Genomic DNA, 115,343 nt, shown 5'->3' on the forward strand with positions numbered 1-115,343 from the left:
TGTTTCATTATGGTGAGTTAACGATTGGGCAAGTAAAAGCGGTGTTACGTGCGAAAGGAGTCGTGGTGCGATGACTGAACAACCGGATTTTGAAAAAGGACAGGGGTTAGTCACAACGGTCGTGACAGATGCGACGACTAAAGCGGTGTTGATGGTGGCGTGGATGAACGCTGAAAGTTATCAGCGCACGCTGGCAACGGGCCAGACATGGTTCTGGTCACGATCGCGTCAAGAACTATGGCATAAGGGGGCCACTAGTGGCAACTTGCAAGATGTGGTGCACATCACGCTCGATTGTGATAACGACACCTTATTAATTGCAGTTAAACCACATGGACCGGCCTGTCATACCGGTCACACAAGTTGTTTCTTTAAGCCAGTTTTATAGAGAGAGGAATTTGAGTATGCAAAATATGGAAGAACTATATCAATTGATCGCTGCACGGCAAAAAAATCCGAAAAAAGGCTCATACACGGATTACTTATTCACCGAAGGGTTGGACAAGATTTTAAAGAAGGTCGGTGAAGAGTCTACCGAGGTCGTGGTAGCGGCTAAAAATCCCGATGATGGCCAATTGGTCTATGAAACGGCGGACTTGTTTTATCACGTTTTAGTCTTACTCGTTGAACGAGGTGTTAGTTTTGATCAAATCAAGGCAGAATTGGCAAAACGAGAAGGCAAGATGAGCGACTTTAAGGATCGGCCTGAAATCAAAAATTTGTAGGGGGGTAGTATATATGAAGGAAAGTGTGCGTCAATTACAACCATATGTGCCAGAAAAGCCACTCGCCACGCTGCAACAGGAGCTTGGCATTGCGCGACTAGTCCGGTTGTCGGCAAATGAAAATCCTTACGGCACATCCCCAAAAGTTGCCGAAGCGGTGAAAGCTTGGGACTTTAATGAAAGTAATCGTTATCCCGATGGTGACGCCACTGCCTTGAGACAAGCGGTGGCCCAGCAACAGTCAGTTGATCCGGATCAATTAGTTTTTAGCGTCGGATTGGATGAAATGATTGCGATGGTTTCACGGACCTTTTTATCAGCCGGTGACCAAGTACTGGTGTCAGCGCCAACCTTTTCTGAATATGCCTTGCATGCCGAGATTGAGGGCGCCAAACTCGTGTCAGTGCCAACCTTGCCCAATGATCAAGTTGATTTTGACGGCTTGCTGGCAGCCATCACTCCCGCGGTGAAAATGGTGTGGCTATGTAATCCTAATAATCCAACGGGGACGAGCGAACCGTTAGCTAAAATCGAGTGGTTCATTCAGCAAGTGCCGGCAACGACCATGGTACTCATTGATGAAGCGTACATTGATTTTGCGAAAAATGCCGCAACGCTAACGGCGATGCAACTGCCAGCTAAATACGACAATGTGGTCGTGATGCGAACCTTTTCAAAGGCGTATGGCCTAGCTAATTTTCGAATTGGTTATGGGATCTTCTCGAAAGCTTATGCTCCCACGATGCAAGCCGTTCGATTGCCTTACAACGTGAACGCGATTACGCAGGTGGCCGCGCTAGCCGCGGTTAAAGATACGTCATTTGTGCGGCAGACTGTGATGAAGAATGCGGCCGAACGTCAGGCCTGGTCGACGTTTTTTGACCAGCAGGGTATTCGCTATGATCAGAGTGACGCAAACTTTATTTTCTTTGCTTATCCTGAAGCGACTGCTTTAGCGGATGCGCTATTGCACCATGGTTACAGTTTACGAACTGGGTTGCGGGACGGCTGGTTACGAATGACGATTGGGACAGCTGCGGATGGTCAGGACTTGCGGAAGTTGATTGCCGCCTATCAAGCGAAGTCGGCTAGGCATTAGCGTTAGAGACTGGGTTCCAAGGGTCGTAAATTACTGGCTCAGCTCACTGTGTAATGAAAGATAATCAGCGATTGCCGCTTCCGGTTGTTGTTGATAACATGCGGCCGAGGGACCGGGCCAAGTCTGAGAAACGTCTTGCCCCTCGCCCGGAAGCCTTGCACAAACCGCAAGTCTTCCGGACGGTCCGTGGTGTAAGACCGGAAAAACGCCGGTCAAACGCCACCCACACGGCCGATGCCATCAACAACAACCTACAGCTAATTCACCGTTTTTAGATTCTGACTGACGGTTGAGCGGCCTGAGTTCGTTTCGGACGCAATCAATGCTAGTATTACTGGATCAACGACAGTTTTGTTTAGTTAATATGATAAATGGGCGATTTTAAGGAAAAATCGCTTTTTTTCGTGGGATTAATTAAATCAGTTTTGCCGAAAAGAGGCCATTTGACAAGGTAATATTGGCATGATAAATTTTAGTCATCGTGCAATTACTTTTATGTACAATACTGGAAACAGTCATCTAAAAAGACATGATGTCAAATTGGGGATAAGTTATTTGGAATTATTAACGACAATCTATCAACCTGTCGTCAAAAGTGCGAGTTTAATTAAGCAGTGGTACCAGTCGGTCTGTTCAATTAGCTGGTGGGCGTTTTTGTTACGCGTTATTGCGACAGTGGTTTATTTATTAATATAGCCTGATTTAATTGTTACTCATGGTAATGTTGAGTGATAAGGTGGAATGAAAAGACGATTTTGAAAAGAATCGTTTTTTTGTCGTGGCGTTAATTGGTCTAGTAGCGCGTGCTAGCAGGCGCTGTGACGTTGGACAGTTACACCGGTCAAATGACGTAGAGTCTAACCAATAGCTTTGCTAATCAATAAAGAAACGATGATCGTGGGTACGAGAGTTAACTAATCGTACCCAAGCTTTGTGTTTAAATATGCTCTAATGTGCGAAAATTAATCTTGAGTCATTAAAAATCCGATGAGAACGGGTATACTAAAAGAGTAGGATTAGACTGATTTGGAAAGAGGTTTATGCGTGTTACATTTTATCGAGCAACTGTATGGGCCATTCTTCAGCGCGGCGAACTGGGGCCAAGTCTTCACCTCGGCTAATGACTGGTTGATCATCTTGTCGTTGGCGATTATCGAGTGTTTATTGTCGGTCGATAATGCGGTGGTACTGGCGGCGCAGACGCAAAGTTTGGACAATTTACAAGATCGTGAAAAATCATTATTCTATGGTTTATGGGGCGCGTATCTGTTTCGTTTTCTGATTATCGGCATTGGCACGTACTTAATTAGTTTTTGGGAGATTAAGGTACTGGGTGCCGGTTACTTATTTTATTTAGTTTACCGTTTCTTTACGAAAAAGCCGGCGCAAACTGGCAAACCACATCAACAGCATCGCTTTATGGGGCTGAGTCAATTTTGGTCGGTCGTCATTCAAATTGAAATGATGGATATTATTTTCTCTATTGATTCGGTTTTAGCTTCGTTGGCGATTTCCAACAATCCGGTTATCGTTTTAATTGGTGGGATGATTGGGATTGCTTGCATGCGGGGGATTGCCGAAGTAATTATGCGGTTAATGCGCAAGATTCCAGAGTTGGAAACGATGGCGTATTGCTTAATCGTGATTATCGCCTTGAAACTTTTCGTGTCAATTCCCGTGATTGGCTGGGATATTCCGGCTACGGCGTTTGGTTTGATCGTTATTGCGGCGTTTGTACTCACATTGGCTGTTCACTTTTGGCGGCGACGTCAGCAGTCAGTTGATGAGTCAAAGAAAGGTGATTAGGATGCAACTTGGATTTATTGGGACGGGTGTCATGGGCGCCGCCATCGCTAAAAATTTGATGGCGGCCGGTTATGCGATGACCGTTTATAATCGGACTAAAAGTAAGGCGGACGCATTGATTGCGGCCGGTGCGACTTGGGCAGAAAATCCTGCTGAAGTGGCACGGCAAAGCGATGTCGTGTTGACGATGGTCGGCTTTCCGGCGGATGTTGAACAAGTTTATTTTGGTGAAAATGGCATCTTCGCTAGTTTAAAGCCGGGCAAAACTGTGATCGATATGACAACTAGTCAGCCCAAGTTGGCTGCTAAAATTGCTGATTATGCGGCCGCTCATGGCTTTCATGCTTTAGACGCGCCAGTTTCCGGTGGGGATATTGGCGCTAAAAAGGCCAGCTTAACCATTATGGTTGGTGGGGATGACGCCACTTATGACGCAATGCAGCCATTATTCAAGGTGATTGGACATCAAGTCAATCACTTTGGTCCTGCCGGTACTGGTCAACATGCGAAGATGGCGAATCAAATTATGATTGCCGGTACCATGACTGGGTTAACGGAAATGTTACTTTATACTAAGGCCGCTGGGCTCGATCCGCAAAAGGTACTGAGCACGCTATCCAGTGGCGGGGCAGACAATTGGAGTATGGATAATTATGTGCCACGAATCTTAAAGGGTGACTACACGCCCGGTTTCTTTGCGCGGCATTTCTTAAAGGATTTACGAATTGCGTTGAGTGAGGCGGATGCGATGGGCTTAGACCTCGTAGCAACCGCGCAGGCTAAGCGGCTCTATGAAGTGATGGTCGATGTCAAAGGCCTTGGTGATCAAGGAACGCAAGGATTAATTAATACTTACGAGTCAAAGCCAATTTAAGTGCGCTAATTTTTCAATAAAAAACCTGTTCAAAATCCGTGTGAGATTTTGAACAGGTTTTTATTTTATCGCTAAAGGTTGAGGGGACGAAAACGTTCGTGAGGCCAGTAATACCAGCGTTGCTGTGTTTAAAATGACTTGGAATCCTCATCACTCCGTCAGCCAGAATTGGTGTCCTATGGGGGGACGGTACCAGCCAAAGTGCGGTCTGGCACGGCAATTTTAAGCCGACGAACCACGTTTTTGAATTGCCCCGCAAGATTAGTTGACCAAGCACACCAGCTCCGGTACTTAAATAACTGACTAATCACTTAAAACAGTTGGCTAGCTGTAGTTGTTGTGGATCGCATCGGACGTGTGGGTGGCGTTTGACCGGTGTTTTTCCGGTCTTACACCACGGACCGTCTGGGAGCCTTGCGATTTGTGCAAGGCTTCCAGGCGAGGGACAAGACGTTTCTGAGGCTTGTCCCGGTCCCTCGTCCGCATGTTATCCACAACAACCGGAAGCGACAATGACCAACTAGCTTTCGTTGGCTGATGACTTCTTTAGTCTTCAGCCTTTAATCTTATCGCTTAAAACTCGTTATTCGATTGTATCAAAGAAACTGAGCAATTTTTCTTTCGTCAGGGCGGCTTTGGCCTCCCCACGGACATCAAATTTGATTTTCCCTTGGTCGAGGACGATCAAGCGATTGCCATAAGTTAAGGCGTCGTCTAAATGATGGGTAATCATTAAACAAGTCAATTTTTCTTGAGTAACATGTTCATTCGTTTGATGCATCAATTCGGCTGAGGTCTTGGGGTCGAGGGCAGCGGTGTGTTCGTCCAAAAGGAGGACATCTGGCCGCTGCTCGGTCGCCATTAAGAAACTCAAGGCTTGCCGTTGCCCACCGGATAAGTTTTCGGTGGCGGTGTTTAAGCGAGTTTCTAGGCCGTTTTTCATGGTGGCAGTAATTGCTTTAAAGTGAGGCAGTTGTTGTTTCAAACCGCGTAGCTTCAACGTGCGTCGCTTGCCACGGTGCATCGCAAGTAATAAGTTTTCGGCGACCGTCATCCGCGGTGCGGTGCCCATTTTGGGGTCTTGGAAGACGCGTGCTAAGAAAGCGGTACGTTTTTCCACTGACAAATGGGTAATGTCTTTACCGTTTAACTGAATGCTGCCACTGTCGACCGGTAAACCGCCGCCAATCGTGTTGAAAAGGGTCGATTTACCAGCCCCGTTTGAGCCGAGAACGGTGATGAAGTCGCCATCATACACGTCTAAATTTAACCCTTGCAAGATCGACACTTCGTTGGGTGTGCCCACATTCACCTTAGTGACGATATTTTTTAAAGCTAGTAATGGTGTCTCATTCTGCGTCATATTTGGCCACTCCTTTCTTGATCACGTGAGTTAAATGTAAGGCCTTACTTAACCGCGGCAACATCAAGCAAATTGCCAAAATCAAGGCGGATAAGAGGTTCATATCGTTGGTATTGAAACCGAGTTGTAAAACAAGTAGACGCACGAACTGATAAATGACACTGCCGAGTGTGACGGCCACTAAACGTTGGTTCAAAGTCAATTCACCAAAGACGACTTCGCCAATAATGATGGAGGCCAAGGCAATGACGATGATCCCAATCCCCATGCTGACATCGGCATAACCGTTATTTTGGGCAATCAGGGCGCCACCGAGGCCGATAATGCCGTTTGAGACCATTAGGCCCATAATTGTCATGTTATCAGTATTGATCCCGATGGAACGGGCCATGACGCGGTTATCACCAGTCACGATGAAAGCTTGGCCGAGATTCGTTTGTAAGAAGATAATTAATAGCACGGTAATAATGATGATCACAACTAAGCCGACAAAGACGCTATCGAAGTATTTTGGTAATGATTTCAAAAAGTCGCCGGAGAAAATCGTGGTTTTTCCAAGCAGGGAGACGTTAGAACTGCCGCCCATGACACGTAAGTTAATGGAAGAACAAGCCGTCATCACTAAGATTCCGGCTAACAGAATCGGGACCTTGCCTTTGGTATACAGGAGCGCTGTAATCAGGCCAGCTAAGGCGCCAGCGATGAAAGCTAGGCCGGAAGCCAAGTAGGGGTTCATCCCATTTGAAATTGCAGTGACTGCAACTGCCGCACCGAGTGGGAACGTGCCTTCAACGGTCATGTCGGCAAAATCTAGAATTCTAAACGTGAGGAATAAAGCGACGCCAAGTGAAGCCCATAAGAGGCCTTGTCCAATACTAGAGACAATCATACTCATTGATAAACGACCCCTTTCGTTTTGGCTTCTTTAAGGACACTGGCTGGGAAAGTAATACCAAGCTTTTTGGCTGCCGATAAATTAAGGGTCATTTTACCTTTGGTGATGACCTTGATGGCGTAGTCAGACGTTTTACGGCCTTTCAAGACTTTAGCTGCCATTTCACCAGATAATTTACCTAATTGATACTGATCGACAGAGAGTGTTGCTAAGCCACCAGCTTTGACCATCGTATCAACGGCCGGAATCACTGGGACTTTCGCTTTATTCGTGACGGAAACCAACGTCTTCATAGCGCTCGCAACCCCGTTATCTTGTGGCGCATAGACGGCGTCGACTTCGGAAGCCATTTTTTCAGCGACCGTTTGCATATCATTGGTGTTGGCAATGGTATACATTTTGTAAGCCACACCTTCTTGTTTACAAATTTTAGCAAACTTTTTAGCATTGTATTCGCCACCGTGATCGGAGGTCGTGTAGATAATGCCGACTGTTTTGGTGTTTGGCACCAATTCGCGCATTAAATCAAGATGCGATTTCAATGGCGACTCGCCGGAAGTCCCAGTTACATTCGCGCCAGGATGGGCATCGCTTTTAATTAAACCACTGCCGGATGGGTCGGTGATTCCGGCGAGAATGACCGGGGTACTTTTACCAGCAGCTGAAACTAACGATTGGGCGGCTGGGGTAGCGATACCGACAACTTCGTCGGCATCTTCATTAATGAATTTTTGACTCATCGTTTTAAGATTACTTTGGTCACCTTGGGCATTTTGATAATCGATTTTCACCGTTTTGCCAGGCACGTAACCATATTCTTTCAACCCAGCGATGACCCCGCGATGGATCGCATCCAAGGCTGGATGGGTCTGTAATTGAAGAATCCCAACTGTGGGGACCTTTTTAGTGTTAGCCGTTTTTTTAGCATTACCAGTCATGAAGAAGGCAACCCCAAGAAAGACGACTAACGCGCTAATAAATGCAAGCATGCGTTTCAATATGTTCACCTCAACTTAAAATTTTCGAACCTTTTTGGTCTGGGCATGGGTAAGGCAAAATAAAAAGGGCAAACCAGTAAGCTCTGGTCTGCCCTTTACGGAACCGAAGCCTGCTGTGTCTAAAACCCATGCAGACTTCTTTAGATAACAAAGTTAAGTCGGCACAGATACAAACTGTTTGCCAGATTGTATCCGTGTGACGGAATTACAATCTGAATCGCCGGCTTTGCCATGAACTATTCAAGTTGGTCAATAAGAACTTTGTCATCCTTGGTTCCTCGCTTTCGTTATTGAATGAATTCAGTATAGGCATAGATAAAAAAGCTGTCAAGTGAAAAATTAGAATTCGTTGTGAAAACTGACCAGTTATTAGGTCGCTGATTTGTGGTCATAATGAAGGTTAATCAGGAAAATCGCTGATAAAAACAAAATCTTAAATATTGGTTTATGACTAGTTAATCGAACGTACGTTTGCTATAATCTAATTACTGATTGAAAGGGGTCTGCGATTTTGGAAGAACAAACGATGCGCCAACACTTAGCAAGTTTGGGCACAACTGAACGCTATTGGTTCACGGGTATTTTTGAGCGCTACGGTTATCGTGCTGGGGCCGAACGGGTTGAACCAACAATTCTATTAACGAGTGTCCGCTTGGCTGACAAGCAGCTGGTAGCGACCCAATCTTGGTTCAAGCTGAGCAAGGGCTTTCGCGATCTTGGTGAGTTGAAGCCCGGGGATAAACTTAAATTTTCTGGGCGGGTCGCGCCTTATATTGAAGACTATCGGTCAGCAGTCACGACCGATTTTTCGACGAGTTCAGTCAATTATCGGATCGGCTACCCTAGCAAAATAAAACTGGTCCGGCCACTGATTCATCGACATCGACCAGCATTGCCGATAGAGCTAGATGCCTTAGTGCAGCAGATCAGTCGCTGGAATACGCACGAGCAAGTTTAAAATTGGCTGCTTGATCCAGTCGGCCTAAAAAAGTTTATAGGATGTATTGACAATTAGAAACTACGGTGTTAAATTAGGCTTAAATTAAAAACACATTAAGACGTTGAAGAGAAGAGTAACGGCTAGAACAATTTTACAGAGAGCTTCGGAGTGGTGTGAGGAGCAATTGTTGTGGTGGTGAAGATGAGCTTGGAGTCATGATACGGGTCGCAAGCGGCTACGTATGCGGTGGCAACCGATATATTGCGGAGTATCCTGTTCAGTTATGGGTACTTGTCGAGGTTGTCATTGCGAAATGGCAATAAATCACGGTGGTTACGCGAAAGCTTTCGTCCGTCAGTTTCTTTAGGGAGACTGATGGGCGAAAGCTTTTTTTAGGCTCAAAATCGGTCAGAGAGGGAGTTATCAAATGACAGTAACAGTAGTAAATGGCTTGTTAAAAGCCCAACAACAATGGCTCAATCAGCCTGCAGGTGCGTCCGCAATGCGGATCTTGATTCTCAATTTGATGCCAACCAAACTGACGACTGAGCGTCAGTTTCTACAGCGGTTTTCGGCCTTGAACGAAGATGTGACTGTGACGTTTATGTATCCGGCAACGCATCATTTCAAAAGTGTGCCACGAGCGTTGGTTGCTAAAAACTATGTGACACTGGCAGAGGTAGCTGATCAGCAATTTGATGGCTTGATCGTGACCGGGGCTCCCGTTGAACAGTTGCGGTTTGAAGCTGTTGACTACTGGCAGGAGTTTGAAACCATCGTGACTTGGGCGCAAACACACGTGACCAATACGTTGTTTGAATGTTGGGCAGCTCAAGCAGGGCTCTACGCGCAATTCAATATCCGAAAGCAACTTGTCGCACAGAAAATTTTTGGTATCTTTCAGGCGACCACCGTTAATGAACAATCACGATTACTCCGTGGGTTGCAAGGGCGTGGCAGCTTGAAAATGCCACAATCGCGGCATACGCAACTTGACTTGCCAGCCGACTTACCGGCGGATTTACAAGTTGTGGCTGCCAATGACGAGATTGGCCCATTGATCCTAACGTCGCCACAGCAAAAGGCGGTCTACGTGACTGGTCATCCGGAATATGAAGCGGAAACGCTGGCCAACGAATATTTTCGTGATCGACGTAAACAGTTGCCAATCAAGTTACCACAACATTATTTTGCGGATCAGACGTTGCAAAAAATTCGTTATAATTGGCAATCAGCGAGCTGTCAGCTTTATGAGAATTGGCTTGGAAGTTTGAAATTAGCGAAGGTTGAAAGCTAACTGACGCAAAACTTGATTAGGAAGGTGTTTTAAATGACGCAGACAATTGAAGTGGGCATGTTAGGGCTTGGAACCGTGGGTAGTGGGGTCGTGATGCGACTAACACAAGCCGCTACCAAGATTGAACAGACACAAGGCATTCGGTTACACTTAGCGGCAGTTGCTGTGCATCATTTAAATGCCCCGCGAGCAGTCACTTTGCCAATTGGGACTCGGTTGACTGATAAAATTGCGACCGTCGTGACTGATCCACACATTCAGATCGTGATTGAAGTCATGGGGACGTTGGCGACCGCTGAAGCAGCAATCGTTGCGGCTTTACAACATGGCAAATCAGTCATCACGGCGAATAAAGATTTAATTGCGACGGCTGGGCCACGCTTAATTGCTTTGGCCCAGCGACAACAGTGTGATTTGTTTTATGAAGCAAGTGTCGCGGGTGGTATCCCAATTTTGCGGACGTTAACGGATAGTTATGCCACGGATCAAGTGCAGCAAGTCGCTGGAATTATTAATGGGACAGCTAATTATATTTTAAGTGCGATGACGGCAACTGGTGCGACCTATGCAGAGGCGTTGGCAGCAGCCCAACGCGCGGGCTATGCGGAAGCAGATCCAACGAATGATGTCAGTGGTTTAGATACGACTTACAAATTGATGATTCTCAGTCAATTTGCTTTTGGCCAAGGATTGACGATTTCACAAATTCAACCGCAGGGGATTACGATGATAACTGCCGCCGCCTGTCAGCAAGCGGCACAATCTGGCTGGCAAGTTAAGCTGTTAGCACAAGCCCAACTTCAGGTGGGGCAATTGTATTGCCGGGTTGCGCCCGTTGCCGTGCCGAATACGTTGGCTTTGAGTCAAATCAACGGGGTTCAAAATGGGGTCGCGGTCCGGAGTCAAGCGATTGGGCAGAGCTTGTACACTGGACCCGGTGCTGGAGCACGGCGACCGCCAATAGCGTCTTGAATGATGTGATCGTGGCGGCCCATCGCTGGCTGCAACAGACCCGTGGCACGGCCTTTAATCCGAACCAGGCCCATTTACCAGTGCGGGCATTGAGTCAAGTGGCGCAAGCTTATCTATTATTTACGACGAGTCCAGTTTTAACGTTACAAAAGTGCGCTAATGAAGGTGATTTCTCAATCAATCGTCGTAACGCAAGCTGCTATGAGACGAGTGTTTTAACACCGACCCAACTGGCCCATTTGACGGCAACTTTGGGTCGTGGACAAGTGACGGCCTTGCCAATTGCCTTTTCGACGCAATGGCCAGCATCAGTTAAGCCCAGTGTCCGTTCTAATGTTAAACTAGCAATTTCGTAAAAACGTGACGTCACACTAAGCTAAGTTTGAAAAAGGGGACTTACGTACAGTATACTGTACGTAAGTGTCTTTTTTTGTTGACAAAAAATGTCAAGACAAATGCGGATCGGATTTGAAAAGGTGTGCGGCAGGCTGGAATTTCAGTGTGCGGACACCGTTGAATTGGAGTGAAACAAATGAAAATTGCGGTGGTCACTGATAGCTCGGCAAATTTATCGGCCCAAGCAGCGGCAGATTATAAAATTACCGTGGTCAATGATCCAATTATGTTCGGTAATCATGTTTATCATGAAAATGTGGATATTAATGCGGATCAATTTTATCGCCTATTAAAAGTTGAAAAAGATATTCCGACAATTTCTCAAATTTCCATGCCTGAAATGCAGCTGGTTTTCGATGATTTGAAATCAGCCGGCTATGATCAGGTCTTAGTGATTGGACTCAGTAGCGGCATCAGCGGCTATGTGAACAATTTAAAGACGTATGCCCCTTCAGTGAAAGATCTGGATGTTCAAGTCTTTGACTCACGGACAGCCTGTGCTGGGACTGCTAACATGGTGAAACTTGCCGCAGCAATGGCGTTAGCGCACTATGATTTGGATGCGATTTTAACCCAGCTCCAACGGTTGCGTGAAATGACGCGCACGGTCTTTATTGTGAATAGTATGCGGCATCTGGTTAAAAATGGCCGCATCTACAATAATAGTAGTTTAGCTGGGACCATGGTCTTACGAAATAAACCGATGATCACGTTCAATGCCCACGGCAAGATTCAGGTCATGGGTAAGGAACGGACCTTGAAAAATGCGCAACAGGCAGTTCAAGATGAATTCGACCGCTTTGTGATTACGCAACAGTTACCGGTTCGTTTAGATATTATTAGTGCCAATGATTCTCAAATTGCGGAAGATTGGGCTAGCGAGCTCCGTTATCAATTCCCAGCAGTTCGCGTCAAAACGGGTGAGATTGGCCCCTTAATGGGGACGTTGACCGGAGAGCACGCGTTGGGGATGATTTGGTCGCTGGATTGGAAGCCATTGTTAAACACACTCAATCAGACTGATTAAGATTCTTAAGCTTAATGGGGCTATTTTTAACAGCGGTCGTCGTTTGAACTTAAGAATCAACAGTTTACCGGAACCTAGTTGACAAATCTTTAAAATGAGATTATGGTAATAATATTAAAACTTGATGAAAAACCATAATGGTTTGAAGGAGTCGTTAAGTTGACATGCTTAGAAAGCACCGTTAGTTGGGAAGGTGTCATGGCAATTTGATCAAAGCTCAAACTTTGGTGCGAACTTTTCGAGGTTCGCTGGGCGCACCCATTAACGTGCACACGTTTAGTCTTTTTGAACGTGCTGAGGATTAGTATGTGAGTACTAGTCAAATTAAGGTGGGAACCCGTGTAAACGGCCTTTGGATATGATTATCCGAAGGCCGTTTTTTCGTCAACTTTTAAACACATAAGCACTAAATCGACCCAATACACATAAGTTTTCTACTTAGCTCCATCATATTATAAAAGTTTTACACATACTAGTTATTGGAAGGAAGTTGTTAGTTATGAAATACGGCATTATTGGTGCAGGTGCAATGGGCTATCGTTACGGCGTCATGCTACAAGAGAATGCAGGGGTGACCGTTGATTTTATTGAAACTTGGGAACCAAATATTAAACAGGTTCGTCAGCAGGGCGGGGTGAAAGTTGCTCGTGATCATGCGAACCAACACATCGTTCCAATCAATATTTATACGCCCGAGGACTATACTGGTCATCCAGATGTCTGGATTATTTTTAAGAAACAGATGCAATTAGCTGATGAGCTTAAACGAGATGCACACTTATTCCATGAAGACCAATATGTCTTTTCCGCGATGAATGGTATGGGGCACTTTGAAAAAATTGCCGATTATTTTCCTGAAACACAAATTATTGGTGGAACGGCGATGATTGCGACCGTATTGACTGGTCCAGGAGCCGTTGATTTCATGGGACCAGTTGGCAGTGAAACGATGCATATGAGTAAGTATGCTGGTGAGATGGATGCGACGACGCGCAATGTCATGGCAGACTTTAAGGCCGCACAGCTTAATCCAATCTGGTCGGATAACTTTATGGGCATGTGCCTGTCAAAAGTTGTCTTCAACGCGGTCACCAACAGTTTATGTACGATGTTTGAACTACAGATGGGACAATTTATCGAATATCCGGGTGTTAAAGCGATGGCGACCCAGCTCTTTAATGAAGCTTATGATGCTTGTGAACGTGCTGGGATTAAACTGATTGAGACGCGGCAAGCTGAAATCGATTCTGTTGAAACCGTCAGTCATGCGTATAAATATCATTATCCATCCATGTATCAAGATTTTTCACATGGTCGGCCAACTGAAGTGGACTACATTAATGGTTACATTGCTAAACTCGGTCGCGAACATGACTACGTTTGTCGGGTCCATGAGTTCGTAACCCAAGAGGTTCATCTCGCTGAAATGATGCGACAATATAAACAGCCAGCGGTACCTGTTCAGGTTTAAGCTCATAATAGTTTATATTTGCACATTTAACGATTAATTAATCAAAAAAATAACTTTTTAAGAATCTTTATGAAAAAGTTCTGATTTATTTCAGAACTTTTTTCATGATTCAAAAAACATTACATCATAAGGTTGGAAACGGTATCAACGACGATTGGTCTATACTGAAATTTGGCCGGCTGGCTTTTATCAAATTACACGTTGTGATAGGATTTACAACGTATTGAAAAAGAGAACAGGGAGAAATTGGTATGAAGACATATTTTCAAAGGATGGGCCAATCACTAATGCTACCGATTGCCACTTTACCAGCAGCGGCAATCTTAGTGGGGCTCGGTAACTATTTACCGAAAGCGTGGATTTTATCGCGTTTCATGATCAACGGTGGGGATGTTGTACTCAACAACCTGGCGTTACTATTCGCAGTTGGGTTAGCCGTGGGGATGTCGGCCAACAAGGATGGGGCCGCCGCCATTGCGGGGGTCGTGGCCTACTTGGTCCCAACCACAATGTTGAGTCCAACCAATGCCATTGGGTTGGCAAATTTGTTAAACGTCAAACCGACGTCATTAAATGAAGCGTTCAAATATGTGGATCAAAACGTGTTAGTCGGGATATGTGCGGGGTTAATCGCCGCCACGCTTTACAACCGATTCCACGAAGTCAAGTTGCCGATGGCCTTGTCGTTCTTTAGTGGCAAGCGCTTAGTCCCGATTATTGCGGCTTTCGTGATGCTGTTCTTCACGGCTGGGATGTACTTTATTTGGCCAGTTGTCTACGGCGCGATGGTTTTATTTGCCACGAGTATTTCCAAGTTAGGCTTTGTCGGTGCCGCACTATATGGTTTCTTCAACCGGTTGTTGATTCCAACTGGGTTACACCATGCGCTCAATTCAGTTTTCTGGTTCAACGTGGCCGGAATTAACGATATTGGTAATTTCTGGGCTAGCAAAGGGGTCAAGGGTGTGACTGGGATGTACGAAGCCGGTTTCTTCCCAATCATGATGTTCGGTTTGCCAGCAGGCGCGTTAGCCATCTACCGGAATGCATTGCCTGAACATAAAAAGGAAACGGGCTCATTGATGTTAGCTGGGGCGTTTGCCTCGTTCTTCACCGGTGTCACCGAACCCTTAGAGTTTTCGTTCATGTTCGTGGCTTGGCCATTGTACGTGTTACACGCAGCCTTCATGGGCCTCTCACTCGGTTTTGCGGCTTTGATGCATTGGACGGCCAGTTTTTCATTCAGTGGCGGGTTAGTCGATTATTTATTGAGTTTTCGGATGCCATTGGCCAATAAGCCGTACATGTTGATCGTGCAAGGCTTGGTCATGGCGGTAATTTATTACTTTGGTTTTGATTTTGCAATTAAAAAATTTGATTTGAAAACACCTGGCCGTGATGCTGTCGCGGTCGCTGACACTGGCGCTACCGCAATGGTGGCTGCTGATGCCGCCGACGATAAATTTATGCGTCAAGCCAAACAAATTTATGCGGCGATTGGTGGTCACGACAACATTAGTGTCATCAGTAATTGTACGACGCGTTTACGGTTACAATTGAAGGATACTGGCAAAGTGGATCAGCCAGCGGTTAAAGCTGCAGGCGTCCCTGGATTGAATATTTTGGACGTGCATAATATTCATATCGTCGTTGGGACCGAAGTTCAGTTTGTGGCTGAAGCACTCCAGTCTTTATTTGATGGCAATGTTGCAATGACGCCGGTCACGGCAACGACTGCTGATACGTCAACGTCAGCTGAAACGACTGCTGCTACTACGTCGAGTGTGTCACAAGCGCCGGTCACGACGGTCCTTCAAGCCCCAGCTACTGGGACGTTGATGCCAATCAGTGATGTGGCAGATGACACCTTCGCACAGAAATTACTTGGTGATGGTTATGCCGTGGAACCGACGTCCAATGAAATTGTGGCGCCAGTCAGTGGTGAAGTCACGAGTATTTTCCCAACGAAGCATGCTTTGGGGTTAAAGACGGCTTCAGGGTTAGAAATTTTGCTCCACATGGGAATCAACACGGTTGAAATGAATGGGACGCCATTCACATTACACGTGGCAAAAGGTGATCAGATTGCTGCTGGAACGGCAGTTGCAACGGTCGATTTGGCTGCCATTAAAGCAGCAGGTAAAGCCGCTACGATGATGGTTGTGATTACCAATATGGATCAAGTCCATCAGTTAACATTGAATCAAACTAAATCAGTTGCAGCTGGCGATATTGTTGGCGCGGCTGAATAATACAGTCCTGTTTAAGACCACTAACCGCGCTAATTTGGTTGGTGGTCTTAAATATAGTTAAATCATTGGTTGTAGGTAAAAAGGATTTGAGGGGGAACCAAGCATGAAACAGGTTGGTTTTGTTGCCACAATGATGACGGCGAGTTTAGGATTGGGTGCGATGATGACAAGCATGGCTGAGGGGATGCAGATTGATGATGAAGTGATGGTGCAGTTGTTGACGATTACCGGTGAAGCTCCACTTATGGCAATCAGAAAATGACCGTGTCGGATGCAAATTTGGCCGTTCACAGGCGAGGCCGCTCAATAATGTCACAGCAACTTTAGCAGCAGCAGTCAAAGTTATTTGAACGAGTCGAGGTTAGTCTCAGGCTGAAAGGGTCCCCCTAACTAAGCAGATCAAGCTTAATTAGAGGGATATCTTTTTGGACTTAAATTGAGTGAAAAGCATTTTATGCTTATTTAGCATAAAATTAATCTTCCGTTGACATATTAATGGCTCGTGATATGCTTAAGTCATAAACAACATGTTGTGGTTTGAATAAGAAAAGCTGGGTTAGACAAGGCATCATATTTATGTGTTCTGACGTTGCTTCAAGTAAGAATACGTACTGAAAAGAGGATGTAATTATGCTCAATAAATGGGTTTTTGGTCGTCAAATATCAATGCGGCCGTTAATAACTAGTTTGGTCGTTGGCGCTGCGTTCATGTTAGTGATGTTACCGTTCTTTTCAAAGATCGGGCTTCAATATGTTTTAGTCGTTGGTATTGTTGCGTTTTTACTAGTCAGCATGCTCTACTTTCCACAGTATTTAGTCCTTCAATATGGGTTTTGGCAAGTCACGTCACAAGGAATTCACTATTATCGTTATAACAGTTGGTCAGATCGAGTTAGGGCAATCTTCAATCCGCATGCCACGCCACAAGAATTACTGCGCTTTGATCAAATTAAATCGGTCAGTGTGGTCGTTGGTCATAAAATTATTGAATCCAGAGAAATTATCGGTGCGCCTTTGATGGCCTATGCGCCTGAGTTCTATTTACCGTGGATGCGCACGGCTAGATATTTAAATTTGAAACTAAAAAATGGCGAAGAGGTTCGGCTCGATTTATCTTGGGATTACCGTAAGCATGATAAATCGCAAGACTATTTAGCTGACATGGTCTCATATATTGAGTCAAATCTTGCCTGAGTGTACGAAAAGGATCACCGGTTGTCTGGTCATTAACGACTAAACAACCGGCGATCCTTTTTATGCTGTCTTGACGATTGACTGCTTGGTTAAGATATGGCTTTCTGTAAGGCTTGCAGTTCACGGTTAGTTAGCATAATCAACAATTTTAGGCCATCCTGAAAGTGTAGGGTATGGTTTGCCTGATCAATGGTTTGAAGATTGTCAGCATTAATTAACAGCTCTTGATTGATGCTGACCAACGTTGGCCACCGCTTAACAATGTTTGCTAAGGACTCACGAAATTCGGTGATCTCATGGCGAGCGTGTAAACGAGTCTTGGTGCCGGTCTCGGCGACTTCAAAATAATCTACCTGATTTGTTGGAATGGTGTAACACTGTGTACCCAGTCGATAGTCAAACAATGTTGTGGCCTGATTTTGTTTAAAGACGGTTGCTAAGTCCTTGAACAGGCGAATCTGAATCTCCGCTAAACCAATTTCTTTGTTGATTGAATCTAACGGATTAATTTTTCGTTGAAAAGTTAGTGGTTTCAATTCTTCGTGAGTTGTAATAAAAATGATTTTAGCATGAGCGTCATGCTGTCGAATCGTCGTGGCTAGATCGATTCCGCGGATTTTTGAGTTGGCGAACTCAATATCCAATAAAAAGATGGTATCGGGATAGTGCTGTGGTTTCAGGACACTTTCGACTTCGTTGGGGTTAGTTGTTGCTAATCTTAGCCGTAACGGGTCATTGGGATGTTCAGTCATATACTTTTTGATGATAATCGTATATAAGTTTAGTAATTCTGGATTATCTTCACAGATGATCATGTCGAACAATATCGTCACTTCCTATTAGATAGTTAAGGTGCAGGTGAAACGGTGAGCTGCTGTGGTAAATTGAATCAAGTAGTCATTCAAATCACAAATTTGATGGACAGTTGCTAAGCCAAGCCCAGAATGCTGTTGCTTAGTTGTATAGCCAAACTGACCAATCGCTTCAAGATCAATATGATTTGGTTTAACCGTGTTTTGAATGATGAAGTCATAGTGACCAGAATTGCGTAGGATAGCAAACCGGATTTGTTTTTGAGCTGAGTCAGTGGCACCATCAATCGCATTGTCGAAGAGAATGCCTAAAATCCGCAAGATATCGGCTTGCTGAGTGCCAAAATACCCAACTGGCTCGCTGATTTCTAAATCTACTTTTAAGCCTTTGGCGAGTGCGTTGCTAGTTTTGGCAACTAGCAAGCTACGAACGAGGTCATCGGAAATTTGGGCTAGTGCCTGACTGTGAAGCCGTGTGTGTGTGTTTGCTTGCTCAGACTGTTTCAAAAAATTATTGACGGCAGCTTGCGCAGCAGACACTTTGTTTTCCGTGAGCAGTACTGATAGCGAGAGTAATAGGTTTTTATAGTCATGTTTGAAACGGCGTAAGTTGTCGTAATTAAGCTGTAGATCATGGATATAAAGTGCATCATTTTGGCTTTTTTGTCGTTCCTTTTCAACCTGAAGTTTACTTTGATAGGCGTTGAGATAAAATATGAGCCCAGTGAGTGTTAGCAGTAGCAGTGTGACCATAATTCCAATATTAATTAGCAGAAGATTCAGCTGTTGATCTAGCAGTCGGGATACGATGATAAGTAGGCCGATGCTCACGGACAAAATACCGGTACCAATGAAGATTGAACGGCTTATGATTGGATCATGAAAGTCGAGACTCTTTTTTAAACGATCATAAATTAAAATGCCAATAATTGCGATGACAAAACTTAAAAAGTAAAGTAGGAATGTGTGCAAGATAATAAAATTATAACCGGTGGCAGGGTCGGCTAACTTTGTGATATTAATCATTTTGGTAATCTGATAGCCAACGATACTTGCTGAGAAAGCTAGGATCAGATAACTGAAAAGATACAGTCGTAGTTTGTCCAAGTAGTGTCCCTTGACTGGTTGGATTGCAAACAGAAAAATTAATGGCATAATCAGGTCACTTGCGATATGCCATTTAGTATCAATGAAGCTGATGACCAACGTGCTGATTACGGCAATAAGATAATTTAGACGTAAACGATAAGTTGGGCCAAATGTAAATAGTAAGAGGAAGTACAGCAAGATAATACTGGCGTCGGTAAGCTGACCGAGATAAGTGGGTATACGTATCATTGGCGGTTACCAATCTTTAGTTGTGCTAGGGACTACCAATACTTTTTTTGTTTGGTAGCAAGCGCTTCCAAAAATTGCCTCAGCAACACGCTTTTTTGATTTTAAGGGTTGATTCGTTAATATAAACATAGGTTTTATCCGCTTCCTTTTTATACTATAATGATATCATATTTATAATGTCTTGTTCTTAATTTTATGAATGAAGAAAATAAAACGTGACTAGCATTGTTTGGAGGTGGAAAGATGTTTCTCGGTAATGTCATCTTTGATGAGCGAAAAAAGCAAGGCTTAACGCAAACTGAATTAGCAGCCGGTATTTGCAATCAAAATATCATCAGTCGGTTGGAAAAGCACGACGCGATGCCGACCTTACCAGTCTTACTACAACTCTGTCTTAAGCTGAATTTAACCCTGAATGATGTCTTCAGTGATTTTGCTAGCAATGCTAATGCGGAAGAACATGCTGTTTTGGTTAATTTAGAGCGCGACATTCTGCTCGGTCAAGTTGATAATGCGGCGGCTAAGTTAGCACTAATCACTGAAAAGCAATTAAAAACCAACGACCAAATTAGCTATACATTCTTGAAAGGATTTTTGGCGATCCAATCAGATCCAGATACCGCGTTGTTTATGATGGATAAAGTCCTGATGTTGACTCAAAATGACACTTATGACGTTTATACTGAATTAGCGTACCTTGTTAAAGCTAAAGTATACATGGCAAAGCAAGATTTATATCGAGCCGGGGATTACTACGGATTGATTATGCAAGCATTACAGGCTAACCTGTTGATTTCAAATGCTAAGTCTAGTGAACTATTGTTTATTCTTAAAGACATTGCAGCCTTTTACTTTGCTAGCAAAGATCAAGTTGCTACCATTAAAGTCAGCAATCGTGGGATCAAACTTGCCCAAACTAAGCACGTCACTTATTTTGTTGAATATCTGTATTACTATAAAGTAAGCTGTCTATCGGCAACTGACTCAGACTTTGAAACTCAATGTCAGATGGGAATTGCCATGGCAACTGCGAATGAGAATAATCACATTCGCCAATTAATGAAAAGTTTATTACCATAAAAAAATCGACTAAGTCTTCAACCGAAGCTTAGCCGATTTTTTCTGGTTTAGTGGTAATTGCTGATTTCAATGAGATTGTTGTCAGGATCACGGACATATAATGAAGTTAATTTACCGTGAGCACCGGATCGTTCAACGGGACCGGCGACAATATCAACGAAGTAACTCTTCAAATGGTGTTGGATGCTTTCAATCGGATCTTTCGCGATGAAGCATAAATCTGCACTACCAGGGGTTGGTTTGCCAGCAACAGGGTCATGGGGCTCATCAACGACTTGGAAATTGATTTTTTGTTTGCCAACTAAAACTGCTTGGCGGTCGCCATCAAAAGTGATGATGGGTAAATCGAAAACTTCATGGTAAAAACGTAAGGTACGTGGTAAATCAGTGACGGTCAAAACGATGTGATCAATGTCACGAATATTCACAAGCTCAAATCCCTTCAAATTGATTTCAGAATTAAGTATACCACGTGTCGGGCCGATGTTTGACTGTCGCGTGATTAGCCAGATATGGCGCGTTAGTTAATGGTTAGCTGCGGCATGAATTTTGACAACCACGCCGATTCATAGTAAGGTATTAATTACTAAGAAGGAGGACTATTTGTGATAACGATTCGACCAGCTGATCAGGATGACGCGGGCCAGATAGCACCGCTAATTAATATGATCTTTGATGAAATGCAACTTGAGGAACTAGACGACATTCCAGAACCTGACTTAGAGCAGGCCATTACTGCAGCTTACCGGACACCAGCTTATTTGTCTGAGAAAGCCACGACGGTAGTGGCCGAGGCCGATGGTCAAGTGGTTGGGGTCGCATTTGGCTACCCCGACAAGAATGAAGATGCTGTGGATGACGTGTTAGCGCAAGTCACTGCAGGTAACGATGCGTTTGGTTCAGCGTTTGAAGCTGAAGCAGAGAGTTATGAACATGAATGGTACTTGGACTCAATTGCAGTTGATCCTAATTATCAAGGCCACGGGATTGGTGGGCGCTTATTAGCCGCTTTACCAAAGTATGCCCGTGACGCCGGCCAGAAACGGATCGGTTTAAACGTTGATATGGCGAACCCTGGTGCCAAGAAGCTTTATGATCGTCATGATTATGAAACGGTTGGGATCAAGCCAATTGGTGATCACATGTATTTCCACATGCAGTATGAGTTAGATAAGGATTTAGTCATGGCATAGCGCCGCTAAACCTTAGTTTGCAGGCCTCGTTACTCAACGGGGCCTGTTTTGCAGAGTGAATTAATGAAAGCGTAGGATGAAAATAAATGGCTTTACTAGAAGTAAAAGACCTGTCACAAAGTTTCGCCGATCGTAAGTTGTACGAAGGCGCCAGCTTTACTTTGGAACGGGCCGATCACATGGGTATCGTCGGTCAAAATGGGGCCGGTAAGAGTACCTTAATTAAAATTTTAACGGGTCAAATTTTACCTTTGGAAGGTGAAATCAAATGGCAACGCAACTTGCGGACCGGCTATTTGGACCAATACGCTGATATTCCAGAAGGCATGACACTGTATGCTTTTCTGAAAACGGCTTTCCAACGGCTATATGATATGGATGCCAATATGCAACAATATTACGCCGACTATGCGACCAGCATGGATGACGGGTTATTGGAACGCGCTGGTCGAATTCAAGAAACTTTGGAAGCCAATAACTTTTATGATATCGAAACTGAGATGGAACGAGTCATTACAGGGTTAGGCTTAGATGAAATTGGCCGTGACCATGTGATCAGTCAAATGTCTGGTGGGCAACGGTCAAAAATTATTTTGGCGAAATTGTTGCTTGAAAATCCAGATGTGATTATCTTGGATGAACCGACGAACTATTTGGATACGGCGCATATTTCGTGGTTGGAAGACTACTTGAATGGGTTCCGTGGCGCTGTCATGGTCATTTCACATGATTATGATTTCTTACAAAAGGTGACGAACTGTATTTGTGATGTGGCGTTTGGCAAAATTATCAAGTATCGTGGGGATTTCCAATCCGCGATGCGCCAAAAAGAAGCGCGCAAGCAAGCGCAATTGAAGGCCTTTGAAAAGCAACAAGTTGTCATCGATAAGGCTGAAAAGTTCATTCGGAAAAACAAGGCGGGGTCGAAGTCGACCATGGCCAAGTCGCGTGAAAAGATGCTGTCGCATTTGGATCGGGTCGATCCACCGAGTGAAAATGCGCATGCTAGTTTTGCGTTTCCATATTTAGATACTGGTTCGCAAAATGCCTTAACGGTCGTTAAATTGTCAGTGGGCTATGGGAAACCATTATTGGCACCAGTAACTTTTTCAATGACTAACGGTGAAAAGTTAGCCTTTAAAGGGTTTAACGGGGTCGGTAAATCAACCTTGATCAAATCGATTTTGGGCGTTATTCCGGCATTAGGCGGGAAGTCGAACTTCTCACCTTCAGCTAAGATCAACTATTTCAATCAAGATTTGGAATGGGATCATCCCGACTGGACGCCGTTACAAACGATTCAAAATGATTATCCAACGATGTTGCCGAAGACGATTCGGACGAAGTTGGCCAAGTGTGGGATCAATGCGGCTAATGCGATGAAACCCATGCACTTATTGAGTGGTGGGGAACAGACCAAGGTCAAATTGGCGTTGATCGAACTCATCCCTAGCAACTTCTTGATTATGGATGAACCGACTAACCATTTGGATGATGAGACTAAGGAAGGCTTGAAAAAGGCCTTACAGAGTTTCCAAGGTAATCTGATCTTGGTCAGCCATGAAAGTAGTTTTGTGGATGGCTGGGTCGATAAAGAATTAAACGTTGAAAAATTAAGCCTTAAAGAACGTCAAGGTTAAAGCGATAAGCGTCATCCAGTGATGGGTGGCGTTTTTTCGTGCTATGATTTAAGTCAGAGTTAAAAATGAAAGTGGGAATCGTTATGAACAAAGGACGAGTCGAAGCATTTACGGATGCGGTCATTGCCATCGTAATGACGATCATGGTGTTGGAATTTAAAACGCCGGATCAGCCAACGTTTAAGGCACTGGCGGCCAATGGCAGTTACTTGACGGCTTACTTAATTAGTTTCTTATTTATTGGGGTGGCCTGGTATAACCATCATTATATGTTCACACTCACGAGGCGCGTCACCAAACGGATTTATTGGTTAAATAATTTGTGGCTATTGTCGATGTCATTATTACCAGTTGCAACCGCGTGGGCTGGTCGATTTATTAGTCAAGCACAGCCAGAATTATTTTATTTCCTAATTTTTGTCTTGTGGGCGCTCGCTTATATCGCTTTGTCGCATGCCATTGTGGTGGCAAATCAAGGCGACCACCCAGAAGTTAGTGCCAAAATTCGCCACATGTTAGTTTATCGATTACACACGAGTTGGTGGTTTTGGGTCATTACGGTTGCCATGGCAGGTTTGATTGTCTTTATTTGGCCACCGTTGTCACTGGTATTCACGGTGATAGAATTAATCCTGATGGCTATTTTTACGACCGACGACAGTGATCAACTTGTGTGAGTTTACTCAAAATTTACAAAGGATTTACCCTTTTTCGATTGTGCACAACAGGCTTCTTGGGTCACAATGAAACCAGCTTGAAAATTCATTGGGAGTTTTCGAAAAGGAGAGTTAGGTTAAAATGGTCCACAGCTTTTTTTATAGTGTCATGCTAGTGCTATTTTTAATGGGGATTTTAGTTCAATGGACTTATCGCGCCTATTTTCAATTGTTAGTTATGGTCCACAGTTTGGAAATCCTGTTTATGGGGGTCATCGGCTGGTATACGTTCGGATCGTTAGTTTTACTGCCACTACTGGGGTTGTGGTTGACCGGAACATTGATTATCTTTGTCATGAATCGTTTTGCAGATTAAAAAAGGGACTCAGCAAATTTGCTGGGTCTCTTTCTTTAATCCACAATATGACTAATATCATGGTCATCGGGTAAGTTGAAGCCGCGATTCGGAACGCTGGTCGAAAAAACAATCTGCGTGCTGGTCTTACCAAAAGTTTGCAGTTGATTGACGAAATCATCCAGTTCTTGGGTGGATTCAAAAATAACTTTTAGGATTTGAGAATACTCACCTGTGACACAATCACATTCGAGAATGTTCGGCACCCCTTCGACGAACGGATAGAACCGCTCTTTTTGTGACGGCTCAAGTTGTAACTGAATATAAGCTTTGATGCGGTAATTCAGTTTTTGATAATTTAAATTGGCTTGATAGTCGCGAATAATGCCACTACTTTTTAAGCGGGAAATTCGTGCTGAAATCGCCGGTGATGAAATAAAACATTGATCAGCTAACGCTTTCAGTGAGATTCGGGCGTCCGCTTGTAAGGCGTTCAGAATCTTCAAATCGGTTTTGTCCATAAAAACGCCTCCCTAAGTAATTAGTAGTATCATAGCATACTTTCACAGTTGTTTTTAATCTTATCGTTAAGTTTCCAAAGAAAGGACAGCAACTTTACTGTGGCTTACGAATGGGGGTAAAATACAACTATGAAAGACTAATTGAAAATGGAGGCCATCAGATGCAAACTGCCAGAGTATGTGCCACCGTTACGACGGTCTGGCGTCAACCTAAATTACGATCGATTGATCAACATGCCTTAGACGTGCAAGGGCTTGATGCTTGGATTGGACAGATGACGGATGCAGATTCAGTTGGGTTGGAACAGGCTAACTTATGTGTGACGCAAGCGTTGTTTAATGATCCGATTTTAATTGAGCGCCAAGTCGGTGGCTGGGTGTACGGCTACGTGGTTTCACAAAAAGATGCTCAGCATCCGCAGGGGTATCCTGGTTGGATCTGGGCGGCGCATTTATCCACAGCAACTTTACCCATTCAAACTGGGCCAACGGTCGTGATTCGGCGGCCATTCACGCCACTGTTGAGTGCTGATGGTCACACCTTGTTGCCACTCAGTTTGGGAACCGAATTGACCGTCATTTCAAGTAAGGACCCGTTGACTGATTTAGTTCAGACACCTTTGGGCCTGGCGAAAGTCGCAAAACGTGCCACTCAGTTTGATTTTCCAACCGCCGGACTCACTGCTGGTCAGGTAATGGTTAAATTAGGCGCAAAATTTCTCGACTTGCGGTATTTGTGGGGTGGAATCAGTGCTTATGGCTTTGATTGTTCCGGCTTCATGTATGGCTTACATCGTTGTATCGGCGTCACTCTCGCACGTGATGTGAGTGCACAAGTCGCTAACGGTAACGCGGTGACACTTGCGACTGCCCGACCTGGTGATCTTTGCTTCTTTGCGCATCAGCAGGGGCAGGGGGCGTTGCACCATGTCGCCATGTATGCTGGTGATGGTTGGCTATTACACTCGCCAACGCCTGGCAAGCACATCACGTATTTGCAACTCTCAGCGACGTATTTAAAGGATGAATTGGTGCAAGTCAGACGAAATTGGGTAGAATAAGGTAAATGAGGCGAAAATAGGTTGCGAAAGTTAGGATTTATCAAATGGTTATTTTTAGGATTGGTACTTGTGGTTGGGCTCGGCGGCTGTGGTAAAAAGCAGTCACAGTCAACCGCAGCCAGTAGCCAGCAGGCCAAAAAGGTGCTTTCCCCATATGTCACAAGTGAACGGCCCACTTTTTATGTGCATGGGTTTCAAGGCAGTGCCAAGTCAACGAACACGTTGATTGCGCACGCTGAAAAGACGGCGCATGCGCATAAAGTCATCGTGGCGACGGTCAGTACGAGTGGGACGGTGACATTGGACGGCACGTGGTCAGCTAAGACCCGTAATCCCATTATTCAAGTTGTCTTCAAAAATAATTTGGCCCAGTATGATCAACAAAGTACTTGGTTGGCGGCGGTGATTACGGCTGTTAAAGCGCAACACCCGTTTAAATCATATAATATTGTGGCCCATTCAGCGGGCTGCGTGGCGAGTGTTAATTTATTAATGACTAAGCAAGCCAGTGATTTTCCTAAGATTCATAAATTAGTGACGATTGCCGGGCCGTTTGATGGGGTCGTGGGCGAAGATGATGTTGCCAATCAAAATTCAGTCTTGGCAGACGGTCAGCCCAAGTATTTACATGCGGCTTATGAATTGTTAGTCGCTAAACGGACCAATTTTCCCAAAGGAGTACAGTTGTTGAACATTGTCGGCAATTTAGATGATGGGAGCCATTCTGACAGCCTCGTGACCAATGTTTCGGCGCGGTCGATCAAGTATTTGTTGCGCGGACGGCAGGTCGATTACACTGAAAAAGATTTCCATGGCAAGCAGGCACAACACAGTCGGTTACATGAAAATCCGCAAGTTGCCTTAGCAGTCGACAACTATATATGGCATCGGTAAACGAAAAAACGCTGACTTTTGACGGTCAGCGTTTTTATTATAGGAAGAATAAAATGTAGGCGAGGCGAATCAAATGATACAGCGCATATGCCGCAACGAGATAGACTGCCGAGATGCCCCCATAAACTAATGTTTTATAATTATGCATCTGCAGAACCCCCTTAATTAACTCCCTCAAGTGTAAAGCGTTTTCACAAAAATGACAACGTTAACACCCTCGGTTTGGTCAGAAAGTTTAAGAAAAAGGCAAACCATTAGCTAAAAGCAGCGGAGTATGGTAAAGTTAACTCTTGGTTTGGCACATGTGGATGTTCAAACCAATGACTAACAAAGTATCTCAGATTTGAAGAAAGTAATTTTTAGTATAAAGTACTCTGCCCCAGTATCAATACACAGAATTATTTACTAAATTTCCTGAGCATTAGGGAAGGACGTAATTAAATGCGCGTAACAATTAATAAAGGTCAACAGGTTTATTCCGATATTCCGTTAATGACCGCTCGGCAACGCTATATCAAGGCGGATGTCTGGGAAATCAAAAAAGCGATTATTGAAAAGTCAGCGATTAATGGCTGGACCGTACAAGCTTTACAAATGAATTAAAAAATAACGGTAGGCCACGACGCAACTTGTCGTGGCCTTTTTGTAGGAGGTGGTCGCATGACCAACCAAGTCGTCAATCGGCCTTTGATTAGTATTACCAATGTGATCTGGAGTTTTGACCCGGTGACGCATCAATTATTAGTCTTGTTGCTGCAACGTGCCAATGCCCCGTTTAAAGGGACCTGGGGCTTGCCAACCACTTATTTGCGTGCTGATGAGAGTGCAGAAGCCGCTTCTTTAAGATTAGTGCGTGAAAAATTGGGCTTGAACTTACCGACCTTTCACACGGAGCAGTTGGCGACCTTTACGAATACGCAACGGGGCCCAGGTGACCGGGAACTTGCGCTGACTTATATGATTTATTTGCCAACGATGCCAAAACTGGTGCCAGGCTATGGGGCCCAAGCCGTTGACTGGTTCGCGATTCAACCGGATTCTAAAGGTTATAATTTAATCGGGCATGGGCTAACGTTTACTGGCTTACCACTAACGGTGAGTGCTGAAACTTATTACCATGACCAAACACCCTATGTGACGCCTAATGGTCTAACTGCCGATCATACGTTAATTTTACGAACTGCCCTAATTCGGGTTCGGAATCGGTTAGATTATGCACCCACGATTTTGCTAGTTCTTGGCCGTGAATTTACGCTAAAACAGGCGCGTGAGCTCTATGCCATTCTCTTAAGAAAACCACTCAGCTCGATTGATAATTCTAACTTTCGGAAGACACACGTCCATTTATTTACCGAAATTGGTCTAGCACATCAACACGCTTCTGGCCGGCCAGCGAAAATTTATCGGTTACTAGCGCGTGGTTGACAGTCAAAAAGCCACATGGTAATCTGATGACACCTTAAAGGTACAAAAGACCTAAAACAAACAGCGCTGTTATTTAGGACAATCATGGGGGATTGAAATAATGGAAGTCAAAGGGAACAAGCTGCTGCTGTTAATCGGGACAGCATGGCTTTTTGACGCCTTAGATGTGGCGTTATTATCGTTTATCATGCCGGTCATTAAACAGAGTTGGCATTTATCAGCGAGTCAAATGGGGGCCGTCAGTGCCGTCACGTCTTTAGGAATGATGATTGGGGCTTTGGGTTGTGGCTACTTGGCCGATAAGATTGGCCGCAAGCCGATCTTAATTGCGACCTTGCTATTATTCTCATTTGGAAACTTGTTATTAACCGTTACACCCAATGTCGGTTGGTTTTTGGCGGTTCGCTTTATAACCGGGATTGGCCTCGGGGGTGAATTACCAGTGGCGGCAACGATCATTGCCGATCATTTTACCGGAACGAAACGGGCTCGCATGCTCGTTTTAGTTGATAGTTTTTGGGCCTTTGGCTGGATCTTAGCTTCGGTCTTGTCATTTGTGATCATGCCGAAATTTGGTTGGCGCATCACAGTGTTGATTACGGCCTTGATGGGCTTATACGCCTTATTGATGCGGCGGCACTTACCGGAAAAGACAAAAACTGAAGTCACTAGCAAATTAGGCTTCGGTCCAGCGTTGCGAGAGGTTTGGTCGGCGAAATATCGACGAGCAACGTTCTGCTTGAGTACGTTGTGGTTTATTATCATGTTTGCTTACTATGGGATGTTCTTATGGCTGCCTAGTGTGCTAGTCATGCGTGGATTCTCTGTCGTACACAGTTTTGGGTACACCGTGCTGATGAGTTTAGCTCAATTACCAGGCTATTATTTGGCTGCGTGGTTGATTGGTAAAATGCCACGTAAAGTGGTGTTAACGATTTATTTGTTAGGGACGATGTTGAGTGCGTGGGCTTTCGGGACCGCCACGACGGAAACGATGATTTTAATTAGTGGCGCTTGGTTATCCTTCTTCACTTTAGGCGCTTGGGGGATTATGATTGCCTTTACGCCTGGTCAATTCGAGGTAAGTGTCCGCGGTATGGGGATGGGTTTTGCACAATCTATTGGTCGAATGGGTGCGACGATTGGCCCGTACCTAGTTGGGTCGTTGATTGCGATTGGTTTTAAGATTCCGGCCATTTTCATGGTCTTTGTCGGTGCCTTAATTATTGGGGTCATTGTGTTACTAGTCGGGTTACGTGATGAAGATCGTTAAAAATTAGTTTCGTGGGTCTTGGATATTAATTATCCAAGGCTTTTTATATTGCTTCCTAGTTAATCAATATAAATTTAAATTTTTACGTTTATCTTGGAAATTGCGTTAATTAAGATGAACAGCGAAATAGGTCCCATAAATTCATTTATCAATTGATAAGAATGCCGTCTAACCGGCGTTTTTAGAGGTGTCTTGGGTTGCCAAGGCGTCGGATAACTCTTATGATTAAGCCGATAAAAAGATTGGGGTGAAAAAAGTGGCAAAAGCAGAATTACGAGTCAAGGCTGAGCAAAGTGCCCGTTTGAAGTCACAATTGATGCTAGCAAGTTCTCAGCAAGCAATTCGACAGGATCAAGTCTTATTGCGTTTAGTGCGACGGGCGAGTCATCGATTACAGTTTACGGGGGATAGCGGGGCGGTCGCCCGCCAAATCGGCGTTGATATTGGGTATTATTTGTTTTGCCACGAGTACCAAATGCCTCGCGAAGCCTATGAACTATTGGCGGTGGCACAATTGGTCGCGACTGATCAGACGGTGAACGGACAGTTGATCAGCTTGCCAGATTGTTATCGAAAAGGGTGACAATTTTTAACCGGCAAGACTATGATTTATCCTATAATTGCATTAAAATGAAATTAGTAAATTGTTGGAGGAGGTGTCATATGGGTAAAAATACACAATTAAGAAAACTCGTTTTTGCGGGATTATTTGCAGCTATTATTTTTATTGGGATTAGTATCTTACGAATTCCGTTACCGGCCATCGTTGGTCGCCCATTTATTCATTTTGGAAATATTCTGACGGTAATTGCCGTCATGCAGTTAGGTTTCGGCTATGGGGCGACGGCTGGCGCGATTGGATTGGGATTATTTGATATTCTCAATGGTTATGCAGCGACCGCCTGGTTGACTGTGCTGGAAGCTATTATTTTGGCGGCAACGGTTAGTTTATTTTTCCGGTTGGTAGGTTATGATGAACACCATTTAGCCAAACTATATTTAGTTTCACTGGCGGCTGGGCTGATCAAAATTGTGACTTCGTGGGGTAACGGGGTAATCGTTGCCTTGATGGCTGGAACATCATTGAAAGTGGCCATGATTGGTGCCTTTTCAAGTCTACTGGCAGCGACGATCAATTCGATTGCCTGCTTCATTTTAGTGCCATTGATTTATAAATTGCTGGCACAACTGGGCTTTAGTCGTACTCGGTTTAATAACTAGTGATCTCGTCAGCTCCCATCGCGGTCAGAAAGTGGTTCTGACGGTAATGGGGGCTTTTTCGTAGCGACAAAGCTGGCAACATTTGGCTGATCAAGGTCGCTAGTGACGATTGAAATGGTTGCTTGGGGTTGCAACGAATTGGTTGTTTTGTGAAAATGAGGTGGTCATAACTGACGGTCAAATTGGGATTGAATTTGTTGAGTTTGTGCCAATTGAGGACGATTGACACAACTTTTAGGGACTAGCTATTGATTTTCGACTTTCAGAAACCTATAACAGTATTAAGGAATCTTTTTCATTTAGCGATAGCTAATTTGGAAAATGACCGGTTTTGCCAATGGGGGATTAGAATTGAAATACAAGAAAACAGTTATTATCTTAGTTGGCATTGTTTTGGTGGCGGGCCTTTTTCTGGTACATACAGCCAGTCAAGCACGTGCGCATCAGACGGCGATTGCAACTGAGAAGGCCGAAAAAGCTAAGAAGGCTGAAAAAGCCAAGCAAGCTGCGAAACGAAGTGTGATGAGAAAGCCGATTAATTGGCGTAAATCGTCAGAAACGGTGGCTTATCCAGTGGTAAGTCACTATCCAGACTTGTGGATTCACGTGTCGATTGAAAAGCAGCGGATGTATTTAATGACCAAACACCGGGTTTTATATACGATGTATGCTTCAACCGGTGTCCAAACCGCTGATCGAAAGACACCGCGCGGGACTTATCATGTGCAGCGAGAACGCGGTAAGTATTTTTACAGCGCAAGTGTCAGTGAGGGCGCTTATTACTGGGTTTCATGGTTGAATCATGGTGAGTACTTATTTCATTCAACGCCAGTCGATGCACAAGGTCACTATATTAAGTCTGATGCTGCGTCTCTTGGTAAGAAGCCGTCATCACATGGTTGTGTGCATCTGAGTGTGGCTGATTCCAAGTGGGTCTATGAAAATATTCGGTATGGGACTAAAGTTGTCATTGATTAGTTGCACGTAAAATTGAATTAACGCACAGATAAAGCCGCCAACTTGCTCGGATTAGTTGGTGGCTTTATTATGTAGTGATTTTCGGGCATAACCAGATTTAGGCAAAATAAAAAGGCCACCCGTTAAGGCGACCTTGATGTAACAAGTGTTCTGGAGCTTATTACACCCGATTGAGACTTAATTATGGAGATGGCGAGCCTCTATAACCATGCCTTATAATACCTGTCGTATCAACGATTGATAGGCGGTGTATGTTAGAATGTTTCCTGAAATGTTTCCTTTAAGCTTTCTTCATGTAATTTTGCAGTTTCTCAATGCTCATTTTTGCGTCTGATAAGTTTAGACCAGAGTATACGCGTAACGTCATATCTGGTGACGCGTGCCCAGCTAAATGTTGGACGGCCGACACATCATTTCCTGCTCGCAGCATATTAGTAATAAACGAGTGCCGCAAGCCATGCAATGTGATCCTGGGCTGCAAGTCGTTGGCTTCACGGATTGCTTTAAACCACGTGTTAGGTCGGTTAATGTCAATGTGACGGCTCCAATCATTGGGGGCCGGGAAAAGCCAACGATTATCATAGCCTTTGCCAACACTTTCACCAATAATATGAATCCATTTCTTCAACTGCTGCACTAAATCGGGCATTAACGGTACTTGACGGGTACCAGCTCCGGTCTTGGTGCCTTTTTCGTACATTCCTTTTAGTCCGGAAGCGAGCGCGTGGTTGACTGACACGACGTTGTTGTCTAAGTCAATGTCTCCAACACGTAATGCGCAAAGCTCTTCACGTCGCATACCAGTATAAGTTGCAAACAAGAGTACCGTGTACTGTTCGGGGCTAGCCACAGCGTCAATACAAGCAAAGAACTTGCCAATTTGGTCTGCGTCCCAGTAGACTGGCACGCCCTTCTTTTGCTGGGCAGGCAATTTGACTGGGCGGCATGGATTCTTGGCGATTAGCGCCATATCCACCGCGTCTGTTAGAATCTTGTTCAGATAAATGAAACGGTCGCGGTATGCCTTAGCCGTGTCTTTGCTCCATTCCAGCACGTACTTCTGGATCTGGCTGGGCGTGATATCCGTTAGTTTCATATTGCCAAACGTTGGCAGCAACCAGTTTTTAAACACGCCGCGCGTCTTGTACGCGGTGCTACTCTCAACGGTGGTAACGTAGATGGGCCACCACTGATCATAGTAGTCTTGGAATGTGCTGACTACAGCGGCTTCTTCCTTTATTTCCTCTTTATCCTTGTAAGTGCCCTCAGCCACGGCCAGCTTTAAATGTGCTTCGAGCACTCGTGCTTCGTTGCGGTTGTCTTTATGACGGACGATTATCTTGCGGTGGCCGTCGATCATGCCACGGTTAACTTCAACCCGATAAGACGTTTTGCCTGATTTCAATGTAACCTTTTTAACAGTCATAAATAATCTCCTATTTCTATCATGCCAAGCGGGCAACGATTCCAATAGGATTTTTTGGTGACTTATTTTAAGTTATTGATTTGTTTTTCTGCGTCCACAATTATAGAAGCAATTTTTTCAAGCTTGTACTCGTCGGCACGACTTCCGGCTTGATATATACTCTTGCCTAAGCTTTCGTAGTTGTCCGACAATGCACGTTGTAGCGATGTGTATCTTGCCGCTTTTTCTGACAGTTGAGTCCACCAGTTGTCACTTATTGGGTCGTTAGTTTTTCCAAGAATATAGTCGACATCAACATGCCCTAAATCGGCGATACGGCGTATTCGTTCAGCGTTAGGCGCGTTTTTTGCATTTTCCCAATTACTAACGGTACCTCCACGTGCCCGATCATCTATTCTGGCGGCGAAATCACTCATACTTAATCCCAGCTTCAAACGAACTTCTTTTATACGTTCAGCAGTGATGCTTAAATCTTTAGTGATAGTGTTCACGCTCCTTTCAATGATGAGTATATCGCAAACGTTAAATAAAATAAAGAAAATTGACAGAAAATAGGCCGAAATGCTTCACAATCGGAAGAAATGGTGATAAACTAGCATCAAGTTAAAGAAATAACGTGTTTTTCGCCAAGAAGCACGCTAAGAAAATTAAGGAGATGGCTAAGATGACCACAACATTAGAGCAACAAGTAGAGGCGATCAACCGGCAACTTAATGCGCTTGATCGCCGATTAAAGGTAACACCTGAGTACTACAAACTTAGCGAGGTCGCTGTTGTGACAAGTGTTACATCACGCACGGTTTATACGTGGGTTACTAAAGGTGAACTACCCGAATACGTCATCGACGGTGTTAAGCGCGTCAAGCGCAGCGAACTCGATGACTTTATGGATCGTCACCGGGTAGTGATCTAAAAACAGACAACAAATCATCATGCCAAGCGGGCAATGATCCCAATAGAAAGAAGATTAAACAATGAACAAACCAACGAATGAACAAATGATCAGTGCCGTAACGACTTGGGCGGAGCTACGCCCGTTAGGTGAGCGACTTCTGACCGAACATCAATTAGCACAACTTAAGCACGGCAAGGTGTGCGACTATCAAGCGGCCTTGCTACAACGGGCCGAGCACAATCAACGTGTCGACCGGTCATTGCATCGTTACTTGCTGTTTTCGGCCGGGATCACCGCCAATCAGGCACAGAACGTGCTAGGTATTAACAAGTACCTTCGAACGAAGCTGATTAAGGCCGGTGTACTGGTTCCAACATCAAGCCGGGGTGGTCGGCACGGTAACGTTGAACTTATCACATGGCAGCACGTCGTAGATTGTGCTGAATCGTCCGAGTTCATAGTCATTAAGGCTAACTACGACGAGCGCCATAATCGTAACGTTGAACGTGCTGAACAGGTTAAGCGCGATGAGTTGACTGCCATTGAGCATAAGGTGGCCGCACAACAGGTCACAGTTAAGCTTGTTGCCCCTGGCAGCTTGTATCGCCGGGCATTAGACCATTATCTTGCTTGGCGCAATGATCTGAATCGCGACGGCCGACAGGTACTTGACTTCGCACCGACGGCCGACCGTGATCGGTGGGTTGATAACTACATTCGCCATCGGTTGACGAACTATGATCGACTTGTTAAGACCGTTCAACACAAAGATGACAGCCTGGTAGACGCGATCAGAGTGCGCGTGACCGCCGCAATCCGGAAAGTTTACCCGTTCTACCAGCGCGGGACGTACGTCAACAAGTATGTTGAACAGCTTGCGCTCTGATCGCGAGTCAGATATTTAGATGTGGAGAAAAAACGGCACGTAATAACTAGCGTTTAAAGTCCTAATTTTTTCAAAAAAGTTTTTAACTCACTGTTTGCACAGTGTCTTGCACTGGGTTAACAACTAAAGACTACAAACACTGCTATCACAACCTTTTCGGCGCGCGTTTGGCGCCGATTGCTGCTCCGTCTTTAGCACCGCGATTTTCATCGCGTGGTATGGGTTGCGACATACAGCCGCAAGGGATTAGGCGACGCTAGTAACACGTACCCACAAGGGTGCTTCACCCGTTGGCATGAGTTCCGAGCTACTGCCACAAGGGTTTGAACTCGTACCGAATAAATATTAACAATCCAAAAGTTAAAGGAGGTGTTCGACGATGCCATCGAACAAGAATCACAAAAACAAACAGAAATCGCCCGCTGAGGTGGCCGCCGAACATCGTGCCTATGTGGGGAAGACACTGCCCAACTATCGTCACTCACGGCGCCCGCTGTTCAAGTCCATTATTGAAGCACTCGATGCTTGTGGAACAATTCCGACGAATAATGATGGTAATAGTTATCTCGATCTGGCGTACAGCGCCGTTAAATTGATGGACGATCTCGGCGAGTCTAGCCGTCAATGGGCGGTCAGTCTTCATCACATGTATACGGTTTGCAACCCAAAGATTGAAGATCAGACTAATGTAGCATATTCGCCAGTTTATCAGCGTTATGCGTGCGAGTTGCCGACGGACGTATCTGGTGAACTTGACTATATGGACACGAGTAAAGATAAGTTAGTACGACATGGCGATAAGCTTGTTGGAGATAGTCGCTTTCGCGATGCGAGCAGTGCCGTGTTTGGTCACAGCTGGGATCATGACGGTTATGTAACCAAACATAACGACCATGGAACCCCACAGCGTGATGGCTGGTTTGGTTGGCTCTGCTCACTAATTGATGACATGCAAGCCAAAGCCATGGCTAGTCACCACCGTGGTCGCCGGTTTAGCGCATTTCTGATTGCCCATACCCGTGATGAACGCGACGTTAAACGTGACGCAATAGTCACAACTAAACCTTGGCATGCCCATGGTGTAATTAGATTTAGTAATCGCATATCGCGGTATCAAATGATGGAACGCATGGGCGTTAACTTTGAGGATTATACGGACACATTTAATTGGATCGCGAAGACCGCTGATCAGAAGTCAGCACGAACTGCTACCTTTATTGATAGCCTTAACGGCTTGATCAAAAACTATGAAGTTCCGAACGATTATACGGCGAAACTCCAGTACCTCGTTCATGAGTCGTTTGGCGCGATTAAAGACGACAAGGTTCCGTATAGCACCAACGAGGTTATCTCGTGGTTGCCAGACAATCCGGGTGAGACATACAGCGCAATTGCGGGCGTTTATGACAACCAAGCAGCTGCTACTGGTATCAACGCTGATGTGCTCCGCAATCTGCACAGCCCCTATAACACTGCCCATCATATTGGCGACCTAGTTGGCGTTAAGACCGATAATAAACCGTTTACCTATGCGATGGTACGCGATGTACGATCACTTGTAACTCACGCTCGTGCCAGTAATAAGCTGTCACGCCGTACCCTTGAAGCGTTGCCTGATGCGATCATGAGTCTGATTCGGACTGGTGCCATTACTGTCAATGATTGGCCGTCGCTGGTACATGCAGCGTTAGACGACGCTGACGCCGATAAGCTGCTTGGTGATAAGCGTATGACAGAACGTCTAAACGCATTGATAAACGGGGAAATTGAAGCAACAATCCATGATCCGAATTATAGTCGCAATATGACAACAATCATGATCACTGCATCGGTCGGAGGGATCGGTAAGACATATCTCGGCAACCTGCTTGCGCAGTATTACGACCATGGCCGCACGTCCTATGGTGCCAGTACTCATGACTCGGACAAGACTGTTGATCTATGGCAGGACTACCACAATGAGCTGAGCGCCGTAATTGATGAGCTGGAACCAAATAGTGTAGCGTGGCAAACGCTAAAGGACACACTTGACCCCCAGAAGGTGCCGCATGTCCCATCACGATATACCAACAAAACACCTTGGGGACTGCATCATATGTTCATCACGAATGTGTTTGGTGACGGTGTCGCGGAGTATGTTCGACGAGTGCTGCGCTACGCTCCTGGGGTTGCACATCTTGGATATTTAAAAGAAGAAGAATCAGAACATGGGAAAAAATCAGAGTGGCACTTAATCGAGAACGACACAGGCGCGGCACGGTCATATTTGGCACAACTGTCTCAATTATTACGCCGTTTGCCAGTTTGGATTGAGCTGACACCAACCGGTGACGGTAAAGGTACCAATATTAAGGTGTCCGTGCTGGCATATCAGCCGAGTGGGCGCAAACTTAATCGCTACGATTACGCCCGCACAGATGATAGCACGTTTCGGATCGATACGATATTGACGGACAAAACACCTGCCAAAGTTGCTAAACGCATTGCAAAAGAAACAGCCACGGTTATTGCTGAATTACAATCCAAAGCCAATAAAGTGTTTGCCCAAGATCCCATGGCATGGTTGCCGGATTGTGATGGCTGGATTGCCGATAATTGTGATTTTTCGGTGAAAATTAACCGTGTGTCTGGTGAGCCTCTGTTGACGAATGAACCAATCCATAATACTTCGACAAGCATCTCCACACCTGTTATGACTGCATGCACGTCCCTAGTTGACTGCTTCAATGGCGATTATGATGACCGTCAATTCTTAGCAGATGGTTTATTGAGGTTTGCTCGTCTCCATCGAAAAAACAAACTTTTTTGGAGCAGCGATAAGACTCTTACAGCACTCCGCGACGCGTTACATGACGCTAAAACTGATGCCGAGACACCCGGCATTGCCGAAAAGTTTTTAGATTCACCGGCAATTATTTATAAATATGTTGACACTTGGCTTTTCCGGCTAGGACCACGAGCTACTGACGCAGAGCGACTTACTCTGATTGCGATAAAAAATGGATTGAAGATACCTAAGCCTGAGCGGGTCGTTGAAACGGTTGCGCATGTTAATCCAGTTCTGCAAACCGAATCGGATCAAAAGGAAATAACCAATTTGTTTGACGATCAGGTCAACAAATAATGGCCTGTTTTTCCGTCCTCAGCAGCCAAAAACAACCACACATCGTGGTTGTTTTAACGGTGCTGGTGATGGGGGCTTTGCAACAACGTTATTAACGGAAACCCGTTAATAACGTTGCGTCGTAACGTTGAGTTACGACAAGGATTTAGCAACGTTTCCCAGCCTAAAGGCGAGGGAAGAACGTTGCGAGGAAGGTTAAGGAGGGGGCGCAGCCCTCTCCTTGCAAGGGCCCTGATGCGGAGCATCAGGAAGCACTTGCAACTGTTAACCATCGCTCCACAACCAAAGTTGCGGAAAGTGAGAATTGAGACGCGTAAGAGCGTCCCAATTAAACGTTAGCGATGACTAACAGCCGACGAGTATTAACGAGGAGGATCGCATAATAATGATGAAAACCAATAAGCGTAAGTCTTATCGGATCGAAGAACAATTAGGCGATGCCGTGGCGGTGCAGATGGTACGGGAAACGTACAATTTAAACAGCGATGCGGCAGTGTTTCGGCAGGCTTTGCGCGACGAGGTATTGTTGCTAACACTAGCAACAAACCCCGAAAAAATGACTGCAACCGCAGCCATTTCCCGTGCTAAATCCGGCGGGGTATCGGCAGTTGATCGGGTGCTGTTGGCTGCCAATGGCAACGCGCCCGACACGCTCCAGCGCACTAATGATCTGATGGCAGATTGCGATGATTCATTGATCGCAATGCTATCCGATCTGCATGGAATGGCGACCAATCTTAATCAGATTAGCCACCACATTAACGCGCTGCATGACGACTTGGACGAAGATACCCTCGTTGCGGCTTTGGCACTTGTCGAAGGTCTCCGTGACAGGTTTGTTGTGCCAATTAAAGGTGATATTACTCACGTTAAGGAGGTACTTAACGATGGCAACCCTACAATCTAATCGTATTAAGACCAGTTATGGCCGACTGACTTACCTATATGACACTCCCGCACATGACGGCAGTGATCAACGGGTACTTGCAACGACTGGGCAAAACGTCCGGCTGCTACACGATCCGGGTGGCGCAATTAGTGACACTCAGTCTGCCGCCTATCTGCAACGCCAATATGCCCGTGTTCAAGGTCGCGCCAAAAATAATCACAAAACATATCAAGCAGAGAGCGTCATTATTAGTTTTTCTGACACCGAGTTCCCACCAAGCGGCGATCTGCGGCAACAAGCACAACAAGCCATCAAGTTGACTAGTGACTACGCACGGGATCACTTTCCACCTAACACCCAGTGGGTTGCGGCAGCTCAACGTGATGGAGAAGGGCACAAGTTGCATGTTCATTTATTAGTTAACACGGTTCAAACCGATGGCAAGGTAGTACGCACGTGCAGGTTCCACATACCGACGCAGCGCCATGACCTTAACAATGTTCTTAAAGTTGAGATGCCCCAGATGGGTTTAACTTGGGACGATCCCCAATCAAAGCAACACAAAACCCGTGCCAACGTGCCAACTGATAATGTTACGTGGCAAGATGCTGTGAAGAACGCAATCAGTGACACGTTGAATGATCATACTGTTGTTGATATGGCAACATTTGAGTCAGCTCTCGCTGATCGTGGTGTTACGATCACCCAACGACGCGGCGGCTGGACTTACCATGATGCCGACGGCCACAAGTCACGCGATTTCTATCAGCGCATTAATAAGCAAACGGGTGAAATCAAGTCTACCCGTGGTCTTGGCCGGGCTTATATGGCTGATAATATTGCTGAATTAATCAAGACCCGATTGAACGAAGATAATAACAATATAACTGGTAAGGCGGTCAATGTTGATCACACCGGGCCTAATCAATTAAAGAAAGAAGCAGATCAACATGACACCATTACCAATGCAATCCGATCTGACCGAATCGACGCGGCAGTTAAACTCCGAGCCTCAATCGAAGCAACCAAGCTTCGCCGATCGCGCCAAGTCCAACAAACAATCAACGAACGAGAAACTGACGATGATCAACGACAAGCTCAACGCCGTTACAACGAGCAGCGAGCAAGCCGCGCAGTTCCACATCGTAACCGGCCAACTAGACGACCTAACCGAGAAGCAGGCGGCCCAGGACTCTGATGTCCTGCTGGCGATTAAGTCGGCATCTGAAACCGGTACGGCTAAAGGCTTTGCAGCTGGTCAAGCCGACGTCCGGCAAGAACTAGACGCATTGCAAGTCAAAACGAACAACTTGCACAGTGTATACACCCCAATGCAGCGTCAGTTACAAGCACAATCGGTCGACTTGTCCACGTTATCCAAGGATCTGAACAACAATACCCAAGCCCAGAAACAAGCAATTCAAGCTCAAAACCGTTTAACAGCAGCATTACAACAGGGCTTAGATATCCATGCCGAAGATCTGGCCCCCGATATTGTCCGTGCGATTCAGCATGAGACTGGCATGTCGCTAACCGAGAATATTCAACGAGCAGTTGGTCGGCAACTGTCAGAACTAGCTAGTACCGTAAACGCCGCTACGACGCAATTCAAATTGTCAAAACAAGCTGCACAAGCGTCACAAGCAGAAACACGTGCCACGGCCGACCTGATCCGACGTAACTTGTTAGCGTCACTGGCTGGCTTTGGAGGATCGTTGCTTGTTGCGATCGCACTGCCCGGCTGGTGGGGGCTATTCTCGTTATTGCCACTTGCCATTACTGCTGGTTATTTATTAATTGCTAAGGAGGGCTAAAATTATGAAGAAAGATTTATTAAGTATGGGTGACGCCGCCGACATGATGCAGAATGACGCGACATTACGTGATTGGGACTATAACAAGTCGGAAACGGCTAAAACGTATATTAAGGAACATATGCCGAAACTCCAAGCCGAAGCCAAGCACGGCCGCTATGTGATGCAGCAGCACAGCAACGCCATTAGTGATCTGTTGAACGGTGATGGTACAACTAACGTTGGTATCTTAGACGACTCCGGCCGCGGCGGTGTGCCGACTTGGATCGATGTCAACGCAGCTAACTGGACCGATTCCAACAAACGTGATTTAATGGAACGTTGTGCGATGGCCGAACAATCAGTACACCCGGGTGAAAAGATCACCGGTGAATCAGTACGACAACGTGCCCATGACGTCATCGCAAACGTGCTATTACGCGATCGAGCGAAACAGTATGCCGACGTTATGGACAATGCGGTAATGGTGCCGGATCTTAACCCTGAAACAGCACAAGGCTTAACAGCATTGTCTGAAAGCTTTAATACTACTGAACCTAAAGGCGGCTTAGAGATTGCTGGTGATGTTGCCGGTACTGGTTGGGAGCTGATGAAGTCCGTTGCACGAGCTGTTACCCGTGCAATTGCACAATATCGAAATCGGCAACTGATCCGCCGTGAAGTGACTGCCACAGCGGTCGCTGATCGAGCAATCCAACAAACACCTCGTGTTAAAGATCGTGCTGCTACTCTAACTGGCATGACTGTCGCTCAACTAACCGAAGGCTTGAAACGGTCTGCATTTAGTTCGTCTGCCCATACGTCTGATAGTCCCGATAGTGATCTTGACCGCTAGTCATAAAAGCCTGCAATATCAGCGTTCAAGAGCTGAAAACAGGTGTATAATTAAACAAGTAAATTAATCGGGAGGTACGAACACTTGAAAGCTGAAACGGTGGGGAAAATATTAGGTTGGGTCGTCGTCATTGGTGTCGTGATCTGGGCGATCCCGTATATTATTGCGTTTGGTGAATGGCTGCTTTGGATTGTTGGTTTCCTATTCCTTTGGAAAATCTTTTTTGGTGGCAATGCTGGCGCCAAAACTACTACACGCAAACGTAGTCACTTCACATCAACGGCGCGGGACAATATCCCAGAAGCTCACAATCAAGTGCCCCATGCTAGCGATCAAGTGTCGTCTGCTCGTGACCAAGTATCGCACCCGTTCCGTACTGATCGTGATCGGCGTCGTGGGCTTTAAAACTTTACAACAACATACCTCTGGCTACCAAGCCGGGGGCTTTTTATTGCTGTCCGTCAAGACTTGCGTAGCAACCGCATAGCGGCTTGGCCTTTACGGACTTAACGTAACAAATGCTTGAAATCAGCAAAGGGTTAGGGTCTGTCAACCCTTTGCCCGCGGCTATCGCGCACCGCGATTTATAAGGATTGGGGAGAAGCTCCCCAAACGGGTGTGGGTAGTCAACCCACGGTGTGAGGTCTTGTGCTTGTGATGCCCTTAGCTACGAGGAGCATCACGAGTGAAGAAGCTAGTGAGTGTAATCGGAGGTAATAAAATGGAATATTCTGAAATGAACGAACAACAAAAAGCATTAACCATCGCTGCCAAGTGGTTTACCGTGCTAGTAACACCGTACCTTAAAGATCTTGGCTTGGAAACCGATGTGAGTAACACCGATGATGACACACTAGCTATCATTTATTGCGCCGAGATCGGTGCGTTGGATAAACATAAGTTAAATGACATTTCCTTGACGTTTGCACGGGGGGCATTGCATTGTTATGTGGATCAATATATGCGGCTTCGTGAGGGTATATTAGATCACTAATAAAAAAAGAACCCCGGCCGAAGTCGGGGTTTATTTGTGCTAACCGATTATTAGATTGACGTATTGAGTAGCTACTGTAATGGCAACTATCACGCTACCATCTGACATGCTTTCATAACTATTCCAAACACGACTGTTACATGGTGTGTCATGCAGATAAAGCTTTATCCCAGCGATGTTGTAAGGTTCCAATTCATCTTTTTTAAATCTGATTTGCTTTGTTTGTTGCAATGATCTTAGTTGCTTAGGTGTTATTATGATTCCGGCTTGTGATTCTAGATCGTCGGTAACTTCTTCAACAATTTTTTTGAAATAGTTTTCATTCATTATTGTGCCTCCATGCCAAATTTTCTAGCATTGCCCGCTTGGCATGATAATATTTGCTTTAAATTAAAAATGTTTCCTAAATGTTTCCTTTAGTGTTCAAAACACTTCTTATCAATTCTTAAAATAAAAAAAGGAATGCCGTCATACCGGCATTCCTTCGCACCTGTTCTGGTAGGTGACTAACTGTTATGGAGATGGCGAGAGTCGAACTCGCGTCCAAGCATATTGCCCTTCGAATATCTACGATCATAGGCATACTATTTGAAATTCGCCGTTACAAACGCCGCATGTCAGGGCACCCAGTAACAGCTAACCCGATTAGTCTCTTCTCGTTGCTTCAGGTGTGAGCATTGAGCGTAAGTCCACTGAATTTAGGACCCAGATCTGAGACATGGACGATCTCAGGAGGATCTACGGTTAGCGCTGTTTAGGCAGCTAAAGCGTAAGAATTGTTATTATTTTTTGCAGTTATAAATAAACTGAGTGGTTTTACGTGGCACAACCACGAATCGCAATCCGAACTCAAACTATACCTGTCGAATCCAGAACATCCCCAAATTCGATACAACCATAGTTTAGCATAGTGATGGTCGGCTGCCAACTATTCTGTTTGTCGATGTAAGTGGGCCATCATTTTGCGGACATTCAGTGACAGTGCCATCACGGCGAGAATAATCAAGAGGCCACCAACCAAGTCGAAACCGGTCAATTGGACATTTAAAAAAGTGACTGAAAAAATGGTGGCTGCCAACGGTTCGAACGCATCTAGCAAACTGGCAGTTGTTGGCAGAATATCACTCAAACTGCGTGCAAACATGAAGAAGGGCGCAACTGTCCCTAGCAACACGATCACGACAATCAAACCGATTTCCATTAGGGTTAATTTTAAACTAACGGTCCAAAGTGGTTTCAAGACTAATAAGCTGAGGCCGGCAATCAACAGTCCCCAACCCGTGATGGTCAAAGCCCCATACTTCGGTAACAAGGGGCGTGGAATCAGTGTATTCGTTGCGACACCGATGGCTGAAAGTCCACCCCAGAACAGAACAACTGGCGAAATTGCCAGACTCGTCAAATGGCCGTGCGTCACGATTAAGAGGGTGCCAATAAATGCCATCACCATGCCAATGGCTTCCGCGCGCCGCGGTTTGACGTGCTTGAATAGAAGATAATAAATGCTAATGATAAATGGTCCTAAAAATTGAATAATAGTGGCGATCGGTGCGTTACCGACTTTGACCGCTTCAAAGTAGCAGAGCTGTACTGGAATCAAGCCTAATAAGCCATAGCAGATCACTTGAAGCGTATCGTGGTGTTGCTGCCAAATCGTGACTGGCTTGGTGCCAGCCAGCTGTGCCCAGACAAGCATGATAATGCCAGCACTGATCATCCGAACCTGGGTTAACCAGAGTGGCGTAATATGTGGATTGTTGATGAATAGCGTACTGGCGGCGACCCCAGAGATGCCCCACAAAATGCAGGCGACACTTGCCAGCAAGACACCACGCAAATGATGTTGACGGGTCATCGGACGACACCCTTTCCGTTAGCTTTAAGTTTTAATGTCATCTTAGTGCACCCCTATTCTGAAAATTAACCAGCGTTTTTCATTATAACAAAGCACGGTTGTTATCGGCGCGTTGTCGGCGATTCTTCACGTAATTATCATGAAGTTATTATTTTCAAATGGCGTTAGTTTTCAGTATCCAGAAGTCATGACGGCGGTATGTTCGGTTGGCTTAGACATGATTGGCGTGCCCGGTGACACAACGGCTTTTATTGAACGTGGTGGTCATATTCCAGTGCCGATTCATTCCTTTAAAAATTAAGCAAACAGCGTCTGGAAGCTCATTGCCAGACGCTGCTTTTAGTTAATCGATGCGTAATTCGAGAAATTGGTTTGCGAAGTACAAGGCTTGCTCAGCGTTAACGTGACAGCCACGGATGTCGAATGGTTGGACGCGCAAAGCTTTAAATTGACAACGTCGCAAGTCGAGTTTGGTTAACGAGGTATTGGTAAAGTCGGCGTTGTTCAAGTCGCAGTCCGTTAACCGAGTTTGTTTCAGACTAGTTTCCATACAATTGATTTCAGTCAATTTTGTTTCGGTATAGGTGACCGAGGTTAGTTTCATTTCATTGAGATTGGCAAGGTTTAAATTACAACCGTCAAAGCTGACTTCTTTGAAGAAGCTCTGGTCAAAAGTGGTGCCGACAAGCTTACAGTTGATTAACTGCACCCGATACCAGCTTGATTTTTCAAATTGACAGTTGGAGAGGTCGCAGTCTTTAAAAATGACGTCGGTTAGTTCTGCCCGAAAAAAGTTGTTGTTCGTAAAAGTCGTTTTACTAAATTGGCACTGTTCAATAATCGGATGCTCACGGTCTTGACCAGTAATGACTTGGGCGTCAATTTCAGCGTTGTTTAAGAGGTGGTCCTCATCGTCATAAATGGTCATGAAATCGGTTGGCACTAGACTCGTTGCGTTGATTTTGGGTGCTAGCATTGGTGGCTCACTCCTTTTTTACTACTATAATAATATAGCAGTAATCGGACTCATGTTTAAGCGGCAATTATTGTTGAGCTTGTAGCACCACATTTCTTTCACAATTGAGCCATGTTTTGTTACAAATTTGTTGATATACTGGGACTGATAATTAACCCAAAGTGGGGTATGATTAAATCTAGGACCGGTGTTTGGTTAGTGGCCGAACCCGGTAGAAAGCTATCGTGACATGTAAACCGATAAACTTGGAGGACGATGTAGATGAAATTATTAATGATTGAAGACAATAAATCTGTCTCAGAAATGATGGCGATGTTTTTTAAAAAAGAACAATGGGACGCGCACTTTGCCTATGATGGCAATGAGGCAGTCGACATGTTTAAAGCAGATGCTGATAGCTGGGACATGATCACGCTTGATTTGAATTTACCCGGTAAAGACGGTATGGCGGTTAGTGCAGAAATTCGCAAAGTCTCACCAACTGTACCAATTATTATGTTGACGGCTCGTGATTCTGAAAGTGACCAAGTCTTAGGGCTCGAAATGGGCGCGGATGATTACGTCACCAAACCATTTTCGCCAATTACGTTGATTGCACGTATTAAAGCGTTACATCGGCGTGCTGATCTGGGTAAAGCCACGCTAACTGAAACTGCTGATGATGCCGTCAGCGATTTCGATGTCCAGACTGATCACTTCAAGCTCAATACGAAGACGCGGGAAGCTTATTTGGCTGGCAAACAGATTGCTGATTTGACGCCAAAGGAATTTGATTTGTTGAAGACGCTCGCTCAGAAGCCACGCCAAGTCTTTTCCCGTGAACAACTCTTGCAGTTGGTTTGGGATTACGAATATTATGGTGATGAACGAACTGTGGATGCGCATATCAAAAAGTTGCGTCAAAAAATTGAAAAGGCGGGTCCTCAAATTATTCAAACGGTCTGGGGGGTTGGCTACAAGTTCGATGATAGTGGCCTTGATGCGCAATGAAACTGATCTATCAACAAATGCTGGCATTTTTTGCCGTGATCATTACGGTAATCGTGGTCTTGGGTTTTGCGTTTATTCGCACGACCAAAACGATGATTTATCAAAATTCTTGGCAACAACTGCAACAGTACGCGACGAGTATTGAAAAAGAAGCCATTCGTTACAATACGCGGACGAAAAAAGTCGTTGGATTTAACCAACAATTCCTGAATGATGGTACGGCTATTTTACGTGATCAAAACATTCATTTTTCGGTCTATGATGCTACTAAAAAGGTCGTTTATCCGACGACGATGGGGTTAAATAGCATGCCGAGTGGGTCGTTTTACGCGCCTAGTATTTCAGGTGCTGATTGGCGCAAACTTAAGCAAAACAAGACGATTACGAAGTCGCCACATGTTTCGTTTAAGTCGCGCAATCATGACCGGCCAGTGAATACGCCGGCATTACGGACAATCGACGTGCTAGTCCCACTATTTTATAAGAATGGGACGACGAAAAAGTTTGTCGGTGCGATTTCAATCGGTTCATTTGAACAGACACTGCAGGCGAATGAGCAGCAAATTGAAAATAATCTCTTTATTGCGTTGCTGGTTTCCGGGATTGCCGCATTGCTGCTAAGTTATATTTTGGCGCGTTACTCGGTGCGCCGCATCAATCGGTTGCGGTATGCGACCCATTCAGTTGCCAGCGGTGATTTTGACATTCATGTTGACAGTAATCATAAAGATGAAATTGATGATTTGGCAGATGATTTCAACGGCATGGTCAGTTCGTTACGTGCGTCTAATGAAGAAATCAAACGGCAAGAAAAACGACGCCGGGAATTTATGGCGGATGCCGCACACGAAATGCGGACACCGTTAACAACGATCAATGGCATTTTGGAAGGGCTGGCCTACGATGCTATTCCAGAAGAGGATAAAGCCCATTCAATCGTTTTGATGCAAAACGAGACGAAACGGTTGATTCGCTTAGTGAATGAAAACTTGGATTATGAAAAGATTCGGACCGGCCAGATCGCGTTGAATAAGACCAATTTTGACGGTGCTGAAGTTTTACACAACTTAGTTGAACAACTCACAAAGAAAGCGGCCGCCGCTGAGGATCAATTCAGCTTGACGGTGCCAGAAACGTTACCAGTTTGGGCGGACTATGATCGTTTTGTACAAGTGTTGTTTAACATTATGCAAAATGCCATCCAATTCTCACAAAAGGGCACGATTGTGGTGACTGCCAGTCGCAGCGATCATGCGGCAGTGATTGCGGTACAAGATCACGGCATCGGCATGACCCCAGAACAAGTTAAAAATATTTGGGAACGGTATTACAAAGCCGATCCATCACGGAAAAACACGAAATATGGTGAATCCGGGTTGGGGTTAGCCATCTCACATCAATTGGTCCAACAACATGGTGGGACGATTGAAGTTGAGAGTGAACCGGACCAAGGCACGCGCTTTACGGTCACTTTCCCGGATGAGGGCTTTGATAAGCCAATCATTGAGGATTAAAGCGTTAGTGATTGAAAGTGGTTTGCGCATTTGGCGTTTAAACCACTTTTCTATCGGCTTAATTGGTCTGGTCAGTAAACAACTAGTCGCACTCATGACGGGAGTATGTTACTCTTAACAGGGCTGTGAACAGCGATTTACCGCTACTTTAGATAAGTAAGTAGAAGTTGAGCCGTCACAAATATGGCGGTCAGCTTCGTCAGAATTGAACGAATAGGAGCAACAATTATGCAAAAGGTACAAATTACAGGGAATTCGCAACGTAAAGTTAAAGATGGTTATCCACTATTAGTTGAAGATGATCTTAAAGATCCAAGTATGAAATTGACGGATGGGTCATTCGTGACTTTAATGGCGAGCTCCCAATTTATGGGTTATGCGTTGATCGCCAAGCATCGTCGCCAGCTTGGTTGGGTCTTGAGCGTCGATGAAACGCAAACACCAACGACGGATTATTTCCGTAAGTTATTCAAGACAGCTTTGGTTCGTCGGCAAACAACGTTGTCGGCTGACTTGCCACAACGGGTCTTCAATGCGGCTGGTGATGGTTTGGGTGGCGTGACGATTGATCGTTACGGTGACTACTATGTCTTCACTTGGTACGCAGAAGGCGTTTACCAACAACGTGAAATGATCTACGCGGCGTTTGAAACGGCCACTGATCATCAATTTAAAGGCATTTATGCGAAGTTACGGTTCAACGTGGGTGAAGCCAACTTGAAGAGTCAATTAGTTACTGGGACGGCTGCCCCTGAACCACTCTTGGTCACTGAAGGCGAGGTTACTTATCCGGTCCATCTGGCGGATGACTTAACGACTGGCTTATTGCTCGACATGCGGCCAATTCGTGAGTGGTTGGCTAGTGCTGAACTGCAAGGTAAAACGGTGCTGAACTTGTTTAGCCAAGAAAATGGGGTCACCGCTGCGGCTGCCGTTGCCGGTGCGGCGAAGACGATTTCCATTGAAACGAGTAAGAAAGGGGCTTCAGCGACTGCTGAACAATTAGCGATGAATAACATCGACCCCGATAAGCACGAGATTCGAACGATCGAAGTGCCAAATTATTTGGATTACACCGCCAAGCATCATTTGAGCTATGATGTTGTCGTGGTCACGGCGCCAACGTTTGCTCGAGTCAAGAAACAAAAGTTCCAAGTAGCGACTGATTTAACTGACTTGTTGGCACAGGCTTTGCCAACCGTTCGACGTGAAGGCCAATTAGTCGTTGCCACAACGGCTAACAACTTCTCAATGAAACGGTTCAGTGAAGCTGTTGATGATGCCTTTATCGGCAGTGACCGGACTTACACTGTGACGGAAACGCTGCGGTTACCAGCCGATTTTGTGACGCGGAAAGCTTACTTAGCCAGCAACTATTTAAAAGTTTTGGTCTTAACACTAGATAAATAGGCCAAAATAACTGCTTAAATAAAAAAAATTTAAACCGTATTTTGGAGGCCGTTTTCATTACTTGAAAACGGTCTCTATTGATAAAGAAAACGAATTCATGAAAATATAAAAATAATTATATTTAAGCCTGTAACGCTATTTAACACTGGTAAAACGGTTACTTTCCTGATAAACTTATTTCTTGTCGTTAGGCATGAGAGAAAAAATAGAAATGAGGATTATGATTAATGGGAATTCTAATTGCACTGATTCCTGCAATTGCGTGGGGTAGTATCGGCTTAATTAGTGGTCATATGGGCGGTTCTGCGCGGCAACAGACCCTCGGTATGACAATGGGTGCTTTGGTCTTTGGGCTCATTCTTTGGATTGTGAAACAACCATCTTTGACTACTGCAGTTTGGGTGACTGGGATTATTTCTGGGTTATTCTGGAGTGTGGGTCAAGGACAACAGTTCACGTCAATGAAAGCGATTGGGATTTCGCGGACCACGCCAATGTCAACTGGGATGCAACTAGTCGCTAACGCTTTAGCCGGTGTCTTACTTTTTAATGAGTGGCATGGCAAGATGTATTGGATTGGTTCAATCTCAGTGATCGTGTTAATTGCTGGGGCCGTTTTGACCTCATTAACTGACCGTTCTGATCCGAACCGGCGCGCTTCTGAAAATTGGGGTGTTGGGATTCGGGCACTGATTTTGTCAACCATCGGCTATGCCGGTTATACAATCGTGGTCCACTATGGCAACGTCAACGCGCAAGCAGTCGTGATGCCACAAGCCATCGGGATGTTGATTGGGGCCTTGATCTGGTCCTTTAAGGACAAACCATGGGCTGAGAAGGCCACGTATCGTAATATTGTCACTGGATTAGTCTGGGGTGTCGGGAACTTGTTTATGTTCATGGCAATGGCTCAGATTGGTCAAGCGATTGCGTATTCGTTGTCTCAAATGGGCATCGTCATTTCAACCTTCGGGAGCATCTATCTGTTAGGTGAGCGTAAGACGAAACGTGAAATGGTGTATGTCGTGATTGGGTCAATTCTAGTCATCATTGGTGGGGTTGCACTATCCTTGATGAAGGCTTAGTAAAGTTTTTGCCTGAAAATTAATTAAATTATTTTTTAATCGTTTAAAACGCAATCAGACGCGATAACCACTCGTTATCAGCGCCTTTTTTGGTTGATAAAAATCGTAATTTTTTACATAATTCACGAAAATTTACGAAAAAACCGGGTAAGCGCTTTTCATTCCGTTCACTCGTATTGTATAATGTGAGTTGTTAAATATGTCTAGAAAGAGGTAATAGTAAATGGCACACATTTCATTTGACAGCTCTAATTTAACTAATTTCGTTCATGATAACGAACTTGGCGAAATGCAAGCTATGGTCACAGCTGCTGACAAGGAGCTGCGTGAAGGTACTGGCGCCGGAAATGATTTCCGCGGCTGGTTAAACTTACCAACAGATTACGACAAGGAAGAATTTGCCCGCATCAAAGCGGCTGCAAAGAAGATTCAATCAGATTCAGATGTCTTAGTAGTAATCGGGATCGGTGGTTCATACCTCGGCGCCCGGGCAGCCATTGAATTCTTACATGAAACATTCTGGTCATCACTTTCACGTGAAGACCGTAAATTCCCACAAGTTGTCTTTGCTGGGAACTCAATTTCACCATCGTACGTCAACGATTTAGTTCACTTGATCGGTGACCGCGACTTCTCTGTTAACATTATTTCTAAATCTGGGACGACGACTGAACCATCAATCGCTTTCCGGGTCTTCAAAGAAAAGTTAATCGCTAAGTATGGTGAAGCAGAAGCCAAAGGCCGGATTTTTGCAACAACTGACCGCAAACGTGGTGCGTTGAAGCAAGAAGCTGACGCTGAAGGCTACGAATCATTCGTTATTCCTGATGACGTTGGTGGTCGTTTCACTGTCTTGACCCCAGTTGGTTTATTACCAATTGCTGTTTCAGGCGGCGACATCGATTCATTAATGAAAGGTGCGGCTGATGGTCAAAAAGAATACAGCGATGCTGATTTGACCAAGAACGAAGCCTACCAATATGCTGCTTTCCGGAACATTTTATACCGGAAGGGTTACACTACTGAAATTCTTGAAAACTACGAACCAAATATGGCGATGTTCTCAGAATGGTGGAAGCAATTAATGGGCGAATCCGAAGGGAAAGACCAAAAGGGTATCTACCCATCATCAGCTAACTTTACGACTGACTTACATTCATTGGGTCAATATATCCAAGAAGGTCGTCGTAACTTGATGGAAACTGTTGTTAAAGTTGAAAACGCCACTAGTGACGTTGACATTCCTAAAGAAACTGAAAACCTTGATGGTTTGAAGTATCTTGAAGGTAAGACAATGGCCCAAGTTAACACCAAGGCTTTCGAAGGGGTTATTATGGCCCACGTTGATGGCGGTGTTCCTAACATGGTCGTTAACATTCCTAGCCAAGATGCTTACACCTTAGGCTACATGATTTACTTCTTCGAAGCTGCTGTTGCTATTTCTGGTTACTTGAACGGAATCAACCCATTCAACCAACCAGGTGTTGAAGCTTACAAGAACAACATGTTCGCTTTGCTTGGCAAACCAGGCTACGAAGACTTAACTAAGAAGTTAACTTCACGCCTTAAATAAGCACCGTAAAACTTAAAAATTTTGACGTCCCTGAAATCACTTACGGGTGATTTTGGGGACGCCTTTTTTTCGAGCACAAAACGGTCAAAACCAGCTTGAGTTGCAAATGCCGGGGGAACGTGCGAAAATCTAAGTACTCATTGAGTAAAACTAGTAATCAAGGAGATTAGGCATGAAAACGCTAAATGTTGTTGAAAGTATCATTATCGTGATCGGGTTGGTCATGTTTGGGGTCGGCAGTAAAATCGAAGTTGTACACCAAGCGGCACCCTGGTTACAATATGCGGGCTTGATCTTGGTTTTCATTACTGGGTTGAGTGATGCAATCTATCGCATTGTTGCCAAGAAAAGCTTTTTAAAATAAGTTAATTATTTTATTTGAAATAAGAATCTCAAAATGGGGCTTCAAAAGGTTTCCGTTTAGCGTCATCAACTTAGTTTGATGCCTAAACGGAGACCTTTTTGTGTTGCTTGTTAATAGCAAAACGGCGGGAACCCCCAAAATAGACTAATCCGTGAGTCATTGACGGTGTTTGTAACAATCTGGTTTGAGTGTTCGGCTGGTGCAAAAAATGGTGCCAATTGGTTCCATGACACTTAAGATTACTGAATATCAAAACAATAAAAAAGCCGTCATACGAGGTATTAGGCACCTCATTGACGACTGGCAAAACTATAAAATTGGGTATACTGGGCTCGAACCAGTAAATTACGGATTCAGAGTCCGCTGCCTTACCAATTTGGCGAATACCCAATAAACAACTATTTAATCTTAACTTTATGCGCAAATCATGTCAAGCGTTGAATGTGATTTTACCAATGAATTTTAATCGCCACCTGTCACAGTTTATCCCGTGTACTTTTTTCGTGGACTGTTGTACGATTGAACGAGACTTAAAATGAAAGTGGTGAGACAGTTGGTCCTTGGTGGTTTGGTATTAGTTCTAATTATTGTCGGCATTGTTTTGACATTAATGGCAGTGCGGGGAATGAGCAAAAATCCGCTGTTTGAGGTGCTACCTGGCGCGGATGTGACGACCACCAAACGGTTGTTTAACTTTTCACCGCTTGTGGGGGTCAGTTTGTGGGGACGACTCCTGCTTTGGTTGGCCGGTATCGGCGTGGTGGCTTGTATTGTGGTTGCTTTAATGGCCTTTAAGCAGTCTGCGACTCGGTTATTTGCTGGGAGTTTTGATCTGGGCTTTGTCCTGTATCTAGCTGTCTTTCAGCAGTTACTACCAAGTTACTGTTATCGTTTTTGGCAACAAACGACTGGGCCACTGCCAAACTTTCAATTAGCAACACCAGCGATTGCTCAACGGAATGCGCGTTTTCGTTGGTTACGAACCGTTGGGTTGATTCTAATTGCGGGTGGGGCCACAAGTTTTTTCTTCATCTAAAAGGGGTGCGCTGATGACAGCCAAAGAATTGACACGATTATTTAATCATTTACGACAACAGTTGATTGTTTGGGCAGTGACTGCGATTGGCTTAGCGGTTATGCGCACATTCTTGTTACCGCAATTATTGACCTTTGTTTTCTGGTGCAGTGTCGCTTATTGCTTGATTTTATTCATTGGCTTAGTGGTGGTGACGATTTGGCGGTTACGCGTCAAATGAAAGATTGACAACAGGTCTTTTTTTCGGTAAGATAGTTAATGAATTTTGCCCGCTGGTCAAATTGGTTAAGACGTCGCCCTCTCAAGGCGGAGTTACGAGTTCGATCCTCGTGCGGGCGATTTGAAGCAACCTTGGGAGAACGAAAAGCTTTGATAAACACTGTTTTGACGGTGTTTGTTAAAGCTTTTTGTTTGGGCAAAAAAGCATTTCCTAAACAAATTAGGTTTACGCATGATAAATGGGGTCTATAATAGAAGTGTTACTAGATGGGTTACGCCAAGCATCATTGGCGTTGTGAAAAGTTTATCGGTCAAAAAGTCAAAACAAAGGAGATCATGATTTTTGGTTTATAAAGATGTATTTGGAATCGACCACGATGATTGTCATATCGTGCAAACACGCCATGAATTCAACCGAATTTTTATCATTGAAAATGCAGTTGGGTCACGGTTTACGTGCATTAAGAAAGATGCACCGTTAGAGAAGAAGATGTCCGGTCACTGGAAGTACGCCAAAGCAAGCGACGCACCGAAAAATTATGCCGTTCCTTATAAAGCGCAAAAAGGGTAAGGCTTAACGACTGAAAAGAGGCTCGAGATGCGATTGTATCAACCATTAGCCAAGCACAACGGACGGGTGCCACGCCAGGTGAAAGCCCACAACAATCCCTTTTATGGGACTCGTGGTGCTGACTGGGTCAAAAATGAGAGTGCGTCACTGTTCAATGCGGAACATGAACACTCACAAGCACACCTACAGTTGCAACACCGGATTGGTCAAGCAACAACGCATGTCATCTGGGTCATTTTAGCTGTGATTGCCATGTTGCTAGGTGGTTTCGTCATTTATTCGCTAGCACTTAATTTCTGATGCGATTTAAAAAAGGTTCTACTAAGCTGATTAATATCAGTCATTAGTAGAACTTTTTTAGTGCAGTAACGTCGCAAATGTGGCTAACGACATGCCGGGTGTGACCCGTTGGCGCGTCAAGTTGTAGGCTGGCTCTTGACTCGTTGCGATTCCAGGCGCCGTCGACAGCGCGTACTGATAGCCAGCTTGTTTGGCTGCTTTGATGGTTGCCTGATTTGCCCGTCCTGCTGGATAACAGATGACTGCAGTATTTTGGTGCAAGTGTTGATCAAGCCAGCGCTTAGAATTGGTCAGTTCGGTTAGTTGTTGTTGATCAGTGAGTTCGTTCAGATCCAAGTGGCGCACAGTGTGACTTTGAAAATCAATGGCACCGGAAGCTTTCATTTGGCGGGCATCCGCTAAAGTTAAATGATTGTGATGCGTTGCGAAGCCGGTAATGAAGTTGATCGTCGCATGCTGATGATTGGCTTTTAAAATCGGCCAAGCCGCGGTTTTATTATCGGTATAGCTGTCATCGAGCGTTACCCAGACAACTTTGGCTTGTGGCAGGCGGTGGTGTGACAGGGCATAGACTGCTTGCGTCGTGGTCAATGTTCGGTAATGTTGTTGTTTCAAATAGGTCATCTGGGCTTTAAATTCCGACGCTGGGACTTTTAAAGCGTTCCCACTGGAAATGCTGTGATACATCAAAATCGGCAATTTCACGGTTTTCACGTGATGCCAGCCCGCGTACGGTGATTTTTTCGCTTTTTTGAGTGATTTCACAGTTTTTGATTGTGACTGTGATGTAGACGTGACGTTTTTGGCAGTTGATTGTCCCCGACAACCGCTTAGACCAGCAATAAGTAATGTGAGTAAGCTAAACCTAATCAAGTGCTTAAATCCCCTAAGAAACATGCTTGATTCCTCCAAAGTTTTCAATTACTGGTAAGTCTAAAGCATTAAGTGTGATTAAACAGCTTTTCTAGGGTGAATTTAACTGTTATTTAGGTTAATTAACAAAATTGGTCTATGATTTAAGATTCTATTGGCTTTATTATCAATATATTAATAACGTTAAGAATGACTTAGCCCCACTATGCAAGTATAAAACTGCTTGGTACGATAAACTTTGTAATTAAATAATAAAGTCTTGCAGGGGGAATACAAGCATGAAAAAAGTGATGATCGGGTTATTAGTGATGATTGGACTCGGGGTTGGGGCCTTATTCGGTTCTGGTGCCATGACCAAAGATAGTGGCTCTGAATTGTCGATGGCCATGGACAATGTGAATCCCTTGGTGAAAACGAGCACCGTTTATGGCGTCACTAATACGGCCATTAAAAAGGGTAAAGGTGGGGTTGGCGAGGATGTTTATACGTATCGTATTAAAACTTACGATGCTCAGGAATCGACGCGCTGGTTGACCTTTAATGCTGATAAACGCTTAAAGTTAAACAAATATCTGAAGATTGTCACGAAAGGTCAAAATGTGAATAGTTGGGAAGCTGTCAGTAGCCAAACAGTCCCCAAGTCGGTTATCGCACAGTTGGCTAAGAGCTAAGACCAGTGATTTTGATTGTCATCACAAAGCCAGTTTAAATTAATAAAATCAAGTTAAAGCCGAGTCACCGATTATGAGACTCGGCTTTTTTGACGTGTCGTTTTGATCGAGTCCATGAAAAGGGTCCACTATAATGAAGTAAATGATCGTTGTAATCGGTCAATAATTGATTCAAGTGTCTTGGCGCCGGCAATAGGCACAATAATAGCAGTCTGCAAAAATGATCATTTAGCACTACGCCGTGATTAGCTGATATTTTTAACACTTTTTAGCTGTCAAACGGGCACAGTTGCGTTACAATAGTTTGCGTGAGACTTGTAAAGATGGTTGACAAAACACTAATTTTTAGATAAATTAGATAATTGCACTATCAGTAGCATAATTATATTAGTGAAGGGGAGCGTGTTGATGCTTAAAATAGCGAAAGGGCGGATCTCGTATGCGGCGGTTATTGGCGCAATCTTATTTATGATTGTTCAAGTAATTGCCAACTTGAATCTACCTAGTTTGACCTCCAATATTGTTAATAATGGGGTCGCCAAGGGTGATATTAGTTATATTTGGAAAATCGGTTTTGAAATGATTGGATTCTCCTTACTGTCCGTTGTTGCCGCTTTTGGGAATGTTTTCCTAGCCGCGCGGTCGTCACAAAAATTAGGTAAGAATTTACGTTCGGATATTTATAAGAAGGTTATTAATTTTTCGAATGATGAATTCGATAAGGTCGAAACCTCTTCATTAATCACGCGGACGACTAACGACGTGGTCCAGATTCAAAACGTTGCGATGATGGCGTTACGGATGATGATCATGGCGCCAATCATGTTGGTTGGGGCAAGCTTTTTAGCTTACACTAAAAGTCATGAACTAACTTGGATTTTCGTCGTGTCGATTCCAGTGCTATTGATTTTTATTGGGATCGTGATGGCCTTTGCCATTCCATTGTTCCGAGCGATGCAAACTAAAACTGACCGGATTAACTTAGTTTTCCGGGAAGGCTTGACGGGTGTGCGGGTTATTCGGGCCTTCCGACAAGATAAATTTGAGCAAGATCGTTTCGAAGATGCGAACCAAGATTTTACGAAAAATGCGATCAAGGTTAATACGATCGTGGCATTAGCCTTTCCAATTATGACGTTGATCATGAGTGGCACTAACGTGGCCATTGTTTGGTTTGGGGGTCAATTGATCAGTAGCCAAACGATGCAAGTTGGGAACATGATTGCGTTTATGACTTATGCCATGCAAGTTTTAATGAGTTTCATGTTGCTGGCAATGGTCTTTGCTTTGATTCCACGGGCGGCAGCCTCAGCCTCACGGATTCAAGAAGTCTTAGATATTAAAACTAAAATTAATGATCCAGAAAAGCCAGTCAGTTTACCAGCGACGACGGCACACAGTCTCGATTTCGAACATGTTGACTATCGTTATCAGAGTGCTGAACAATTAGCCTTATCTGATATTGACTTTAGTGCGCATTCTGGTCAGACTGTGGCTATCATTGGTGGGACCGGTTCTGGGAAAACGACGCTAGTTAATTTGATGCCTCGTTTCTATGATATTGAGTCTGGTCAAGTCAAACTTGATGGACAAGATATTCGGAATTTAAAGACGGCTGACTTACATCGTGCGATTTCATTTGTGCCACAAACCGCGACCCTATTTACTGGGACGATTCGTGACAATATGAAGTTCGGTAACGATAATGCGACCGATGATGAAATTTGGCACGCACTAGAAATTGCGCGTTCGACTGATTTTGTCAAAGAAGAAGGCGGCTTAGATGCGCACGTTGAACAAGGTGGGGGTAACTTCTCCGGTGGGCAACGGCAACGTTTAGCGATTGCGCGAGCCTTGGTCAAAAAAGCCTCCGTCTATGTCTTTGATGACTCGTTCTCAGCGTTGGACTTTAAGACCGATGCTCAGTTACGGGCTGAATTGCGTCAAGATGCCCAAGTTCAACAAGGGGTCGTCGTTATCGTAGCGCAACGAATTGCCACAGTCGCTGATGCTGACTTGATTCTCGTGTTAGATAATGGGAAGTTAGTTGGTAAAGGGACCCATGCAGAATTGAAAGCGAATAATGAAGTTTATCAAGAAATTATGAAATCACAATTACGAGAGGAGGATCAACTGTAATGAGTGAAAAGAAATCTTCGTCGGTTAATACACCTCGTCCAGCTGGCCCAGGGCATGGTCCCGGTGGTCGCGGCCTCGTTGAAAAACCCAAGAGTTTTTGGAAAACTACTTGGCGCTTAATCAAGTATATGTCCGATCGTTGGGTCGGCTTAGCGGTCGTCATGATTTTCGCGATTGCATCCGTGGTCTTCCAGATTCGGACGCCTAAGATTTTAGGGCAAGCCACAACTGAAATCTATAAAGGTATTATGAAAGGCGCTGCCCAGCAAAAAGCTGGTATTAGTCAATCCGGTTATCCAATCAACTTTGACAAGATTGGTGAAATTATCCTCGTTGTTATTTTAATGTACGTGGCTTCAGCGCTGTTTAACTTTATTCAACAGTACATTATGACGCGGATTTCCCAAGGAACGGTTTACAAGTTACGGCGTTCCTTCAAAGGTAAGATGCAAAATGTCCCAATTTCATATTATGATACCCATTCAAACGGGGATATTATGAGTCGGGCCGTCAACGATATGGATAACATCGCCAACACGTTGCAACAAAACTTAACGCAATTGGTCACAAGTACCGTCACGTTTATCGGGACGTTGTGGATGATGCTTTCGATTAGTTGGAAGTTAACTTTGATTGCGTTGGTCACGATTCCATTGAGCCTGATCGTTGTTGGTGTGATTGCGCCCAAGTCACAAAAATTCTTTAGTGTGCAACAAAAGAGTTTAGGCTTGTTAAACAACCAAGTCGAAGAAAACTATGCCGGTCATGTGGTCATCAAGAGTTTCAATAAGGAACAAGATGCCATTGATGATTTTGAAGAACAAAACGACAATTATTATCAATCAGCCTGGAAAGCACAATTTATTTCTGGGATCATCATGCCATTGATGATGTTCTTGAATAATATTGGTTATGTCTTTGTTGCCATCATTGGTGGGATTGACGTGGCGCATGGGAATGTCACTTTAGGGGACATTCAGGCTTTCTTGCAATATACACAACAGTTCTCACAACCAATTTCGCAACTTGCGAACTTGATGAACACGATTCAATCGACCATTGCTTCAGCGGAACGGGTCTTTGACGTCTTAGATGAAAAAGAAATGACTGACACGAAGTCAGACTTGCCAGCGGAAACGGACACCGATAACTTAATTAGTTTAGAACATGTCCAATTCGGCTATTCTGATGATGCGCTCTTAATGAAAGATTACAACTTAGATGTTAAGCGTGGTCAACAAGTCGCAATCGTTGGGCCAACTGGGGCCGGGAAGACGACCATCATTAACTTGTTGGAACGTTTCTACGATATCAAAGGTGGGTCAATTCGGTTAAATGGTGTGGATACGCGTGATATGCCACGCGAAGACTTGCGTTCACACTTTGCCATGGTTTTGCAAGATACGTGGTTATTTACCGGGACGATTTTTGATAACTTGAAGTATGGGCGTGAAGATGCCACGGATGATGAAATTTACGCCGCAGCGAAAGCGGCCCACGTGGATGAGTTTGTGCGCAAATTACCAGAAGGTTACCAAACAATTCTGAACGAAGAAGCGTCGAATATTTCACAAGGTCAACGGCAATTATTAACAATTGCCCGGGCTTTCGTTGCTGATCCTGAAATCTTGATTTTGGATGAAGCCACGAGTTCTGTCGATACGCGGACTGAAGTGCATATTCAACACGCCATGGAACGCTTATTGAAGAATCGGACGAGTTTCGTGGTTGCTCATCGGCTCTCGACGATTCAAGGCGCTGATAATATTATCGTCATGAATCATGGTTCGGTGGTTGAAACTGGGACTCATGATGACTTGATGGCGCAAAACGGCTTCTACGCTGATTTGTATAACAGTCAATTTACCGGCAATATTAGCTTAGATTAAAGGAGGGGTGTCAAGTGTTTCGAAAAACAGCAGTCGTTGCCGTTACAGCTGGCTTGCTCGCAGTCGTTTTAGCTGGCTGTGGTCAAGATAGTTTAACGACAACGAAATCAACGTATACACGCAGCGGCTTAGTGGCTAGTGTTAAGGGTCACAGTAATCAAAAGACGGTCAGCTATCGTTTAGATGGTCAAAAGTCTAAGACGGCCAAAGTGCATAATAATACGTTCATCATTCAAGTCCCAACTAAGACAACCCGCCAAACGGTCAAGTTAACGGCCGGTAGCGCTAAAAAGACGGTTTATGTCAAAAGTGCCAAGCGGTTAGCATCGTACAAAACCTTATCAACGGCATATAACCAAGCCTTGATTGGGTCGAAGCTGACCAAATCACAACAAAAAGATGCCCAAAAGTTGCAAGCACAAGGGGCTGCTTTGAAGAAAGAACAAGCGGCGATCCAAACGGCTGTCACTAAAGCGAAAGCCCAAATGGCCGCGGGTGGCGCCCAGGCTGCTACCGGAGCTGCCACGTTGCAAGCACAACAAGCGTCGGCCGCAAAGCTACAGACGCAAGCAGCTAGCTTACAAGCCACTCAAAAGACGGTTGCGGCCGCGATGAAGACCGCTAAAGCCAAAGTCAAAGACGAACTCTTACCAACGAAGGCCCCTCAAGGCGTGACTAACGTTGTCACCACTAAAGATTACAAGATTCGGATGAACGTCCAATCGGGTGATGTGATGGGGACGGCGATGATCGTGCCAACGAAGGCGTTCAAGAATAAGACGCGTCAAAAGAACTTCGGAACGTCTTTTGCATTGCTAAGCAGTACGGCTGGCGCCAATGCCAAGCAAGTGATGAAGAAGTTTAGCAAGGAAACCAAGAGTAACAAGAGTAGCACCACGACGATCGATCCAATCGTTTCGAAGGGTGTGCGCTTTACCATTGGGGTTTCTAGTTCAGACTTATATATCTTTATGACCAAGTAGGATTAATTTAAAAAGCACCCGCAACCAATTGACTGGCTGCGGGTGCTTTTGGCTATTCAAATGAGAGTTCTAAGAAATACAATTGTTTACTGGAAAGGTGAGCGGTCGAGACCCAAACTTCGTGATAATTCGGAACTTTCTTTTCGGTATAGTCGAAGAAAAAGTCTAAAAGACTACCATTTTTGGCCACAAACTCATCTTCGAAACGGTTTACAAGGAGTTTGTCATCTGGAAAATAGATTTCAGGATTCGCGACTTTGATTTGATCAGGAATCGCCATCCGTACCACGTTCGTATAGCTTGGCGTGGTAAAGGTGATTTCAGCCGGGTGATGGACGATGTAAAAGAGCACATTATAAATTGAATCAGAATTAATTGCCACGACGAACCAGTCCTTTGTTGAATTTTGTGTCTATTATACCAAAAATAATCGGTTTTCATGAAAAATGTTTCAGAAAACGACTTGACAAAGCTCTCATAAACTATTAATCTTTTAATTAAATTCCAATTAATTAATTATTTGGAGTAAATTACATATAAAGGAAGTTGACTGAAATGGCAGACGTACAACTAGATTGGAACAACTTAGGGTTCAGCTATCGGAACCTCCCGTATCGTTATCGCGCGTATTATAAAGATGGCGAATGGGTGAAACATGAATTAACCGGTGATGCAACCTTACATATTAGTGAAGGCTCGACTGCGTTACATTATGGTCAACAAGATTTTGAAGGCTTAAAAGCTTATCGGACAAAAGATGGTAGTGTCCAATTATTCCGGCCAGACCGTAATGCGGCGCGGATGCAAACGAGTTGTGAACGGTTATTAATGCCCCAAGTGCCAACCGACATGTTTGTCGATGCGGTTAAACAAGTCGTTAAAGCTAATCAGGATTATGTGCCCCCATATGGGACTGGCGCAACGCTTTACCTCCGACCACTCATGATTGGGGTCGGTGGTAATATCGGTGTCCATCCAGCGCAAGAATACATTTTCACTGTCTTTGCGATGCCCGTTGGGAGTTACTTTAAAGGCGGTATGACACCAACAAACTTTACAACTTCTAATTACGACCGCGCTGCCCATAAAGGGACCGGGGCTTATAAAGTTGGTGGGAACTATGCAGCCAGCTTATTCCCAGGTCAAGAAGCACATGCGAATGGTTATTCTGACTGTGTTTATCTTGATCCAGTCGAACACAAGAAGATTGAAGAAGTCGGCTCAGCTAACTTCTTCGGGATTACTAAAGATAACAAGTTTGTGACGCCAAAGTCACCATCGATTTTGCCATCAGTGACGAAGTACTCGTTACTTTACTTAGCCGAACACAAATTTGGTATGGAAACGGAACAAGGCGACGTTTATATCGACGACTTAGACCGTTTTGCTGAAGCTGGTGCCTGTGGGACGGCTGCCGTTATTTCACCAATTGGCGGACTTGAACACAACGGTAAGTTACACGTCTTTTATAGCGAAACTGAAGTTGGCCCAGTTACGAAGAAGCTATACGATGAATTAACTGGGATTCAATTTGGTGACCGTGAAGCCCCTGAAGGTTGGATTCAAAAAGTAGATTTAGATTAATAACGACTTATGAAGATCTCCTTAGCATTTAGTGTTGGATGACACTGAAGCTTGAGGAGATTTTTTTATGGTTAAACTAAGCAACTTTAATAATTAGTATCAAGTTGAGCCAATCAGGACTGACTAGGTTATAATTTGATTAACTAAAGGCAAGTAAGCTAGGTATTATGACTAAATTAGAGAGAGAAATGAGTTAAAGCAATGCTTTTCGAACGGACTAAAACAGAAATTCAGCGGTTAGTTGATCAAAAAATTATCCCAGGTGCCAGCTATGCCGTGATGCGTGGTGACCAGTTGGAACAGGCACAAGTTGGCGTGGCCCAGCTACAGCCAGAAGTGAAGCCGCTGTGGCCGCATGCAGTCTATGATTTGGCATCGGTGACGAAGGTCGTTGGAACGACCACGGTGGCGTTACAGTTGATGCAAAGTGGGGCGTTGGATATTAATCGGCCAGTGCATGACTATTTACCGGAATTTTCCAATCGACAGGTGACTGTTCTCAACTTGATGACGCACACGAGTGGGATTAGTGGTTATATTCAAAATCGAAACGCTTTACCCGCAGCAGAGCTATTAGCGGCGATTCAAAAATTACCGATTAGTGCGGCCAATCTCAATCATCGCGTCGTTTATACAGATTTGGGTTTGATTTTGACCGGGATGATTATTGAGAAGTTAGTTGGACAATCGATTCAAGCCGCGGTCACTGAGCGAGTACTTCGGCCACTAGGCTTACCAGATGCGACGTTTAATCCCGTTGTGGCGCAAGCGGTCCCGACAACTTATTCGGCGCAAGCTGGCTTATTGCAAGGAATTGTTCATGATCCCAAAGGCCGTATCTTAGGTGAACATTGTGGTTCAGCTGGCTTATTTGCCAGTGTCGACGATTTAGTTCAGTTTTCGAGGTTCATGTTGGGGCAAGTGGTTCAGCCAACCGTTTTAGCACCAGCGACGATTGCAAGCCTGTACCGTGATTGGACGCCCAATCAGCGTTTACGGCGAAGCTTTGGCTGGAATCTGTGGCATGCAGGGGCAGACCACGAACCGATTATTTTTCACACGGGGTATACGGGCACGTTAGTGATGCTTGACCGTGAAAGTCAGGCCGCTTTAATTTTCTTATCAAATCGTGTTCATCCAGTGGCCCATAATGCCAGCTTTTTACCGGCGCGGCGGCGCTTGATTGCGGCTTGGGTCGCGGATGCGGTTACAAATCGTTAGTTTCGGTTTCACAACCGCTTTCATTTATGCTAAAATTTAACTATAAATTGAGTAAATGGAGCGTGTGCATAATGAGTGAACCTTATTTCTTAGAACCAGTGTTCCACGAAAAAATTTGGGGCGGTTCCAAATTAAAAACCGATTTCGGCTATGATATTCCTAGCGACCATACTGGTGAATGCTGGGCAATTTCGGCCCACCCACATGGCCCAGCAACGGTCGAAAATGGCCCTTACAAGGGCATGACCTTGGATAAAGTTTGGGCGGAACATCGGGATGTCTTTGGCAATGCCAAGGGGGACGTTTTCCCATTATTGACGAAGATTCTGGACGCTAGTGAAGATTTATCTGTTCAAGTCCATCCTGATGATGCCTACGCGGCGGAACATGAACACGAACTCGGCAAGACTGAATGCTGGTATGTGATTGCGGCTGAACCTGGTGCCACGATGATCTATGGTCATTATGCTAAAACGAAGGCGCAATTAGCCGAATGGATTCATAATGGCGAATGGGATAAATTATTCCGGCGGGTGCCAGTTAAACCTGGTGACTTCCTCTATGTACCATCAGGGACGATTCATGCCGTTGGTAAAGGAATCATGGTCTTAGAAACACAACAAAGTTCTGATACGACTTATCGGTTGTACGATTGGGATCGTGTTGATAAGACAACTGGTCAAAAGCGTGAACTTCATTTACAACAATCGATTGATACAACGATTGTGCCGCATGAAGATCCTAAGCTGGATATTACTAAGACCCAAGTTGGCGACGCCACGGTCACAAAATACGTCGAATCACCATTCTTCGGTGTTTGGCAATGGCGGTTAACAGATGGTCAAGCCACATTTAACCGTGGCAAAGCCCCATACACCTTGGTCTCAGTTTTAGACGGTCAAGGAAGTATTACCGTTGATGGTCAGGACTATCCTTTGAAGAAAGGTATCCACTTTATCTTGCCATTCGATGTTAAGCAATGGACTTTAAAGGGCGATTTACAAATTATTGCCTCTGAACCTGGGGATCAAGCTTAGAAAGTTAACCCCTTTAAACTATAAAAAAGAATGATAATCGACATTAACGATTATCATTCTTTTTTTGTTGATTAACTGATACTATCAGGATAAGGAAACCACTTACAAAAAGGCTATAAATTTTTATTATGGGTTAAAGGGGTGTATTAATTGTTCCACGTTTCGACTATAAATATTAGGAATAACAAAAAAAGAGTCTGGTTTTTTATGCCAGACTCATTGATTAAGGTTTGATGACCACATTTTTCGTGAGGTCTTCGTGTAGTTCATCTAACGCGCTAAAATCAGCGTCAGGGTATTTCCGTTGGAGCGCTAATTTAAGGATGCGTTTGGCTAAGGCTTCGTTTCTGGCTAGAATTGGACCATGGAAGTAGGACCCAAACGTATTCTTATAGATTACGCCTTCCGTTTGATCTTTGCCGTTATTGCCGTGGCCTTGGATGACATTGCCAAGTGGGCGTTCACCTTCACCAAGGAAAGTGGTCCCATTATGGTTTTCAAAGCCGTAGTAAGTTTGACCGGTTTCAGCATTTTTGATCGTAATATTGCCAATAAAGCGGTTGTTATCCTGACTCAGGGTGTAGTGGTCAAGAGCACCGATTCCGGGAATTTTTTCACCTTTAGCGCCGATGTAATAATGGCCGAGCATTTGGAAACCGCCGCAGATGGCCAGAAATGGGCCACCATTTTCGATATAGGCGGTTAATGGCGCTTTTTTAGTCTGTAAATCTTTCGACACAATGGTTTGCTCGTAATCTTGACCGCCACCAAATAAGACAAAGTCATACTTATCCGGCTCAAAGGGGTCATCCAAACTAATTAAGTCGGTCATAATCGTAGCATCGACCGCTTTAGCATAATAGCCCATCGCTAAAATGTTACCAATATCGCCATATGTGTTCATCAAGTCGCCGTACAAGTGGGCGGCGTTTAAAGTATAAGTCATGTTAAGCCATTCCTCCATCAATAATGCCTTGGCTAGCAAGTTGTTTACGCAATTGCAACATCGCGGTATAAGTAGCGACCACGTAAACTTGTTCGGTTGGCAATTTTTGAATTTCAGCGGTCATGTTCGTTAAATCTGGTACGATCGTTAATTGGTCGGTCGGCACGCCGGCGACTTTCAAACGGAATGTGATATCGCGATAGCGTTCGCCGCCACTAATATATGCGGGGACGTTTAATTTTGGCAATTTCTCGAAATCCCCATCCCAGATCCAACTCGTATCGATCCCGTCAGCGTAGTTCGCGTTCAGTAATGCTGCGAACGAAAACGGCCGGTCATCGGTACTGATCATTTGGAGGACTTGGTTCAAGCCAACTGGATTTTTGACCAAGATCAAGGTGACGTCTTTATCACCAACATGGAAAATTTCTTGCCGACCGAAAACTTGTTCATCATTTTCGCTGAGTGCATGGGCGATCTTTGCCGGTTTCACGTTCATGAAGCGGCCGACTGCAAACGCGGCTAACGCATTATAAATATTATATTGGCCACCAATATTTAAATGCATGGCTTGACCATTGACTTCAAAGTCGGAGGACGTCGGGGTCATTTTGGTCAGGGCATTTAAGTTATAAGTGAGTTGTGGCCGTTCAAACCCACAATGGGGGCAGTAATACTTGCCCATATTGCTGTAAGTACGGCTGTGATAGTGTAAAATATGCTGACAACGTGGGCATAGCAAGCCATCAGTGTTGGCTGGGGCTTGAGTCTCATTGTCTGGTTGGTAATCGAAACCATAATATAAAATGGAATTCGGTAATGTTTTTGAATTAAAAAGTGGCAAATCACCATTTGCGATGATCGTCGCTTCTGGTGCTAAGGCGATGCCATCCAAGATTTTTTGATAAGTCGTATAAATTTCGCCATAACGATCCATTTGATCACGGAAAATATTGGTGAAAACAAACGCTTTTGGCGTAATATATTTGGTGACCATGATGACGTTGGCTTCATCGACTTCTAAGACGGCCAAGGGCTTCTGATGTGATTTAGGCGCCGTCAAAAAAGTCGTGACGATGCCTTGTTTCATATTAGAACCACTCGGATTGGTTAAAATGTCAGGGTATTGTTCGCGCAAGACTTTAACCGTGAGGGCTGTCGTTAACGTTTTACCATTAGTCCCGGTAATGACGATCACGTCGTAATTTTTAGCCAATTGCTTTAAAATGGCTGGATCAAGTTTTAGGGCAAGCTTGCCGGGAAGGGAACTCCCACCGCCTCGAAAGGTGTGTAAGAACCAATAAGCGGACTTCCCAGTCCAAGTTGCCACGGTACTTTTGATTGACATAATTTGATGAACCCCTAACTATATGACTAAAGCGGACTTATAAAGCCGTTCTCTCAAGTATTTTATACTGAACAGTAATAAAAGAAAAGCGATTATCCCGTTACTGACCGGCATTTATGAAATCATTAACCATTTTTCGCGGTTGGTTGCTGAAATTAACGTTTAAATCGGCTATAATTAAAAAGAATATGGGTTTGAAAAGGGGACCGAGACTTTGGCACAATTATTTTTTCGATATGGCGCAATGAATAGTGGGAAAACGATTGAAATTTTGAAAGTTGCTCACAACTATGAAGAACAAAATAAATCCGTGATCATCATGACGAGCGGATTAGACAATCGTGATGGTGTCGGTTATGTGACGAGTCGGATTGGCTTGAAGCGTGAAGCGATGCCTGTCTTTAACGAGACGGACATTTATGACGTCGTTAAAAAGACGAATCCGGACGCGGCCTGTGTTTTAATTGATGAAGCCCAATTTTTGAAGAAACATCATGTTTTGGAATTGGCGCACATTGTGGATGATCTAAACATTCCAGTGATGACGTTTGGTCTGAAAAATGATTTTCGGAACGACTTATTTGAAGGTAGTAAATACCTGTTGCTGTATGCGGATAAGATTGAAGAAATGAAGACGATTTGCTGGTTCTGTCGTAAAAAAGCCATCATGAACTTACGTTTTCAAGATGGGCAACCCGCTTATGAAGGCGAGCAAGTGCAAATTGGGGGCAATGAAACTTACTATCCCGTTTGCCGTCGTCACTATTTCTATCCGCCGAAATTAACGAAGTGAGGAATTAACCAAGTATGGATAAATTTTTTGATAAACTACAAGCCGTGGCTGACCGTTATGAAGAACTTGGCGAACTGCTAAGTGATCCAGAAGTCATTGCGGATTCTGATCGTTTCATGAAGCTGTCCAAAGAAATGGGTAGCATTCGTGAAACGGTTGAAAAGTATAACCAATATAAAGACGTGACGAGCCAAATCGCCGAAAACGATGAGTTGTTACGTGAAAAGCTTGACGATGACATGAACACCATGGTCAAGGAAGACTTGAAGAGCTTGAACGCGCAAAAAGATGAACTTGAACATGAAATCACCTTATTGATGCTCCCCAAAGATCCTAACGATGATAAAAATATCATTATGGAAATTCACGGGGCTGCTGGTGGTGACGAAGCGAGTTTATTTGCGGCTGACTTATTTAACATGTATTCCAAGTACGCCGAACGCCAAGGCTGGAGCGTGGAAGTTGCCGACCGTAATGAAACCGAAGTTGGTGGCTTTAAAGAAATCGTTTTAATTATTTCTGGGAATAAAGTGTATTCTAAACTGAAATATGAAAGTGGTGCTCACCGTGTTCAACGGGTCCCAGTGACTGAATCAGCTGGTCGAGTGCACACGTCAACGGCGACTGTTGGAATCATGCCCGAAGCTAAAGATGTGGATATCAAGTTGGAACAAAAAGATATTCGGGTCGATGTGTTCCGGTCATCTGGTGCCGGTGGTCAGCATATTAACAAGACGTCTTCTGCCGTACGGATGACCCACTTGCCAACTGGTATCGTGGTTTCTATGCAGGATCAACGGTCACAACAACAGAATCGGGCAAAAGCCATGGAAATTTTGCGGGCGCGGGTTTACGATTATTATCAATCACGGGAACAAAACCAATATGATGCTGAACGGAAGTCGGCCGTTGGGACCGGGGACCGTTCGGAACGGATTCGGACTTACAACTATCCACAAAACCGGGTCACCGATCATCGAATCGGGTTAACTTTGAACAAGTTGGACCGCATTATGAACGGGGAATTAGATGAAATCATCGATGCCTTAGTTTTGGCGGATCAAACCAAGAAAATCGAGCAATTGGCCAATGACTAATTTGCCACAGCAACCAACGTTTTTTGAAGCCCAGCAATGGGCTTCTTTTTGTCTAAAAGCAGCCAAATTACCGACCGACGCGGGCCGCTTTTTATTATTGGGGTTGAGCCAGTTCGACCAGACACAATTATTAGTCCATTATCGCGACCTCGTGCCGCTTGAACTATGGGCCAAATTTCAAGTCGCAACCCAGCGCGTGGTTGCTGGTGAGCCAGCCCAGTATGTCTTGGGAACGGCGCCATTTTATGGGTTAACGTTTAAAGTGACCCCGGCAGTGTTGATTCCTCGCGTGGAGACTGAAGAACTCGTGGATTGGGTTTTAACTGATCTTGTCACGACACCAACTGCCACGGTGCTCGATATTGGCACGGGGTCGGGGGCCATTGCGTTATCCTTGAAGCATGAGCGACCGACTTGGCAACTGACGGCGAGCGACATTTCCGCGGCGGCTTTAAGTGTTGCCCGCGAAAACGCGGCGCGACTAAAATTAGCGGTCTCTTTTGTGGCAAGTGATTTGTTTGCACAATTGGGAAGTCAGAATTTTGATGTAATCGTCAGCAATCCGCCCTACATTGCGACTGACGAAAAAGCGGTGATGGACGCGAGTGTCTTGAACTACGAGCCACACCAGGCTTTATTTGCCGAACATGCGGGCTTGGCGATTTATGAACAGTTGGCCCAGCAAGTGGCTAGCCATTTGACGCCACATGGCCGATTGTATTTAGAATTTGGGTATCATCAAGGGGCTGCGATTCAACAGCTCTTTACCAAAGCATTGCCGACAGCACATGTGACCTTGCGTCAAGATATGGCTGGTCATGATCGGATGTTGCGGGTTATTTTGTAACTTAAATCGAAATTAAGCAAAGAAGGATTGGATCTTAATATGGAAACTAAAGTGTTTAAACCAGCTGAGGTCGCAGCCGCAGCTAAATTGATCCAGGCGGGCGAATTAGTCGCCTTTCCAACTGAAACCGTTTATGGCTTAGGGGCGGATGCGACGAACGTTACCGCTGTGAAACAAGTCTATCAAGCCAAGGGACGGCCTAGTGATAATCCGTTGATCGTCCATGTTGCCGACGTGGCAACAGTTGAACGATTTGCGAAGCCACTGTCGATTGCCGCTAAAAAGTTAATTAAAGCTTTCTGGCCGGGACCACTGACCATGATTTTTAATTTAAAACCCGCTGCCTTAGCCCCAGAAGTGACGGGTGGGCTAGCCACGGCAGCCTTTCGTAATCCAAATAACGCGGCCACTTTAAGCTTGATTCGTGAAGCGGGGACGCCAATTGTGGGACCATCCGCAAATACATCTGGTAAACCTAGTCCAACGACCGCGCAACACGTCTTGCATGATTTGGATGGAAAAATCGCCGGTATCTTGGACGACGGTGCAACGCAAGTGGGCGTTGAATCAACTGTTTTAGACTTGTCCGGCAAGCAGCCAGCCATTTTACGGCCGGGTGCTGTCACGGCGAGTGAAATTGAAGCGGTGATTGGCGAAAAAGTGATGACGGAACAACATCATGTTGGGGCCACCGAAGTCCCCAAGGCACCTGGCATGAAATATAAGCATTACGCGCCAGATGCTCAAGTCTATATTGTTGATCATTTGGAAGATTGGCCAGCTGCTTTGGCTTGGGCTGGCAAGCAGTCCGTTCAGATGGGCGTCATGGCGACAGATGCGATTTTGACTAGCAATCAGATACCAGCAAATTGCGAACAATTCTCTTTAGGCGACGATGTTCAATCGGCAAGCCGTGAACTATTTGCCGGACTACGTCATTTTGATACTGAAACAAAAATCAAAGATATCCTCTGCCAAGCCTTTGATAGCACGGGGCTTGGGGCAGCTTATATGAACCGATTAAATAAGTCTGCCGGTCAAACCCATTTTAGGGTATAATGAGTTTAAATCGGGAAAACCCGAAAGTTGTCACTTGCGAAATGGAGGAGAATTATTCATGAATTACCAAGAACAAGATCCAGAAGTTTGGGCTGCAATTAGTAAGGAACAGGCACGGCAACAACACAATATCGAGTTGATCGCGTCGGAAAACATTGTTTCAAAAGGTGTAAGAGCTGCGCAAGGCAGTGTTTTGACGAATAAGTATTCTGAAGGCTATCCGGGTCATCGTTTTTATGGCGGCAATGAGTTTATTGACCAAGTGGAAACATTAGCGATTGAACGGGCCAAGAAATTATTTGGGGCGGAATACGCCAATGTTCAACCACATTCTGGTTCACAAGCCAATGCGGCAGCTTATATGGCATTGATTCAACCGGGCGACCGGGTAATGGGGATGTCATTGGATGCCGGGGGGCATTTAACACATGGGTCAAGTGTCAACTTTTCGGGTAAATTGTACGATTTCCAAGGTTACGGGTTAAATCCTGAAACGGAAGAATTAGATTACGACGCTATTTTAGCGCAAGCCAAGGCATTTCAACCTAAATTAATTGTGGCTGGGGCATCAGCTTACAGTCGTGTGATTGATTTTGCCAAATTCCGTGAAATTGCGGATGCTGTTGGGGCCATGTTGATGGTCGATATGGCACACATCGCTGGTTTGGTTGCGGCTGGATTGCATCCTAACCCAGTCCCGTATGCGGATGTTGTGACAACCACGACGCATAAAACACTCCGTGGTCCACGTGGCGGGATGATTTTAGCCAAAGCTAAATATGGTAAGAAAATCAATTCCGCCGTTTTCCCTGGCAACCAAGGTGGTCCATTAGATCACGTGATTGCTGGTAAAGCGGTCGCCTTTGGTGAAGATTTACAACCTGAATTCAAAACTTATGCTAAGCAAATTATTGCCAATGCTCAAGCCATGGCAGCGGTCTTCAATGACTCCGACTTAGTCCGGGTGATTTCTGGTGGGACGGACAACCATTTGATGACGATTGATGTGACGAAGTCTGGGTTAAATGGTCGCCAAGTTCAGGACTTGCTGGATACGGTTTACATTACCGTCAACAAGGAAGCTATTCCGAATGAAACATTGGGCGCCTTCAAGACGTCCGGAATTCGGTTAGGGACGCCGGCAATTACGACTCGTGGGTTTGATGAAACGGATGCGGCGAAAGTGGCTGAATTGATTTTGCAAGCCTTAAAGGCGCCAGAAGATCAAGCCAATTTGGATGATGTTAAAGCCCAAGCCTTAGCATTGACGGCCAAGCATCCTATTGATGTCGACTAATTAAATTTAATTTGAATAACGATGGCAGCTACTTAGAAATCAGTACAACTTTCTGGGTAGCTGTTTTTCTATGGTGATGATCATCTGGTATGTCATGGACACATAGCGTCAATATAAATAAAATTTTCGATTTTTTGCGTCCTTTTTATAACTAATCGCGCTGAGCCCTAGTTTTTTGTTGCTAAATTAGCTACAATAGAAAGAAATCACTAAGGAGCGTGCACAGAAACATGGGTAAGTTTGAGGTTTTGAATCATCCGCTCATTCAACATAAGTTAACGATCATTCGGGAAAAGCAATGCGGGACGAAGGTATTTCGGGAAATGGTCAACGAAATATCCACATTGATGGCTTACGAAGTTTCACGTGATATGCCATTAAAGGATATTGAAATTGAAACCCCAATTACGACAACGACCCAAAAAACTTTAGCTGGTAAGAAAGTGGCCATCGTGCCAATTTTACGTGCCGGTTTAGGGATGGTCGATGGTGTCTTAAACATGATTCCAGCGGCTAAAGTTGGTCATGTTGGGATGTATCGTGATGAAAAGACACTGAAGCCAGTTGAATACTTTGTGAAGTTACCAAGTGACATTTCACAACGCCAATTATTTGTCGTTGATCCAATGTTAGCCACTGGTGGTTCAGCCATCATGGCCATGGATATGCTCAAGAAGCGTGGTGCTAGCAACATTAAGTTTATGTGCTTAGTTGCCGCTCCAGAAGGGGTTAAAGCTCTCCAAGAAGCACATCCAGATGTTGATATCTACACGGCGGCACTTGATGATCATTTGAACGAAGATGGCTACATCGTCCCAGGTTTAGGTGATGCAGGGGACCGTTTATTCGGGACTAAGTAATTAATTGAAACCATTAAAATCTCGTTGGCTGAGAGGCTGACGGGATTTTTTGCGTCTATGGTAGAAATAATTGTCCATGACTTGTCAATCGACGACATGTTTTAAAGGCTAATTTATAACTAAAAAATGATTTTTCTACCATAATATAGGCTATTTGTCGTTATCGATTTAAACCGTGCTAAGCGTCGATACAGCCCGTTTTGACCTTAATGGGATGGTTGGGTCGAAGTGGCGGGTAATAATCGTGTGTTCTCGTGGTTAAAGACAAAATGTGACTGCAAGTGTGATGGCAGCACAAATTCAGCAGTTTTGACATTAACCTATTACCAGTTATTTAGCCGTGAGGTCGGTTTGTTTATGGCTCAGATGTGGCATTTGACTTAGCACAGTGGTTTTCCGCGGTTAGTCAAAAATTGGCTTTTGAGACCGCACTTTGGCTCAAAAAAGATTCACAGCGTTCCAGCCCTAAACAAATCGACCGGTAGGCGGCAAACAACTTAATCTGAAAGTTATCAGCCTTAGACCACTATTGACAAAGTAAATCAACTCAAGTAAACTAGTTTCAATTGAACAGTTCCTTTAATTTAGCTCAGAGAGGCTGAAAAGGATTGATCGGATCTTCACCCTAAATAGGTGGAGTCAATTCAGACAGACCAGCCGCTTTGAGTGGGGGTCTGTCTTTTCTTTTGGATTAAATTCATAGTGAGGGGTGCATTATGGCAAAGCAAAAACCATTTCATAACGACGATGTCGTGCTTGACATTCACGACCGTCCAAAGTTTGGTAGCTGGCTTGGGTTATCGATCCAGCATTTATTCTCCATGTTTGGCTCAACCGTTTTAGTCCCAATTTTAGTTGGCTTAAATCCCGGGATCGCGTTATTTAGTTCTGGGGTCGGAACCTTGATGTATATCTTAATTACGCGGCATAAAATTCCCGCATATATGGGCTCTAGCTTTTCGTTCATTGTGGTCATGCAGTCTTTGATGAAGACCGCGGGCTATCCGGCGATTGCCCAGGGGACTATTGCAGTTGGCTGTGTCTACTTGTTAGTCAGTTTGCTCGTAACGTTGATCGGTTCCGACTGGATCGACAAAGCTTTACCACCAATTGTGGTTGGGCCAATTGTCATGGTCATTGGCTTATCGTTGGCTAGTACTGCGGCCAAAGATGCGACGATGAACGGCAATAATTATGATTTACGGTTCTTCGCAGTCGCGATGTTGACGATGATTCTAACCGTTATTTTCAACATGTACTTGCGGGGGTTCATGAGTTTGGTCCCAATTCTGTTGGGAATCGTGTCTGGCTATGTCATTGCTGTTTTGTTCGGAATTGTGGACTTTACACCGGTGATGCAGGCAAAATGGTTCGCTTTACCGAACTTCCAAATTCCGTTTATTAATTATCATCCAGGCATTTATTGGGGTGCAATTTTCAGTATGGCACCAATTGCCTTTGTGACGATGTCAGAACATATGGGTCACATCATGGTCTTAAATAAATTGACCAAACGGAATTTCTTTAAAGATCCTGGTTTGAGTCACACCTTGGCTGGGGATGGGACTGCATCGATTATTGCTGGTTTGGTTGGTGGCCCGCCTGTGACCTCTTATGGTGAAAATATTGGTGTGTTAGCCATTACCCGTGTTCACAGTATTTATGTACTCGGTGGCGCGGCGTTCTTTGCCATTGTCTTTAGTTTCGTGGGCAAGTTGTCGGCTTTGATCCAAAGTATTCCGTCACCGGTAATCGGTGGGGTCAGTTTCCTATTGTTCGGGGTTATCGCTTCGAGTGGGATGCGGATTTTAATTGATAATAAAATTGATTTTAATTCAAAAAGAAATTTAATGATTGCGTCGGCAGTTTTGGTCATTGGGATTGGTAACGCCTATTTACAAATTGGCAATTTTCAATTTAGTGGTTTGGCAGTCGCAACCGTGTTAGGAATTATTATGAACTTAGTGCTGCCAAAGACGGCGGTTAATGAGAAGTAAGCGGAAACATTCGTTTGCAAGAAATGAAAATATGTTGAACTTTATGAAAATCCCACGATGTCAATCCGGCGTAAAGCCCGATATCGTGGGATTTTCACCAAGTGACCAAATAATGAAATTATTTTGAATTTTTAGGTTGGTGGTGGTATTATTACCATTGTATTTTAATTAGAGGTAGCTCTAATTTACTATTTCATGTTTCGATACAATTGACGTTAATTGTTCCACACGTTATGGTTATCGTGAAACACCGAAATTAAGGAAAGAGGTGATATTCAGTGGGTGATCCAGTTCCTACGGTCAAATTCCTTGGGTTGACGTTTAATATCGCGAATGACATCTCGATTTTACTCACTTGTATAATCGTATTCTTATTTGTCTTCTTATTGTCGCGGCATTTGGCGTTGAAGCCCAAGGGTGGGCAAAATGTGCTGGAGTGGCTCATCGAGTTCACGAATGGCATTGTCAAAGGTTCAATCAAAGGGAATGATGCATCACATTTCGGTTTATATGCGTTCACATTATTCCTTTTCATTTTCGTTGCGAACCAACTTGGCTTGTTCTTACACATCCAAGTTGGCCAGTATACGTATGTCAAAAGTCCAACCGCAGATCCGATTGTGACGTTGACGTTGTCGTTTATGACTGTGGCGCTAGCACATGCTGCTGGGGTACAAAAGAAAGGGTTAAAGGGATATCTTAAAGATTACACCTCACCGTTTCTTGTATTCTTGCCAATCAACATTTTCGAACAGTTTACCGACTTCTTAACTTTAGGACTTCGGTTGTTCGGGAATATCTTCGCTGGTGAAATGTTACTGAGTAAGGTTGCAACTTTAGCGACCGGTGGTGGTAGCTGGTTTAGCTACGTCTACTCCTTCCCAATTGAATTTCTTTGGCAGGGGTTCTCAGTATTTATCGGGAGTGTGCAAGCATTCGTGTTTGTCACCTTGACTTCAGTTTATATTTCTCAAAAAGTTTCGCCTGAGGAATAGAAATTTCTTGTTTTTTTAATTTTAAGGAGGATACACAGATTATGGGAGCAATTGCTGCAGGTATTGCTATGTTTGGTGCCGCTTTAGGTGCTGGTATTGGTAACGGTTTGGTTATTTCAAAGATGCTTGAAGGTATGGCCCGTCAGCCAGAATTATCTGGTCAATTACGGACTAACATGTTTATTGGTGTTGGGTTAATCGAATCAATGCCTATCATTTCCTTCGTTGTTGCCTTAATGGTTATGAACAAGTAATCAATTGGTAAACGAGTTCATTTTAATGAAAATGAAAGAAGGAGGTGTCATTAGATGCTCTCGCATTTAATTATCGGTGCATCCGGTCTTTACCTTGGCGACATGTTATTTATTGCGATTAGTTTTATCATTTTGATGGCTTTGATTGCCAAAGTTGCTTGGAATCCTGTCACGAAAATGATGGGTGATCGAGCTGACAAAATTGCCAACGATATTGATTCAGCCAAGAAGTCTCGTCAAGAGGCCACTGATTTAGCTGATCAACGGCGTGAAGCCTTGTCACATTCACGGAGCGAAGCCAGCGATATTGTCGCTGAAGCCAAGCAAAGTGGTGAGAAGCAACGCACGACGATTGTCGCTGACGCTCAAAACGAAGCTACGCAGTATAAGCAAAACGCGCGCAAAGATATTGAACAGGAGCGTCAAGATGCCTTGAAGAACGTCCAATCTGACGTGGCTGACATTTCAGTCCAAATTGCGTCGAAAATTATCAAGAAGCAATTGGACCCTGAAGGCCAACAGGCATTAATCAATTCGTATATTGAAGGGTTGGGAAAGCATGAGTCTTGATAATCTTACAATTGCAAACCGATACTCAAAGGCACTCTTTGAGCTTGCAGTTGAAAAAGATCAGACCGAAGCATTCCTGGCTGAATTAAAACAATTACGGCAAGTCTTTGTCGACAATCCGCAATTGGCAGAGGTCCTTTCAGGATCATTGCTCTCGGTTGATCGAAAGCAGGCAACGTTGTCAACTTTGACCGACCATGCTTCAGAATACATTAAAAACTTTATTCAAATGTTGTATGATTACGGCCGCATGTCGAATTTGGTCGCCATTATCGACGCGTTTGAGCAACGTTATGATGAAAATCATAAGATAGTGCATGCCGAAGTAACGTCCGCGGTCAAGTTGTCAGATGAGCAAGCTAATGCCATCGCAGCAGCGTTTGCCAAGCGTGTTGGTGCCGACCAAGTTAAGCTAACGCGAAAAGTCGACACCGCAATTATTGGTGGCGTGATTGTCCGTTCAAACAATCAAACGTTTGATGGCAGCGTCGCTTTACAATTAACGAACTTAAGACGAGCACTCATCAACAATTAGAAAGTCTTTTACGAAGAGGTGAAACTTTTATGAGCATTAAATCTGAAGAAATCAGTGCTCTAATCAAACAACAATTAGAAAGTTATCAAACTGAGCTCTCAGTTGCTGAAACCGGTACTGTCACCTATGTTGGTGATGGGATTGCCCGGGCACATGGACTCGACAACGCCTTACAAGGTGAATTGCTCGAATTCAGTAACGGGGTTTACGGAATGGTACAAAACCTTGAAAGCAATGATGTTGGTATCGTTGTTTTAGGTGATTTTGATGGTATTCGTGAAGGCGATACTGTTAAGCGGACTGGCCGCATCATGGAAGTTCCTGTAGGGGAAAACATGGTTGGTCGGGTCGTTAACCCATTAGGTCAACCAATTGACGGTTTAGGTGAAATTAAAACTTCACACACTCGACCAATTGAACACAAAGCACCTGGGATTATGGAACGGCAATCAGTTAGCGAACCACTTCAAACTGGGATCAAGGCCATTGATGCCTTAGTACCAATTGGTCGTGGCCAACGTGAATTGATTATCGGTGACCGTAAGACTGGGAAAACTTCTGTCGCTATCGATGCCATTTTGAACCAAAAAGACCAAGATATGATCTGTATCTACGTCGCAATTGGTCAAAAAGACTCAACGGTGCGGTCACAAGTTGAAACGCTCAAAAAGTATGGTGCAATGGATTACACCATTGTTGTCACAGCCGGTCCTTCTGAACCAGCGCCATTACTTTACTTGGCACCATATGCCGGCGCTGCGATGGGTGAAGAGTTCATGCATAATGGCAAGCACGTTTTGATTATCTATGATGATTTATCAAAACAAGCGACTGCTTATCGTGAACTTTCATTGATCTTACGTCGTCCTCCAGGTCGTGAAGCTTATCCTGGGGATGTTTTCTACTTGCATTCACGGTTGCTCGAACGGGCGGCTAAGTTGAACGATAAGTTAGGTGGCGGGTCAATGACCGCGTTACCAATTATCGAAACGCAAGCCGGAGACATTTCCGCTTATATTCCAACCAACGTGATTTCTATCACCGATGGTCAAATCTTCTTGGATAGTGATTCATTCTATTCAGGTGTGCGGCCAGCCATTGATGCCGGGGCTTCAGTTTCCCGTGTTGGTGGGGATGCACAAATCAAAGCGATGAAGTCTGTTGCTGGGACTTTACGTTTGGATTTGGCATCTTTCCGTGAATTGGAATCATTCTCACAATTCGGTTCAGATTTGGATGCGGCAACGCAAGCTAAGTTGAACCGTGGGCAACGGATCGTGGAAGTCTTGAAACAACCTGTTCATTCACCATTAAAGGTTGAAGAACAAGTTATGATTTTGTATGCTTTGGCTAACGGTTACTTGGATAAAGTTGCTATTGAAGACATCGCACGTTACCAAACTGAATTGTTTGATTTCGTTCATACAAATCACCAAGACTTATTCGATACGATCGTCTCAACAAAGAAATTACCAGATGCTGACCAAATCAATGGCGCATTGGATGAATTTGCAGAGCAGTTCCAGCCAAGTGCTGCCGCTGCTAAGTAGTTAATGGCTGAAAAGGATGGTGAGTAGTGCATGGCTGAATCATTAATGGATGTCAAGCGCCGGATCGACTCAACCAAGAAGACTCATCAGATCACGTCAGCAATGCAAATGGTCTCAACTTCTAAGTTGAACCAGATTCAAAAGCATACTGGCACGTATCAGGTGTATGCTTCGAAAGTTGAAAGCATCGTTTCACATCTTGCCAAAGCTCATCTGATGTCAGCGAGCGCTGGTGTTCCGAACAGTAATTCCAATACCATTTCGGTGAGTGAATTATTGGCCCAACGCCCCGTTAAACGCACCGGGTTATTAATCATTACCTCTGATCGAGGGTTGGTCGGGAGCTATAATTCGAACGTCTTGAAACAGACGAACGACTTTATGCGCCAACACCAATTAAATGCTGATAACGCCGTTGTGTTAGCGGTTGGTGGCACTGGTGCGGATTTCTATAAGAAGAACGGCTTAAACGTTGCGTATGAATATCGCGGTGTTTCTGACGTCCCAACCTTTAAAGAAGTCCGTGAAATCGTTAAAACAGTTACCTCGATGTATCATAACGAAGTCTTTGATGAACTGTACGTGTTCTATAATCACTTTATCAATCGGCTTTCTTCTGGGTTCCGGTCAGTTAAAATGCTGCCGATCTCTGAAGAGACGTTTGCCCAAAGTGAAAAAGATAATCGTCCAGCCAAAGACAGCCGAGTTGATGTGGGTCCCGAGTATGAAATGGAACCTTCAGAAGAAGCAATTTTGTCGGCCGTGTTGCCACAATATGCTGAAAGCTTGGTTTATGGTGCCATCTTGGATGCTAAAACTGCTGAACATGCCTCATCGTCAACGGCGATGAAGGCGGCATCAGATAATGCTGGCGATTTAATCGATAAGTTGAATCTGAAATATAACCGCGCACGTCAAGCTGCTATTACGACGGAAATTACCGAAATTACTGGTGGTTTGGTTGCGCAAGAATAACGAATTTGGGAGGAATTAACGACTAATGAGTACAGGTAAAGTTGTACAAGTTATTGGACCCGTTGTCGACGTTGAATTCTCTCTAAACGACAAGTTACCTGATATTAATAATGCCTTGCTCATCCATAAAGATGGCGACGAGACCTTAACGGTTGAAGTTTCGCTTGAATTAGGTGACGGGGTTGTTCGGACCGTCGCAATGGATGGTACGGATGGCTTACGCCGTGGGATGGCCGTTGAAGACACTGGTTCTTCAATTACCGTTCCCGTTGGTAAGGAAACGTTAGGTCGGGTATTTAACGTTTTAGGAGAGACCATTGATGGTGGTCCAGAATTCGGTCCAGATGCAGAACGGAACCCGATTCACCGGGATGCCCCTGCATACGATGAATTAACGACCAGTACAGAAGTATTGGAAACTGGGATTAAAGTTATCGACCTCTTAGCACCTTATGTTCGTGGTGGTAAGATTGGGTTGTTCGGTGGTGCCGGTGTTGGTAAGACCGTTTTAATTCAGGAATTAATTCATAACATTGCCCAAGAACATAACGGGATTTCCGTCTTCACCGGTGTCGGTGAACGGACTCGTGAAGGGAATGACCTTTATTTCGAAATGAAGGCATCTGGCGTGTTGAAGAACACGGCCATGGTGTATGGTCAAATGAACGAACCACCTGGTGCCCGGATGCGGGTTGCCTTGACTGGGTTAACAATTGCGGAATACTTCCGTGATGTTGCTGGTCAAGACGTCCTCTTGTTTATTGATAACATCTTCCGGTTTACCCAGGCTGGTTCTGAAGTTTCCGCCTTACTTGGCCGGATTCCTTCAGCCGTTGGTTACCAACCAACCTTGGCAACTGAAATGGGTCAATTACAAGAACGGATCACTTCAACCAAAAAAGGTTCTGTTACGTCGATTCAAGCCGTTTATGTGCCTGCCGATGATTATACCGACCCGGCACCTGCAACGACTTTCGCCCATTTGGACGCAACGACCAACTTGGAACGTTCTTTGACTGAACAAGGGATTTATCCAGCTGTTGATCCGTTGGCTTCATCATCAATCGCTTTGGACCCATCAATTGTTGGGGAAGAACATTATGAAGTTGCCACCGAAGTTCAACGGGTCTTGCAACGTTATCGTGAATTGCAAGATATCATCTCGATCTTAGGGATGGATGAATTGTCTGACGAAGAAAAGACCACTGTTGCACGTGCACGGCGGATTCAATTCTTCTTGTCACAAAACTTCTTCGTTGCTGAAAACTTTACTGGGCAACCTGGGTCATACGTGCCAATCAAGGAAACTGTTAAAGGTTTCAAGGAAATTCTTGAAGGTAAATATGATGACTTACCAGAAGATGCCTTCCGTCAAGTTGGTAAGATCGAAGATGCAGTCGAAAAAGCGAAATCGATGGTCACTGATTAGGAGGGGTTAACATGGCTGACAATGCAAGCTCATTAACCGTTAGCATCGTTACTCCAGACGGTCAGGTCTATGAAAGTAAGACGCCAATGTTGATCGTTCGCACGATTAACGGTGAATTAGGGATTTTGCCGAACCACATTCCCATGATTGCTTCTTTAGCAATTGATGAAGTTCGGATCAAGCAACAAGAAACGGATCAAGAAGACGATGAAATTGCCGTTAATGGTGGTTTCGTAGAATTCAGTGATAATGTTGCCACCATCGTGGCGGACAGTGCTGAACGTCAGAATGATATCGACGTTGCGCGGGCTGAAAATGCCCGGAAACGAGCTGAAAGTCGGATTCAAGAAGCCCAACAAAAGCATGATGATGCTGAGTTGGCACGGGCACAAGTCGCATTGCGGCGTGCCGTGAACCGATTGCATGTGGCGCACCGGTAAGGTTCCACGAAGACGTTTTCGAAAACGAAATCAAAAGTATCTGCAGCCAGTTGGTTGTGGATACTTTTTTTATGGACAGCTTTTTGCAGAAATGAAGATAATTAGGTCAACGTCTTAAGCCAATGCTTAAAAGTTCGCATTAAGTCGAAATCAGAGCGTATCCAGTAACGATTGTGGGTTTTGTACGCTTAAAATAGGAGCGGTTATGAGGGCTGCTGAGCATTACAATTAACGAAACTAAACCAGCCGCCTGTTAATTGCCATTAGCAAGATCAGAATAGTTAACTAATCATCGGCAGATGACAAAATGTTAAAATTGTAACACTTTTGTAAAATGTAATATTTATTCGCTAGGGGTTTATGTTATGATGATTAGGAAACTACTAGGAATACCAAGTAATAACACGGTTTAGACCGGTATTATTGCGGAATTTTATTTGTCGATTTTTTAGTGGCTTTGGATTGCTTTTTGCGGTTAACAACTAGTTTAGTTGTTAGCCGATGTTCGACTTTTGGCGGTCACTGAATTACTTGGCAGACCCAATCAAGGTGCCAGGTAATTGTTGATTGTTTTGAGGACGGCGAGACTGTGATTCAAAATTGCGGAGATCTGTTTTGTTTGTAATCGTTTGTGATGGAGGGTTATCCATGGAGGAAATTGTAGTTCATGGCGGTCATCGTTTGACAGGTAATGTCCATATCGAAGGAGCCAAGAATGCCGTCTTACCCATTCTAGCGGCAGGGTTGCTCGCTAGTTCTGGGACAACGCATTTGACGAATGTACCAGTCTTATCAGATGTCTTTACAATGAATAATGTATTACGTTTTTTGAATACTAAAGTTGATTTTGATGAAATTAATAAAACGGTTGATATTGATGCGAGTCATCAATTGTCAGCTGAAGCACCATTTCAGTATGTCTCCAAGATGCGCGCGTCTATCGTGGTCATGGGACCATTGTTGGCACGTTTAGGCCATGCGAAGGTTGCCATGCCTGGTGGTTGTGCTATTGGCTCACGGCCAATTGACCTGCATCTGAAAGGATTAAGTGCGTTGGGCGCGGAAATTGAACGCCATGACGGTTACGTCGAAGCCCATGCTGAAAAATTGCATGGCGCTTCAATTTATTTAGATTTTCCAAGTGTCGGTGCGACACAGAACATCATGATGGCCGCTACTCTGGCTGAAGGCACGACAACGATGGAAAACGTTGCCCGGGAACCAGAAATCGTTGATTTGGCGAATATCCTCAATCAAATGGGGGCCCGAGTCATGGGTGCTGGGACCGAAACGATTCGGATCGAAGGCGTTGCTGCCATGCATGGCTGTGAACACAGTATCGTGCAAGACCGGATCGAAGCCGGGACCTTCATGGTGGCTGCTGCCGTCACACAAGGGAACGTTTTAGTTGAAGACGCAATTGCTGAACATAACAAGCCCTTGATTTCTAAAATGCGCGAGATGGGGGTTACAGTCAACGAAGAAGCTGGTGGAATTCGGGTCGTCGGCCCACTGAAATTAAAGCCAACTTCTGTCAAGACGATGCCACATCCGGGCTTTCCAACGGACATGCAGCCGCAAATGACTATTTTGCAACTCTGTGCACAAGGCACGAGTTTGTTGACTGAAACAGTCTTTGAGAATCGGTTCATGCACCTTGAGGAATTGCGCCGGATGAACGCAGATTTTAAAATTGAAGGACGCTCAGTGATCATGTATGGGCCAACGAACTTTAACGGTGCCCAAGTGGCTGCCACGGATTTACGGGCTGCTGCTGCGCTGGTGATTGCCGGTTTGGTTAGTCGTGGCTATACTGAAGTCACCAACTTGAAGTATTTGGATCGTGGTTATTTCAATTTTCATGGTAAATTGGCACAGTTGGGTGCTGAAATTGAACGGATCGATGTGCCTGACGAAGCAGTCTATGCGTTGAATCCTGATTTTGCGCATGAAGCTGCCGAATAGGTAAAAAAATAGCTTACAAAACCTTCAAAATGCGATAAACTCGTGTTTGAAGGTTTTTTTATGAAAAAAGTCATTCAGGAGGAACAAGATGTTCATAAATATTATTGATAAACACCTCTCATTGAAACCAACCGAAGTGGCGGATGCAGAACCCTTATTTGATTTGGTTGCTGCCAATCGTAAGCATTTGAAACCTTGGATGCCTTGGGTGGATGCGACAGCGACCGTCGCAGATGAACGGAAATTTATTGAAATGATGTTAACGAAGCAAGCTAAAGGTGAAGTCTTTATTGCGACGATCGTTGTCGATGGCGAAGTTGCTGGGATGATCGATGTCCACAACATTAGTGACGCACGCCATAACGGTGAAATTGGTTATTGGCTGGCACAAGATTATGTGGGTAAAGGTGTGATGACCAAAGCACTCGAACGCGTGGAAGAAATCGCCTTTACGGAACTTGACCTCCACAAATTAAATTTGTGTGCGGATGTCGCTAACCAGCGTAGTCGCGCTGTGGCTGAACGGCGTCAGTACCATTTGGATGCGACCTTACCAGAAAATATCTTGATTAATGGCCAATATAAAGACGAAGTGGTTTACTCGATCACCGTTGATGAATGGTCTAAGCGACGCGACGACTAGTTCGCAGCCGGTAGTGAGTATGCTATAATGAAAAGTTGTATAACTGCAAGTTTGAGAGGAGCAAGAACATGGCTTTAGATATTGGTATCGACTTAGGTACTGCCAATGTTTTGATTTACGTATCAGGGAAGGGCATCGTGTTAAATGAACCCTCTGTCGTTGCCATCCATACAAATACAAATCAAGTATTAGCAGTCGGGTCCGAAGCCTATCAAATGGTTGGGAAGACCCCTAGTAACATTCGGGCAATCCGACCATTAAAGGACGGGGTAATTTCAGATTTTGATGTTACCGAAGAAATGTTATCTTATTTTATTAAAAAATTAAATGTCCGTGGGATTATGTCACGACCAAGTATTATGATCTGTACGCCAACGAACACCACTGAAATTGAACGCAAGGCAATTTTACAGGCGGCTGAGAAGTCTGGTGGCAGCAAGGTCTACTTGGAAGTTGAACCTAAGGTTGCGGCCATTGGTGCCGGCATGGATATTTTCCAACCACGTGGGAACATGGTGATCGATATCGGTGGTGGGACCAGTGATATTGCAGTCTTATCATTAGGGGATATCGTGGCCAGCAGTTCATTGCGGATGGCTGGCGATCGTATGAACCAAGATATTGCCAACTATGTCAAAGATGAACATCATTTACTCATCGGTGAACGCACCGCTGAAAATGTCAAGATTCAAATCGCGCAAGTCTTCAAGCAAGAGGGCGATGACGATAAAGTGATGCAAGTCCGTGGCCGTGATACGGTTACTGGGATGCCACGTTCAATTGATATGGATTCAAATGAAGTTGAAGTGGCGATCCATGATACGTTGATGCAGATCGTTTCAACGGCACATCATGTGATGGAAACCTTACCGCCAGAAATTTCAGCGGATATCATCGATCGTGGTATCATGTTGACTGGTGGGGGCGCGCTCTTGAGCGGCTTAGACCAGTTGATCAGCGAAAACTTAAAAGTGCCAGTGATGGTTGCCGAACACCCATTGAACAATGTGGCTCAAGGCGCCGGTATTTTACTAGAACATATGCAAAAGAGTAATAAGAAGAAATAAGCGACGATGAAACGTGTTTTAATTAGCAGCATTCGCTGGTATCAACGAGCTTTTTCGGCCTTTTCACCGGCACATTGTCGTTATTGGCCGACCTGTTCGGCTTACACGATCGAAGCAGTCGACCGCTTTGGTGCGGCTCGTGGCGGTTTAATGGGGATAGCGCGCGTCTTGCGTTGTCAACCCTTTGTCAAAGGTGGCTTTGATCCCGTCCCAGCGACCTTTTCATTACGTCGAAATCCGGCCTTTAAGGAGGAAAAGTAATTTTGTCAAAAAAAGATAAAGCTATCTCAGTGACGCTGAATGAGACCCAAGTAAATGATCAGACCATCACGGAAGTTTTGATTGGTAAACAAGTGATTGGTCAAGTGACCCAAACTGGGGACCGTTTTGATGCGGAACTTTCTAGTGATTCACAACCATTTGCCCATAGCAAATCATTCGATGAATGTTTGCAAGAAGTCCTTTCAGCGTACCACTTGCATAAAGGCTAATTTTTGGTTAACCTTCAACCTGGTTCCGTTTATTCGGCACCAGGTTGTTGTATAATCAAGCTTATCTTAGAAAATTAAGGAGCGTTTGTTGTGGCAGAAGAATCTAGACTGCGTGGTCAAGCAGAAGAATCACGGATTGACTGGGGAATTATTTTCTCCATCATGATGCTAGGCTTGATTGGACTGGCCTCAATTTATGTCGCTGCCAGTCACGATTCAAGTGTGGTCAACGTGACGAAACAGGTTATTTCACAAGTGATGTGGTTCGTGATTGGGACCACGTTAGCAATTATCATTATGCAGTTTGACTCTGAACAACTCTGGCGGGTCGCCCCGCTAGCTTATTGGTTTGGGATATTTCTGTTAGTGGCGGTCTTAGTCCTGTACAGTCGGTCGATGTTTGCCAGTACCGGGGCTAAAAGTTGGTTTGCGGTTGGCTCATTGACCTTTCAACCGTCAGAAATCATGAAACCGGCCTTTATTTTGATGTTAGGTCGGGTCGTGACGATGCATAATACCGAAAATCCGAACCACACGATGGCGACGGATTGGCAGTTGATTGGGAAACTGATTGCCTATACGATTCCGTTAATTATCCTGTTGAAGCTTCAAAATGACTTTGGGACGATGTTAGTCTTCTTCGCCATTTTAGGTGGTGTCATTCTGGTTTCAGGAATTTCGTGGCGGTTATTGGCACCGGCGTTTTCAATTGTGTTTGTGTTTGCTGGAACGGTGCTTTACTTAGTCGTCACAACCAGTGGCCGGCATATTTTGGAAGCAGTGGGTTTTAAAGCGTATCAATTCGCCCGGATCGATACTTGGTTGAATCCGTCGACCGATACGTCTAATAATGCGTATCAAGTTTGGCAGAGTATGAAAGCCATTGGTTCTGGTCAGATTACTGGTCGCGGGTTCAACGTGTCCCACGTGACCGTGCCGGTGCGTGAATCTGATATGATTTTCTCCGTCATTGGGGAAAACTTTGGCTTCATCGGTTGTACGATCGTCGTTTTATTATATTTCTTATTAATTTATCAAATGGTGCGGGTCACCTTCGATACAAAAAATGAGTTTTATGCTTATATTTCGACAGGGGTCATTATGATGATCTTGTTCCATGTGTTCGAAAACATTGGGATGAGTATCGGCTTGCTCCCAATGACTGGGATTCCGTTGCCTTTTATTAGTCAAGGGGGTTCGGCTTTGATTGCGAACATGGCCGGGATTGGACTGATCATGTCAATGCGGTTCCATTACAAGTCATACATGTTCAGTCGCAACGATCGGTTTGAATAACTAAAGTTGTTGCGGGTCGTTTAGCATAATTGGTGTTATAGTTAGACATAATTATTACAATATTAATTAGTTGAACGAAACCATCAAGATTTAAATTAAGGAAAGCATGGTGTTGAAGATGAGTGAAGATGCAAATTATTTCTGGACCAAAGATACTGACGGTCATACGCGGATTGGGTTAACGAAAGCGGCACACGAAGCCTTGGGTGAAGTGAAGTACGCGGAATTACCAACTGTGGGTGATAAGGTCAGTCAAAAAGAAGCTTTCCTTAGCATTGAAGCCACTAAAGCTGTTTCTGAATTTAACTGTCCAATTAATGGGACCGTTACGGCGGTTAACCCAGCTTTGAAAGCTGATTTCAAAGCCTTGAACAGTCTTGAAGACGGGGTTGCTTGGTTGATTGACGTCGATTAATTTTCGGGGTTGACAAGCGAATCAGTCCTCGGTATACTCAGGACATTAATAAACGATTAGAAAATTATCATTTTGAAAAGATGAGTACGTGGTTACGGCTACTAAGAGAGTCTCAGGTTGGTGCAATGAGATTAGACGTGAAACGGAAGATGGTCTTGAATCAATGCAATTTGGTGAGCTACGGTTAGCCAAGTTTGGATTGCACCCATTATCGTGCCGAGTTAGAACTAACTCTTAAGACAGTTTGTGTGAGCAAGTTGCAAAGATGGGTGGTACCGCGAGACTGAGCTTCTCGTCCTATTGGTTATGATTGAGATCATAACTGATAAGATGAGAAGCTTTTTTGTTTGCAAAGTAATTGCAGTTGATAAATGATTAAGTTAGCTTAATTGGTCTGAACCAATTGAACGGCATAAGGAGGAAACGAATTGATTGAATTTAAAGACGTGACCAAAACGTTTGATAGCAAGCAAGGGACTGTGCATGCGGTCCAAGATGTGAACTTAAAGATCGAAGATGGCCATATCTACGGCATTGTCGGTTATTCTGGGGCTGGAAAGAGTACCTTGATTCGCATGTTGAATGGGCTAGAAACACCGACTAGCGGCTCAGTCAATATCGATGAGGTCGAAATCTCCGCTTTGACGGGCGCTAAGTTACGTGCCCAACGGCATAAGATCGGGATGATTTTTCAACATTTTAACTTACTCTGGTCACGGACCGTGTTGGAAAATATCATGTTTCCACTAGAAATTGCCGGTAATAGTAAGGCAGATGCCAAGCAGAAAGCCGCTCATCTCGCCGAATTAGTCGGGTTGTCTGGTCGTGAGAATGCTTATCCAGCTGAATTATCTGGTGGGCAAAAGCAACGGGTCGGGATTGCGCGAGCTTTAGCCAATGATCCTCAAATCTTACTTTCGGATGAAGCGACGAGTGCGCTTGATCCGCAAACGACGGATGAAGTTTTGGACTTGTTACTAGATATTAACAAGAAGTTGAATTTAACGATTGTCCTCATTACCCATGAAATGCATGTCATTCGTAAGATTGCGGACCATGTGGCAGTCATGGAAGACGGTAAAATCGTTGAACAGGGGCCGGTTTTGGAAGTCTTCAAACGACCACAACAAGCCGTCACGAAGCGGTTCGTGAACGAGGAAGTGACGCCATCGTTGACTGAAACAACGGCAGTGGTTGATCAACTCTTAGCGAAATATCCTAAAGGGACAATCGTTCAACTCACATTCCATGGTGACCAAGCCCAATTACCGATTGTTTCAGAAATGTTGAAACAATATACGTTGGATTTAAACATCATCGAAGGGGCAATTCATCAAACTCAAGAGGGCGCGATTGGGTCGCTGTACATTCAAATTAGCGGTGACCAGTCACAAATTAATGGCGCACTAGCTTATTTACAAAAAATGCGGGTCGAAACGGAGGTCTTAAATCGTGAATAGTCAAGGATTAGGGTCGTATTTTAAATTTTCAAATGTTGACTGGGGCAACATGTTGAGCTCAACTTGGGAAACGATTTGGTTGACCCTCGTTTCAATGATCGTCGTGGCGATTTTGGGGATTGCGCTCGGGTTGCTCTTGTTCGAAACGACAAATAGCCAACAACCTTGGGCCAAAGTGCTCAATTGGGTCGTTGCCTTATTTGTGAACGTGTTCCGGTCAATTCCATTCATCATCTTGATTGTCTTATTATTACCAGTGACGCAAAGTATCGTTGGAACGATTATCGGTCCTCGAGCTGCTTTGCCATCACTGATTATCTCGGCGGCACCATTTTATGCTCGGATGGTCGAGCTCGCCTTTCATGAACTTGATCATGGCGTGATTGAAGCGGCTGAATCGATGGGTGCCACGCGTTGGCAGATTATTCGGAAAGTCTTACTACCAGAAAGTTTGCCAGCTTTGGTTTCCGGAATCACGGTCACGACCATTTCGTTGATCGGTTATACCGCAATGGCTGGGGCGATTGGGGCCGGGGGTCTTGGTAACTTAGCTTACCAAGATGGGTTCCAATCCAACAACAATGCAATCACATTAGTGGCGACAGTCATCATTGTCATCATCGTGTTTATTTTCCAATTTATCGGGGATGTGGCAGTTAAGCACATCGATAAACGCGCTAACTAACGGTTTCAAGGGATGTTAAAAAGGGTTCAACAATTTGATTAGGAGGAACTTAGCATGCGAAAAAAGGGAATTTTAGGGTTATTAGCTGTGGCGGCAACGGCCTTTTTGCTAGTTGGTTGTGGTAAATCAGCGTCATCGTCCAAAACGACAACGATCACTGTCGGGGCTTCAGCGGTACCACACGCAGAAATTTTGAAACATATTCAACCAGAATTGAAAAAGGAAGGCGTTAATTTAAAAATTAAAGTTTTCCAAGATTACGTCCTACCAAACAAGGCATTGGCTTCTAAGGAATTGGACGCAAATTACTTCCAGCATGTGCCATTTTTAGACAATTGGAATAAAGAAAATAACGGGACTTTGGTTTCAGCTGGCGCCGTTCATTTGGAACCAATTGGTGTTTTCTCTAAGAAAGTTAAGCATTTGAAAGACTTAAAGGATGGCGCCACGGTCTTAGTAAGTAGCAACGTTGCTGATTACGGTCGAGTCTTAACCTTGTTCAAAGACGCTGGCTTAATTACGTTGAAGAAGGGGACGGATATTACGTCAGCCAACTTCAATGATATTGCAACGAATAAAAAGCATCTGGTCTTCAAGCATTCTTACGAAGCGAAGTTAATGCCTCAATTCTACAAGAATAACGAAGGCGACGCGGTAGTGATCAACGCCAACTATGCGGTTCAAGCTGGCTTAGACCCACGTAAAGATGCGATTGCCCTTGAAAAGTCGGATTCGCCATATGCCAACATTGTGGCCATTCGTAAGGGTGATAAAGACAAGCCGGCAATCAAGAAATTGATGAAGGCCTTACGTTCAGATTCAACGCAAAAATGGATCAAGAACCATTATAAGGGTGCCATCTTACCTGTAACGTCTACCAACTAAAGTGATTGAAAGTCGGTCTGAAAATGACCGGCTTTTTAGTTACATTAAAATCGCATGAGATTAAGCCCCGCTTGACTTTGAGCCTCTTGCAGGGTACGCTAATTTTAGTTAAATCCTAAAGATTGAAAGTGTCAAAATTGTTGTGAATTCGGGAATACTAACATGGGGTATGTCTAAAATAGACTCATACGGATTATCACATCGTCAGCCAGAGTTTGAACAATTGACGAATCACTAAAAACAGTTAATGAGCTGTAGGTTGTTGTTGATAGCATCGGGCGTGTGGGTGGCGTTTGACCGGTGTTTTTCCGGTCTTACACCACGGACCGGCCGGGAGATTTGCGGTTTAGGCAAAGCTTTCGGGCGAGGGGCAAGACGTTCTTCAGGCTTGCCCTGGTCCCTCGGCCGCATGTTATCAACAACAACCGGAAGTGGCAACTTTCAACTTTTAGTTAAATCATTTACAGAATGGAGTTAGCGATATGCGTAAATATGGTGTTATTGGATTAGGTCAAGTTGGGGCAACCGTTGCCTATACGTTAGTACAACACGGCACGGTTGATGAATTGGTGCTAATCGATCATAACGAAGCGTTAGCACAAGCACAAAAGTTAGATTTGGATGATGCCTCACCACGTCTGGGTTCGACCACGAAGATTATTTTGAATGATTATTCAGCCTTAGCCGACGCTGAAGTGTTGATCGTAGCTTCCGGCAATATCGGGGCCATCGACATGACCAGTCCCAAGGGGCGGTTTGGCGAATATGATTCCAATCAAGCTATTGTTCGTGATATTGCGCCAAAAATCGTGGCTTCTGGGTTCAAAGGTATCTTGATCGACATCATGAACCCTTGTGATGTCATGACCGATTACTTACAACGCATGACTGGCTTTGACCGTAACCGGGTCTTTGGGACGGGGACGTTCTTGGACACCGCACGGATGCAGAAGTACGTTGGTCAAGCACTGCACACAAACGGTAAAAATGTGGCCGGCTATGTTTATGGCGAACACGGTAACTCACAATTTGTTGCTTGGTCGACGGTTTCAGTCAATGGGCAATCAATCGCTAACTTCAAGGATCTGGACTTAAAACAGCTTGAAGAAGATGCACGTCAAGGGGCTTTTGCCGTCATGGCTGGGAAAAAGTATACGAATTTTGCCATTGCCACTTGTGGGGTACGTTTGGCGGAAGCCGTCAGTGCGGATGAACAGTTAGCTTGTCCCGTTTCAGCATTTGATCCAGACTTTGGCACCTATGTGGGGATGCCAGCCGTTATCGGTAAAAATGGTATCGAATCCTTGATTCATTTGGACTTGACCGCTGATGAACAAGCCTCATTGGCATCGTCAGCGAAATTTATCAAGTCAAAAGTTGACGTTTTACCACAAGCTACTAAGTAATTTTAAAAAATAAGTTAAAGCTAGTCGGTTCAGCGTGAGTTTTCGTTGGAGCGGCTTTTTGCTGTCCTGGTGGGGCGTTAGTCCGTTGAAAGTCACGTGTAACCAATGTGCAAAGCCGCGCAATCATGCTAAAATAAAGGTTAAACTGAGCAATCGAGGTTATTATGGAAGCACAGAAATTAGCAACTTTAAAAGCTGATGTCATGAAGTTACGTCAGCATTTACGTGCTGGTGATTTGTATCAATCCCTCCCGCAGCGGCTGGGATACTTGATTGATCAAATCCCAGTGACCCCTGCAACGACCGTGACGATACCGGATGACGGGGAAATTTTAGACTTAATCAAACAATTACATGCTGGCCTTGAAGCCGGGACTTTAACTGAAATTACGGATGCGCAACTGCAACAGTTGTTACAACATTTAGGTTCAACTGATCCCGCCGTGCGCGATCGGGGCTGTTACTACTTACTGAATGAGGCACTCCAGCAACAGTTGTTGACCAATGAACAGTTGGGGACGATCTTCGATGTGGTTAGCCAAGATGCGCAATTATTTGCCCACATTGATCAATCTGAAAATGATGCTGTTTATCAACGGTCGTTTTCAATTTTGATCTTGTCAGTCTTATTGTACGCGGATCATGCCGGTATGACGTTTATGACGCCAGCACGGCTAGAACTTGTGGTGCAGCAGTTTACGACTTATTTACTGTTGGAACGCGATACGCGCGGCTTTGTCACCGACCATGGTTGGGCACATGCCTATACGCACATCGGCAATTTATTAGATGAATTGGCGGATGAGAGCCAACTGGCACGTGCGGATAAATTGATGATGCTGGCTTGTTTGATTGAACGTTATCAGCGTCTGACGACCCCACTAATTTTTGGCGAGGCTGAACGATTGTCGACCTACTTGGCGTTGATTACCACCAAGGATGAGTTATATTCTGATTATCTCTTGCGGGCCTTTAAAAAATGGCACCAACAATTAGTGATGCAGCCAGCTCCGGCGACAGCGACGGCTTGGACGCGCGTGTTTAATCGGAATCGTTTATTAGAGGCCATGGCGTTACACGATGATTTTCCCACGGCCATCGTTGATTATTTAGATGATGAATTAGAGTTTTTAGGGTAGTTTTGGAAGGAAGTTACGCTGATGCAAGCAAAAGCAGTTGGATTATACGCGGGTCACGAGATCAGTGATCCCAAGGCATTGGAGGATGTGACGTTGACTGTAACGCAGCCAACCGGACGCGATGTTTTAGTCGCCGTCCAAGCCGTTTCGGTCAATCCAATTGATACGAAACAACGTCAGGTTCAGCCAGCAACCACGACGCCGCGGGTGTTAGGTTTTGATGCCGTTGGTCGCGTCATCGCGGTAGGGCCGGAAGTCACAAGTGTGATGACCGATGATATCGTTTATTATGCCGGCGCGGTTGATCGCCCTGGGAGTAATGCGCAGTACCAATTGGTTGATGAACGGCTAGTGGCGTTAGCGCCAAAATCGTGGGACCTGACCGCTGCGGCTGGTTTGCCATTAACTGGGCTGACGGCATGGGAAGCGTTGTTTGAAAAATTAGCTTGGCAACCCGCTAAAAATGCCAATGTTGGTCATTCAGTCTTGATCATCAATGGCGCTGGCGGCGTTGGTTCAGTGGCGATTCAGTTGGCAAAATGGGCTGGCCTAACCGTGATCACGACGGCTGGTCAACCAAAAACGACGGCGTGGGTCAAAGCCTTAGGCGCAGATATCGTATTGGACTATCATGACGATTTAGCCGCCCAATTAGCGACTCACCAAGTCAAAGCGGTCGATAGTGCGATTTTGTTACAATCTACTGATCAGTATTTGCCCATCGTGGCGCCATTAATGCGGCCACTTAGCACGATGGTCGCGGTGGTGACAAATGCCAAACCGTTACCAATGGCGTTATTGAAGCCCAAGAGCTTGAATTTTGCTTGGGAGTTTATGTTCACGAAGGCCAATTATCAGTTGCCAGAATTAGCGACTCAAGGAATGATGTTAGCTAAAATGGCTCAATTGGCAGATGATGGGATTTTACAGCCAACGACCAAAAAAGTCATCAAAGGGATTAACGCGAAAACGCTAACTGAGGCCCATCAGATTGTTGAAACCGGACAAATGTTAGGAAAGTTAGTGTTAACTGCGCCATTTAATGGATAATAGCGGTTACAACGTTGCAAAACTATTTCCAATTTTAGTAAGATATTGTAGAATTAGAGAAGCCGTAATATGAAATAAATCTTGATAGGATGAACAAAAAATGGACACACAGAAAAAGATCCATGTAGGCATGTTGTTTGGCGGGAACTCTTCTGAACATGATGTTTCGAAGCGTTCAGCTCATAATATTTATGACGCAATGGACAAGAAAAAGTATCAGATCGACTTATTCTTGATTACGAAGAATGGGATTATCTTAAGTGATGCTGCGACACGCCGGGTCTTTGCTGGGGAACCAGAAGACAAAGTGGTCGCAGAAGAATTGCCGAAATTGGATATGAGTGATCCATTGGCCCCAATCAAGAATTTGGCGGCGGCCAAGGATATTGATATCTTTTACCCAGTGGTACATGGGAATTTGGGCGAAGATGGGACCTTGCAAGGGTTATTTAAACTATTGAAGAAACCTTATGTTGGGAGTGGCGTATTAGCTTCAGCTGCCAGCTTTGATAAGGACATTACCAAACAAATTTTGACGCATCATCATATTCAAAATACCAAGTATGTGGTTGTGACGCCCGAAAATCGGGAACAAATGACATACGCTTATTTGGCAGAACACGTTGGTAAGCACTTGTTTATCAAGCCCGCTAACCAAGGGTCGTCAGTTGGGATTCATAAAGCTGAGAACGAACAGGACTATTTGGACGGTTTAGCAGATGCGTTCAAGTATGATTACAAAATCTTAGTTGAAGAATCAATCGACAATCCGCGTGAAGTTGAATGTTCAATTTTAGGGAATGAAGATGCCGTTGCTTCTAAGCTCGGTGCCATCGACGTCCCAAAGAGTGATACGTTCTATGATTACAATAACAAGTTTGTGGATGCGAGTGGGGTCACTTTCGAATTACCAGTTGATCTACCAGCTGATTTGACGAAACGGATTCAAGACATGTCATTGGGTGCTTTTAAAGCGCTCGGTTTGAAGGGCATGGCGCGAGTAGACTTCTTAGTTTCTGAAGATGGCGAGCCATACTTGGGTGAAATCAACACGTTGCCTGGGTTTACCAACATTAGTTTGTATCCAAAGCTTTGGGAAGTTTCAGGGATTAATTATACTGATTTGATTGATCGGTTAATCCAACTTGGCTTTGACGAGTTTAAACGTCAGTCAGAAATTCATTACGATTTTGTAGCGTTAGACGCTGAATAAAAACAGTCAGCTGTGAGGCGGTTGGGATGAAAGTAATTTCATTCTGACCGCCTTTTGACTAATTCGGGGGGATGGGAAAATGTTGGCACGCGGCCGACACAATTTAAGACTGGGGTTAGCTAGCCTCCAAGGTCCGTTTGGGTGCTGGTGGTTTGGTGGCCTCGGACTAGCAGTGGCAGTCAAGTGGCTCGGAATTCAAGTTGGCGGCTGGGTGAGCGGGATTGGTTTACTGGTGCTCAGTTGTTGGTTACCCTTGGTTGCTGAACGGATGGGGCCGCAACACTGGTCTTGGCGGCAATGGGGTTTAATCTGGGTGAGCCAACTCGCCTTGGCACTGCTTTGGTTGCCCCTTGGTTGGGGTGGCTATCTCGCGACGTTGCAAGCCAGTCTTCAGTTACCGGCTGACTGGCAAAATCACCTCTTTATGACGCGGTATGATTGGTTGCCTTGGCTTGTGCCAATTTGGTTAGTGCTGTGGCTGGGGTCGTTTAAGTGGTTACCGGCTTGGCGCGCTCAACTGCGCCAGCCTACGAGTTGGCGCCAGCTATGGGTGACTGGTTGGCATCAGCGGTGGTGGGCAGTTGTTCGCCGCCTAGCCCGTTTAGGCTTGATGTTGATTGGTTGGCTAATCCTAGCGGTGGGCTTAGTACTTGTGACTGGTGGCTTAGAGCTGATGTCGGTGCCCGTGGGACGTGTGGCAGCCATTGTGAGCTTGACCGGGTTGCAAGTTGTTGGCTGGGTTATTTTAGCGGGCTGGTGGGCCGATTGGTTTGAACAGCCGTTATCAGTGGGCCAGGTTCGGCAGCACTGGTGGTTCGTTGGACTCAGTCTCCTAGCACTTGTGTTTTCATTGGGCTGGCTCCAAACGCCTCCAACGACCGCACCAGCCATTATTGCGCATCGTGGGGTCAATGGTGAAGATGGCGTTCAAAATACCACCGGTGCGCTTAAACGGACGGTTAAGGCGACTCGGCCGGCCATGGTTGAAATGGATATTCAGCCAACTGCCGATGCGCATTGGGTCGTGATGCATGATCCAACCCTGCGTAATTTGGCGGATCGCCCCGGACCAGTTCAAGCTTATCAACTGGATCAGTTAGCCGGCTTGCCTTTGGCAGAACATGGGCAGCACGGTGAGTTGAGTACTTTTGACCACTATTTGGCGACTGCCCACAGGTTGCGACAACCGTTATTAGTTGAAATCAAGGCGGTGGGCAATGCGGTACAACTGATTTCACCCTTTGCAGATCGTTATGCTAAGGTACTTGAGCAACGCGGTAGTGCGGTACATTCATTGGATTATACGGTGATTGTTCGCTTGAAACAGCGCACGCAAAAAATTCGGGTGGGTTATATTACACCCTTTTATCTGACCAACTTTACGACCAATGTGGCGGACTTTTATTCGCTGCAGGCACTAACCATCACGCGGGAACAACTCGCAGCGGCCAAAAGGTCAGGCAAGCCCGTCTATTTGTGGACTGTCGATCGTGGCAGCATGATGCAACGGCTAAGCACGATGCGACCAGCCGGACTGATCACGAATCAACCCGGTCGGTTACGTCGGCTACAACAACAGCCGCAACATTATTATTTTTACCAGTTGATTAATTGGTTGATTAATTTATGAAAGTCCATGACTGGAAAATGAGAGAATTAAAACTCGGAGAGGAAGTTAACGCCTTTCATTGTCGCAATTGTGGTGTGGTTTTGTTTGACAAATATAAACGTTGATTTGAACCACTTTGAACCGGTTTCGCTAGTCTGGTGACTCAGTTAACTTTGGGTAAATTAGTTCCGTTAACTAATCAGAAACCTGAATAATTATTAAGTGACCTGCCACATCAAGCATGGTATAACTTAATATTAAATAAGAATTACTCTTATTTCTTGCGTATTATCACTTATCTGAATATAATAATATGCGTAATTGGTATTGTCCAATTAGTTAATATTGGGGTACTGATTATTTAATCGATGCTTGAGGATTGATTAGGTGTTAGCGACGGTAAGTTTGCGAGTGGGGTCGGGCTTAGCGGTGATCAAATTAGTGTTAGGTTGAGAGTAGTCGATAAAAGAGGGGTTTAAGATGAGAATATTGGGAGAGAAAGTTCGGCAATTCCGCAAGCGTAAAGGCATGTCGCAAAAGGAATTGGCGGAGGGTATTTGTACCCAGGCAACGATTAGTTTAATTGAAAAGAAGAGCAAGATTCCGAGCATGAAAATTATGATGAAGATTTGTAATCGATTAGGAATTCGGTTATCGGATGTCATTGTGGAAAATGATGATCAGTTATATCGGACTTTCAAAAAAATTGATTCTTTGATTCGTCATGATCAGTTAGTCGCGGCCAATGAGGTCTTTACCAAAATTCGGCCGAAACAATTGCGGAGTAACACGGATAAGAAACAATATTACTATTACGAAGGTTACCTGCAATTGGTTTTGAGCGACAATGCGGATGAAGCGATTTTTAACTTTGGGATGTTATTAAATCAATTTGTAAAGTCAAGTCATGATATGTTTGCGATTTTAGCGACCTTGGGGACTGGTTTGGCCTATGAACGGAAACAATCGTACGACAAGGCCGAGATCTTCGTCAAGCAAGCCGTCGCAACGTTACACACGATGGATGCCCAAGCCATGCCAATCGGTGACGATGATTATTTGCAAAATGAGATCTTGATCTACGCGTCAGCGGCTCAGCTGTATGCTAAAATCAATTTCCCAGAAGAAGCGTTGGAATTGATCGACCTCGCGCTGAAAAAAGCGCAAGAAAGTCAGTCATTGTACTTGTTAGACCGACTTTACGCGCAGAAGGCCGCTAATGAAGTGGTCTTGAACAACATCGTTTCGGCGCATGATCATTATTACGTGGCGTATGCACTAAGTTTAGTGACGCACAATGATAAATTAACTCAGAAGATTATTAAAGAAATGGCTGAATACCACATTGCTCCCTTGCAAGTGGCCAACGAAGCCTAACTAAAAATGACGTCCAGCCGCATCAGTCGCGCTGGACGTTTTTTAGGCCACCGAATCAAAACGACCTAATGAGTGGTGGTCTACCGCTGAGTCGGCTATAATACTGCAACTAGTTAGTCCATGCTTTTGAGGTGTAAACATTTTAACGTTTTAGTGCGAGCCAATGACCTTTGGAGGGATTGAAATGGTTAAAAAATGGGGCGCCGTTGCTTTGGTGGGTGCGATCGACAGTGTGATTTTATGCTGGCTTTGGGGGGCTTGGCATCATTGGCAATCACCACTGATGGTTGGGCAACAGCTATTAATTGTGATTACGGTGGCTTTTGCTTTGTCGTTCGTCGCACCGTTTTTATTAGCACAAAGTTTTCAATGGCAGCCGCACCAAGTGATGTGGCATTGGCTACTCGGCTGGTTAGGGTATGGGATTTTATTGCTAGTCGTCCCAGGCTGGTTTAAACCAGCTCAAGCCATTGAGATTGGAAATGGTTTTCTATGCAGTTTCTTCGGTATCTTGTGTGTTGACGCGCCACGCAATCGAACCCTTGGCATTCGGGTAAGTTGGACCTATGCTTCCGAAATGGTTTGGCAGCGAACGAATCGGTTAGGGGGCTGGTTGTTGTATGCCAGCGGCCTGATTGGTATTGGACTCAGTGCTTGGAAGCCGGTTGCCGGACCAGTGTTAGTCTTCATTCCTGTAATACTCAGCGGTGGCATTGCGCTAGGTTACGCTTATTGGTTATCGCATCAGTCACATCTGTTTAATTAGCCTTAAAAAAGCATTCTGATGATCCTTCGATTGAAAGGTCGTCAGAATGCTTTTTAACTGGTTAAATTATTTTTTCTTAGGTTTTGGTGCTGGTTTGTTAGCCAAATCAGTCCGAACGACGAGAACATCACAAACCGCCATCCGGGTAACGTATTCCGTGACCGAACCAATCAACAAGCGTTCGACCGCGTTTAACCCAGTTGCACCGATCATAATCAAATCAATGCCTAAATCCTTTGGAACATCACGCGCGATAATGGTCTTTGGTGCGCCGTACTCGATCGAGTAATCGACGTTGTCCAAGCCTTCTGATTTCGCTTCTTCGACATATTTATCTAATGTCTTTTGGGCGGTATCGGTGACTTGTTCAACCATGGTCGTATCAAAACTAGAAATGTTTTGGAATGCACGGGTATCAACGACGTGCACCATGTGAACGGACGCTTTAGGGCCATTTCGTTTGGCAACGGCGACCGCCTTTTTAAATGCTAATTCCGCTTCGTAAGAACCATCAACGGGAACTAAGATGTGTTGGTATTGTTGTAACATCATTCTCACCCCTCAATACTTTATACTTATATTGTAAAGGTTTTCGTAAAAAATAAAAAGCGTTTTCTCTCAATTTACATGAAACTGATGAGAAGTAAGCCAATTGCCATCATAATTAAACAGCCGCTAGCGAGGACTAAGGCAATGACGACGGTACTTTGATAGAAGATGGTGATGGCACCGCCGATTGCAACTAATAACATGAGACTGCCACCATAGCGCGCCACGTGTTGGACGGTAGGTGACTGGGTGGGATCAAACGTGAGAAAACGTTTATTTTGGTGGCGAACTAAGTAATAACCAAGTCCGGCAGCGATTAAGGTGTAGACGAGTAAGAGTAGTGTGATCAAAATGAGTCCTCCGTGGTTTTCCTGACTGTTTTTAGTGGCGCAGGTGGCGATTTGCTGAATCTGGGTGGCTATTTTCATACTGGGTGATTTGAGCTTGATAGCCGTAACGTGCTCGCGTGGACTGAGGCTTCCGCTTGCTACGCCAGTGACAGAATGCCTAGACCGCATTGTGTCACTGGCTAGGCAATGCTCAGCAGCTCCCGGCCGGTCAAGCACTCAACAAAAAAGGGCCAGGACAAGTCCTGACCCACGGAAGTTGCCTTCCGAAAAAAACTAGTGGTGCCGTTAGTCGCCCTTCAGTATTGACCCGCTTCAAGGCAGGTGGGACCGGCTGTATAGCCTTCTAACTACCAAATGATAAGGCTTGTTATGATGACTACCTAAAGCCAATCCCAAAGTAGTATTAATTGTTCGGCAACACTTTGTTTAGAGCAATGCGCACACCTTAGTAATTTCGACTATTAGTCTAGCATATTAAAATAAAAGTTGCAATGATTGTACTAGTGGTGCGAATGTTAACGGTTTCTTCGGTTAGCTTTTAATAATTTTTTATATTGCTCACCGAGTGCCGTTTCATAGCGGCCGTTCGCCTTAGGCTGATAGTATTCCGCACCCTTGATGGCATCCGGCAAATATTGCTGGGCTACCCAATCCCCCGGGTGGTCGTGAGGGTAAACGTAGCCGACGCCGTGACCGAGTTTGACTGCACCGGCATAGTGGGCATCCTTAAGATCTGCGGGAATGTCGCCAAAATGACCACTGCGAACTTTTTCCAAGGCCCCATCGATGGCGCTCATGGCAGAATTGGACTTAGGCGATAAAGCGAGTTCGATGACCGCGTTGGCGAGCGGAATTCGCGCCTCGGGTAACCCCAGCTGGTCTGCGGCTTGGCAGGCAGTGACGGTATGTGCGCAGGCGGCCGGATTTGCGAGACCGACGTCTTCATAGGCGATAACCATCAATCGTCGCATGATACTCTTCAAATCACCGGCTTCAATTAAACGGGCCATGTAGTGGAGCGCGGCATTAGCATCCGAACCGCGAATGGATTTTTGGAAGGCTGAGATGACGTCGTAATGCGCATCCCCATCTTTATCAGCTGATAACGCCTTTTTCTGTAAACATTCCTCAATAATCTGTTGCGTGATGGTAACGCCACTCTTGTCATCAGGGGTTGAAGATAAGACGGCTAGTTCCAAGCCGTTTAGGGCACTACGGAGATCCCCATTGGTGGCAGTACATAAGTGATGCATTGCTGCTGGTTCCAGGTTCACGTGATAGTCACCCAAGCCGCGGTCGTTATCTGTTAACGCGCGGTTAACGGCAGTCTCGATATCGTCGGGGGTGAGCGGGTTGACTTGAAAAATTTGGGTTCGACTGCGAATGGCCGGATTGATACTGATATACGGATTTTCGGTGGTCGCGCCAATTAAAATGATGCGACCACTTTCCAAGTGTGGCAGTAGAAAATCTTGTTTGGTTTTATCCAAACGATGGATTTCATCCAATAGTAGGATGACCGTGCCACTCATCTTGGCCTCTTCTGCGACAATCTGTAATTGTTTTTTACTATCGGTGGCGGCGTTTAAGAGCCGAAAAGCATACTTAGTCGAGCCGGCAATCGCACTGGCGATACTGGTCTTACCAGTACCCGGTGGGCCGTATAAGATCATTGAAGAGAGTCGCTTGGCCGTGACCATGCGCGCAATGATTTTTCCGGGACCAACTAAGTGTTGTTGCCCAACGACTTCTTCGATCGTCTTGGGCCGCATACGATAGGCTAATGGTTGTTGCATAGCATCCTCCTTCTGAAAAACTAGTCTTAATTATTATAGCATTTTCTCCTATGAGAACCGATTGACGCGTTTCAACATTGACCGATGGCGCGCCGTATGATACAACAAAATTATCAAGAGTATAAGGATGGCTAAAAATATGGAAGTAGATGCAGTCGGAAAAGCAATTAGGCAATATCGGTTAGTGCCACTAGTCAGTCATTCAAACATTGGTTTGGAAGTGACCATGCAACGGGTCAATGCTCAGGGGGAACTTTCCAAGCAACCGTATCCCAAAGTGTTTGGTGACCAGCGTCAAAATCGACAGATCCACAACGCGTTTGCCCAAACTCAGTTAAAATTGACCACGCCGGCCATGGCTGATTTGACCAGTCTGATGGCGTATTTAACTGGGCTCAATACGACCGCACGGCGGGCTTTGACAACGGATGATTATCTGTGGCCATTGTCCAGTACCCCCGTGTTGCCGGCTGATTTAACCAAGATTCCGTTGGCGGAGGCTGATGAAGTTGGTTTCAAGCGTCGCCAACAACAAGCTAAAAAATATGACGTCACGAAATTAATGACGACTGGGGTACACGTCAATTTTAGTTTTAATGAACAATTATTTACGCGTTTATATACGGAGACGTTCCATCAACATTATTCCAGTTATGTTGATTTTCGTAATGCGATTTATTTGAAGGCTGCGCAAGGCTTTGTGCGGATGAATTGGTTGATCCAATACTTGTTTGGGGCAACGCCAAGTTTGAACATTGCGGATAAGCAGGCCAAGCCGCAGCGGACTAGTGTGCATAGCTTGAGTGGGCGATATAGCCAAGTCAAGGGGGACTATACGTCAATTGATCGCTATGTCTCAAAACTAGAAGCCGATGTTCGGAGCAAGAAGTTGCTCTCAATCAGCGACTTTGATGGGCCAGTCCGGTTTCGGAGTACGGGCCAGTTGAAGACACTTGGTCGTCAAGGCGTCTATTATTTGGAATATCGGGGCTTAGACCTTGATCCAACGACGGCGACTGGCGTGGATCAAAATGCCATTGAGTTTTTGCGGCTATTGGCTAGTTATTTTGTCATGATGCCGGCATTACCTACAGCAATGGTCGGTCAAGTTAGTGCGCAAGCTGACGCACTGGCGGCCCAAGTCACCGCTGAAAATCCGACGACGGCAAGCGCCCAAGCTAAGCCAGCCTTACAAGTTTTGGATGCTTTGAAGGACTTTGTCGAGAAGTACGGACTGCCAGCAAGCGATGCCGTTTTGTTGACCCACTTGAAGCAGCGCGTGAGTGATCCAAAGCAAACGCCAAGTGCCAAGGTTGCCATGCAGGCCGAGCCGTTAACTTGGGCCATGCAACAAGCTAAGGCGTATCAGGAAGCAGCTCATAGCCAACCGTTTAACTTGCCTGGCTATACGACGTTGGACTTATCTAGCCAGCTATTAGCTGAGCAAGCTTTGGCGCGTGGCATCAAGGTCGACGTGGTCGATGCACAAGCGAATATTATGCGCTTGACGCATGCCAATCGGGCACAATTAGTCGTCGCCGGGAGTGGCACTGATTTAAATCCACAGGCCTTGACGACCGTCTTGGGGCATAAAGTGGCGGCCAAACAGATCATGGCGGAACATGGCGTCCAAGTACCAGCCTCTCAGACGTATCGGTCGGCTAATCAGTTGATTGATGACTATGATCGTTATGCTCAAGGTGGGGGGATCGTGCTGAAGGGGACCGAATCGACACATACTGTCGTGGCCTTTCGGATCATGCCGAAACGGGAACTCTTTGAACAAGTCGTCCGGCAACTCTTTGAACAGACGAAGACGGTCATGGCAGAAGAGTTGATCGTTGGGTCAAGTTATCGCTTCTTAGTGATCGACGGGAAAGTTCAAGCAATTGTTGAACGGATTCCGGCCAATATTGTCGGTGATGGCCGCTCGACTGTGCAAACACTCTTAGATCGTAAGAACGCCCGTGCATTGCGGGGCATGGCCTTCAAGTACCCGCAATCTGAGTTGACATTAGGGACGGTCGAACGTTATCGTTTGCAGTCTTACAATATGGACTTAGATTCAGTGGTGAGTCGAGGCACCCAGATCCTATTGCGCGAAGATGCGACCTTTGGTAATGGGTCGGATGTCTTAGATGCAACGGATGAGATGCATCAGTCATACATCGCGGCAGTTGAAAAATTAGCTGCAGACCTCAAGCTGAAAGTTGCAGGAGTCGATGTCATGATTCCTAATTTGTATGCTGAATTGACGCCGGAACATCCTGAGATGGCTGTCTATCTGGGGATTCATGCGGCACCATACCTCTATCCACATTTGTTTCCAATGTTTGGGGCAGCCCGGCCGGTTGCAGCTCAATTATTAAAGACGTTATTTCCAGAAGTTTAAGCTGATTTAATGAAACTAAAAAAAGGCGCCTACTGACCAGTTATTCGGTCAGTAGGCGCCTTTAGCTTAGAATAATTTTTTTAATTTTCCAAACAAACCAGTTGCTTTTTTAGGCGTGGTTGCTTGGGTACTTTCAGGTTGGTAACGTTGGTCGATATCGATCACATCTTGATTAATTGCAGTAGTCGCCGTGAAAATGAGGGCGTAATTCTCGTCACCAGTGCGGTAAATATCATCCGTCTTAATGGTGAACTGAATATTGGCTTTCGCCGCAGCTTGCAGGTAGGGACCGAGTATGTCTTGGTCAAGATTGCCATTAATGTACAAGCGGTAATCTGGGTGCGTTGAAAAGGCCAAATTGAGCTGATCAACGTAGTGATGGCGCTTGATTTGGTAGACGGTGACGGCAACTTCGACACGCTCGCGAAACGTCCCAAGATATTTATTTTGTTCATCTGGGTGGAGCTGTGGGGTCCCGTGCATCGCACTTTGAATCCGATCAACGGGTTGCATATCTTTGTCAGCCATTGTCAAACATCCTTTCTCCGATTATCATACAATTGTAGCATGTTCCAGACCTAAAAGCGAAAAACGAAAGCAGGGAAAGTTGTGTTTACAAAGTCAGACTTTAACTTATTCGATGATCCGACTTTAACCGGTCGGATGACCCAAATTAAAACGGTAATTGATCCGAAATTTGAGGCAATTACGCCGCAACTCTTACCAATTCTGCAAGCGGGCGGCCAAACGTTCACCCCGCACATTGCCAAGCACTTGCGACGGTTTAAGAATCCGCCAGTTGATACTTGGGTGGCTTTTAGTGAAAATAAGCGAAGTTATAAAGGGTTACCACATTTTGAATTAGGCTTATGGCCGGATCGGTTGTTTTGTTACTTTGATATTTTAGATGAGAGTAAGGCCAAAGTTCAAGCTGTCGTATCACCGGCCGACCTACAAGCGTTGTTCAACCAGTTGCCGACAGACTATGTCATCAGTAATGACCACAGTAAGGCCGAAATGCAACTGGCAACATCGCCCAATGTGACGGCGGCGATTAAAAAGTTTGGTCAATACAAGCATAGCGAATTGGTCGCGGGTCGCGCAATTAAGTTGGCGTCACCGTTGTTAGCGGATGATGCGGCCCAATTAGTTTATATTCAAACAACGTTGAAAACACTGTTACCAATTTACGAGCCAATCATGGCAGCCTTGAAATAAAGGTTGAAGACCGCTCATTTATCTAACTGTGATTCCTAATCAGGATAGTTGATAATTGCCGCTTCCGGTTGTTGTTGATAACATGCGGCCGAGGGACCGGGACAAGCCTGAAAAACGTCTTGTTCCTCGCCCGGAAGCCTTGCCAAACCCGCAAGTCTCCCGGCCAGTCCGTGGTGTAAGACCGGAAAATCGCCGGTCAAACGCCACCCACACGGCCGATGCCATCAACAACAACCTACAGCTAGTCCACTGTTTCGAAATGATTAGTCAGTTATTTAGATTGAGCGGAATCAGTCAGAATCGATATGCTGTGTCGGCAGGCTAGCTGGCGTGGCGTTGAGGCGCAAAAACGGATTCTGATTGACAGAGTGGTGGATACGTATGAGACCATTTTAGGCATAAACAATGCGAGTATTAGTGGGGTTCACGACAGTTTTGATACTTTGGTTATGTTAATACATTGTTCCAAGTTTTAGGTCGGTATTGAGTAAGACGAGCCGAGAGGGTAGGAAAATTTAGGGCTCAGTGGTGAAGTTGGCCTTAGCTGGCGGTGGGGTACCGGCGGCTTAGGCCAAGCGTGGCTTTCGAGACCGCAGTTTGGCTCGAAAACGCGCCACCACGTTCCAGCCCCTAAATTTTTCTGCCCGGTAGGCGACAACCGAAAATCTATCCAGCAAGTTTCGGAAGACAAAAAAACACGCCGCAAATGCGACGTGTTTTTAATAACTGGAAAATTAAAGTTTGTTGTAGTATTCAACGATAAGTGATTCGTCGATGTCTGCTTCAAGTTCTTCACGTTGTGGTAAGCGAGTTAATGACCCTTCAAGCTTATCAGCATCGAATTGAACGAAGTTAGGACGTGACACAACGGCTTCAACAGCACCAGTGATTACGACTAATTTCTTAGACTTTTCACGAACTGAGATAACTTGGCCGACTTGCACTTCGTATGAAGGGATGTCAACGCGTTTGCCATCAACAGTGATGTGACCATGGTTTACTAATTGACGAGCTTGGCGACGAGTGGTAGCCAAACCTAAACGGTAAACCATGTTGTCTAAACGACGTTCGAGTAAGATCATGAAGTTAACACCATGCTTACCTTCGCGGATCTTACCAGCTTTGATGAATAAGTTGGCGAATTGACGTTCAGTTAAACCGTACATCATCCGTAACTTTTGCTTTTCGCGTAATTGAGTACCGTATTCAGAAAGCTTTGAGTGACGACCTTGACCATGATCACCAGGAGCATAAGGACGACGAGCTAATTCTTTACCAGTACCTGAAAGAGACATTCCCAAACGACGGGAGATCTTCCAACTTGGACCTGTATAACGAGACATATGTTGTTTCCTCCAATAATTTTAGTTGGAGTAAAATAATCCGATGCAAGTTCGATATTCGTTCAGATTGGACTGCAGGTTTCACCATTGCAGCCGCAGGTTACTAACTGACCAAAAATTTGGCACCAATCTGTTGACGAGCTTACCCACTCACTGCTGCATTATTTTACACAAAGAGTAGCATAGCATGCCGACCCCACTTTAGTCAATGTGTTGCACGAGAATCTTGGCAAATTCGGCCAATTCAGCTTCATTTTCAGCAGTGAAACGGTCTAACAGTGGTGAATCAATATCCATCACGCCAATTTTATGGCCATTTTTAGTCAATGGGACGACGATTTCAGCGTTGCTGGCACTGTCACAGGCGATGTGACCAGGAAATTCATGGACATTGGCGACCCGATGAATCTGTTGATCAGCAAAGGCGGTCCCAACCACGCCAGCACCGACTTTAATGTGCATGCAGGCGACTTTGCCTTGGAAGGGCCCAAGATCGAGTGAATCAGTCGCAGAATTATAAAGGTAAAAACCGGCCCAGTTTAAGTCGGTGTAAGTGTCATTAATTAATGCACTTGCGTTGGCTAAGTTTGCGACCAAATTGGTTTCATCATAAAGAAGTGCGTCCAATTGTTGGTTCATAAGTGAAGTTTGCGTCTCTGACATGAAAAATCCTCCTAGAAGTTGGCAATTTCATACTGCTTGATAATTGCGGGTATGCTATAATTTAGGTTAGATTTTAATTGGAATTTGCGCAAAAAGCAAGGTTGCAGTTCGACAGGGCGAACTCGTAACTAAACCATTAGCCATTAATTTAATTTAAGTAAGGGGTATTCATATGCAAGTAGCAATCGGTATTGTGGTTGTCGCGCTTGTGATTTACGCTGCAATCAAAGGCTTTCAACTGTACATAGATAAACAAGTTCGACAGTTAACGGCGCGTCAGCAAGCGTTGGTCGAACGTGCGCAGGCGACTGATTTTGAAAAAATTGAAGGTCTGGGATTAACCGGTGGGTCACTAGTCAAACTAGAGACGCTGCAAAATCATGGTCAGGCCGTGCGCAACGATCGCTTGCCGGCCATCAGTGAACAATTGACCCAAATTACCGCCGCCGCCCACAGTATTAAATTTATGGACGCTAATCAAAATATTAAAAAAGTTGACCAAGCTTTAGTTGAGCTAGGATCGACCTTTGATGAGATCGATAAGGGTTTGAAAGCTTTAGATGAAGCAGATCAAGCGCACCGACAAGCGGTAGCTAGCCTTGAAAAGAAATATCAGAATTTACGGAAAACATTGTTATCACAAAACTTTTCGTTTGGACCCAGTATTGATCGTTTAGAGGATCGGCTGGCTAATTTGGAAAACGATTTTGATAAGTTCTCCAAATTAGCCAAGGCCGGCGATCATGACGCTGCCGAACAAGTTTTGGATAAGCTCCGGCATGATACGAGCGCGTTAGAGATGGACATTGATCGGATTCCACCAATTTATAAAGATCTCGTCAGTGGCTTTCCTGACCAACTCAGTGAATTGGAAACCGGTTATCGGCAATTAACTGATCAACATTTCCATTTTGAAGTCGCAAAAATCGAACCTGAAATTCAAGCGTTGACGAAAGCAATCGACGACAACACTAAGTTACTTGGAGATTTGAAAGTTTCGGATGCCGAAGCTGGTAATCATGCGATTGAAAAACGGATCGATCATCTTTATGACGTGATGCAAGTTGAAATTGATGCGAAAGCCACGGTTGACCGGAAACAGGATGAAATCAGTCAATTCTTGACGCACGCCACGAATCAAAATCAACGGTTACAACTTGAATTGGATCGGCTGGCCCAAAGCTATGCCTTAAATGATCATGAAGTTGAACGGACGCGGGAACTCGGTGAACAATTGAAGACGATTCAGGATGTCTATCAAGCAGATATGACGGCCTTAACGACGAATCAAGCTGTCTTTAGCCAAATTGCCAACCATTATACGGAACAAGACAAACAATTAAAAGGCATCGAAGAAGAACAAGTGGCCATTAATGACGGGGTTGCGGGTTTAGCTGCGGAAGAGTCCAAGGCGCATGATACCTTACAACGCTTTGACTTCGAAATTCATGCCACCAAGCGTCAGGTTGAAAACTTGAACTTGCCGGGCTTGCCGAAAGATTACTTGGACTATTTCATGGTCGTGACGAAAGAGATCGAACGACTTGATCACGATATTAATAAATTAGTTATTAATATGGATGATATTACGAAACAGTTGATTGTAATTCAGGGTGATATGGCGACTTTAAAGGAGAAGACGACAGATCTCATTGATTCAGCCGTCTTGTCGGAACAGCTGTTGCAATACGCGAACCGTTATAAGACGAACCATGCGGACGTCCAAGCGGCTAGTGCGGAAGCGCAAAGGTTGTTTAACGAAGACCATGACTACGCACACAGCTTAGAAGTGATTGCGACCGCAATTGACAAAGTTGATGCAGGTGCTTATAAACGGATCGAAGATAGTTATTATACGCAGAAACAAGCGGATGCTGAGTAAGTGTTCGGTAATGAAAGCCACTATTATCAAGTGGCTTTTTGTTTGCGCTAAAAACAAAAAGGCTTGTTTCAGGTTATTTATTTGGTATAATTGCAAAGAATTCTTATCGAAAGTTAGTGCAATGCACGACTTTTAGGGAAAGTGAAGGCTTTAGAATGATTTATTTTGATAATAGTGCGACGACGCAAGCCGCACCAGCAGTGCTTGAGACTTATACCAAAGTCTCGCAAAAGATTTGGGGCAACCCTTCTAGTTTGCATAATTTTGGTGAGACGGCCTTCCATCTATTGGAACAATCGCGTCAACAAATTGCTGATTTAATTGGTGCTAAACCCAATGAAATCTTCTTCACGTCTGGTGGGACGGAAGGGGATAACTGGGTCGTTAAAGGCACCGCAATGGAAAAACGCACCTTTGGGAAACACTTGATCACCACGGCAGTTGAACATCCAGCCATTCACAACTCAATGGAACAGCTGAAAGACCTTGGTTTCGATGTCACGTATTTACCCGTTGACCATGAAGGCCGCATCTCCATTGATGATTTGAAAGCGGCCATTCGACCAGATACGATTTTGGTGTCGGTCATGGCTGTGAACAATGAAATTGGGACGATCCAACCGCTGACTGAAGTGGCGGACGTGTTGAAACGATATCCGAAGATTCATTTCCATATTGATGCAGTTCAAGGGATTGGTAAAGGCATTCAAGACATGATCATGAATGATCGGGTGGACTTCGTCACGTTCTCTGGTCATAAATTCCATGCGCCTCGTGGCATCGGCTTTATTTATGCGCGTCAAGGCCGAAAACTTGCACCATTAATGACTGGTGGCGGTCAGGAAAATAATTGGCGTTCAGGAACCGAAAATGTTCCCGCAATTGCCGGCATGGCAAAGGCGTTACGTTTGTTGCTCACGGATGAAGACGAAAAAGTCGCTCGTGAACGTGCTATCAAGCAACGGGTTTACGATCATATCAAGACCTTTCCAAAAGTAACGATCTTTAGTCAGCCAACGGCTAGTTTTGCACCGCATATCCTATGTTTCACAATCAACGGGGTGCGGGGCGAGACTATTGTGCATGCTTTTGAAGATCAAGGCATTTATATCTCCACCACGAGTGCTTGTTCGTCGAAGAAACATTTGGCGTCAAGTACGTTGATGGCAATGCATACGCCGGAAGCCGTGGCAACGAGTGCGATTCGGATTAGTTTAGATGAAAATAATACTTTAGCCGAAGCTGATGAATTTAACCGCGTTTTTGATGATCTTTATAAAAAGTTTTCTAAAATTAACGCTGACGCATAACTGAAAGGAACCTACGCATGCAATATACTGAAATAATGGTGCGTTACGGTGAACTCTCAACTAAAGGGAAGAACAAACGAAACTTTATTGATAGTTTAGGTCGTAACGTCCGCAAAGCACTGCACGATTTCCCAGAACTTAAAGTTCATGCCGATCGTGACCGGATGCATATCGCTTTAAATGGCGAAGATGCGACGAAGGTCATGGGACGGTTGAAGTTGGTTTTCGGGATTCAGAACTTCTCACCAAGTATTCGGGTGCCACAAGACATGGCAGCCGTTTATGAAACCGCAATTGAAATGGTGAAAGCACAGTTTGAACCAGGAATGACGTTTAAGGTCAACACGCGCCGTTCTGATCATAACTTTGAATACGACACGAATGCCATCAACGATATGTTAGGCGGTCAGATCTTAGACCACGTGGATGGGATTCAAGTTAAGATGAAGCAACCTGATATCGTCATTCGTGTTGAAGTCCGCCCTAATGGGATCTTCTTGTCGTCTGAAACGATTCAAGGTGCTGGTGGGTTGCCAGTTGGGACTGCCGGTAAAGGGATGTTAATGTTATCTGGTGGGATTGACTCACCTGTTGCTGGTTATCTCGGCATGAAGCGTGGCGTTGATATGGAAATGGTTCATTTCTTCAGTCCGCCATACACGAGTGAACAAGCCTTGGCTAAAGCCAAGCAACTAGCGTCAACTTTAGCAAGTTATTCAGGTAGTGTGAAATTCATCCAGATTCCATTTACTGAAATTCAAGAAGAAATCAAAGAAAAGGTCCCAGAAGGCTATTTGATGACGGTTCAACGTCGTTTGATGATGCGTTTGATGGATGCCATTACGCGTGAACGCCATGGTAAGGCCATTTTCAATGGTGAATCTTTAGGCCAAGTGGCTTCACAAACAATGGATAGCATGATTGCCATCAATGACGTGACAGCGTTACCTGTTTTACGACCAGTGATTTCAATGGACAAGACTGAAATCATCAAGATTGCCGAAGACATTGACACGTATAACTTGTCGATCATGCCTTTTGAAGACTGTTGTACAATTTTTGCGCCACCAGCACCAAAGACGCATCCAAAACTCGACCGTTCGCGGGCCTACGAGGAACGGATTGATGTCGAAGGCTTGATGGCACGCGCCATGGCTGGGATTAAGATTACCGAAATCAAGCCAGGTGAGAATTACATGAATGCACAGGAAGATGTGTTTGCGGAATTGCTTTAAAACAAGAGTGTTCGACGGCACGGGTTGCTGGTGAGCATTATCGTAGCTAGGGCATTATGTGGTGGTCTTTCCACATAGTGCCCTAGATGTGATAAGCGGAGCCCGCAGTGCCGTCGAACACGTTTCAGCAATCAAGGTGAGGGAGTGTTCTAGTCATCAGTATCATGCGGTTTGAGCATGGTGCTGGTGACGTAGCTAAGCGGAGGAAGCTGCCTCGTCGAACACGTTTCGGCAATCAAAGTAAAACGGTGGTCTAGCACTGTTTGTCGACGTTGCTACATTTCCCTAAACAAATCACAACGAAACTCGTTTCAGCTCAATCACTGAGACGAGTTTTTTTGTTCACCAAATAAAGTAGCGCAAATCATCATAATGATGATGAGAATATGCTAAGCTAATGCCAACGTTATAGCATTCTGGTGAAGGCGGTGAGTAGATGGACTTTCGAACCTTACTAAAACAATGTGCAACAAGTCAGACGCTCTTAATGGGTCATTTTGGTCTGGAACGAGAAGGCCAACGTGTGACAGCGACTGGTGATTTGGCTAGGACCGATTTTCCGCCAACCTTATCGCCAAATTCGACCCGGATTCAACGTGACTTTGCCGAAACGCAGCTAGAACTAGTTACGTCAGTCACGGCTTCTTTGGCAGCTTTATGGATGCAACTCCAGCAGGTTCATTTTGAAGCTCGCCAAGCGCTAACGGAAGGCGAGCTAATTTGGCCGTTAAGTCTACCACCCGCGTTACCGGTCAATGCTGAAAATATCACTATTGCCAAACTACCTGATCCGGCAGCGGTTGCTTATCGTCAACAGTTGGCAGTGCGCTATGGTCGGCGTCGTCAAATGATGTGTGGCACCCATTTTAATTATGAGTTTTCACCGCAACTGGTTCAGCAACTTTTTGCAGCGCAAACTGAGGAGACAAAAATCAGGACTTTTAAAGATAAGTTATACCTCAAAATGGCCCGAAATTACGCGCATTATCGTTGGTTAGTGACTTATTTAATGGGGGCGACGCCAGTCAGTGAGCCTCACTACTTTGAGTCCCAAACTGGTCCCCAAGAACCAGTTCGAAGTCTTCGCAATAGTCGATTTGGTTATACGAACCGGACCACTGTGTTGGTGTCGTATCGGTCTTTAGCCGTCTATTTGAGTGATATTGACCAATTGGTGGCCCGTGGTGAACTGGGTGCGGCGAAGGAATTCTATGCACCCGTGCGATTACGGGGTGGTCAGCAAGTTACAGAGCTAAAAACAACTGGCATTCAATATTTAGAGATTCGCAATCTTGATTTGAATCCGTTGGCAGCTAACGGCATCGACATCGCACAACTTAAGTTTTTACACTTATTCTTAATCACGATGTTGTGGTTAGATGAAGGTGTCGACGCTGATCAGTGGGTCACAGCGGGTGATCAGTTCAACGAGGTAGTTGCCCTCGGTACGCCGTTGTCGCAACCTGCGCGACTTCAAGAAGGGCAACGTTTACTGGCAGCGATGCGTGCCATTGTGATTCAATTTGGCTTGACGGGATTTGGTCCCATTTTAAAGACGGCGGCAGCCGCACTTACGCAGCCACAGTTAACACTCGCCGGGCAATGGTGGCACTTGATTGTCACGCACCCACAGGCTCAGGTTGCGACCAGGCTGGCACAGCAGTATCAACAGCTTACTTTACGGGAACGGTTGCACTAATTTGCCGAATTATAAAGTTATTGTTTGCGACTGCCCCGACTTTGCGGTACATTTGAAGCATACTAGTTAAACTAGTAATCGTTAGCTTAATCAAGTTATTGAAGGGGTGTTTGCTGTGCAAGTATTATTTCATGATCAGCCGTTAGATTTAGTTGGAGAACCCTTAGCAGATGGCGCTGAATTGCCAAAGTTTAAAGTGTTCACAACCCATAATGAGAAGCTCAAGACTAAAGATCTTTTAGGCAAGCCCGCGTTGATTAGTGTCATGCCCGATATCGATACTCGGGTCTGCTCCATTCAGACGAAAAAGTTCAATCAACAAGCCGACCAATACCCACATGTTCAATTCTTGGCCGTCTCGAATAACTCAATTGCGGATCAAGCTGGCTGGTGTGCCAAGGAAGGCGTCAAGAATTTGACGGTCGTTTCAGATGAAGAACTTTCCTTTGGTTATGCCACCAATTTATACTTGCCAAACAACGGCACGTTAGCTCGGGCCATTTACGTCGTGGATGCCGCTGGTAAGGTGGTTTATCACGAGATCGTGCCTGAAATGACGCATGAACCAAATTATGTGGCGGCCTTGGATGCTTTGGCACAATTTGAATAAGCATTGACGCCCAATTAGAAATTGATTACAATAGGAACATTCAAGCGATGAGCAAGAGAGTAACTTCAAGTTGCATCCTCAGAAAGAAAATGGTGCTGTAAGTTTTCGTTGCGGATTGAAGTGAAAGTAGCTTGCGAGCTGTTGGTCTGAAATTAGAGTAGGGCTGACCGGACGGATACACCGTTCGTTAACAATAATGTTTAAGTGTGAAGAGAGTTTCAGCGATATTGCCGAAACGTGCTTCAAAAGGCAGCGGCCTCCGCTTCGCTACGCCACTGATTAGATGCTAAAACCGCATCGAACCAGTGACTAGGCGATGCTCAGCAGCTGAGCGCCTTTTGAACCACTCTTTAAATTTAGGTGGTACCGCGAAGTCTATTCGTCCTAATGTCAATTTAGGAGAATAGGCTTTTTTCGTGCCAAAAATGAAAGGATGGACTCATATGTCAGAAGATTTAACCACTGATATGCCCACTAAGTATGACCCTACCGCCGTTGAAAAAGGCCGGTATCAAACTTGGTTGGACGAAGGCTTATTTAAGCCCTCAGGCGACAAGAAAGCACAACCTTACTCAATCGTTTTGCCCCCACCAAATGTTACTGGTAAGTTGCATTTAGGTCATGCTTGGGACACCACGTTACAAGATATCATCATTCGTCAAAAACGGATGCAAGGTTTTGATACGCTCTGGTTACCAGGGATGGACCACGCTGGTATCGCAACGCAAGCTAAGGTTGAAGCTAAGTTACGTGAACAAGGGATTAGCCGTTACGATTTAGGTCGTGAAAAGTTTGTCCAACAAGTTTGGGATTGGAAAGACGAATACGCCTCAATCATCAAGCAACAATGGGGCAAACTGGGCCTGTCACTCGACTATTCACGTGAACGCTTTACGATGGATAAAGGGTTGTCTGATGCCGTTAAGAA

At 44.9% G+C, this 115,343-nt stretch carries 116 protein-coding genes, 2 tRNA genes, 2 other RNA genes, 1 pseudogene and 1 other annotated feature (2 of these 122 cut by a window edge); of the genes and pseudogenes, 96 read left to right on the top strand and 25 right to left on the bottom strand.

Annotated elements, in window-relative coordinates:
* The 6 genes from hisF to FFM70_RS03805 all read left to right on the top strand — a co-directional run.
* Positions 1-74, top strand: partial view of an imidazole glycerol phosphate synthase subunit HisF gene (gene hisF / locus FFM70_RS03780; RefSeq protein WP_137615520.1) — the 3' end only. The gene continues 685 nt to the left of window position 1, outside the view; the window shows 74 of its 759 coding nt (coding positions 686-759); the start codon falls outside the window, past its left edge; its stop codon occupies positions 72-74.
* Positions 71-388, top strand: coding sequence for a phosphoribosyl-AMP cyclohydrolase (gene hisI, locus FFM70_RS03785; protein WP_137615521.1), 318 nt, complete (start codon positions 71-73; stop codon positions 386-388). The genes hisF and hisI overlap by 4 nt, the downstream gene beginning before the upstream one ends.
* A gap of 16 nt (positions 389-404) precedes the next feature.
* Positions 405-725: a phosphoribosyl-ATP diphosphatase gene (gene hisE, locus FFM70_RS03790; RefSeq protein ID WP_137615522.1), complete on the top strand. Its 321-nt coding sequence runs from the start codon at positions 405-407 to the stop codon at positions 723-725.
* 13 nt (positions 726-738) lie between these two features.
* Positions 739-1,824: a histidinol-phosphate transaminase gene (gene hisC, locus FFM70_RS03795; RefSeq protein ID WP_137615523.1), complete on the top strand. Its 1,086-nt coding sequence runs from the start codon at positions 739-741 to the stop codon at positions 1,822-1,824.
* A 1,044-nt stretch (positions 1,825-2,868) separates the two neighbouring features.
* The gene (locus FFM70_RS03800; protein ID WP_137615524.1) at positions 2,869-3,630 is read left to right on the top strand and encodes a TerC family protein; all 762 of its coding nucleotides are present in this window, start codon (positions 2,869-2,871) and stop codon (positions 3,628-3,630) included.
* Positions 3,608-4,504: an NAD(P)-dependent oxidoreductase gene (locus FFM70_RS03805; RefSeq protein WP_137615525.1), complete on the top strand. Its 897-nt coding sequence runs from the start codon at positions 3,608-3,610 to the stop codon at positions 4,502-4,504. The genes FFM70_RS03800 and FFM70_RS03805 overlap by 23 nt, the downstream gene beginning before the upstream one ends.
* Before the next feature lie 583 nt (positions 4,505-5,087).
* Here the strand turns inward: FFM70_RS03805 and FFM70_RS03810 are convergent.
* From FFM70_RS03810 to trpX, 3 genes are read right to left on the bottom strand one after another with little or no spacing between them, the layout of a single operon-like run.
* Positions 5,088-5,867, bottom strand: a complete 780-nt coding sequence (locus FFM70_RS03810) for an ABC transporter ATP-binding protein (protein ID WP_137615526.1) — start codon at positions 5,865-5,867, stop codon at positions 5,088-5,090.
* On the bottom strand, positions 5,854-6,762 hold the full coding sequence (locus tag FFM70_RS03815; RefSeq protein WP_137615527.1) for an ABC transporter permease: 909 nt from the start codon (positions 6,760-6,762) through the stop codon (positions 5,854-5,856). Before FFM70_RS03815 ends, FFM70_RS03810 begins: the two co-directional genes overlap by 14 nt.
* Positions 6,759-7,763, bottom strand: coding sequence for a tryptophan ABC transporter substrate-binding protein (trpX, locus tag FFM70_RS03820; protein ID WP_307722487.1), 1,005 nt, complete (start codon positions 7,761-7,763; stop codon positions 6,759-6,761). The genes FFM70_RS03815 and trpX overlap by 4 nt, the downstream gene beginning before the upstream one ends.
* A gap of 508 nt (positions 7,764-8,271) precedes the next feature.
* Between trpX and FFM70_RS03830 the strand changes: the two genes are divergently transcribed.
* The 9 genes from FFM70_RS03830 (at position 8,272) to FFM70_RS03860 (ending at position 17,309) form a co-directional block, all read left to right on the top strand.
* The gene (locus tag FFM70_RS03830; RefSeq protein WP_137615528.1) at positions 8,272-8,718 is read left to right on the top strand and encodes a hypothetical protein; all 447 of its coding nucleotides are present in this window, start codon (positions 8,272-8,274) and stop codon (positions 8,716-8,718) included.
* 409 nt (positions 8,719-9,127) lie between these two features.
* Positions 9,128-9,997 (top strand): homoserine O-acetyltransferase/O-succinyltransferase family protein, encoded by an 870-nt coding sequence (locus tag FFM70_RS03835; protein WP_137615529.1) that lies wholly within the window; start codon positions 9,128-9,130, stop codon positions 9,995-9,997.
* Between the two features lie 33 nt (positions 9,998-10,030).
* On the top strand, positions 10,031-10,969 hold the full coding sequence (locus FFM70_RS03840) for a homoserine dehydrogenase (protein ID WP_223877430.1): 939 nt from the start codon (positions 10,031-10,033) through the stop codon (positions 10,967-10,969).
* A gap of 11 nt (positions 10,970-10,980) precedes the next feature.
* Complete coding sequence (locus tag FFM70_RS13930) at positions 10,981-11,325, top strand: hypothetical protein (RefSeq protein WP_223877431.1); 345 nt, start codon at positions 10,981-10,983, stop codon at positions 11,323-11,325.
* Between the two features lie 176 nt (positions 11,326-11,501).
* Positions 11,502-12,392 (top strand): DegV family protein, encoded by an 891-nt coding sequence (locus FFM70_RS03845; protein WP_137615530.1) that lies wholly within the window; start codon positions 11,502-11,504, stop codon positions 12,390-12,392.
* 499 nt (positions 12,393-12,891) lie between these two features.
* The gene (locus tag FFM70_RS03850) at positions 12,892-13,863 is read left to right on the top strand and encodes a ketopantoate reductase family protein (protein ID WP_137615531.1); all 972 of its coding nucleotides are present in this window, start codon (positions 12,892-12,894) and stop codon (positions 13,861-13,863) included.
* Between the two features lie 251 nt (positions 13,864-14,114).
* Positions 14,115-16,115: an N-acetylglucosamine-specific PTS transporter subunit IIBC gene (gene nagE / locus FFM70_RS03855; RefSeq protein ID WP_137615532.1), complete on the top strand. Its 2,001-nt coding sequence runs from the start codon at positions 14,115-14,117 to the stop codon at positions 16,113-16,115.
* Between the two features lie 103 nt (positions 16,116-16,218).
* Positions 16,219-16,377, top strand: coding sequence for a hypothetical protein (locus tag FFM70_RS13840; protein ID WP_171002289.1), 159 nt, complete (start codon positions 16,219-16,221; stop codon positions 16,375-16,377).
* A 368-nt stretch (positions 16,378-16,745) separates the two neighbouring features.
* Positions 16,746-17,309: a hypothetical protein gene (locus tag FFM70_RS03860; RefSeq protein WP_137615533.1), complete on the top strand. Its 564-nt coding sequence runs from the start codon at positions 16,746-16,748 to the stop codon at positions 17,307-17,309.
* Positions 17,310-17,398: 89 nt separating this feature from the next.
* Here the strand turns inward: FFM70_RS03860 and FFM70_RS03865 are convergent, their stop codons facing one another.
* Together FFM70_RS03865 and FFM70_RS03870 are read right to left on the bottom strand one after the other, a co-directional pair.
* Positions 17,399-18,124 (bottom strand): LytTR family transcriptional regulator DNA-binding domain-containing protein, encoded by a 726-nt coding sequence (locus FFM70_RS03865; protein ID WP_223877438.1) that lies wholly within the window; start codon positions 18,122-18,124, stop codon positions 17,399-17,401.
* Positions 18,125-18,148: 24 nt separating this feature from the next.
* Positions 18,149-19,459 carry a GHKL domain-containing protein gene (locus tag FFM70_RS03870; RefSeq protein ID WP_137615535.1) on the bottom strand — a complete coding sequence of 437 codons (1,311 nt, stop codon included), beginning with the start codon at positions 19,457-19,459 and terminating at the stop codon, positions 18,149-18,151.
* Between the two features lie 243 nt (positions 19,460-19,702).
* Between FFM70_RS03870 and FFM70_RS03875 the strand changes: the two genes are divergently transcribed.
* Entirely contained in the window at positions 19,703-20,539 is an 837-nt protein-coding gene (locus tag FFM70_RS03875) for a helix-turn-helix domain-containing protein (protein ID WP_137615536.1), read from the top strand.
* 47 nt (positions 20,540-20,586) lie between these two features.
* On the opposite strand, the gene FFM70_RS03880 is transcribed toward FFM70_RS03875, so the two are convergent.
* Positions 20,587-20,967, bottom strand: a complete 381-nt coding sequence (locus tag FFM70_RS03880; protein ID WP_171002290.1) for a VOC family protein — start codon at positions 20,965-20,967, stop codon at positions 20,587-20,589.
* A gap of 177 nt (positions 20,968-21,144) precedes the next feature.
* Here FFM70_RS03880 and FFM70_RS03885 point away from each other — a divergent pair, with 177 nt between their 5' ends.
* The 4 genes from FFM70_RS03885 (at position 21,145) to FFM70_RS03900 (ending at position 24,404) form a co-directional block, all read left to right on the top strand.
* On the top strand, positions 21,145-21,732 hold the full coding sequence (locus FFM70_RS03885) for a GNAT family N-acetyltransferase (RefSeq protein ID WP_137615538.1): 588 nt from the start codon (positions 21,145-21,147) through the stop codon (positions 21,730-21,732).
* A gap of 86 nt (positions 21,733-21,818) precedes the next feature.
* The gene (locus FFM70_RS03890) at positions 21,819-23,372 is read left to right on the top strand and encodes an ABC-F family ATP-binding cassette domain-containing protein (protein ID WP_137615539.1); all 1,554 of its coding nucleotides are present in this window, start codon (positions 21,819-21,821) and stop codon (positions 23,370-23,372) included.
* An 83-nt stretch (positions 23,373-23,455) separates the two neighbouring features.
* Positions 23,456-24,049, top strand: coding sequence for a TMEM175 family protein (locus FFM70_RS03895; RefSeq protein ID WP_137615540.1), 594 nt, complete (start codon positions 23,456-23,458; stop codon positions 24,047-24,049).
* Between the two features lie 121 nt (positions 24,050-24,170).
* The gene (locus tag FFM70_RS03900) at positions 24,171-24,404 is read left to right on the top strand and encodes a hypothetical protein (protein ID WP_137615541.1); all 234 of its coding nucleotides are present in this window, start codon (positions 24,171-24,173) and stop codon (positions 24,402-24,404) included.
* Between the two features lie 35 nt (positions 24,405-24,439).
* Here the strand turns inward: FFM70_RS03900 and FFM70_RS03905 are convergent, their stop codons facing one another.
* The gene (locus FFM70_RS03905; protein ID WP_137615542.1) at positions 24,440-24,904 is read right to left on the bottom strand and encodes an Lrp/AsnC family transcriptional regulator; all 465 of its coding nucleotides are present in this window, start codon (positions 24,902-24,904) and stop codon (positions 24,440-24,442) included.
* A gap of 161 nt (positions 24,905-25,065) precedes the next feature.
* Between FFM70_RS03905 and FFM70_RS03910 the strand changes: the two genes are divergently transcribed.
* From FFM70_RS03910 to FFM70_RS03945, 8 genes are all read left to right on the top strand, one after another.
* Positions 25,066-25,965: a C40 family peptidase gene (locus FFM70_RS03910; RefSeq protein WP_137615543.1), complete on the top strand. Its 900-nt coding sequence runs from the start codon at positions 25,066-25,068 to the stop codon at positions 25,963-25,965.
* Positions 25,966-25,986: 21 nt separating this feature from the next.
* Positions 25,987-26,859: an alpha/beta hydrolase gene (locus FFM70_RS03915; RefSeq protein WP_137615544.1), complete on the top strand. Its 873-nt coding sequence runs from the start codon at positions 25,987-25,989 to the stop codon at positions 26,857-26,859.
* 441 nt (positions 26,860-27,300) lie between these two features.
* Positions 27,301-27,462 (top strand): hypothetical protein, encoded by a 162-nt coding sequence (locus tag FFM70_RS03920; protein ID WP_137606561.1) that lies wholly within the window; start codon positions 27,301-27,303, stop codon positions 27,460-27,462.
* 57 nt (positions 27,463-27,519) lie between these two features.
* Positions 27,520-28,284 (top strand): NrtR DNA-binding winged helix domain-containing protein, encoded by a 765-nt coding sequence (locus FFM70_RS03925; protein ID WP_137615545.1) that lies wholly within the window; start codon positions 27,520-27,522, stop codon positions 28,282-28,284.
* Positions 28,285-28,381: 97 nt separating this feature from the next.
* Positions 28,382-29,557, top strand: a complete 1,176-nt coding sequence (locus FFM70_RS03930) for an MFS transporter (protein ID WP_137615546.1) — start codon at positions 28,382-28,384, stop codon at positions 29,555-29,557.
* A gap of 256 nt (positions 29,558-29,813) precedes the next feature.
* Positions 29,814-30,140, top strand: coding sequence for a hypothetical protein (locus FFM70_RS03935; RefSeq protein WP_137615547.1), 327 nt, complete (start codon positions 29,814-29,816; stop codon positions 30,138-30,140).
* 80 nt (positions 30,141-30,220) lie between these two features.
* A complete protein-coding gene (locus FFM70_RS03940; protein WP_137615548.1) occupies positions 30,221-30,778 on the top strand; it encodes an ECF transporter S component in 558 nt (185 codons plus the stop codon).
* A 351-nt stretch (positions 30,779-31,129) separates the two neighbouring features.
* On the top strand, positions 31,130-31,756 hold the full coding sequence (locus FFM70_RS03945; RefSeq protein WP_171002291.1) for a L,D-transpeptidase: 627 nt from the start codon (positions 31,130-31,132) through the stop codon (positions 31,754-31,756).
* A gap of 280 nt (positions 31,757-32,036) precedes the next feature.
* Here FFM70_RS03945 and FFM70_RS03950 read toward each other — a convergent pair whose 3' ends face one another.
* Together FFM70_RS03950 and FFM70_RS03955 are read right to left on the bottom strand one after the other, a co-directional pair.
* Positions 32,037-33,182, bottom strand: a complete 1,146-nt coding sequence (locus tag FFM70_RS03950) for a tyrosine-type recombinase/integrase (protein ID WP_137615550.1) — start codon at positions 33,180-33,182, stop codon at positions 32,037-32,039.
* Between the two features lie 62 nt (positions 33,183-33,244).
* Positions 33,245-33,673 (bottom strand): helix-turn-helix domain-containing protein, encoded by a 429-nt coding sequence (locus tag FFM70_RS03955; protein ID WP_223877432.1) that lies wholly within the window; start codon positions 33,671-33,673, stop codon positions 33,245-33,247.
* A 173-nt stretch (positions 33,674-33,846) separates the two neighbouring features.
* Here FFM70_RS03955 and FFM70_RS03960 point away from each other — a divergent pair, with 173 nt between their 5' ends.
* The 9 genes from FFM70_RS03960 to FFM70_RS04000 all read left to right on the top strand — a co-directional run bounded on the left by FFM70_RS03960 (position 33,847) and on the right by FFM70_RS04000 (position 42,619).
* Positions 33,847-34,095, top strand: a complete 249-nt coding sequence (locus FFM70_RS03960) for a helix-turn-helix domain-containing protein (protein WP_171002292.1) — start codon at positions 33,847-33,849, stop codon at positions 34,093-34,095.
* 61 nt (positions 34,096-34,156) lie between these two features.
* Positions 34,157-34,963: a hypothetical protein gene (locus tag FFM70_RS03965; RefSeq protein ID WP_137615552.1), complete on the top strand. Its 807-nt coding sequence runs from the start codon at positions 34,157-34,159 to the stop codon at positions 34,961-34,963.
* Between the two features lie 379 nt (positions 34,964-35,342).
* Positions 35,343-38,087, top strand: coding sequence for a hypothetical protein (locus FFM70_RS03970; RefSeq protein WP_137615553.1), 2,745 nt, complete (start codon positions 35,343-35,345; stop codon positions 38,085-38,087).
* Between the two features lie 385 nt (positions 38,088-38,472).
* A complete protein-coding gene (gene mobC / locus FFM70_RS03975) occupies positions 38,473-38,994 on the top strand; it encodes a plasmid mobilization relaxosome protein MobC (RefSeq protein ID WP_137615554.1) in 522 nt (173 codons plus the stop codon).
* On the top strand, positions 38,975-40,174 hold the full coding sequence (locus FFM70_RS03980) for a relaxase/mobilization nuclease domain-containing protein (protein ID WP_171002293.1): 1,200 nt from the start codon (positions 38,975-38,977) through the stop codon (positions 40,172-40,174). The genes mobC and FFM70_RS03980 overlap by 20 nt, the downstream gene beginning before the upstream one ends.
* Positions 40,059-40,790 carry a hypothetical protein gene (locus tag FFM70_RS03985; protein ID WP_137615556.1) on the top strand — a complete coding sequence of 244 codons (732 nt, stop codon included), beginning with the start codon at positions 40,059-40,061 and terminating at the stop codon, positions 40,788-40,790. Before FFM70_RS03980 ends, FFM70_RS03985 begins: the two co-directional genes overlap by 116 nt.
* Positions 40,791-40,794: 4 nt before the next feature.
* Positions 40,795-41,625 carry a hypothetical protein gene (locus tag FFM70_RS03990; protein ID WP_137615557.1) on the top strand — a complete coding sequence of 277 codons (831 nt, stop codon included), beginning with the start codon at positions 40,795-40,797 and terminating at the stop codon, positions 41,623-41,625.
* An 84-nt stretch (positions 41,626-41,709) separates the two neighbouring features.
* Positions 41,710-42,030 carry a hypothetical protein gene (locus FFM70_RS03995; RefSeq protein WP_137615558.1) on the top strand — a complete coding sequence of 107 codons (321 nt, stop codon included), beginning with the start codon at positions 41,710-41,712 and terminating at the stop codon, positions 42,028-42,030.
* Positions 42,031-42,346: 316 nt separating this feature from the next.
* On the top strand, positions 42,347-42,619 hold the full coding sequence (locus FFM70_RS04000; RefSeq protein ID WP_137615559.1) for a hypothetical protein: 273 nt from the start codon (positions 42,347-42,349) through the stop codon (positions 42,617-42,619).
* Positions 42,620-42,658: 39 nt separating this feature from the next.
* Here FFM70_RS04000 and FFM70_RS04005 read toward each other — a convergent pair whose 3' ends face one another.
* The 3 genes from FFM70_RS04005 to FFM70_RS04015 all read right to left on the bottom strand — a co-directional run bounded on the left by FFM70_RS04005 (position 42,659) and on the right by FFM70_RS04015 (position 44,474).
* Entirely contained in the window at positions 42,659-42,946 is a 288-nt protein-coding gene (locus FFM70_RS04005) for a hypothetical protein (protein WP_137615560.1), read from the bottom strand.
* A gap of 186 nt (positions 42,947-43,132) precedes the next feature.
* Positions 43,133-43,501: a transfer-messenger RNA gene (gene ssrA / locus FFM70_RS04010) on the bottom strand.
* Positions 43,502-43,547: 46 nt separating this feature from the next.
* A complete protein-coding gene (locus FFM70_RS04015; protein WP_137615561.1) occupies positions 43,548-44,474 on the bottom strand; it encodes a DMT family transporter in 927 nt (308 codons plus the stop codon).
* 163 nt (positions 44,475-44,637) lie between these two features.
* On the opposite strand from FFM70_RS04015, the pseudogene FFM70_RS04020 reads away from it, so the two are divergent.
* Positions 44,638-44,775: pseudogene (locus tag FFM70_RS04020) on the top strand (DUF711 family protein); the annotation flags it as partial.
* A gap of 42 nt (positions 44,776-44,817) precedes the next feature.
* On the opposite strand, the gene FFM70_RS04025 reads toward FFM70_RS04020, so the two are convergent.
* The gene (locus tag FFM70_RS04025) at positions 44,818-45,450 is read right to left on the bottom strand and encodes a pentapeptide repeat-containing protein (RefSeq protein ID WP_137615563.1); all 633 of its coding nucleotides are present in this window, start codon (positions 45,448-45,450) and stop codon (positions 44,818-44,820) included.
* 261 nt (positions 45,451-45,711) lie between these two features.
* Here FFM70_RS04025 and FFM70_RS04030 point away from each other — a divergent pair, with 261 nt between their 5' ends.
* From FFM70_RS04030 to FFM70_RS04055, 6 genes are all read left to right on the top strand, one after another.
* Positions 45,712-46,440 (top strand): response regulator transcription factor, encoded by a 729-nt coding sequence (locus tag FFM70_RS04030; protein ID WP_137615564.1) that lies wholly within the window; start codon positions 45,712-45,714, stop codon positions 46,438-46,440.
* On the top strand, positions 46,437-47,954 hold the full coding sequence (locus FFM70_RS04035; protein ID WP_137615565.1) for a sensor histidine kinase: 1,518 nt from the start codon (positions 46,437-46,439) through the stop codon (positions 47,952-47,954). Before FFM70_RS04030 ends, FFM70_RS04035 begins: the two co-directional genes overlap by 4 nt.
* Before the next feature lie 228 nt (positions 47,955-48,182).
* Positions 48,183-49,364 (top strand): class I SAM-dependent methyltransferase, encoded by a 1,182-nt coding sequence (locus FFM70_RS04040; protein ID WP_137615566.1) that lies wholly within the window; start codon positions 48,183-48,185, stop codon positions 49,362-49,364.
* Between the two features lie 227 nt (positions 49,365-49,591).
* Complete coding sequence (locus FFM70_RS04045) at positions 49,592-50,449, top strand: GRP family sugar transporter (protein WP_137615567.1); 858 nt, start codon at positions 49,592-49,594, stop codon at positions 50,447-50,449.
* Between the two features lie 223 nt (positions 50,450-50,672).
* Positions 50,673-52,022: a glucose-6-phosphate isomerase gene (locus FFM70_RS04050; RefSeq protein ID WP_137615568.1), complete on the top strand. Its 1,350-nt coding sequence runs from the start codon at positions 50,673-50,675 to the stop codon at positions 52,020-52,022.
* 172 nt (positions 52,023-52,194) lie between these two features.
* Positions 52,195-52,386, top strand: coding sequence for a hypothetical protein (locus FFM70_RS04055; RefSeq protein WP_137615569.1), 192 nt, complete (start codon positions 52,195-52,197; stop codon positions 52,384-52,386).
* Positions 52,387-52,703: 317 nt separating this feature from the next.
* On the opposite strand, the gene FFM70_RS04060 is transcribed toward FFM70_RS04055, so the two are convergent.
* Positions 52,704-52,776: transfer RNA gene (locus FFM70_RS04060), tRNA-Gln, on the bottom strand.
* Positions 52,777-52,921: 145 nt separating this feature from the next.
* Between FFM70_RS04060 and FFM70_RS04065 the strand changes: the two genes are divergently transcribed.
* The 5 genes from FFM70_RS04065 (at position 52,922) to FFM70_RS04085 (ending at position 54,512) form a co-directional block, all read left to right on the top strand.
* A complete protein-coding gene (locus tag FFM70_RS04065; RefSeq protein WP_137615570.1) occupies positions 52,922-53,422 on the top strand; it encodes a hypothetical protein in 501 nt (166 codons plus the stop codon).
* Positions 53,423-53,435: 13 nt separating this feature from the next.
* Positions 53,436-53,642 (top strand): hypothetical protein, encoded by a 207-nt coding sequence (locus FFM70_RS04070; protein ID WP_137615571.1) that lies wholly within the window; start codon positions 53,436-53,438, stop codon positions 53,640-53,642.
* A 46-nt stretch (positions 53,643-53,688) separates the two neighbouring features.
* A tRNA-Glu gene (locus tag FFM70_RS04075) sits at positions 53,689-53,761 on the top strand.
* 223 nt (positions 53,762-53,984) lie between these two features.
* Positions 53,985-54,212 carry a hypothetical protein gene (locus tag FFM70_RS04080; protein WP_137615572.1) on the top strand — a complete coding sequence of 76 codons (228 nt, stop codon included), beginning with the start codon at positions 53,985-53,987 and terminating at the stop codon, positions 54,210-54,212.
* Positions 54,213-54,239: 27 nt separating this feature from the next.
* Complete coding sequence (locus FFM70_RS04085; protein ID WP_137615573.1) at positions 54,240-54,512, top strand: hypothetical protein; 273 nt, start codon at positions 54,240-54,242, stop codon at positions 54,510-54,512.
* 57 nt (positions 54,513-54,569) lie between these two features.
* Here the strand turns inward: FFM70_RS04085 and FFM70_RS04090 are convergent, their stop codons facing one another.
* Positions 54,570-55,226 carry a polysaccharide deacetylase family protein gene (locus FFM70_RS04090; RefSeq protein ID WP_379856034.1) on the bottom strand — a complete coding sequence of 219 codons (657 nt, stop codon included), beginning with the start codon at positions 55,224-55,226 and terminating at the stop codon, positions 54,570-54,572.
* Between the two features lie 437 nt (positions 55,227-55,663).
* On the opposite strand from FFM70_RS04090, the gene FFM70_RS04095 reads away from it, so the two are divergent.
* The 4 genes from FFM70_RS04095 to FFM70_RS04110 all read left to right on the top strand — a co-directional run bounded on the left by FFM70_RS04095 (position 55,664) and on the right by FFM70_RS04110 (position 61,067).
* Entirely contained in the window at positions 55,664-56,056 is a 393-nt protein-coding gene (locus FFM70_RS04095) for a YxeA family protein (RefSeq protein ID WP_137615575.1), read from the top strand.
* A 408-nt stretch (positions 56,057-56,464) separates the two neighbouring features.
* A complete protein-coding gene (locus FFM70_RS04100; protein WP_137615576.1) occupies positions 56,465-58,195 on the top strand; it encodes an ABC transporter ATP-binding protein in 1,731 nt (576 codons plus the stop codon).
* Positions 58,195-60,084: an ABC transporter ATP-binding protein gene (locus tag FFM70_RS04105; RefSeq protein WP_137615577.1), complete on the top strand. Its 1,890-nt coding sequence runs from the start codon at positions 58,195-58,197 to the stop codon at positions 60,082-60,084. Before FFM70_RS04100 ends, FFM70_RS04105 begins: the two co-directional genes overlap by 1 nt.
* A 14-nt stretch (positions 60,085-60,098) precedes the next feature.
* Positions 60,099-61,067, top strand: coding sequence for a hypothetical protein (locus tag FFM70_RS04110; RefSeq protein WP_137615578.1), 969 nt, complete (start codon positions 60,099-60,101; stop codon positions 61,065-61,067).
* A gap of 52 nt (positions 61,068-61,119) precedes the next feature.
* On the opposite strand, the gene FFM70_RS04115 is transcribed toward FFM70_RS04110, so the two are convergent.
* On the bottom strand, positions 61,120-61,449 hold the full coding sequence (locus FFM70_RS04115; protein ID WP_137615579.1) for a hypothetical protein: 330 nt from the start codon (positions 61,447-61,449) through the stop codon (positions 61,120-61,122).
* Between the two features lie 173 nt (positions 61,450-61,622).
* Between FFM70_RS04115 and FFM70_RS04120 the strand changes: the two genes are divergently transcribed.
* The 3 genes from FFM70_RS04120 (at position 61,623) to manA (ending at position 64,909) form a co-directional block, all read left to right on the top strand.
* Positions 61,623-62,651: a branched-chain amino acid aminotransferase gene (locus tag FFM70_RS04120; protein ID WP_137615580.1), complete on the top strand. Its 1,029-nt coding sequence runs from the start codon at positions 61,623-61,625 to the stop codon at positions 62,649-62,651.
* 201 nt (positions 62,652-62,852) lie between these two features.
* Positions 62,853-63,872, top strand: coding sequence for a serine hydrolase domain-containing protein (locus FFM70_RS04125; RefSeq protein WP_137615581.1), 1,020 nt, complete (start codon positions 62,853-62,855; stop codon positions 63,870-63,872).
* Between the two features lie 71 nt (positions 63,873-63,943).
* Positions 63,944-64,909, top strand: a complete 966-nt coding sequence (gene manA, locus FFM70_RS04130) for a mannose-6-phosphate isomerase, class I (protein WP_137615582.1) — start codon at positions 63,944-63,946, stop codon at positions 64,907-64,909.
* A 223-nt stretch (positions 64,910-65,132) separates the two neighbouring features.
* Here the strand turns inward: manA and FFM70_RS04135 are convergent, their stop codons facing one another.
* Together FFM70_RS04135 and FFM70_RS04140 are read right to left on the bottom strand one after the other, a co-directional pair.
* Positions 65,133-65,855 carry a type 1 glutamine amidotransferase gene (locus tag FFM70_RS04135; protein WP_137615583.1) on the bottom strand — a complete coding sequence of 241 codons (723 nt, stop codon included), beginning with the start codon at positions 65,853-65,855 and terminating at the stop codon, positions 65,133-65,135.
* 1 nt (position 65,856) lies between these two features.
* Positions 65,857-67,203 carry a Mur ligase family protein gene (locus tag FFM70_RS04140; RefSeq protein ID WP_137615584.1) on the bottom strand — a complete coding sequence of 449 codons (1,347 nt, stop codon included), beginning with the start codon at positions 67,201-67,203 and terminating at the stop codon, positions 65,857-65,859.
* 214 nt (positions 67,204-67,417) lie between these two features.
* Between FFM70_RS04140 and FFM70_RS04145 the strand changes: the two genes are divergently transcribed.
* The 32 genes from FFM70_RS04145 (at position 67,418) to FFM70_RS04300 (ending at position 99,368) form a co-directional block, all read left to right on the top strand.
* On the top strand, positions 67,418-67,996 hold the full coding sequence (locus tag FFM70_RS04145; RefSeq protein ID WP_137615585.1) for a thymidine kinase: 579 nt from the start codon (positions 67,418-67,420) through the stop codon (positions 67,994-67,996).
* A 14-nt stretch (positions 67,997-68,010) separates the two neighbouring features.
* Positions 68,011-69,093 carry a peptide chain release factor 1 gene (gene prfA / locus FFM70_RS04150; protein ID WP_137615586.1) on the top strand — a complete coding sequence of 361 codons (1,083 nt, stop codon included), beginning with the start codon at positions 68,011-68,013 and terminating at the stop codon, positions 69,091-69,093.
* The gene (prmC, locus tag FFM70_RS04155; protein ID WP_137615587.1) at positions 69,086-69,940 is read left to right on the top strand and encodes a peptide chain release factor N(5)-glutamine methyltransferase; all 855 of its coding nucleotides are present in this window, start codon (positions 69,086-69,088) and stop codon (positions 69,938-69,940) included. Before prfA ends, prmC begins: the two co-directional genes overlap by 8 nt.
* A gap of 39 nt (positions 69,941-69,979) precedes the next feature.
* Positions 69,980-70,999, top strand: coding sequence for an L-threonylcarbamoyladenylate synthase (locus tag FFM70_RS04160; RefSeq protein ID WP_137615588.1), 1,020 nt, complete (start codon positions 69,980-69,982; stop codon positions 70,997-70,999).
* A gap of 58 nt (positions 71,000-71,057) precedes the next feature.
* Complete coding sequence (gene glyA / locus FFM70_RS04165; RefSeq protein ID WP_137615589.1) at positions 71,058-72,296, top strand: serine hydroxymethyltransferase; 1,239 nt, start codon at positions 71,058-71,060, stop codon at positions 72,294-72,296.
* A 230-nt stretch (positions 72,297-72,526) separates the two neighbouring features.
* The gene (gene upp / locus FFM70_RS04170; RefSeq protein ID WP_137615590.1) at positions 72,527-73,156 is read left to right on the top strand and encodes a uracil phosphoribosyltransferase; all 630 of its coding nucleotides are present in this window, start codon (positions 72,527-72,529) and stop codon (positions 73,154-73,156) included.
* 716 nt (positions 73,157-73,872) lie between these two features.
* Positions 73,873-75,153, top strand: a complete 1,281-nt coding sequence (locus FFM70_RS04175; RefSeq protein WP_137615591.1) for a uracil-xanthine permease family protein — start codon at positions 73,873-73,875, stop codon at positions 75,151-75,153.
* Between the two features lie 278 nt (positions 75,154-75,431).
* Positions 75,432-76,148, top strand: coding sequence for a F0F1 ATP synthase subunit A (atpB, locus tag FFM70_RS04180; protein WP_137615592.1), 717 nt, complete (start codon positions 75,432-75,434; stop codon positions 76,146-76,148).
* A 41-nt stretch (positions 76,149-76,189) separates the two neighbouring features.
* Complete coding sequence (gene atpE / locus FFM70_RS04185; protein ID WP_003639224.1) at positions 76,190-76,402, top strand: F0F1 ATP synthase subunit C; 213 nt, start codon at positions 76,190-76,192, stop codon at positions 76,400-76,402.
* Between the two features lie 54 nt (positions 76,403-76,456).
* Positions 76,457-76,972, top strand: coding sequence for a F0F1 ATP synthase subunit B (gene atpF, locus FFM70_RS04190; RefSeq protein WP_137615593.1), 516 nt, complete (start codon positions 76,457-76,459; stop codon positions 76,970-76,972).
* On the top strand, positions 76,962-77,507 hold the full coding sequence (gene atpH / locus FFM70_RS04195; protein WP_137615594.1) for an ATP synthase F1 subunit delta: 546 nt from the start codon (positions 76,962-76,964) through the stop codon (positions 77,505-77,507). The genes atpF and atpH overlap by 11 nt, the downstream gene beginning before the upstream one ends.
* A 29-nt stretch (positions 77,508-77,536) precedes the next feature.
* Positions 77,537-79,057: a F0F1 ATP synthase subunit alpha gene (gene atpA, locus FFM70_RS04200; RefSeq protein WP_137615595.1), complete on the top strand. Its 1,521-nt coding sequence runs from the start codon at positions 77,537-77,539 to the stop codon at positions 79,055-79,057.
* A gap of 30 nt (positions 79,058-79,087) precedes the next feature.
* Positions 79,088-80,032, top strand: a complete 945-nt coding sequence (locus FFM70_RS04205; RefSeq protein ID WP_137615596.1) for a F0F1 ATP synthase subunit gamma — start codon at positions 79,088-79,090, stop codon at positions 80,030-80,032.
* A 25-nt stretch (positions 80,033-80,057) separates the two neighbouring features.
* Positions 80,058-81,461: a F0F1 ATP synthase subunit beta gene (atpD, locus tag FFM70_RS04210; RefSeq protein WP_137606506.1), complete on the top strand. Its 1,404-nt coding sequence runs from the start codon at positions 80,058-80,060 to the stop codon at positions 81,459-81,461.
* An 11-nt stretch (positions 81,462-81,472) separates the two neighbouring features.
* Positions 81,473-81,901: a F0F1 ATP synthase subunit epsilon gene (locus tag FFM70_RS04215; RefSeq protein ID WP_137615597.1), complete on the top strand. Its 429-nt coding sequence runs from the start codon at positions 81,473-81,475 to the stop codon at positions 81,899-81,901.
* 648 nt (positions 81,902-82,549) lie between these two features.
* Positions 82,550-83,866 (top strand): UDP-N-acetylglucosamine 1-carboxyvinyltransferase, encoded by a 1,317-nt coding sequence (murA, locus tag FFM70_RS04220; protein ID WP_137615598.1) that lies wholly within the window; start codon positions 82,550-82,552, stop codon positions 83,864-83,866.
* Positions 83,867-83,954: 88 nt separating this feature from the next.
* Positions 83,955-84,509 carry a GNAT family N-acetyltransferase gene (locus FFM70_RS04225; protein ID WP_137615599.1) on the top strand — a complete coding sequence of 185 codons (555 nt, stop codon included), beginning with the start codon at positions 83,955-83,957 and terminating at the stop codon, positions 84,507-84,509.
* A 68-nt stretch (positions 84,510-84,577) separates the two neighbouring features.
* Positions 84,578-85,576, top strand: a complete 999-nt coding sequence (gene mreB, locus FFM70_RS04230; RefSeq protein ID WP_137615600.1) for a rod shape-determining protein — start codon at positions 84,578-84,580, stop codon at positions 85,574-85,576.
* 6 nt (positions 85,577-85,582) lie between these two features.
* Complete coding sequence (yidD, locus tag FFM70_RS04235; RefSeq protein ID WP_137615601.1) at positions 85,583-85,837, top strand: membrane protein insertion efficiency factor YidD; 255 nt, start codon at positions 85,583-85,585, stop codon at positions 85,835-85,837.
* Between the two features lie 2 nt (positions 85,838-85,839).
* The gene (locus tag FFM70_RS04240) at positions 85,840-86,067 is read left to right on the top strand and encodes a DUF2969 domain-containing protein (protein ID WP_137615602.1); all 228 of its coding nucleotides are present in this window, start codon (positions 85,840-85,842) and stop codon (positions 86,065-86,067) included.
* Between the two features lie 90 nt (positions 86,068-86,157).
* The gene (locus FFM70_RS04245; protein ID WP_137615603.1) at positions 86,158-87,363 is read left to right on the top strand and encodes an FtsW/RodA/SpoVE family cell cycle protein; all 1,206 of its coding nucleotides are present in this window, start codon (positions 86,158-86,160) and stop codon (positions 87,361-87,363) included.
* A gap of 118 nt (positions 87,364-87,481) precedes the next feature.
* The gene (locus FFM70_RS04250; protein ID WP_137615604.1) at positions 87,482-87,778 is read left to right on the top strand and encodes a glycine cleavage system H family protein; all 297 of its coding nucleotides are present in this window, start codon (positions 87,482-87,484) and stop codon (positions 87,776-87,778) included.
* Positions 87,779-88,206: 428 nt separating this feature from the next.
* Entirely contained in the window at positions 88,207-89,238 is a 1,032-nt protein-coding gene (locus FFM70_RS04255) for a methionine ABC transporter ATP-binding protein (protein ID WP_137615605.1), read from the top strand.
* Entirely contained in the window at positions 89,231-89,923 is a 693-nt protein-coding gene (locus FFM70_RS04260; RefSeq protein ID WP_137615606.1) for a methionine ABC transporter permease, read from the top strand. The genes FFM70_RS04255 and FFM70_RS04260 overlap by 8 nt, the downstream gene beginning before the upstream one ends.
* A gap of 54 nt (positions 89,924-89,977) precedes the next feature.
* A complete protein-coding gene (locus FFM70_RS04265) occupies positions 89,978-90,808 on the top strand; it encodes a MetQ/NlpA family ABC transporter substrate-binding protein (protein WP_137615607.1) in 831 nt (276 codons plus the stop codon).
* Positions 90,809-91,290: 482 nt separating this feature from the next.
* Positions 91,291-92,214: an L-lactate dehydrogenase gene (locus FFM70_RS04270; protein WP_137615608.1), complete on the top strand. Its 924-nt coding sequence runs from the start codon at positions 91,291-91,293 to the stop codon at positions 92,212-92,214.
* A 164-nt stretch (positions 92,215-92,378) separates the two neighbouring features.
* Positions 92,379-93,353, top strand: coding sequence for a DUF2785 domain-containing protein (locus FFM70_RS04275; protein ID WP_137615609.1), 975 nt, complete (start codon positions 92,379-92,381; stop codon positions 93,351-93,353).
* A gap of 21 nt (positions 93,354-93,374) precedes the next feature.
* Positions 93,375-94,403, top strand: coding sequence for a zinc-binding alcohol dehydrogenase family protein (locus tag FFM70_RS04280; protein ID WP_137615610.1), 1,029 nt, complete (start codon positions 93,375-93,377; stop codon positions 94,401-94,403).
* Between the two features lie 100 nt (positions 94,404-94,503).
* On the top strand, positions 94,504-95,616 hold the full coding sequence (locus FFM70_RS04285; protein ID WP_137615611.1) for a D-alanine--D-alanine ligase family protein: 1,113 nt from the start codon (positions 94,504-94,506) through the stop codon (positions 95,614-95,616).
* Between the two features lie 79 nt (positions 95,617-95,695).
* Positions 95,696-97,246 (top strand): glycerophosphodiester phosphodiesterase family protein, encoded by a 1,551-nt coding sequence (locus FFM70_RS04290; protein ID WP_137615612.1) that lies wholly within the window; start codon positions 95,696-95,698, stop codon positions 97,244-97,246.
* Between the two features lie 459 nt (positions 97,247-97,705).
* Positions 97,706-98,602 carry a helix-turn-helix transcriptional regulator gene (locus tag FFM70_RS04295; protein WP_137615613.1) on the top strand — a complete coding sequence of 299 codons (897 nt, stop codon included), beginning with the start codon at positions 97,706-97,708 and terminating at the stop codon, positions 98,600-98,602.
* A 184-nt stretch (positions 98,603-98,786) separates the two neighbouring features.
* Positions 98,787-99,368 (top strand): SdpI family protein, encoded by a 582-nt coding sequence (locus tag FFM70_RS04300; protein WP_171002294.1) that lies wholly within the window; start codon positions 98,787-98,789, stop codon positions 99,366-99,368.
* 66 nt (positions 99,369-99,434) lie between these two features.
* Here the strand turns inward: FFM70_RS04300 and FFM70_RS04305 are convergent, their stop codons facing one another.
* The 4 genes from FFM70_RS04305 to FFM70_RS04320 form a co-directional block, all read right to left on the bottom strand.
* Entirely contained in the window at positions 99,435-99,917 is a 483-nt protein-coding gene (locus FFM70_RS04305; protein WP_137615615.1) for a universal stress protein, read from the bottom strand.
* A 74-nt stretch (positions 99,918-99,991) separates the two neighbouring features.
* Positions 99,992-100,267: a hypothetical protein gene (locus FFM70_RS04310; protein ID WP_137615616.1), complete on the bottom strand. Its 276-nt coding sequence runs from the start codon at positions 100,265-100,267 to the stop codon at positions 99,992-99,994.
* A 266-nt stretch (positions 100,268-100,533) separates the two neighbouring features.
* Positions 100,534-100,722, bottom strand: a non-coding RNA gene (ssrS, locus tag FFM70_RS04315) — 6S RNA.
* A 60-nt stretch (positions 100,723-100,782) separates the two neighbouring features.
* On the bottom strand, positions 100,783-102,063 hold the full coding sequence (locus FFM70_RS04320) for a replication-associated recombination protein A (protein WP_137615617.1): 1,281 nt from the start codon (positions 102,061-102,063) through the stop codon (positions 100,783-100,785).
* A gap of 139 nt (positions 102,064-102,202) precedes the next feature.
* On the opposite strand from FFM70_RS04320, the gene gshAB reads away from it, so the two are divergent.
* The gene (gshAB, locus tag FFM70_RS04325) at positions 102,203-104,455 is read left to right on the top strand and encodes a bifunctional glutamate--cysteine ligase GshA/glutathione synthetase GshB (protein WP_137615618.1); all 2,253 of its coding nucleotides are present in this window, start codon (positions 102,203-102,205) and stop codon (positions 104,453-104,455) included.
* A gap of 66 nt (positions 104,456-104,521) precedes the next feature.
* Here gshAB and FFM70_RS04330 read toward each other — a convergent pair whose 3' ends face one another.
* Positions 104,522-104,983, bottom strand: a complete 462-nt coding sequence (locus tag FFM70_RS04330; protein WP_137615619.1) for a YueI family protein — start codon at positions 104,981-104,983, stop codon at positions 104,522-104,524.
* An 81-nt stretch (positions 104,984-105,064) separates the two neighbouring features.
* Here FFM70_RS04330 and FFM70_RS04335 point away from each other — a divergent pair, with 81 nt between their 5' ends.
* On the top strand, positions 105,065-105,673 hold the full coding sequence (locus FFM70_RS04335) for a DUF1054 family protein (RefSeq protein WP_137615620.1): 609 nt from the start codon (positions 105,065-105,067) through the stop codon (positions 105,671-105,673).
* Between the two features lie 734 nt (positions 105,674-106,407).
* Here FFM70_RS04335 and rpsD read toward each other — a convergent pair.
* Positions 106,408-107,016 carry a 30S ribosomal protein S4 gene (gene rpsD / locus FFM70_RS04340; RefSeq protein ID WP_137615621.1) on the bottom strand — a complete coding sequence of 203 codons (609 nt, stop codon included), beginning with the start codon at positions 107,014-107,016 and terminating at the stop codon, positions 106,408-106,410.
* Positions 107,017-107,217: 201 nt separating this feature from the next.
* Positions 107,218-107,679: a GAF domain-containing protein gene (locus FFM70_RS04345; RefSeq protein ID WP_137615622.1), complete on the bottom strand. Its 462-nt coding sequence runs from the start codon at positions 107,677-107,679 to the stop codon at positions 107,218-107,220.
* Positions 107,680-107,851: 172 nt separating this feature from the next.
* Here FFM70_RS04345 and ezrA point away from each other — a divergent pair, with 172 nt between their 5' ends.
* From ezrA to FFM70_RS04375, 6 genes are all read left to right on the top strand, one after another.
* Positions 107,852-109,561, top strand: coding sequence for a septation ring formation regulator EzrA (ezrA, locus tag FFM70_RS04350; RefSeq protein WP_137615623.1), 1,710 nt, complete (start codon positions 107,852-107,854; stop codon positions 109,559-109,561).
* A gap of 155 nt (positions 109,562-109,716) precedes the next feature.
* Positions 109,717-110,871: a cysteine desulfurase family protein gene (locus tag FFM70_RS04355; protein WP_137615624.1), complete on the top strand. Its 1,155-nt coding sequence runs from the start codon at positions 109,717-109,719 to the stop codon at positions 110,869-110,871.
* Between the two features lie 17 nt (positions 110,872-110,888).
* Entirely contained in the window at positions 110,889-112,106 is a 1,218-nt protein-coding gene (thiI, locus tag FFM70_RS04360; protein WP_137615625.1) for a tRNA uracil 4-sulfurtransferase ThiI, read from the top strand.
* A gap of 436 nt (positions 112,107-112,542) precedes the next feature.
* Positions 112,543-113,805 carry a hypothetical protein gene (locus FFM70_RS04365; protein WP_137615626.1) on the top strand — a complete coding sequence of 421 codons (1,263 nt, stop codon included), beginning with the start codon at positions 112,543-112,545 and terminating at the stop codon, positions 113,803-113,805.
* A gap of 115 nt (positions 113,806-113,920) precedes the next feature.
* The gene (gene tpx, locus FFM70_RS04370; protein WP_137615627.1) at positions 113,921-114,415 is read left to right on the top strand and encodes a thiol peroxidase; all 495 of its coding nucleotides are present in this window, start codon (positions 113,921-113,923) and stop codon (positions 114,413-114,415) included.
* A 38-nt stretch (positions 114,416-114,453) separates the two neighbouring features.
* Positions 114,454-114,805, top strand: a binding site (T-box leader).
* Positions 114,806-114,858: 53 nt separating this feature from the next.
* A protein-coding gene (locus tag FFM70_RS04375; RefSeq protein WP_137615628.1) for a valine--tRNA ligase crosses the window boundary here: on the top strand, positions 114,859-115,343 show its beginning. It continues 2,185 nt past the right edge of the window; the window shows 485 of its 2,670 coding nt (coding positions 1-485); it begins with the start codon at positions 114,859-114,861; the stop codon falls past the right edge of the window.

The organism is Lactiplantibacillus nangangensis, from assembly GCF_005405065.1.
GTDB lineage: Bacteria > Bacillota > Bacilli > Lactobacillales > Lactobacillaceae > Lactiplantibacillus > Lactiplantibacillus nangangensis.

Coding starts and splice junctions, on each gene's coding strand:
- hisI (WP_137615521.1), top strand. CDS start 71: ATGACTGAACAACCGGATTTTGAAAAAGGACAGGGGTTAGTCACAACG.
- hisE (WP_137615522.1), top strand. CDS start 405: ATGCAAAATATGGAAGAACTATATCAATTGATCGCTGCACGGCAAAAA.
- hisC (WP_137615523.1), top strand. CDS start 739: ATGAAGGAAAGTGTGCGTCAATTACAACCATATGTGCCAGAAAAGCCA.
- FFM70_RS03805 (WP_137615525.1), top strand. CDS start 3,608: ATGAGTCAAAGAAAGGTGATTAGGATGCAACTTGGATTTATTGGGACG.
- FFM70_RS03810 (WP_137615526.1), bottom strand. CDS start 5,867: ATGACGCAGAATGAGACACCATTACTAGCTTTAAAAAATATCGTCACT.
- FFM70_RS03815 (WP_137615527.1), bottom strand. CDS start 6,762: ATGAGTATGATTGTCTCTAGTATTGGACAAGGCCTCTTATGGGCTTCA.
- FFM70_RS03835 (WP_137615529.1), top strand. CDS start 9,128: ATGACAGTAACAGTAGTAAATGGCTTGTTAAAAGCCCAACAACAATGG.
- FFM70_RS03840 (WP_223877430.1), top strand. CDS start 10,031: ATGACGCAGACAATTGAAGTGGGCATGTTAGGGCTTGGAACCGTGGGT.
- FFM70_RS03845 (WP_137615530.1), top strand. CDS start 11,502: ATGAAAATTGCGGTGGTCACTGATAGCTCGGCAAATTTATCGGCCCAA.
- FFM70_RS03850 (WP_137615531.1), top strand. CDS start 12,892: ATGAAATACGGCATTATTGGTGCAGGTGCAATGGGCTATCGTTACGGC.
- nagE (WP_137615532.1), top strand. CDS start 14,115: ATGAAGACATATTTTCAAAGGATGGGCCAATCACTAATGCTACCGATT.
- FFM70_RS13840 (WP_171002289.1), top strand. CDS start 16,219: ATGAAACAGGTTGGTTTTGTTGCCACAATGATGACGGCGAGTTTAGGA.
- FFM70_RS03860 (WP_137615533.1), top strand. CDS start 16,746: ATGCTCAATAAATGGGTTTTTGGTCGTCAAATATCAATGCGGCCGTTA.
- FFM70_RS03865 (WP_223877438.1), bottom strand. CDS start 18,124: ATGATCATCTGTGAAGATAATCCAGAATTACTAAACTTATATACGATT.
- FFM70_RS03870 (WP_137615535.1), bottom strand. CDS start 19,459: ATGATACGTATACCCACTTATCTCGGTCAGCTTACCGACGCCAGTATT.
- FFM70_RS03875 (WP_137615536.1), top strand. CDS start 19,703: ATGTTTCTCGGTAATGTCATCTTTGATGAGCGAAAAAAGCAAGGCTTA.
- FFM70_RS03890 (WP_137615539.1), top strand. CDS start 21,819: ATGGCTTTACTAGAAGTAAAAGACCTGTCACAAAGTTTCGCCGATCGT.
- FFM70_RS03895 (WP_137615540.1), top strand. CDS start 23,456: ATGAACAAAGGACGAGTCGAAGCATTTACGGATGCGGTCATTGCCATC.
- FFM70_RS03900 (WP_137615541.1), top strand. CDS start 24,171: ATGGTCCACAGCTTTTTTTATAGTGTCATGCTAGTGCTATTTTTAATG.
- FFM70_RS03905 (WP_137615542.1), bottom strand. CDS start 24,904: ATGGACAAAACCGATTTGAAGATTCTGAACGCCTTACAAGCGGACGCC.
- FFM70_RS03910 (WP_137615543.1), top strand. CDS start 25,066: ATGCAAACTGCCAGAGTATGTGCCACCGTTACGACGGTCTGGCGTCAA.
- FFM70_RS03920 (WP_137606561.1), top strand. CDS start 27,301: ATGCGCGTAACAATTAATAAAGGTCAACAGGTTTATTCCGATATTCCG.
- FFM70_RS03925 (WP_137615545.1), top strand. CDS start 27,520: ATGACCAACCAAGTCGTCAATCGGCCTTTGATTAGTATTACCAATGTG.
- FFM70_RS03940 (WP_137615548.1), top strand. CDS start 30,221: ATGGGTAAAAATACACAATTAAGAAAACTCGTTTTTGCGGGATTATTT.
- FFM70_RS03950 (WP_137615550.1), bottom strand. CDS start 33,182: ATGACTGTTAAAAAGGTTACATTGAAATCAGGCAAAACGTCTTATCGG.
- FFM70_RS03960 (WP_171002292.1), top strand. CDS start 33,847: ATGACCACAACATTAGAGCAACAAGTAGAGGCGATCAACCGGCAACTT.
- FFM70_RS03965 (WP_137615552.1), top strand. CDS start 34,157: ATGAACAAACCAACGAATGAACAAATGATCAGTGCCGTAACGACTTGG.
- FFM70_RS03970 (WP_137615553.1), top strand. CDS start 35,343: ATGCCATCGAACAAGAATCACAAAAACAAACAGAAATCGCCCGCTGAG.
- mobC (WP_137615554.1), top strand. CDS start 38,473: ATGATGAAAACCAATAAGCGTAAGTCTTATCGGATCGAAGAACAATTA.
- FFM70_RS03980 (WP_171002293.1), top strand. CDS start 38,975: ATGGCAACCCTACAATCTAATCGTATTAAGACCAGTTATGGCCGACTG.
- FFM70_RS03985 (WP_137615556.1), top strand. CDS start 40,059: ATGATCAACGACAAGCTCAACGCCGTTACAACGAGCAGCGAGCAAGCC.
- FFM70_RS03990 (WP_137615557.1), top strand. CDS start 40,795: ATGAAGAAAGATTTATTAAGTATGGGTGACGCCGCCGACATGATGCAG.
- FFM70_RS04000 (WP_137615559.1), top strand. CDS start 42,347: ATGGAATATTCTGAAATGAACGAACAACAAAAAGCATTAACCATCGCT.
- FFM70_RS04005 (WP_137615560.1), bottom strand. CDS start 42,946: ATGAATGAAAACTATTTCAAAAAAATTGTTGAAGAAGTTACCGACGAT.
- FFM70_RS04015 (WP_137615561.1), bottom strand. CDS start 44,474: ATGACCCGTCAACATCATTTGCGTGGTGTCTTGCTGGCAAGTGTCGCC.
- FFM70_RS04025 (WP_137615563.1), bottom strand. CDS start 45,450: ATGCTAGCACCCAAAATCAACGCAACGAGTCTAGTGCCAACCGATTTC.
- FFM70_RS04030 (WP_137615564.1), top strand. CDS start 45,712: ATGAAATTATTAATGATTGAAGACAATAAATCTGTCTCAGAAATGATG.
- FFM70_RS04035 (WP_137615565.1), top strand. CDS start 46,437: ATGAAACTGATCTATCAACAAATGCTGGCATTTTTTGCCGTGATCATT.
- FFM70_RS04040 (WP_137615566.1), top strand. CDS start 48,183: ATGCAAAAGGTACAAATTACAGGGAATTCGCAACGTAAAGTTAAAGAT.
- FFM70_RS04045 (WP_137615567.1), top strand. CDS start 49,592: ATGGGAATTCTAATTGCACTGATTCCTGCAATTGCGTGGGGTAGTATC.
- FFM70_RS04050 (WP_137615568.1), top strand. CDS start 50,673: ATGGCACACATTTCATTTGACAGCTCTAATTTAACTAATTTCGTTCAT.
- FFM70_RS04055 (WP_137615569.1), top strand. CDS start 52,195: ATGAAAACGCTAAATGTTGTTGAAAGTATCATTATCGTGATCGGGTTG.
- FFM70_RS04065 (WP_137615570.1), top strand. CDS start 52,922: ATGAAAGTGGTGAGACAGTTGGTCCTTGGTGGTTTGGTATTAGTTCTA.
- FFM70_RS04070 (WP_137615571.1), top strand. CDS start 53,436: ATGACAGCCAAAGAATTGACACGATTATTTAATCATTTACGACAACAG.
- FFM70_RS04085 (WP_137615573.1), top strand. CDS start 54,240: ATGCGATTGTATCAACCATTAGCCAAGCACAACGGACGGGTGCCACGC.
- FFM70_RS04095 (WP_137615575.1), top strand. CDS start 55,664: ATGAAAAAAGTGATGATCGGGTTATTAGTGATGATTGGACTCGGGGTT.
- FFM70_RS04100 (WP_137615576.1), top strand. CDS start 56,465: ATGCTTAAAATAGCGAAAGGGCGGATCTCGTATGCGGCGGTTATTGGC.
- FFM70_RS04105 (WP_137615577.1), top strand. CDS start 58,195: ATGAGTGAAAAGAAATCTTCGTCGGTTAATACACCTCGTCCAGCTGGC.
- FFM70_RS04120 (WP_137615580.1), top strand. CDS start 61,623: ATGGCAGACGTACAACTAGATTGGAACAACTTAGGGTTCAGCTATCGG.
- FFM70_RS04125 (WP_137615581.1), top strand. CDS start 62,853: ATGCTTTTCGAACGGACTAAAACAGAAATTCAGCGGTTAGTTGATCAA.
- manA (WP_137615582.1), top strand. CDS start 63,944: ATGAGTGAACCTTATTTCTTAGAACCAGTGTTCCACGAAAAAATTTGG.
- FFM70_RS04135 (WP_137615583.1), bottom strand. CDS start 65,855: ATGACTTATACTTTAAACGCCGCCCACTTGTACGGCGACTTGATGAAC.
- FFM70_RS04140 (WP_137615584.1), bottom strand. CDS start 67,203: ATGTCAATCAAAAGTACCGTGGCAACTTGGACTGGGAAGTCCGCTTAT.
- prfA (WP_137615586.1), top strand. CDS start 68,011: ATGGATAAATTTTTTGATAAACTACAAGCCGTGGCTGACCGTTATGAA.
- prmC (WP_137615587.1), top strand. CDS start 69,086: ATGACTAATTTGCCACAGCAACCAACGTTTTTTGAAGCCCAGCAATGG.
- FFM70_RS04160 (WP_137615588.1), top strand. CDS start 69,980: ATGGAAACTAAAGTGTTTAAACCAGCTGAGGTCGCAGCCGCAGCTAAA.
- glyA (WP_137615589.1), top strand. CDS start 71,058: ATGAATTACCAAGAACAAGATCCAGAAGTTTGGGCTGCAATTAGTAAG.
- upp (WP_137615590.1), top strand. CDS start 72,527: ATGGGTAAGTTTGAGGTTTTGAATCATCCGCTCATTCAACATAAGTTA.
- FFM70_RS04175 (WP_137615591.1), top strand. CDS start 73,873: ATGGCAAAGCAAAAACCATTTCATAACGACGATGTCGTGCTTGACATT.
- atpE (WP_003639224.1), top strand. CDS start 76,190: ATGGGAGCAATTGCTGCAGGTATTGCTATGTTTGGTGCCGCTTTAGGT.
- atpF (WP_137615593.1), top strand. CDS start 76,457: ATGCTCTCGCATTTAATTATCGGTGCATCCGGTCTTTACCTTGGCGAC.
- atpH (WP_137615594.1), top strand. CDS start 76,962: ATGAGTCTTGATAATCTTACAATTGCAAACCGATACTCAAAGGCACTC.
- atpA (WP_137615595.1), top strand. CDS start 77,537: ATGAGCATTAAATCTGAAGAAATCAGTGCTCTAATCAAACAACAATTA.
- FFM70_RS04205 (WP_137615596.1), top strand. CDS start 79,088: ATGGCTGAATCATTAATGGATGTCAAGCGCCGGATCGACTCAACCAAG.
- atpD (WP_137606506.1), top strand. CDS start 80,058: ATGAGTACAGGTAAAGTTGTACAAGTTATTGGACCCGTTGTCGACGTT.
- FFM70_RS04215 (WP_137615597.1), top strand. CDS start 81,473: ATGGCTGACAATGCAAGCTCATTAACCGTTAGCATCGTTACTCCAGAC.
- murA (WP_137615598.1), top strand. CDS start 82,550: ATGGAGGAAATTGTAGTTCATGGCGGTCATCGTTTGACAGGTAATGTC.
- FFM70_RS04225 (WP_137615599.1), top strand. CDS start 83,955: ATGTTCATAAATATTATTGATAAACACCTCTCATTGAAACCAACCGAA.
- mreB (WP_137615600.1), top strand. CDS start 84,578: ATGGCTTTAGATATTGGTATCGACTTAGGTACTGCCAATGTTTTGATT.
- yidD (WP_137615601.1), top strand. CDS start 85,583: ATGAAACGTGTTTTAATTAGCAGCATTCGCTGGTATCAACGAGCTTTT.
- FFM70_RS04250 (WP_137615604.1), top strand. CDS start 87,482: ATGAGTGAAGATGCAAATTATTTCTGGACCAAAGATACTGACGGTCAT.
- FFM70_RS04265 (WP_137615607.1), top strand. CDS start 89,978: ATGCGAAAAAAGGGAATTTTAGGGTTATTAGCTGTGGCGGCAACGGCC.
- FFM70_RS04270 (WP_137615608.1), top strand. CDS start 91,291: ATGCGTAAATATGGTGTTATTGGATTAGGTCAAGTTGGGGCAACCGTT.
- FFM70_RS04275 (WP_137615609.1), top strand. CDS start 92,379: ATGGAAGCACAGAAATTAGCAACTTTAAAAGCTGATGTCATGAAGTTA.
- FFM70_RS04280 (WP_137615610.1), top strand. CDS start 93,375: ATGCAAGCAAAAGCAGTTGGATTATACGCGGGTCACGAGATCAGTGAT.
- FFM70_RS04285 (WP_137615611.1), top strand. CDS start 94,504: ATGGACACACAGAAAAAGATCCATGTAGGCATGTTGTTTGGCGGGAAC.
- FFM70_RS04290 (WP_137615612.1), top strand. CDS start 95,696: ATGTTGGCACGCGGCCGACACAATTTAAGACTGGGGTTAGCTAGCCTC.
- FFM70_RS04295 (WP_137615613.1), top strand. CDS start 97,706: ATGAGAATATTGGGAGAGAAAGTTCGGCAATTCCGCAAGCGTAAAGGC.
- FFM70_RS04300 (WP_171002294.1), top strand. CDS start 98,787: ATGGTTAAAAAATGGGGCGCCGTTGCTTTGGTGGGTGCGATCGACAGT.
- FFM70_RS04305 (WP_137615615.1), bottom strand. CDS start 99,917: ATGTTACAACAATACCAACACATCTTAGTTCCCGTTGATGGTTCTTAC.
- FFM70_RS04320 (WP_137615617.1), bottom strand. CDS start 102,063: ATGCAACAACCATTAGCCTATCGTATGCGGCCCAAGACGATCGAAGAA.
- gshAB (WP_137615618.1), top strand. CDS start 102,203: ATGGAAGTAGATGCAGTCGGAAAAGCAATTAGGCAATATCGGTTAGTG.
- FFM70_RS04330 (WP_137615619.1), bottom strand. CDS start 104,983: ATGGCTGACAAAGATATGCAACCCGTTGATCGGATTCAAAGTGCGATG.
- rpsD (WP_137615621.1), bottom strand. CDS start 107,016: ATGTCTCGTTATACAGGTCCAAGTTGGAAGATCTCCCGTCGTTTGGGA.
- FFM70_RS04345 (WP_137615622.1), bottom strand. CDS start 107,679: ATGTCAGAGACGCAAACTTCACTTATGAACCAACAATTGGACGCACTT.
- ezrA (WP_137615623.1), top strand. CDS start 107,852: ATGCAAGTAGCAATCGGTATTGTGGTTGTCGCGCTTGTGATTTACGCT.
- FFM70_RS04355 (WP_137615624.1), top strand. CDS start 109,717: ATGATTTATTTTGATAATAGTGCGACGACGCAAGCCGCACCAGCAGTG.
- thiI (WP_137615625.1), top strand. CDS start 110,889: ATGCAATATACTGAAATAATGGTGCGTTACGGTGAACTCTCAACTAAA.
- FFM70_RS04365 (WP_137615626.1), top strand. CDS start 112,543: ATGGACTTTCGAACCTTACTAAAACAATGTGCAACAAGTCAGACGCTC.